At 69.0% G+C, this 115,017-nt stretch carries 104 protein-coding genes (1 of these 104 cut by a window edge); 52 read left to right on the top strand and 52 right to left on the bottom strand.

Features of this window, described 5'->3' with window-relative positions:
* The 3 genes from HPY32_RS46865 to HPY32_RS31005 all read left to right on the top strand — a co-directional run.
* Positions 1-796 (top strand): IS630 family transposase gene (locus tag HPY32_RS46865; protein ID WP_444939652.1). Its coding sequence is split into 2 segments (ribosomal slippage): positions 1-261 and positions 261-796, totalling 1,074 coding nucleotides (it extends 277 nt beyond the left edge of the window); the frame shifts between segments, so codons are not numbered across the junction.
* Between the two features lie 437 nt (positions 797-1,233).
* Positions 1,234-2,262, top strand: a complete 1,029-nt coding sequence (locus HPY32_RS31010) for an amidohydrolase family protein (protein ID WP_171983126.1) — start codon at positions 1,234-1,236, stop codon at positions 2,260-2,262.
* 175 nt (positions 2,263-2,437) lie between these two features.
* Entirely contained in the window at positions 2,438-3,313 is an 876-nt protein-coding gene (locus HPY32_RS31005; RefSeq protein WP_067578166.1) for an alkaline phosphatase family protein, read from the top strand.
* Here HPY32_RS31005 and HPY32_RS31000 read toward each other — a convergent pair whose 3' ends face one another.
* A complete protein-coding gene (locus tag HPY32_RS31000) occupies positions 3,314-5,152 on the bottom strand; it encodes a Xaa-Pro dipeptidyl-peptidase (protein ID WP_067578163.1) in 1,839 nt (612 codons plus the stop codon).
* Positions 5,153-5,284: 132 nt separating this feature from the next.
* Positions 5,285-5,953 (bottom strand): FAD-dependent oxidoreductase, encoded by a 669-nt coding sequence (locus HPY32_RS30995; RefSeq protein ID WP_309247558.1) that lies wholly within the window; start codon positions 5,951-5,953, stop codon positions 5,285-5,287.
* 77 nt (positions 5,954-6,030) lie between these two features.
* On the opposite strand from HPY32_RS30995, the gene HPY32_RS30990 reads away from it, so the two are divergent.
* Both HPY32_RS30990 and HPY32_RS30985 read left to right on the top strand, forming a co-directional pair.
* On the top strand, positions 6,031-6,630 hold the full coding sequence (locus HPY32_RS30990; protein ID WP_067578159.1) for a helix-turn-helix domain-containing protein: 600 nt from the start codon (positions 6,031-6,033) through the stop codon (positions 6,628-6,630).
* A 110-nt stretch (positions 6,631-6,740) separates the two neighbouring features.
* On the top strand, positions 6,741-7,790 hold the full coding sequence (locus tag HPY32_RS30985) for an alpha/beta hydrolase (protein WP_067578157.1): 1,050 nt from the start codon (positions 6,741-6,743) through the stop codon (positions 7,788-7,790).
* Between the two features lie 2 nt (positions 7,791-7,792).
* Here HPY32_RS30985 and HPY32_RS30980 read toward each other — a convergent pair whose 3' ends face one another.
* Complete coding sequence (locus HPY32_RS30980) at positions 7,793-7,954, bottom strand: hypothetical protein (RefSeq protein ID WP_156673867.1); 162 nt, start codon at positions 7,952-7,954, stop codon at positions 7,793-7,795.
* A 125-nt stretch (positions 7,955-8,079) separates the two neighbouring features.
* A complete protein-coding gene (locus tag HPY32_RS30975) occupies positions 8,080-8,952 on the bottom strand; it encodes an oxygenase MpaB family protein (protein ID WP_231951310.1) in 873 nt (290 codons plus the stop codon).
* A gap of 163 nt (positions 8,953-9,115) precedes the next feature.
* Here HPY32_RS30975 and HPY32_RS30970 point away from each other — a divergent pair, with 163 nt between their 5' ends.
* The 11 genes from HPY32_RS30970 to HPY32_RS30920 are packed head-to-tail and all read left to right on the top strand — an operon-like array spanning position 9,116 to position 18,515.
* Positions 9,116-9,340, top strand: a complete 225-nt coding sequence (locus HPY32_RS30970) for a hypothetical protein (RefSeq protein ID WP_067578153.1) — start codon at positions 9,116-9,118, stop codon at positions 9,338-9,340.
* Positions 9,328-9,537, top strand: a complete 210-nt coding sequence (locus tag HPY32_RS30965) for a hypothetical protein (protein WP_067578151.1) — start codon at positions 9,328-9,330, stop codon at positions 9,535-9,537. Before HPY32_RS30970 ends, HPY32_RS30965 begins: the two co-directional genes overlap by 13 nt.
* Positions 9,534-10,376 (top strand): MlaE family ABC transporter permease, encoded by an 843-nt coding sequence (locus HPY32_RS30960; RefSeq protein ID WP_067578148.1) that lies wholly within the window; start codon positions 9,534-9,536, stop codon positions 10,374-10,376. Before HPY32_RS30965 ends, HPY32_RS30960 begins: the two co-directional genes overlap by 4 nt.
* 3 nt (positions 10,377-10,379) lie before the next feature.
* Positions 10,380-11,243: an ABC transporter permease gene (locus HPY32_RS30955; protein ID WP_067578146.1), complete on the top strand. Its 864-nt coding sequence runs from the start codon at positions 10,380-10,382 to the stop codon at positions 11,241-11,243.
* 8 nt (positions 11,244-11,251) lie between these two features.
* Positions 11,252-12,502, top strand: coding sequence for an MlaD family protein (locus HPY32_RS30950; protein WP_197696335.1), 1,251 nt, complete (start codon positions 11,252-11,254; stop codon positions 12,500-12,502).
* Complete coding sequence (locus HPY32_RS30945) at positions 12,499-13,512, top strand: MlaD family protein (RefSeq protein WP_067578144.1); 1,014 nt, start codon at positions 12,499-12,501, stop codon at positions 13,510-13,512. The genes HPY32_RS30950 and HPY32_RS30945 overlap by 4 nt, the downstream gene beginning before the upstream one ends.
* Positions 13,509-14,510: an MlaD family protein gene (locus HPY32_RS30940; RefSeq protein ID WP_231951309.1), complete on the top strand. Its 1,002-nt coding sequence runs from the start codon at positions 13,509-13,511 to the stop codon at positions 14,508-14,510. The genes HPY32_RS30945 and HPY32_RS30940 overlap by 4 nt, the downstream gene beginning before the upstream one ends.
* A complete protein-coding gene (locus HPY32_RS30935; RefSeq protein WP_067578140.1) occupies positions 14,510-15,616 on the top strand; it encodes an MCE family protein in 1,107 nt (368 codons plus the stop codon). The genes HPY32_RS30940 and HPY32_RS30935 overlap by 1 nt, the downstream gene beginning before the upstream one ends.
* Positions 15,613-16,731 carry an MCE family protein gene (locus tag HPY32_RS30930; protein WP_067578138.1) on the top strand — a complete coding sequence of 373 codons (1,119 nt, stop codon included), beginning with the start codon at positions 15,613-15,615 and terminating at the stop codon, positions 16,729-16,731. Before HPY32_RS30935 ends, HPY32_RS30930 begins: the two co-directional genes overlap by 4 nt.
* Positions 16,728-17,906, top strand: coding sequence for an MCE family protein (locus HPY32_RS30925; protein WP_067578136.1), 1,179 nt, complete (start codon positions 16,728-16,730; stop codon positions 17,904-17,906). Before HPY32_RS30930 ends, HPY32_RS30925 begins: the two co-directional genes overlap by 4 nt.
* A gap of 12 nt (positions 17,907-17,918) precedes the next feature.
* Entirely contained in the window at positions 17,919-18,515 is a 597-nt protein-coding gene (locus HPY32_RS30920) for a hypothetical protein (protein ID WP_067578134.1), read from the top strand.
* Between the two features lie 67 nt (positions 18,516-18,582).
* Here HPY32_RS30920 and HPY32_RS30915 read toward each other — a convergent pair whose 3' ends face one another.
* Positions 18,583-19,389, bottom strand: a complete 807-nt coding sequence (locus tag HPY32_RS30915; RefSeq protein ID WP_067578132.1) for an SAM-dependent methyltransferase — start codon at positions 19,387-19,389, stop codon at positions 18,583-18,585.
* An 87-nt stretch (positions 19,390-19,476) separates the two neighbouring features.
* Here HPY32_RS30915 and HPY32_RS30910 point away from each other — a divergent pair, with 87 nt between their 5' ends.
* A complete protein-coding gene (locus HPY32_RS30910; RefSeq protein WP_067584397.1) occupies positions 19,477-20,391 on the top strand; it encodes a D-alanyl-D-alanine carboxypeptidase family protein in 915 nt (304 codons plus the stop codon).
* A 6-nt stretch (positions 20,392-20,397) separates the two neighbouring features.
* Here HPY32_RS30910 and HPY32_RS30905 read toward each other — a convergent pair whose 3' ends face one another.
* Positions 20,398-21,216: a thioesterase family protein gene (locus HPY32_RS30905; protein WP_067584395.1), complete on the bottom strand. Its 819-nt coding sequence runs from the start codon at positions 21,214-21,216 to the stop codon at positions 20,398-20,400.
* 108 nt (positions 21,217-21,324) lie between these two features.
* On the opposite strand from HPY32_RS30905, the gene HPY32_RS30900 reads away from it, so the two are divergent.
* The 4 genes from HPY32_RS30900 to HPY32_RS30885 all read left to right on the top strand — a co-directional run bounded on the left by HPY32_RS30900 (position 21,325) and on the right by HPY32_RS30885 (position 24,038).
* A complete protein-coding gene (locus tag HPY32_RS30900; protein ID WP_156673866.1) occupies positions 21,325-21,852 on the top strand; it encodes a hypothetical protein in 528 nt (175 codons plus the stop codon).
* Between the two features lie 51 nt (positions 21,853-21,903).
* The gene (locus HPY32_RS30895) at positions 21,904-22,500 is read left to right on the top strand and encodes a TetR/AcrR family transcriptional regulator (RefSeq protein WP_067578128.1); all 597 of its coding nucleotides are present in this window, start codon (positions 21,904-21,906) and stop codon (positions 22,498-22,500) included.
* Positions 22,501-22,596: 96 nt separating this feature from the next.
* Positions 22,597-23,799, top strand: coding sequence for a cytochrome P450 (locus HPY32_RS30890; protein WP_067578126.1), 1,203 nt, complete (start codon positions 22,597-22,599; stop codon positions 23,797-23,799).
* Positions 23,800-23,810: 11 nt separating this feature from the next.
* The gene (locus tag HPY32_RS30885) at positions 23,811-24,038 is read left to right on the top strand and encodes a ferredoxin (protein ID WP_082870572.1); all 228 of its coding nucleotides are present in this window, start codon (positions 23,811-23,813) and stop codon (positions 24,036-24,038) included.
* Positions 24,039-24,128: 90 nt separating this feature from the next.
* On the opposite strand, the gene HPY32_RS30880 is transcribed toward HPY32_RS30885, so the two are convergent.
* From HPY32_RS30880 to HPY32_RS30865, 4 genes are all read right to left on the bottom strand, one after another.
* Positions 24,129-25,613, bottom strand: a complete 1,485-nt coding sequence (locus HPY32_RS30880) for an FAD-dependent monooxygenase (RefSeq protein ID WP_067584392.1) — start codon at positions 25,611-25,613, stop codon at positions 24,129-24,131.
* Between the two features lie 11 nt (positions 25,614-25,624).
* Complete coding sequence (locus HPY32_RS30875) at positions 25,625-26,119, bottom strand: (2Fe-2S)-binding protein (protein WP_067578124.1); 495 nt, start codon at positions 26,117-26,119, stop codon at positions 25,625-25,627.
* Positions 26,116-28,731 carry a molybdopterin cofactor-binding domain-containing protein gene (locus HPY32_RS30870; RefSeq protein WP_067578122.1) on the bottom strand — a complete coding sequence of 872 codons (2,616 nt, stop codon included), beginning with the start codon at positions 28,729-28,731 and terminating at the stop codon, positions 26,116-26,118. The genes HPY32_RS30875 and HPY32_RS30870 overlap by 4 nt, the downstream gene beginning before the upstream one ends.
* Before the next feature lie 76 nt (positions 28,732-28,807).
* Positions 28,808-29,812 (bottom strand): LacI family DNA-binding transcriptional regulator, encoded by a 1,005-nt coding sequence (locus HPY32_RS30865; RefSeq protein ID WP_067578120.1) that lies wholly within the window; start codon positions 29,810-29,812, stop codon positions 28,808-28,810.
* Between the two features lie 103 nt (positions 29,813-29,915).
* Here HPY32_RS30865 and HPY32_RS30860 point away from each other — a divergent pair, with 103 nt between their 5' ends.
* The 3 genes from HPY32_RS30860 to HPY32_RS30850 are packed head-to-tail and all read left to right on the top strand — an operon-like array spanning position 29,916 to position 32,684.
* A complete protein-coding gene (locus HPY32_RS30860) occupies positions 29,916-30,938 on the top strand; it encodes a sugar ABC transporter substrate-binding protein (RefSeq protein ID WP_067578117.1) in 1,023 nt (340 codons plus the stop codon).
* Positions 30,935-31,891 carry an ABC transporter permease gene (locus tag HPY32_RS30855; RefSeq protein WP_067578115.1) on the top strand — a complete coding sequence of 319 codons (957 nt, stop codon included), beginning with the start codon at positions 30,935-30,937 and terminating at the stop codon, positions 31,889-31,891. The genes HPY32_RS30860 and HPY32_RS30855 overlap by 4 nt, the downstream gene beginning before the upstream one ends.
* 4 nt (positions 31,892-31,895) lie before the next feature.
* The gene (locus HPY32_RS30850) at positions 31,896-32,684 is read left to right on the top strand and encodes an ATP-binding cassette domain-containing protein (protein WP_067578113.1); all 789 of its coding nucleotides are present in this window, start codon (positions 31,896-31,898) and stop codon (positions 32,682-32,684) included.
* Positions 32,685-32,885: 201 nt separating this feature from the next.
* On the opposite strand, the gene HPY32_RS30840 is transcribed toward HPY32_RS30850, so the two are convergent.
* The 3 genes from HPY32_RS30840 to HPY32_RS30830 are packed head-to-tail and all read right to left on the bottom strand — an operon-like array spanning position 32,886 to position 36,582.
* Positions 32,886-34,652, bottom strand: coding sequence for an FAD-dependent oxidoreductase (locus tag HPY32_RS30840; protein WP_067578111.1), 1,767 nt, complete (start codon positions 34,650-34,652; stop codon positions 32,886-32,888).
* On the bottom strand, positions 34,649-35,524 hold the full coding sequence (locus HPY32_RS30835) for a hydroxyquinol 1,2-dioxygenase (RefSeq protein ID WP_067578109.1): 876 nt from the start codon (positions 35,522-35,524) through the stop codon (positions 34,649-34,651). Before HPY32_RS30835 ends, HPY32_RS30840 begins: the two co-directional genes overlap by 4 nt.
* Entirely contained in the window at positions 35,521-36,582 is a 1,062-nt protein-coding gene (locus tag HPY32_RS30830; protein ID WP_067578107.1) for a maleylacetate reductase, read from the bottom strand. Before HPY32_RS30830 ends, HPY32_RS30835 begins: the two co-directional genes overlap by 4 nt.
* Before the next feature lie 96 nt (positions 36,583-36,678).
* On the opposite strand from HPY32_RS30830, the gene HPY32_RS30825 reads away from it, so the two are divergent.
* The 7 genes from HPY32_RS30825 to HPY32_RS30795 all read left to right on the top strand — a co-directional run bounded on the left by HPY32_RS30825 (position 36,679) and on the right by HPY32_RS30795 (position 44,940).
* Positions 36,679-37,626 (top strand): LysR family transcriptional regulator, encoded by a 948-nt coding sequence (locus HPY32_RS30825; protein ID WP_067578105.1) that lies wholly within the window; start codon positions 36,679-36,681, stop codon positions 37,624-37,626.
* A 474-nt stretch (positions 37,627-38,100) separates the two neighbouring features.
* Positions 38,101-38,847 (top strand): phosphatidylserine decarboxylase, encoded by a 747-nt coding sequence (locus HPY32_RS30820; RefSeq protein ID WP_067578103.1) that lies wholly within the window; start codon positions 38,101-38,103, stop codon positions 38,845-38,847.
* Entirely contained in the window at positions 38,844-39,794 is a 951-nt protein-coding gene (locus HPY32_RS30815; RefSeq protein ID WP_067578101.1) for a dimethylarginine dimethylaminohydrolase family protein, read from the top strand. Before HPY32_RS30820 ends, HPY32_RS30815 begins: the two co-directional genes overlap by 4 nt.
* Before the next feature lie 28 nt (positions 39,795-39,822).
* Complete coding sequence (locus HPY32_RS30810) at positions 39,823-41,580, top strand: ABC transporter ATP-binding protein (RefSeq protein ID WP_197696334.1); 1,758 nt, start codon at positions 39,823-39,825, stop codon at positions 41,578-41,580.
* A gap of 22 nt (positions 41,581-41,602) precedes the next feature.
* A complete protein-coding gene (locus tag HPY32_RS30805; RefSeq protein ID WP_067578099.1) occupies positions 41,603-42,079 on the top strand; it encodes a hypothetical protein in 477 nt (158 codons plus the stop codon).
* A 62-nt stretch (positions 42,080-42,141) separates the two neighbouring features.
* On the top strand, positions 42,142-43,185 hold the full coding sequence (locus HPY32_RS30800; RefSeq protein WP_156673865.1) for an agmatine deiminase family protein: 1,044 nt from the start codon (positions 42,142-42,144) through the stop codon (positions 43,183-43,185).
* 114 nt (positions 43,186-43,299) lie between these two features.
* Entirely contained in the window at positions 43,300-44,940 is a 1,641-nt protein-coding gene (locus HPY32_RS30795; protein WP_067578095.1) for a DUF6461 domain-containing protein, read from the top strand.
* Positions 44,941-44,962: 22 nt separating this feature from the next.
* On the opposite strand, the gene HPY32_RS30790 is transcribed toward HPY32_RS30795, so the two are convergent.
* The 4 genes from HPY32_RS30790 to HPY32_RS30775 all read right to left on the bottom strand — a co-directional run bounded on the left by HPY32_RS30790 (position 44,963) and on the right by HPY32_RS30775 (position 47,988).
* Positions 44,963-45,274, bottom strand: coding sequence for a DUF397 domain-containing protein (locus tag HPY32_RS30790; protein WP_082870569.1), 312 nt, complete (start codon positions 45,272-45,274; stop codon positions 44,963-44,965).
* Positions 45,271-46,815 (bottom strand): HNH endonuclease signature motif containing protein, encoded by a 1,545-nt coding sequence (locus HPY32_RS30785; protein WP_082870568.1) that lies wholly within the window; start codon positions 46,813-46,815, stop codon positions 45,271-45,273. Before HPY32_RS30785 ends, HPY32_RS30790 begins: the two co-directional genes overlap by 4 nt.
* Positions 46,816-46,906: 91 nt before the next feature.
* Positions 46,907-47,116 (bottom strand): DUF397 domain-containing protein, encoded by a 210-nt coding sequence (locus HPY32_RS30780; RefSeq protein ID WP_082870567.1) that lies wholly within the window; start codon positions 47,114-47,116, stop codon positions 46,907-46,909.
* Positions 47,113-47,988, bottom strand: a complete 876-nt coding sequence (locus HPY32_RS30775; RefSeq protein WP_156673864.1) for a helix-turn-helix domain-containing protein — start codon at positions 47,986-47,988, stop codon at positions 47,113-47,115. The genes HPY32_RS30780 and HPY32_RS30775 overlap by 4 nt, the downstream gene beginning before the upstream one ends.
* 157 nt (positions 47,989-48,145) lie before the next feature.
* Here HPY32_RS30775 and HPY32_RS30770 point away from each other — a divergent pair, with 157 nt between their 5' ends.
* Positions 48,146-48,403, top strand: coding sequence for a hypothetical protein (locus HPY32_RS30770; protein WP_156673863.1), 258 nt, complete (start codon positions 48,146-48,148; stop codon positions 48,401-48,403).
* A gap of 230 nt (positions 48,404-48,633) precedes the next feature.
* Here the strand turns inward: HPY32_RS30770 and HPY32_RS30765 are convergent, their stop codons facing one another.
* The 3 genes from HPY32_RS30765 to HPY32_RS30755 form a co-directional block, all read right to left on the bottom strand.
* The gene (locus tag HPY32_RS30765; protein ID WP_067578088.1) at positions 48,634-49,530 is read right to left on the bottom strand and encodes an MBL fold metallo-hydrolase; all 897 of its coding nucleotides are present in this window, start codon (positions 49,528-49,530) and stop codon (positions 48,634-48,636) included.
* Positions 49,531-49,772: 242 nt separating this feature from the next.
* Positions 49,773-52,121: a bifunctional salicylyl-CoA 5-hydroxylase/oxidoreductase gene (locus tag HPY32_RS30760; protein ID WP_171983124.1), complete on the bottom strand. Its 2,349-nt coding sequence runs from the start codon at positions 52,119-52,121 to the stop codon at positions 49,773-49,775.
* Positions 52,122-52,127: 6 nt separating this feature from the next.
* The gene (locus HPY32_RS30755) at positions 52,128-53,813 is read right to left on the bottom strand and encodes an AMP-binding protein (RefSeq protein WP_067578086.1); all 1,686 of its coding nucleotides are present in this window, start codon (positions 53,811-53,813) and stop codon (positions 52,128-52,130) included.
* Positions 53,814-53,970: 157 nt separating this feature from the next.
* On the opposite strand from HPY32_RS30755, the gene HPY32_RS30750 reads away from it, so the two are divergent.
* On the top strand, positions 53,971-54,816 hold the full coding sequence (locus HPY32_RS30750; protein WP_067578084.1) for a PaaX family transcriptional regulator: 846 nt from the start codon (positions 53,971-53,973) through the stop codon (positions 54,814-54,816).
* 145 nt (positions 54,817-54,961) lie between these two features.
* Here HPY32_RS30750 and HPY32_RS30745 read toward each other — a convergent pair whose 3' ends face one another.
* Complete coding sequence (locus tag HPY32_RS30745; protein ID WP_067578082.1) at positions 54,962-55,360, bottom strand: RidA family protein; 399 nt, start codon at positions 55,358-55,360, stop codon at positions 54,962-54,964.
* A 163-nt stretch (positions 55,361-55,523) separates the two neighbouring features.
* Here HPY32_RS30745 and HPY32_RS30740 point away from each other — a divergent pair, with 163 nt between their 5' ends.
* Positions 55,524-55,961, top strand: a complete 438-nt coding sequence (locus HPY32_RS30740; RefSeq protein ID WP_067578080.1) for a cupin domain-containing protein — start codon at positions 55,524-55,526, stop codon at positions 55,959-55,961.
* On the top strand, positions 55,958-56,809 hold the full coding sequence (locus tag HPY32_RS30735; protein ID WP_067578078.1) for an acyl-CoA thioesterase: 852 nt from the start codon (positions 55,958-55,960) through the stop codon (positions 56,807-56,809). The genes HPY32_RS30740 and HPY32_RS30735 overlap by 4 nt, the downstream gene beginning before the upstream one ends.
* 7 nt (positions 56,810-56,816) lie before the next feature.
* On the opposite strand, the gene HPY32_RS30730 is transcribed toward HPY32_RS30735, so the two are convergent.
* Positions 56,817-57,602 carry a phosphotransferase gene (locus HPY32_RS30730; protein WP_067578076.1) on the bottom strand — a complete coding sequence of 262 codons (786 nt, stop codon included), beginning with the start codon at positions 57,600-57,602 and terminating at the stop codon, positions 56,817-56,819.
* A 150-nt stretch (positions 57,603-57,752) separates the two neighbouring features.
* Here HPY32_RS30730 and HPY32_RS30725 point away from each other — a divergent pair, with 150 nt between their 5' ends.
* Positions 57,753-57,998, top strand: a complete 246-nt coding sequence (locus HPY32_RS30725; RefSeq protein WP_067578074.1) for a cold shock domain-containing protein — start codon at positions 57,753-57,755, stop codon at positions 57,996-57,998.
* Positions 57,999-58,004: 6 nt separating this feature from the next.
* Here HPY32_RS30725 and HPY32_RS30720 read toward each other — a convergent pair whose 3' ends face one another.
* Entirely contained in the window at positions 58,005-58,166 is a 162-nt protein-coding gene (locus HPY32_RS30720; RefSeq protein WP_156673862.1) for a hypothetical protein, read from the bottom strand.
* 212 nt (positions 58,167-58,378) lie between these two features.
* Here HPY32_RS30720 and HPY32_RS30715 point away from each other — a divergent pair, with 212 nt between their 5' ends.
* Positions 58,379-59,671: a glycosyltransferase 87 family protein gene (locus tag HPY32_RS30715; protein WP_082871041.1), complete on the top strand. Its 1,293-nt coding sequence runs from the start codon at positions 58,379-58,381 to the stop codon at positions 59,669-59,671.
* A gap of 15 nt (positions 59,672-59,686) precedes the next feature.
* On the opposite strand, the gene HPY32_RS30710 is transcribed toward HPY32_RS30715, so the two are convergent.
* The gene (locus HPY32_RS30710) at positions 59,687-60,748 is read right to left on the bottom strand and encodes an FAD-dependent monooxygenase (RefSeq protein ID WP_067578072.1); all 1,062 of its coding nucleotides are present in this window, start codon (positions 60,746-60,748) and stop codon (positions 59,687-59,689) included.
* Positions 60,749-60,820: 72 nt separating this feature from the next.
* On the opposite strand from HPY32_RS30710, the gene HPY32_RS45830 reads away from it, so the two are divergent.
* On the top strand, positions 60,821-61,297 hold the full coding sequence (locus tag HPY32_RS45830) for a TetR family transcriptional regulator (protein WP_067584383.1): 477 nt from the start codon (positions 60,821-60,823) through the stop codon (positions 61,295-61,297).
* Between the two features lie 87 nt (positions 61,298-61,384).
* On the opposite strand, the gene HPY32_RS30700 is transcribed toward HPY32_RS45830, so the two are convergent.
* Together HPY32_RS30700 and HPY32_RS30695 are read right to left on the bottom strand one after the other, a co-directional pair.
* Entirely contained in the window at positions 61,385-62,335 is a 951-nt protein-coding gene (locus HPY32_RS30700) for an FAD-dependent oxidoreductase (RefSeq protein ID WP_067578070.1), read from the bottom strand.
* Between the two features lie 40 nt (positions 62,336-62,375).
* Complete coding sequence (locus tag HPY32_RS30695) at positions 62,376-62,963, bottom strand: LppP/LprE family lipoprotein (RefSeq protein WP_082870564.1); 588 nt, start codon at positions 62,961-62,963, stop codon at positions 62,376-62,378.
* 61 nt (positions 62,964-63,024) lie between these two features.
* On the opposite strand from HPY32_RS30695, the gene HPY32_RS30690 reads away from it, so the two are divergent.
* On the top strand, positions 63,025-63,462 hold the full coding sequence (locus tag HPY32_RS30690) for a T6SS immunity protein Tdi1 domain-containing protein (protein ID WP_156673861.1): 438 nt from the start codon (positions 63,025-63,027) through the stop codon (positions 63,460-63,462).
* A 9-nt stretch (positions 63,463-63,471) separates the two neighbouring features.
* Here the strand turns inward: HPY32_RS30690 and HPY32_RS30685 are convergent, their stop codons facing one another.
* On the bottom strand, positions 63,472-64,383 hold the full coding sequence (locus HPY32_RS30685; RefSeq protein WP_156673860.1) for a glycerophosphodiester phosphodiesterase family protein: 912 nt from the start codon (positions 64,381-64,383) through the stop codon (positions 63,472-63,474).
* Positions 64,384-64,553: 170 nt separating this feature from the next.
* Here HPY32_RS30685 and HPY32_RS30680 point away from each other — a divergent pair, with 170 nt between their 5' ends.
* The gene (locus tag HPY32_RS30680; protein WP_067578066.1) at positions 64,554-64,820 is read left to right on the top strand and encodes a hypothetical protein; all 267 of its coding nucleotides are present in this window, start codon (positions 64,554-64,556) and stop codon (positions 64,818-64,820) included.
* A 174-nt stretch (positions 64,821-64,994) separates the two neighbouring features.
* Positions 64,995-68,552 (top strand): DNA polymerase III subunit alpha, encoded by a 3,558-nt coding sequence (gene dnaE, locus HPY32_RS30675; RefSeq protein ID WP_067584375.1) that lies wholly within the window; start codon positions 64,995-64,997, stop codon positions 68,550-68,552.
* On the opposite strand, the gene HPY32_RS30670 is transcribed toward dnaE, so the two are convergent.
* Positions 68,517-69,797 (bottom strand): MFS transporter, encoded by a 1,281-nt coding sequence (locus HPY32_RS30670; protein ID WP_067578064.1) that lies wholly within the window; start codon positions 69,795-69,797, stop codon positions 68,517-68,519. The two genes, dnaE and HPY32_RS30670, sit on opposite strands and share 36 nt — an antisense overlap.
* Complete coding sequence (locus tag HPY32_RS46300; protein ID WP_197696333.1) at positions 69,794-70,747, bottom strand: ornithine carbamoyltransferase; 954 nt, start codon at positions 70,745-70,747, stop codon at positions 69,794-69,796. The genes HPY32_RS30670 and HPY32_RS46300 overlap by 4 nt, the downstream gene beginning before the upstream one ends.
* Positions 70,748-70,921: 174 nt before the next feature.
* Between HPY32_RS46300 and sbnB the strand changes: the two genes are divergently transcribed.
* The 5 genes from sbnB (at position 70,922) to HPY32_RS30640 (ending at position 75,340) form a co-directional block, all read left to right on the top strand.
* Positions 70,922-71,920, top strand: a complete 999-nt coding sequence (gene sbnB / locus HPY32_RS30660) for a 2,3-diaminopropionate biosynthesis protein SbnB (RefSeq protein ID WP_067578062.1) — start codon at positions 70,922-70,924, stop codon at positions 71,918-71,920.
* A gap of 155 nt (positions 71,921-72,075) precedes the next feature.
* A complete protein-coding gene (locus tag HPY32_RS30655; RefSeq protein ID WP_067578060.1) occupies positions 72,076-73,323 on the top strand; it encodes a sensor histidine kinase in 1,248 nt (415 codons plus the stop codon).
* A complete protein-coding gene (locus tag HPY32_RS30650) occupies positions 73,314-73,985 on the top strand; it encodes a response regulator (RefSeq protein ID WP_067578059.1) in 672 nt (223 codons plus the stop codon). The genes HPY32_RS30655 and HPY32_RS30650 overlap by 10 nt, the downstream gene beginning before the upstream one ends.
* Positions 73,982-74,731, top strand: a complete 750-nt coding sequence (locus HPY32_RS30645; protein ID WP_067578057.1) for a DUF4097 family beta strand repeat-containing protein — start codon at positions 73,982-73,984, stop codon at positions 74,729-74,731. Before HPY32_RS30650 ends, HPY32_RS30645 begins: the two co-directional genes overlap by 4 nt.
* Before the next feature lie 78 nt (positions 74,732-74,809).
* On the top strand, positions 74,810-75,340 hold the full coding sequence (locus HPY32_RS30640) for a tyrosine-type recombinase/integrase (protein ID WP_067578055.1): 531 nt from the start codon (positions 74,810-74,812) through the stop codon (positions 75,338-75,340).
* Positions 75,341-75,343: 3 nt separating this feature from the next.
* Here the strand turns inward: HPY32_RS30640 and HPY32_RS30635 are convergent, their stop codons facing one another.
* The 8 genes from HPY32_RS30635 to sbnA all read right to left on the bottom strand — a co-directional run bounded on the left by HPY32_RS30635 (position 75,344) and on the right by sbnA (position 94,183).
* Positions 75,344-77,806, bottom strand: a complete 2,463-nt coding sequence (locus tag HPY32_RS30635; protein WP_067578053.1) for an FtsX-like permease family protein — start codon at positions 77,804-77,806, stop codon at positions 75,344-75,346.
* Complete coding sequence (locus HPY32_RS30630) at positions 77,803-78,585, bottom strand: ABC transporter ATP-binding protein (RefSeq protein WP_067578051.1); 783 nt, start codon at positions 78,583-78,585, stop codon at positions 77,803-77,805. The genes HPY32_RS30635 and HPY32_RS30630 overlap by 4 nt, the downstream gene beginning before the upstream one ends.
* Positions 78,586-78,620: 35 nt before the next feature.
* A complete protein-coding gene (locus HPY32_RS30625; protein WP_067578049.1) occupies positions 78,621-79,343 on the bottom strand; it encodes a DUF4097 family beta strand repeat-containing protein in 723 nt (240 codons plus the stop codon).
* A gap of 142 nt (positions 79,344-79,485) precedes the next feature.
* Positions 79,486-80,649 (bottom strand): M20/M25/M40 family metallo-hydrolase, encoded by a 1,164-nt coding sequence (locus tag HPY32_RS30620; RefSeq protein ID WP_067578047.1) that lies wholly within the window; start codon positions 80,647-80,649, stop codon positions 79,486-79,488.
* Between the two features lie 5 nt (positions 80,650-80,654).
* On the bottom strand, positions 80,655-87,971 hold the full coding sequence (locus tag HPY32_RS30615; RefSeq protein WP_067578044.1) for a non-ribosomal peptide synthetase: 7,317 nt from the start codon (positions 87,969-87,971) through the stop codon (positions 80,655-80,657).
* Positions 87,968-92,914, bottom strand: coding sequence for a non-ribosomal peptide synthetase (locus HPY32_RS30610; RefSeq protein WP_067578042.1), 4,947 nt, complete (start codon positions 92,912-92,914; stop codon positions 87,968-87,970). Before HPY32_RS30610 ends, HPY32_RS30615 begins: the two co-directional genes overlap by 4 nt.
* 42 nt (positions 92,915-92,956) lie before the next feature.
* Entirely contained in the window at positions 92,957-93,166 is a 210-nt protein-coding gene (locus tag HPY32_RS30605; RefSeq protein ID WP_067578040.1) for an MbtH family protein, read from the bottom strand.
* Between the two features lie 15 nt (positions 93,167-93,181).
* Positions 93,182-94,183, bottom strand: coding sequence for a 2,3-diaminopropionate biosynthesis protein SbnA (sbnA, locus tag HPY32_RS30600; protein WP_067578038.1), 1,002 nt, complete (start codon positions 94,181-94,183; stop codon positions 93,182-93,184).
* Between the two features lie 182 nt (positions 94,184-94,365).
* On the opposite strand from sbnA, the gene HPY32_RS30595 reads away from it, so the two are divergent.
* Entirely contained in the window at positions 94,366-95,742 is a 1,377-nt protein-coding gene (locus tag HPY32_RS30595) for a condensation domain-containing protein (RefSeq protein ID WP_082870563.1), read from the top strand.
* Here the strand turns inward: HPY32_RS30595 and HPY32_RS30590 are convergent.
* The 9 genes from HPY32_RS30590 to HPY32_RS30550 all read right to left on the bottom strand — a co-directional run bounded on the left by HPY32_RS30590 (position 95,697) and on the right by HPY32_RS30550 (position 102,731).
* Complete coding sequence (locus HPY32_RS30590) at positions 95,697-96,311, bottom strand: LOG family protein (protein ID WP_067584369.1); 615 nt, start codon at positions 96,309-96,311, stop codon at positions 95,697-95,699. The two genes, HPY32_RS30595 and HPY32_RS30590, sit on opposite strands and share 46 nt — an antisense overlap.
* Before the next feature lie 18 nt (positions 96,312-96,329).
* Positions 96,330-97,349, bottom strand: a complete 1,020-nt coding sequence (locus HPY32_RS30585; protein WP_231951307.1) for a fused (3R)-hydroxyacyl-ACP dehydratase subunits HadA/HadB — start codon at positions 97,347-97,349, stop codon at positions 96,330-96,332.
* Positions 97,346-98,365 (bottom strand): beta-ketoacyl-ACP synthase 3, encoded by a 1,020-nt coding sequence (locus HPY32_RS30580; protein WP_067584366.1) that lies wholly within the window; start codon positions 98,363-98,365, stop codon positions 97,346-97,348. The genes HPY32_RS30585 and HPY32_RS30580 overlap by 4 nt, the downstream gene beginning before the upstream one ends.
* 4 nt (positions 98,366-98,369) lie before the next feature.
* A complete protein-coding gene (locus HPY32_RS30575; RefSeq protein ID WP_067578032.1) occupies positions 98,370-98,633 on the bottom strand; it encodes a hypothetical protein in 264 nt (87 codons plus the stop codon).
* Positions 98,633-98,890, bottom strand: coding sequence for an acyl carrier protein (locus HPY32_RS30570; RefSeq protein WP_067578030.1), 258 nt, complete (start codon positions 98,888-98,890; stop codon positions 98,633-98,635). Before HPY32_RS30570 ends, HPY32_RS30575 begins: the two co-directional genes overlap by 1 nt.
* A gap of 43 nt (positions 98,891-98,933) precedes the next feature.
* On the bottom strand, positions 98,934-99,881 hold the full coding sequence (locus tag HPY32_RS30565) for a beta-ketoacyl-ACP synthase 3 (protein ID WP_067578028.1): 948 nt from the start codon (positions 99,879-99,881) through the stop codon (positions 98,934-98,936).
* Positions 99,878-100,630 (bottom strand): 3-oxoacyl-ACP reductase FabG, encoded by a 753-nt coding sequence (gene fabG / locus HPY32_RS30560; RefSeq protein WP_067578026.1) that lies wholly within the window; start codon positions 100,628-100,630, stop codon positions 99,878-99,880. The genes HPY32_RS30565 and fabG overlap by 4 nt, the downstream gene beginning before the upstream one ends.
* 108 nt (positions 100,631-100,738) lie before the next feature.
* Positions 100,739-101,530, bottom strand: a complete 792-nt coding sequence (locus tag HPY32_RS30555) for an AfsR/SARP family transcriptional regulator (protein WP_067578024.1) — start codon at positions 101,528-101,530, stop codon at positions 100,739-100,741.
* A gap of 205 nt (positions 101,531-101,735) precedes the next feature.
* A complete protein-coding gene (locus HPY32_RS30550) occupies positions 101,736-102,731 on the bottom strand; it encodes a ParB/RepB/Spo0J family partition protein (protein ID WP_231951305.1) in 996 nt (331 codons plus the stop codon).
* Between the two features lie 242 nt (positions 102,732-102,973).
* Here HPY32_RS30550 and HPY32_RS30545 point away from each other — a divergent pair, with 242 nt between their 5' ends.
* A complete protein-coding gene (locus HPY32_RS30545) occupies positions 102,974-103,402 on the top strand; it encodes a hypothetical protein (RefSeq protein WP_067578020.1) in 429 nt (142 codons plus the stop codon).
* On the opposite strand, the gene HPY32_RS30540 is transcribed toward HPY32_RS30545, so the two are convergent.
* From HPY32_RS30540 to HPY32_RS30525, 4 genes are all read right to left on the bottom strand, one after another.
* Complete coding sequence (locus HPY32_RS30540) at positions 103,378-104,574, bottom strand: MAB_1171c family putative transporter (protein WP_067578017.1); 1,197 nt, start codon at positions 104,572-104,574, stop codon at positions 103,378-103,380. The genes HPY32_RS30545 and HPY32_RS30540 overlap by 25 nt on opposite strands.
* The gene (locus tag HPY32_RS30535) at positions 104,567-105,076 is read right to left on the bottom strand and encodes a hypothetical protein (RefSeq protein ID WP_067578015.1); all 510 of its coding nucleotides are present in this window, start codon (positions 105,074-105,076) and stop codon (positions 104,567-104,569) included. The genes HPY32_RS30540 and HPY32_RS30535 overlap by 8 nt, the downstream gene beginning before the upstream one ends.
* A gap of 256 nt (positions 105,077-105,332) precedes the next feature.
* Positions 105,333-106,673: a DoxX family protein gene (locus HPY32_RS30530; RefSeq protein ID WP_082870561.1), complete on the bottom strand. Its 1,341-nt coding sequence runs from the start codon at positions 106,671-106,673 to the stop codon at positions 105,333-105,335.
* Positions 106,670-107,893 carry an LLM class flavin-dependent oxidoreductase gene (locus tag HPY32_RS30525; RefSeq protein ID WP_067578013.1) on the bottom strand — a complete coding sequence of 408 codons (1,224 nt, stop codon included), beginning with the start codon at positions 107,891-107,893 and terminating at the stop codon, positions 106,670-106,672. The genes HPY32_RS30530 and HPY32_RS30525 overlap by 4 nt, the downstream gene beginning before the upstream one ends.
* A gap of 149 nt (positions 107,894-108,042) precedes the next feature.
* Here HPY32_RS30525 and HPY32_RS30520 point away from each other — a divergent pair, with 149 nt between their 5' ends.
* Complete coding sequence (locus HPY32_RS30520; RefSeq protein ID WP_067578011.1) at positions 108,043-108,543, top strand: hypothetical protein; 501 nt, start codon at positions 108,043-108,045, stop codon at positions 108,541-108,543.
* A gap of 6 nt (positions 108,544-108,549) precedes the next feature.
* Here HPY32_RS30520 and HPY32_RS30515 read toward each other — a convergent pair whose 3' ends face one another.
* The gene (locus tag HPY32_RS30515; RefSeq protein ID WP_067578009.1) at positions 108,550-109,038 is read right to left on the bottom strand and encodes an LURP-one-related/scramblase family protein; all 489 of its coding nucleotides are present in this window, start codon (positions 109,036-109,038) and stop codon (positions 108,550-108,552) included.
* Positions 109,039-109,183: 145 nt separating this feature from the next.
* Between HPY32_RS30515 and HPY32_RS30510 the strand changes: the two genes are divergently transcribed.
* Positions 109,184-109,612, top strand: a complete 429-nt coding sequence (locus HPY32_RS30510; RefSeq protein WP_197696332.1) for an aldo/keto reductase — start codon at positions 109,184-109,186, stop codon at positions 109,610-109,612.
* Here HPY32_RS30510 and HPY32_RS30505 read toward each other — a convergent pair.
* Positions 109,609-112,746: an ATP-binding protein gene (locus HPY32_RS30505; protein WP_067578005.1), complete on the bottom strand. Its 3,138-nt coding sequence runs from the start codon at positions 112,744-112,746 to the stop codon at positions 109,609-109,611. The genes HPY32_RS30510 and HPY32_RS30505 overlap by 4 nt on opposite strands.
* Before the next feature lie 198 nt (positions 112,747-112,944).
* Here HPY32_RS30505 and HPY32_RS30500 point away from each other — a divergent pair, with 198 nt between their 5' ends.
* Both HPY32_RS30500 and HPY32_RS30495 read left to right on the top strand, forming a co-directional pair.
* Entirely contained in the window at positions 112,945-113,586 is a 642-nt protein-coding gene (locus tag HPY32_RS30500) for a DUF4097 family beta strand repeat-containing protein (RefSeq protein ID WP_067578003.1), read from the top strand.
* A gap of 43 nt (positions 113,587-113,629) precedes the next feature.
* Positions 113,630-114,856, top strand: a complete 1,227-nt coding sequence (locus tag HPY32_RS30495) for a cytochrome P450 (RefSeq protein WP_067578001.1) — start codon at positions 113,630-113,632, stop codon at positions 114,854-114,856.
* The last annotated feature ends 161 nt before the right edge of the window (positions 114,857-115,017 follow it).

Below are 115,017 nucleotides of genomic sequence, written 5' to 3'. Positions count from 1 at the left end.
ACGGCTGGCCGGACCAGAAATGGACTCTGGCCAGGATCAAGACCGTGATCGGGCGCCGGTTCCACATCTCCTACACGATCAAGGGGGTGTCGTTGTTGTTGCACCGGCACGGGTGGAGCCGTCAGCAACCTGCCCGCCGGGCGGTCGAACGCGACGACGCGGCGGTCGCGACGTGGGTGAAGGACGTGTGGCCGCACGTAAAACCGCCGCGGCGGCGCTCGGAGCCTGGGTCGTGTTCGAAGACGAAGCCGGGTTCACGATGACGCCGCCGACCGCACGGACCTGGGCGCCACGCGGGCACACCCCGATCGTGCGGGTCCGGGGCCGAACCACCCGCCGGATATCGATCGCCGCGCTGACCTGCTACAAGCCCGGCCATCGGTCCCGGCTGATCTGGCGACCGTATCGGCACGACCGAAATAGTTCGGGCAGGAAGAGCTTCGCCTGGACCGACTACCGGGACCTGCTCATCGCCGCCCACCGGCAACTCGGCGGGCCGATCGTGGTCTGCTGGGACAACCTCAACACCCACCTCACCGCCGGCATGCGCCGATTCGTCACCGGCCACGACTGGCTCACTGTCTACCAACTGCCCGCCTACGCGCCCGATCTGAATCCGACCGAAGGCATCTGGTCACTACTGCGGCGAGGCCGGCTGGCCAACCGCATCATCACCGACCCCGACCACCTCATGCGCATCGTGCGCAGCGACCTGCACCGCATCGGCTACCACCCCAACCTGATCGACGGCTGCCTCACCGCAACCGGACTCACACCCACCCCGAAACGATCATGACGACAACACGAAATCAGCCTCTGTAGCCGACGAATCCGCCGAATCGGCACACATCCTTCCCACCCTCGGCCCCGAATCACAGTGCGAGGCAAGAGCCTCGATCGAGGCCCGATCCACGGGCAGGGAAAAGGAAGCAAGGTAGCAAGAGTGTTCATCGGTACCCATGTCGGCTCGCGGCAGGTGGCGATACTGCGCCCCATCGAAACGGAAGGCGCGCTGGTCGCCGCCACAACCTCTCCGTCCTCCCATCCGTTCTTATTACTAGTCCCCCCGGGGGCGGGGGGTACCCGTGTGCGACTAGCAAATCCATAGCTGGAAACCATGTGAAACCCGTTGTCCTCGAGGTCCTTACGTGACCGATCGACCCTTCGCTGGTAGGAATGGAACTGGCCGGTTCCCTTTTGCGGACGTCGGGTCCGCTCGGCGAAGGAGCATTCATGGCACTACCGAAGATCGCGGTGGAAGAGGCGTTTCATCAGCCGGACGAGGTCGCTCGAATCCTGGCCGATGAGCGGAAGTTTCAGCAGATTTGCGCGCAAGCGGGGCTGACTCCCGAGTTCTATCGGCCCCGCTTGGAGCGACTGGCCGACTTCGGCGAGGCGCGGCTGAAAACCATGGACGCGGGCGGGGTTCAGCACGCGGTGCTGTCGCTGACCGCACCGGGAATCCAGGCCATCCTCGACCCCCGCGAGGCCACCGACGAGGCCGAGCGAGCCAACGATCTCCTCGCCCGGGAGATCGCGCGGAACCCGGACCGGTATTCCGGATTCGCGGCCGTGGCGCTGCAAGACCCGGCGCGCGCGATCGCCGAGTTGCGGCGCGGCATCGGCGAACTCGGATTCAAGGGCGTCATGATCAACGGGTACACCACTGTGGGGTCGCCCGAGCGCGGGGCATATCTCGACGAGCCGCAGTTCGACGAGTTTCTCGCGGCCGTCACCGAATTGGATGTTCCGCTGTACCTGCACCCGCGCCCGGCGCTACCCGGCTGGGGCGCCATCGACGGGCATCCCGAATTACTCGGCGCCACCTGGGGTTTCGGGCCGGAGACGGCGACCCATGTGCTACGCCTGATCTTCGGCGGCGTCTTCGACCGGCACCCACGGCTGAAACTGATCCTCGGCCATCTCGGCGAGGGACTACCGGCGCTGCTGTGGCGCACCCAGTACAATTTCGATCTCAATCCGTTCGGCAAACGCATCGAACGGACTCTGCCCGAGTACTTCTCGGACAATATCTGGCTCACCACCAGCGGCAATTTCTCCGATCAGGCGCTGCTCAACGCGCTCACCACGGTCGGCGCGGACCATGTGCTGTTCTCCGTCGACTATCCGTACGCCGATACCGAACTCGCCGCGCGGTGGATCGAGAACACCCCGATCAGCGAATCCGATCGGCGCAAGATCGCCAGCGGCAATGCCTGCGCACTACTCGGACTGCCGGAGCCGAAGAATCCTCCGAACTGACCGTTCGCACAACCCCTATCGGCGGCGTACCCCGATGGGCGGAGCATTTCAGGACGGTATTCGTCTGAGCGTCACTTGCTGCTCATCCTCGCGATACATGCTGGGCTGCACCCGGGCCGCGGCCGAGGGCAGTCTGGCCGCAGCCACAGTCCCGCCGTGATCGCGAGGAATACCCATGCGTGGAATCTCCGGAGTACGTCGAGTCTTATCCGTCTTGGCCGGGGCGACAGCCCTGGCCGCGGCCACGGCGGCGGTGCCGACCACCGCCGCCGCGGCCGCCGTGCCGACGTTCGATCACATCGTCCTGGTGATGTTCGAGAACCAGGGATACGACAACATCATCGGCAGTTCCGATGCTCCGACCTTCAACCGGCTCGCGAACGGCGGTGCGCTGTTCACCGATTCGCATGCCATCACCCATCCCAGCGAACCCAACTACATCGCCCTGTTCTCCGGTGATACGCAGGGCGTCACCGACGACAGCTGCCCGAACGACTTCACCGGCGTGGACAATCTCGGCAACCAGCTGATCACCTCGGGCCGGAAGTTCGTGGGCTACTCCGAGTCGATGCCGAACGCCGGATACACCGGTTGCAGCGGCGCCAACGGGCTGTATCGGCGCAAGCACAACGGCTGGGTGAACTTCGACAATGTCCCGGCCGAGGCGAACCAGCCCTACTCCGCCTTCCCGAGCGACTTCTCCCAGCTGCCGACGGTCTCGTTCGTGAGCCCGAACATGTGCAACGACATCCACGACTGCCCCGTCGCCACCGGCGACACCTGGTTGCAGCAGAATCTGGCCGGATACGCCGACTGGGCCAAGGCCAACAACAGCCTGCTCGTCATCACCTTCGACGAGGACGAGGGCACCGACGTCAACCGCATACCGACCATCTTCTACGGCGCGAACGTGCACACCGGCCAGTACGACGAGCAGATCAACCACTACTCGGTGCTGCGCACCATCGAGGACGCCTACGGCCTTCCGGCGCTGGCCAATGCGGGCGGCGCCGCCGCCGTCACCGACGTCTGGGGCCCGGGCCTGCGCTGATCATCCGATCGCGGCATCCAGGGCGGCCTGGCCGCCGACCACCGGGAAGGTGACCCGGGTGCCGGTCAGGTCGACGGTGAAGCCGGGGCCGGGCTTGGGGAGCAGGGTGAATTCGTTGTCGCTGGACACAATCACCACGCCCAGTTGATGTCCGGACGCGAGCACATAGTCGTGCGGCTCCATCGACAACCCGACCCGGTATTCGTCGCCCGGGGTGATCGGGGTGGTCTCGCTGATCGAGTCACGATTCTGCGGGTCCACCCAGCCCCGGGTGACGATCCGGGCGGTGCCGTCGGGCGCCCGATCCACCAGCAGCGCGGTCACATTCGCCGCCGGGCGCTTGAACGACATCCGGAAGTCGACGCGTACCGCGCCGCTGACCCGCAGATCGGCCGCGGTGGGTTGGGAGTAGTAGGCCAGCCGATTCGGCGAATCGGGCGCGGCGACGAGGTCGGCGGCGAGGATGGTGGCGTCGTCGTCGAGGGATTCGGTGACGGGGTCGCCGCCGCGGAAGGTGTCGGCCGGGGCGAGCCCGCCCGCGGTATTGCCGCCGGGCCGCAGCACCGCGGTCGCGTCGGCGGTGCCGGGCGCGGGCCAGTCGGGCTCGTCCACCCAGGACAGGTCCTCGCGCTGGATGGTGGCCTTGGGCTCCCTGTCGATGCCGTTGTCGACACCCAGCAGGTACTTGGCGAACCAGCGGTCGACGGTGCGCAGCCATTCGTCCCTGCGCAGGCCGATCGGGTCGACGTGACCGGACTGGTGCAGCCAGATCTTGTGCGGCACACCTCGTTTCGCCAGCGCCTCGTACCACTGCGCGACATTGCGGGTCTTGACGTTGAAGTCGTTGAGGCCGTGCACGGCCAGCACGGCGGCGTGTACGTCGCCGACGCCGTTCAGGTAGTTGCGCTCGTCCCAGAACGGGCTGTAGTCGCCGGTGAGGCGGTCCTCGCGCTGCTCGATCCGGTCGATCTCCGGTGTGCAGACGTCCCGATCGTCGCGGGTGTAAACGTATTTGGCGAGAATGTCGAGGTCCTCGCCCTGGTAGGTGCCGGGGGCGACGACCGCCCCGGCCGCGCGGTAGTAGTCGTACCAGTTGCTGATCGCGCCGATGGGCACGATCGCCTCCAGGCCGGGCACGCCGGTGGCGGCCACGGCATTGGGCAGGGTGCCGTTGTAGGACACGCCCATCATGGCGACTTTGCCTGTGGCCCAATCGGCTACGACCGGGTTGCCCTGTTCGTCGCGTGCGGTGGCGCGGCCGTTGAGCCAGTCGATCGGGGCCCGCGCGCCGATGGTCTCGTTGCGGCCGCCGGAGGTCGGGCAGCCGGTGGACTTGCCCGTGCCCAGCGATTCGCCGTACATGACGGCGAAGCCGCGGGACAGGAAGAAGTCCTCGTACTGCCAGCTGATGCGGCCCGCGGACAGGGTGATGCCGTTCACCGCGAGCTCGTCGGCGGTCCGGTCGTCGCGCACCGGGCCGGGCGGCAGCGCCTGGCGCGCCTCGGGCCCGCCGGGCACGTAGAGCTCGACGTCCACGGTGTGATTGGTGACCGGATTACCGCCGGAGAAGTACGGACTGGCCTGGTAGACAACCGGAAGCTTCCCGGTGGCCTGCGCCGGGCGCACCACCTGGATGTGCACCTCGTCGTCCTTGCCCGCCCCGTCGCTGTCCACCGGCGCACGCACCCACAGATCCTGCCGAACCACATCGGCGGGATCGAACACCGGCTGGGCCTCGCCGTCGGCTACGACGGGCCCGGCCGGTGCCGCCGCGGCCGCGGGCGCGCCGGGGAGGATCAGCACGGCGGCCGCGGCGAGCAGAACCATCCTGAGTACCATGGCCCCTCCTGGTCGTCCCACATGCCGTTGGGCACACGAAATACCCACTGCCCCAACGGATTTGCTTCACACCCATGGTAGATGGACGAATGCCCGGTTTGGTTCGTTCCGGCGAAATGGACGAATCGACCCCTAAGATCGGTCGGCGGTGACGGCTCGCCGAGTGTCCTCGGCGAGCAGATCGAGGTTGATCTGCGCCCCCGCGAAGGCCCCCGCCGCGGCCGCGCCACCCACCTGGGCGGACAGGTCGGTGATGTTGCCCGCGACCCAGATGCCGGGCGCCTCGGTGCGGCCGGTGGGGTCGGCGGGGACGTGTTCGCCTGTGCCGCTGGGGTGTTCGACCGCCTTCAGGCCCAGGGGCGCGAGCGCCTCGGCACGGGCGAGCATGCGGGACGGGACGGCCAGCACCTCGCGGGCGACGATCGTGCCGTCGCCCATGCGCACCCCCGTCAGCCGGTCGGCGTCGGTCTCGACCACGGCCACCTCGCCGGTGACCACCCGAATGCCCCGCGCCGCAAGCTGTTCCGCCTGTTCGCCGGTCGGCGCGTCCAGGTGGCGCGGGAAGTACACGATGTCGTCGCTCCACTGCCGCCACAGCAGGGCCCCGTGCACCGCCATCGGGGACGCGCCGATGATGCCGATGGGCCGATCGCGCGCCTCCCAGCCGTGGCAGTAGGGGCAGTGCAGCACGTCGCGGCCCCAACGTGCGTGCAGGCCAGGGATTTCCGGCAGCGCGTCCACCAGCCCGGTGGCGACCAGCAGGCGGCGCGCACGGGTGGCGCGGCCGTCGGCCAGGGTCACGACCACCTCCTGCCGACGACCATGCCGCCCATCCGCTACGGTGGCAAACCTACTTGCCACTCTGGCAAAGTAGATGCATGGACGACGAGATCGGTACGGCATTGGACGCCGTCGGCCCCCGCCTCCGGGAGCTGCGCCGACAGCGCGAGACCACGCTCGCCGAGCTGTCGGCGGCGACCGGCATCTCGGTCAGCACCCTGTCCCGGCTGGAGTCGGGCGGGCGGCGGCCGACGCTGGAGCAGCTGCTCCCCCTGGCCCGGGCGCACGGCGTCACCCTCGACGAGCTCGTCGACGCCCCCTTCACCGGCGACCCGCGCGTGCACCTGCGCCCGCTCGCCGCGCACGGCATGACGATGCTGCCCCTGACCCGCCGCGCGGGCGGCGTCCAGGCATTCAAGATCGTCATCCCCGCCGACGGCCGCCGCGGCGACCCCGACCCCCGCACCCACGAGGGCTACGAGTGGCTGTACGTCCTCAACGGCCGCCTCCGCCTGATCCTCGGCGACCACGACCTGATCCTGAAGCCCGGCGAGGCAGCCGAATTCGACACCCGCCTGCCGCACTGGTTCGGCCCGGCCGACGCCCGGCCCGTCGAATTCCTCAGCCTGTTCGGCAAACAGGGCGAGCGCGCCCACCTCCGCGCCCGGTCGATTCCGGCCAAGAGCACGCCGAAATGACGGGACCCAGGAAGCGGTAACGCCTCGGGTGGGCCTGCCGATGATTCCTCGGAATCGCTGGCGAATTGTGTTCGAGGAAGAGGGGTCTGGTGTTGGGGCGTCGGTCGACGATGCGAACGATCGCGGCTGCGGCGGCAACCGCGGTGCTCACGGGCTTGTCGGTAACGACCGGGATCGGTACCGGCGCCGCGCAGACCACCGATCCGATCATGGCCGCCAAACAGTTGCTCGCATCGCCGGTTTCGGCCGACGGGTCGAAGATCAGTCACTTCTACATCCGCAACGACCGGCATATCACGCTGCGCGTCTATTCGGCGGCCATGGCGCAGGACATCACCGTCGACGTGCAGCGGCCCGCCGACACCTCCGCGCCGCGGCCGGTGCTGTATCTGCTCAACGGCGGCGGGGGCGGCGAGGATCTGGCCACCTGGCAACGCAATACCGATGTGGTGCCGTTCCTGGAGAAGCAGAACGTCAATGTGATTCAGCCGATCGGCGGGGCGTGGAGTTATTACACCGACTGGATCAAAGACGATCCGGTGCTGGGCCGCAACAAGTGGACCACCTTCTTCACCGAGGAACTGCCGCCGCTGGTCGACGGTGCGCTGGGCACCAGCGGCAACAATGCCATCGCGGGCCTGTCGATGGCCGGAACCTCGGTGCTGTCCCTGGCGACGGCCAAGCCCGACCTGTATCGCAGCGTCGCCTCCTACAGCGGCTGCGCGCAGACCAGCGACCCGCTGGGCAAGCGGGTGGTGAAGACCATCGTCGAGGTGTACGGCCAGGGCGACCCGCTCAATATGTGGGGCCCCGACACCGATCCCGAATGGGTCATCAACGATCCCTACGCGAATGCCGAAAAGCTCCGCGGAATCAACCTTTTCATCTCCTCCGGCACCGGCCTCCCCGGCCCGCACGACACCCTCGACAGCCCGTTCCTCATCACCCCCGGCCCGGCCGCACTGGCGAACGAGATCGTGGTCGGCGGCCTCATCGAAGCAGGCGCCAACGCCTGCTCCCACAACCTCCAAACCCGCCTCGACCAACTCGGCATCCCCGCCACCTACGATTTCACCCCCACCGGAACCCACTCCTGGGGCTACTGGCAGGACGCCTTCATGAAGTCCTGGCCGTCCCTGGCGCAGGGGATGGGGTTGTAGCGTCAGTCTTCCGGCAGCGGAATGAGTTCGAGGTGGTCGCTGGGTGCGGTCTCGGTGCATTTCACCCGGTCGGCCACCATGCTCACCCCGCCCGTGTGCGCGACCAACCAGGTGCCGCACACACAGCGCAAATAGCGGATCGAGCCGTGTTTGGACACCGGCATCGGCGAGGGCCAGGAGCAAGCGGGGCATGCGGCGGACATGGGCGCTAAGCCTGGGGAACGACGGCCGCGGTTGCAATCACCTGCGCGGCGTGGCGGCAAACTTTCCGTAAATCGCCGTGGCCGAATCAGATCAGGGGCCTGTTGTTTCGGATGCGGCGGCGCACATCGCGAATCAGGTAGTGGGTGGGGGCGAAGCGGAGGAAGCGGGGGATGAAGCGGTTCACGAAACCTACGAAGAGGAACAGGTTTTCGAAGCGGCGCTGGTCGGTGGGGGTCCAGGGGACGTTCATGTGGTCGCGGAACCAGGGGCCGAGGAAACCGGCGGTGAGGAAGCGGAGCAGGCCGCCGAACAGGATGCGCAGGGACCAGTGGATCATGCGCAGGTGCAGCAGGTCGTCGAGGTAGGCGCGGACCTTGTCGTCGGGGATCGCCTGCGCCGCGGCCTCGTTCCAGTAGGCGTCGAAGTCGGCGCGGGTGGCGGGCCACAGGGTCGCGGGCACCTGGAGGGTGGTGCCGAGGGGTGCCGCGGTGGCGTAGAACGCCTCGGCCTGTTCGGGATTCATCTTGCCGTGCAGTAGCTGGTAGGAGTCCTCGAAGCCGATGTAGAGGCAGGCCGCCACCCACAGTTGCAGGTCGCGGTCGAAGGCGTTGTAGCGGACCGGCGCGCCCGGCTCCGACTTGACCTGGCGGTGGGCCACATTCACCGCCTCCCGGAACGCGCGCTTGTCCTCCTCGGTGCCCAGGATGGCGACGGCCAGGTACGAGGCGGTGGTGCGCAGCCGCTTCCACGGGTGCACCATCAGCGCGCCGGATTCGACCCCGCTGTCGACGACGCCGTGGCCCACGCCGGGGCGCGCCATCTGCATGGCGACGTTCGCGGCGGCCCCGGCGAACTGCCAGAAATCGAGCGCGTCCGACAGCCGCGGCGGGCGCTTGGTCGCCGTGCGATGGATCGCCGGGATGCGGATGCGGGTCTGCTCGGCGGTCGGTACCGACATGGCCGACTCCTTGGACAGAGTGTGAATGACCATCAACTTAACTCGCGTTCTTCTGCTGGTCAATCACTCTTGCGCTGAGAATGGTCGATAACATACGCTCTCAGCCCAAGACGCTCGAACGTGACGTGGCACACACCTCGGCGCGGGAAGGAGGTGGCTCGGCATGCTGCGAATGCTGGACAGGTTCCTGGGCTACGAGATGAAGGTCTCGGAGTTCCTGGGGACGCTGATCATTCTCGCGATCCCCTACGGCCTGATCGGTGTGGTCTGGACGCTCACCCACACCGCGCACCTGCGGCACCTGCACGGCATCGATGTGCCGATCTCGTTCCTCGGTTCGATCGTGTGCTGGCCCGTGCTCACCTTCTCGAATGTGTGCATGACGTGATGGCGCTGGTGTGGCTCATCGACATCCTGGTGATCGGGGTGAAGGTCCTCGGTGGGCGGATACCGGTGCATCCCGTTCTCCGCTACGGCCTCTGGGTCGCGGTGCTGGCGACGCTGGCCGCCGGGATCGCCGTGCTGGCGGGATTGCTTGTGCTGCTGAACCATTGGCTGACCACCTCGGTGGCGGTGCCGTCGTGACCGCGACCGAGCCGGGCGAGCTGGCCAGGATCACCGCCGCCGTGTCGGGGCTGTGGCGGCGTCATCCGCAGCGGTCGCTGGAAACGCTCGGGCGGCAGGTGCTGCTGGGCCGGGAGGCGTTCGCGCAGTTGCTGCTGTCGATGGCGCGGCGGCGATTCCCGTTCCAGGAGTTCGTGAAGCAGTGCGCGTTCATGGCGAACGTCTCCGCCGCGCCCACGGTGTTCGTGGCGATTCCGATCGCGGTGGTGGTGTCCATTCAGGTCGGAGCCCTCGTGAATCAGGTCGGCGCGACGACTTTCATCGGCGCGGTGGCCGGGCTGGGGATCATCCGCCAGGGCGCGCCGCTGGTGTCGGCGCTGATGATCGCGGGCGCGGTGGGGTCGGCGATCTGCGCGGATCTGGGCTCGCGCACCATCCGCGAGGAGATCGACGCCATGCGGGTGATGGGCGTGGATCCGGTGCGGCGGCTGGTGACGCCCCGGCTCGCGGCGGCGGTGCTGGTGAGCGTCCTGCTGTGCGGCTTCGTCGTTTTCGTGGGTTTCGCGACGGCGTATCTGTTCAATGTGTATGCCCAGCACGGCACGCCGGGGTCGTTCATCGGGTCGTTCGCGTCGTTCGCGGTGGCGGGCGATCTCGGTGTGGCGCTGGTGAAGGCCGCGATCTTCGGTGCGCTGACCGCGATCATCTGCTGCGACACCGGCTTACACGCGCGCGGCGGTCCCGGCGGGGTGGCGAATGCGGTGAACTCGGCGGTGGTGAGTTCGGCGCTGCTGCTGTTCGCCACCAATATCGGGCTCACCCAGCTGTACAACACGTTCTTCCCGACGAAGGTGGTGTGAGCGATGAGCAGCACCTACACTCCCCCGGCGCTGCGACCGGTGCGGGTGGCCGCCGGGGTGGTCGCGGTGCCGGTGCGGGCCAATCGGCGGCTGGGGCATCAGGCCATCACCTTCTTCCAGGCGGTCGGGGCGATACCGTTCGCGCTGCGGCACTATCGCAAGGAAGTGGCGCGGCTGGTGGCCGATATCGGCTGGGGCAACGGCTCGCTGGTGGTGGGCGGCGGCACGGTCGGCGTGGTGCTGGTGCTGTGCGCGTTCGGCGGGATCATCGTCGGGATGGAGTCGTACACGGCGCTGAATCTGCTGACGATGAACCCGCTCACCGGCGCCATCTCCGGCTTCGCCACCACCCGCGAGCTGGCCCCGATCCTGGCCACGCTGGCGTTCGCCATTCAGGCCGGGTGCCGATTCACCGCGCAGCTGGGGGCGATGCGGATCTCGGAGGAGATCGATGCGCTGGAATCGCTTGCCATCCGGCCGCTTCCGTATCTGGTGAGCACCCGGATGATCGCGGCGACGCTGACGATCGTGCCGCTGTACACGGTCGGGCTGTCGGCGGCGTATCTCGCGACGAAGGTGATCGTGCTGTTCCTCGGGGGCACCTCCGCCGGGACCTACGACCACTACTTCTTCCAGTTCCTGCTCGGGCCGGACGTGTTCTATTCGCTGCTCAAAGTGGTTGTGTTCGTGCTGCTTTCGTCGTTCATCCAGTGCTATCACGGATTCACCGCGGCGGGCGGTCCGGAGGGGGTGGGTATGGCGGCGGGTCGCGCGATCAAAATGGTGATCGTCGTCATGGTGTTCACGAATCTGTTTCTCACGCTGGCGATCTGGGGGATCGATCCCGGCTTCCGGATCTCGGGATAGGAGCGGCGGTGATACTCGATCCCAGTGGCCGCGGCCCGAGCGCCCGCCGACTCACCCTCGCCGGGCTGGCGATGCTGTGCGTGCTGGCGCTGCTGCTGTATCTGCTCGCGCTGCGCTACACGGGTCGTTTCGAGGACAAGGTGATCGTGAGCGCGGAGCTGACCTCCACCGGGGACGGCCTGCCGGGGCATGCGGATGTGAAGTTCCGGGGCATGGTGGTGGGTTCGGTCGAGGGCGTGCAGGTGGTCGCGAAGGGCGAGCGGCAGCGGGCTTCGCTGGATATCAAACCCGCTGTGGTGGGGGCGATTCCGTCGAATGTGCGGGCGCGGGTGATTCCGAACAATATCTTCGGTGTCACCGCCGTGGAACTGGTCGACAACGGCCCATCGACCGGGACATTGCAGGCCGGGACGGTGATCGCGGAGGACACCGGCGCCGGAACCGTGCAGTTGCAGACGACGCTGAACATTCTGCGGACCGTGCTCGCGAATATCCAGCCGGAGAAGCTCGGGCGGGTGCTGGCCACCCTGTCGGCGGCGCTGGATCCGTCGGCGCGCGTGCCGGGTTCGACGATCGAGCGGCTGGATACCTGGCTCACCCAGGTGCATGCGATTCCCGGCATCGGCGACCTGCTCGGCAATCTGGGCCGGGCCGCTACCGCATTGAGCCAATCCGCGCCGGAACTTGTTGGGGTGCTCTCGGATTCGGTGACCACCGCCCGCACCCTGAACGACCACCGCGCGCAGCTGGAGACGCTGCTCACCAACGGCACCAGCACGATCGACGCCGTCAACAGCCTGTTCGCCCGCAATCCGGACTCGGGGAAGTTCCTGGTGGCCGGGCTGGATCAGCTGTTCGGCGGGTTGGCGAAGGACCCGAGCGCCATTCCCGATACCGCCGCCAATCTCGATGCCGCGCTGCACCGATTGGCCGAGACCTTCCGCTTCGGGCCCTCCGGGCAGATGTTGTGGACCATGGATGTGTCGTTCACGCCGTTTCAGCAGTACACGGCCAAGGATTGTCCGCATTACGGGGATCTGTACGGGCCGCGGTGTGGTGGGGGGAGTGTGCCGAATAGTGCTCCGCCACAGGTCTATCCGCCGCAGTTGATGTTGCAGGGGGCGGATCCCGGCCAAAAGCATGCCGGGAACACTGGGGGCGAGCAGGCCGGGAACAATGGGGGCGAGCAGGCCGGGGACACCGGGGCGCAGGCCGGGAACACCGGGGCGCATACCGGGAACACCGGGGGTGGGAGATGAAGGCCCGCATCGGGTTCGCGCTCTTCTCAGTGGTGGCGGTGGTGCTCACGTATGCCATCTGGTCCACGTTGCAACGGTCGGCGCCGGGCCGGACGGATTCGTATTCGGCGATCTTCTCCGATGTGCTGGGGCTGCGGGTCGGGGATGACGTGCGGATGGCGGGGGTGCGGGTCGGGCGGGTCGACAGGATCGATTTTGCGGGGGATTACAAAGCGCGCGTGGATTTTCGGATCCGGGCGGATCAGCACTTCACGACCACGACGAAGGCGCTGGTGCGGTATCAGAACCTCATCGGGCAGCGGTATGTCGCGCTGGTGCCCGGGGCCGATGCCGGGCAGGTGGTCGCGGCGGGGGCGCAGATTCCGCTGGAGCGCACCGAGCCGTCGTTCGATGTGTCGGCGCTGCTGTCCGGGTTCGAGCCGCTGTTCTCGGTGCTGCAACCCGATCAGATCAATTCCCTGTCCGAGACGCTGATTCAGGCGTTGCAGGGTAATCAGGTGTCGCTCGCGGCGCTCATCACCCAGGCCGCCCGGCTCGCGGACACCTTCGGGCAGCGCGACAAGATCCTCGGCGATGTGGTGTCCAATCTCAGCAGCGTGATCGGCGGTCTCGCGCATCGCGGCACCGAGCTGGAAACCCTGATCACCCAGGCGCGTTCGCTGACCGACGGCCTGTACGCGCAGGGCGAGTCGCTGAAGAGCTCCGTCGACCGGGTCTCCACCTCGACCGGCTCGCTGCTGAATCTCCTTGCGGCCGTGCAGCCGAACCTGGTGCAGGCGCAGGCCGATGCCTCGAGCGGGGTGGCGCTGCTGCTGGCCAACGGGGCGTCGATGGACCGGGCGGCGGTCGAATTGCCCGCCATGCTCAATGGTGTCGCCCGCATGACCAGCTACGGCGCGTACGGCAATGCCTACATCTGCCGCCTGGATGTGTCGCTGTGGGGTGTGCTGCTGCCGCCGGGGCTGTTCTCCCAGGTCGGCGGGAATTCGCAATCGGAGGTGTGCCGGTGAGAGTGCCCGGGTTCCTGCGCAATCGGCCGCTGCGGCTGGGTGTGTTCGCGGCCGGATTCGTGGTGGTGCTGCTGGCCGGGTCCAGCGTGCTCGTCCAGGCTCGGGTGGGCGACAAGACGATGCACGCCGAGTTCGCGCAGGCCGCCGGGCTGCGCGCGGGCGCGACGGTCGACGTGTCCGGGATCGAGGTGGGCACGGTGCGGGCCGTCCGGCTCGACGGCCCCAGGGTGGTGGCGGATTTCGCGGTGCGCCGCGATCTGCGCCTGGGCCCGGACGCGCGGGCGGCGATCAAACTGTCCACGATTCTCGGTCGGCTGCATGTCGATCTGACGCCCGGCAATGGAAAGGGACTGCCGGACAACACTATTCGCCTCGACCACACCGAGGTCCCCTACAACCTGGGCAAGGTGATCCAGGATCCGCAGTACAAGAACTCCTTCGAGCGGATCGAGCGCATCGACCCGGGCAAGCTGCGCGCGGCGCTGGACACGCTCGACCGGCAGATGGGTGATTCGCCGCAGCTCGCGGTGCAGGCGCTCAACAGCATCGGCGCGCTGGCCAAGGTGATCGACGACCGCCGCGACGAGGTCGACAGCCTGCTGAAGAACATGGACCAGGTGGCGACACTGGCGTCGGACAATCGCAACAGTGTGCTGCTGCTGTTGACCCGGGGCGCCGCGATCGGCGACGCGGTGCAGCAGCGGGAGACCCTGCTGAAGCAGCTGCTCGACAATGTGGCGCAGCTGTCGAAGCTGTTGCAGGACATGGGATTGCAGAACAAGGACCGGCTGTCCCCGCTCATCGCCGACCTGAACACCATGTCCGAGGGCCTGACCAAGAACAAGGACAACCTCGACCGGCTGTACCAGACCATGCCGGTCGCGGTGCGGCAGTTCACCAATGCGATCGGCAACGGCCCGTACGGCGATGTGTGGGCCCCGTGGATCTTCCCGGACAACTGGCTGTGCTTCGCGCGAGCGGTCCAGGGGTGCAACTGATGACCATTCGTCGACTGCTGAAACTTATTTCGCTGTGCTGGATTACCGCACTGGCCACCGGATGTGGGCTGCTGCCCGCGAGCATGACCGCGCTGCCCGGCCAGTACCTCGGCGACCATCTGCACCTCAGCGCGGATTTCGAGAATGTGGCCGGGTTGTATGCCGGGAACGAGGTCGATGTGCTGGGCGTACCCGTCGGGAAGGTCGACACGATCGAGGCCAAGGGCAGCTATGTGCAGGTGACCATGCTGCTCGACGCCGGGGTGAAGATCGCGCCCGATGCCATGGCGGCGCTGGTGAATCCGCAGCTGATCACCAATCGTCATGTCGAATTGTTCCCCGCCTACTCCGGAACCGGGCCGAGCATGACCGACGGTTCCCATATTCCGTTGCCGCGCACCAGGACTCCCGTCGAGCTGGATCGCATCCTGCAAACCTTCGATCAGCTCGGCGCGGCGCTGAAGGGCGACAACCAGACCGGGCCGATGGCCAGCCGAGTGCTGTTCCCGCTGCTGAACGGCAACGGCGATCGGCTGCGCGAGACGCTGGACTCGCTGTCGTCGGCATTCCGCACCACCCTCGCCAACAAGGATCAGATCTCCGACGCGGTGGTGAAACTCAACGAGATCACCCAGATCATCGCCGACAACGACCAGACCGTCAGGGATTTCAGCGGGCGGCTCACGCAGCTGGTCGACCTCCTGGGGGCGCAGGCGCCCGGCCTGCAAGCGGTGCTCACCCAGCTCGACGCGTTCGTCACCGACACCGCAACCCTGGTGGGGCAGAACAGGGATCAGCTGGCGGGAGCGCTGCAACGCTTCGTCGCCATCACCGCGCAGATGCGCGCGAATGCCCGCAATCTCACCGAGATCACCGATGTGACGCCGCTGCTGTTCCAAAACCTGTCCAATGCCACCAGCCGGGAGGCCGGTGCGCTGCGCCTGCACGGGCTGTTCGACAAGACGATTCTCGACGGCGAGGCGCTGTCGACCTTCTGCGAGCGGGTGATGCTGCGCCTGGACGGCTGCCGCACCGGCAAGATCGCCGACATGGGGCCCGACTTCGGGCTCACCGCCGCGCTGCTCGGCATCGAGGGGCGGAAATGAGCGGCAGGCGCAGGGCGGCAACGACTCTCACCGCCACCCTGGCGGCGGTGCTGGTGAGCACGGCGGGCTGCGCGGTCACGGTGGATACGCTGCCGATGCCCAAACCTGGGATCGGCGGCCCCGGATACCCGCTGCACGCCGTGTTCCGGGACGCGCTGAACCTGCCCGACCACGCGCACGTCACGATCGGCGGCACCGAGATCGGCACCGTCACCCGGATCACCACCACCGATTTCCTCGCCGACGTGGAAATGCGGATCCGCGACGATATCCGGTTGCCGCGCGGCACGACCGCGGAGCTGCGCCAGGCCACGCCACTGGGCGATGTGTTCGTGGCGGTCACGCTGCCGTCGAATCAGGAAGCGGGACAACCGCTTCGGCCGGGCGACACCATCGACGTCGGGCACACCGCCACGGCCGCCTCGGTCGAGCAGCTGATGATGTCGGTCTCGATGCTGGTGAACGGCGGCGGGCTGAATCAGGCGGCGCAGCTCACCACGCAGCTGAATTCGATGTTCGCCGGTCGCGCACCGGAACTCGCGCACCTGATCACCGAGATGACCGACGTGATCACGGCATTGAACGACCGGACCGGCGACATCGACAGCACCCTGTCCGGTTTGAACGCGCTGTCGGGCGAATTGGCCAGGCGCAAAACGGAACTGGGGGCGGCGGCCGACACCTTCCCGCAGCTGCTGGGCCTGACGCAGGAGAACAATCAGCGGATCGTGGACCTACTGCACAAGGTGTCGCTGACGATGGCGGCGCTCGGCGACTTCACCGACACCACCGGGCCGCAGTTCCTGCACCTGTTCGACAGCATCGAGCAGCTGATGTCCGGATTCACGCGGATGGGCGACAATCTGGGCGGGACGCTGGACGGGATCCACCGGGTGTATCCGGGCATGATGGCCAGCCTGAAGGGACCGGCGCTGGCGGTGGCGGCCACGCTGTCGTATCTCGATATCGGGGCGCTCACCGATCCGCACGGCAGCAGGCCGCCGGAACCGGGCGACGTACCGGCCTTCGTCGGCAGCCTCGCGCAGGTGCTGGCGAAGGTGTTCGGGCGGCTGGTGAGCCCGCCGCAGCCACCGCCGCCCGGGGGTGGGCGATGAATCCGCCGCTGTGGCGGTGGGTGGTTCGGCATCGGATCGCCGTCGCCAATATCGGGCTGATCGTGGTGCTGCTGGTGGGGGCCGGATATCTGGGCGGGTCGGTGCTGCGCTTCTCCCCGTTCCGCCACACCTACACCGTCACGGTGGAATTCGCCTCCTCCGGTGGGCTGCTGCCCGGCAACGACGTCACCTTCCGGGGCACGCGGGTCGGGCGGGTGCGCGAGGTGCGGGTGTCCGGGGACGGTGTCGCCGCGATCGCCGAAATCGGCGACAGCGCACGGATTCCCGTGGGCGGGACGGTGGCCGTGGGGCGGCTGTCGGCCGCCGGGGAGCAGTATCTGGACTTCCGGCCCGACTCGGACTCGGGACCGTATCTCGGCGACGGCGCGGTGGTGGATCGGTCGCGCACCAGCAGCCCGGTCAGCGTGCAGTCGGTGCTGAGCGATATGAGCGGGTTGATCGGCGGGCTGAATCCGCAGCGGCTCGACGTGATCATCGACGAGCTGGACAGGGCGCTCGCCGGTGGCCCGGATCGGTTGCGCGACATGATTTCCGGGATCAGCCGGGCCATGTCGGGCCTGACCGATCTGCTGCCGCAGACGCGGCAGCTGCTGGAGAACCTGGAGGTGATCGCCGGTACCACCGCGCACGCCCAGCCGGACCTGGGGAAGTTGACCGCCGCCGGTACCGCGCTGTTCCAGCAGGCGACCGCGGCCGATCAGGAGGTGCGGCAGCTGCTCGAGCGGGGGCCGGGCCAGCTGGCGCTGTTCGGGGACTTCGTGACCCGCAATCAGGACCCGCTCACGGATCTGGTCACCAACTTCGTCGCCATCACCAAGGCCGCCAAGCTGCGCCAGCCCGCCATCGAGGCCCTGTTCCCCGCGCTGCGCGAAGGCTCACGGGCGCTGGGCATTCCGGCCCACGACGGGAGTTACCACACCCTGGTCGACATCTGGCCCCGGCCGACCTGCGACTACAACACGATTCCCGTGGTCCCGACGGTACGGACCAGCGATACGCGGGTTCGGCTCTACAACTACTGCGTCACCGACGATCCGGCATTACAGGTGCGGGGCGCCGCCGATGCGCCGCGGCCGGACGTTCCCGACAACGGGACGACCGCGCCGCCGGGGGTGACGGGAAATGAACTGTCCGATCCGATTCCTGGGCGATAGGAGTGGAATGCCATGAGCGACACGACGATAGAAGCCGATGAGTCCGATGCGCAGTCGGATGCCGTTGATGTAGTGGATGATTCGAAGGGCAGGCTGCGCCGATTAGGGCGACGCGGGTTGGCGGTTGCTGCGGGAGTGATCGTGGCGGCCGCAGCGCTGATCGGCAGCAACGTGTACTTCTATTTTCAGGACCGGCACAGCAGGGACCTGCTGGATGCACGGGAGGAGGCCCGGCTGGCAGCCTGCGCCTATGCCCCGATCCTGGCGAATTACGATGCGAAAAATCTGGACGCATATTTCGCGGCGGTATCGAGCGGGGCCACGGGCGACTGGAAGAAGCAGTTCGAATCCACCACCGGGGATTTACGAGACGTGTTGAAACAGGGCCAGGTGAATTCCCATGTCACCGACACCCAGTGCGCCATTCGCAGCGGCGATGCCCACTCGGCCGAGGCGATCGTGGTCATCGGCCAGACGATCACCAGCGTCGGCACCCAGGGCAAGCCCGAGCCGGGACAGCTGTCGATGGTGATGTGGCTGGAGAAGTCCGGAAACCGGTGGCTGATCAACAAACTGAACTCCCCGCTCGCGCAGCCGCCGCAACAGTAGACCGACGCCATCGCCGAACGCTCCGGAACGACTTAAAATTGCGTGCACGCACCTTTTCGCACACGCATCAAGCGCGTACGCCCACGCCGCCGTACCAGCCCGAGAACTCGTCCGGGTCCGTCTCGTCGTCGTCCGGCCGCCACCGGGATACGTCGACGACACCGGGAGGCAGCAGGGTGAAACCGCGGAACAGGGCCTCGATCCGATCGCGGGTGCGCGGTGTCGTGGTGGTAGGCGTCTGGCGCGACATGGCGACGATCCGGTCCGCGTCGCCCTCCCGGCTGCCATGGCTGAAATGCGAGATGGCCAGGTAGCTGCCCGGCGCCATGGCCGCGCGTAGCCGGGCGATCACCCCGTCCGGGTCCGCCGATTCGGGAACGAAGTGCAGCACCGACACCATCAGCACGGCCACCGGCCGGGTGAGGTCGAGCAGCGCGACGATCTCCGGATCGGCGAGGATCGCCTCGACGTCGGTCAGATCGGCGCGCACGGCCGTGGCTATGGGATTGTCCGCCAACAGATCCCGGCTGGCCGCCACCGCGACCGGATCGATGTCGACATAGGCGACCCGCGCGTCGGGCCGCAGCCGCTGCGCGATCTCGTGCACGTTTCCCACCGTCGGAACGCCCGAGCCGAGATCGAGGAACTGATCGATGCCCGCCTCCTCGACGAGGAAGGTGACCAGGCGGCGCAGGAACGCGCGATTGCGGCGAGCGCCCTGGACGACCTCCGGCATGGTGGCCATGACCCACTCCGCCAACTTGCGATCGACCTCGAAGTTGGCGAATCCACCCAGCACGTAGTCGTACATGCGGGCCGAGCTGGGAACATTCGGGTCGATGTCATCGGGCGACCAATCCGGCAGTGCGGGCATACCAGCAATCATCGCCGCTGCGGGCCGCGGAAACGATGACGACATGAAATCCCGCTGTTCGGGGCGGGTGGGCGGCACAATGTGGCGATGCGAGCATTTGCCCTGTTGTTGCAGGTAGCCGTCGCGGGGATGCTGGTCGTGGCGGCCGGTCAGGCCACCGCCGCTCCCGTCGCGGGCGGGTCGCATGTTCAGCTGCCGTTCTGGCCGTCGCCCGAGCCGGACGGCGTGCAGGCGCCCGAGGCGGAGTTGGCCGACGGGAACACCGGCGCGCCACGGTGGTCGCGGCAGGCGGATACTCCGGCTCCGATCGGCAGCATTACGAAGGTGATGACCGCGCTGGTCGTGATCAATGCCGGAGATCTCGATCGGGCCGTCACGGTGCCGCCGGGAATCATCGACTACAACAGCAGGTACGGCGCGAGCACCGCGGGTCTGGTTCCCGGAGAGGTGCTTACCGCGCGGCAACTGCTGTACGCGATGATGCTCCCGTCCGGCTGCGATGCCGCCTACACCCTCGCCGAGGCATACGGGCCCGGCCAGGCCGGTTTCATCGCCGCCATGAACGACACCGCGCACCAATTGGGCTTGGCGGGAACACATTTCACCGATCCCAGCGGGCTGCCGAACCCCACCGACTACTCCACCTACTCCACCCCGGCGGACCTGGTAACCCTCGGCCTGCGCGCGATGAGCCTGCCGGTGTTCCGTGACATCGTCCGCTCGCAGACCTATCACCTGCCCGCCGGTCCGGCCCATCGCGAGCATGTCTGGCAGACCACGAACCTGCTGCTGCACGACTACCCCGGCACCGCGGGCATCAAGACCGGATCCACCGACGCCGCCGGAACCTGCCTGCTGTTCGAGGCGATCCGCGCGGGCCAGCCCCTGATCGGCGTCGTCCTGCACAGCTCACCGGACGACGACGCGGCCGCCGCGAACGACGCTGTGCGCCTGCTGAATTGGGGCTACGGCCCGATCCTGAGCGCACTGCCGATCGGCTGACCGCGGTCAGCGGGTGCCGAGCAGCAGGGTCTGGGTACCACGCCCGATCGGTCCCCGCTCGTCGAACAGGCGTGACTCGGCCGAACCGATGCCGCTGGGATCGGGCGCGGTCATGGCGTCCAGGCATACCCACTCGCCGACCGGGTCGCGATGCAGGGTCACGGTGAGGTCGGTATTGATGAAAAAGTATCCGTCCCAAGGCAGAACGGAACTGACGCCATTGCCGAAGTCGGCGGCCGCCAGGGCCCGCTGCAGGGGGCTGGGCGCGACGCCCGCCACGATCGGCTGCCGCAACCGAATCCAACAGACGGCCGGGCCCGGACTCAGGAATGCGCCCGACACGAAACGATATTCGACGCCGCTGTGAAACCCCACCGCCCGATCGCTCGGAAAGCGGTGCTGCGGACCGGGTGTCACGGTGTCGGGACCGGGCCGGGTGCCGGTCGGCAGCACCTCCGCCGGTATCGGCAATTCCGGCTCGGCCCGCCGCAACCGCCAGGCGGTGGCCCGGACCACCGGCCCCCGATCCGAATCGAGCGTGGCCTCGACCACCTCGACCTCCCGCCCCGGCCGGGCCACCCGCGCCTCGGCCCGGACCACGCGCGCCTGCGCCCGCAAGGGCGAAAGCGGCACCGGCCCAAGCATATCGATCGTTATCCGCGCCACCCGGAACCCCGGCCGCGGCTCGTGCTGTTCGATGACGTACCCCAGCAGAGCCGACGGCGCTCCCCCGTGCTGCGCATCCGGCGACCACGGCCCCCGGGTGAGCTCGGTCGGATGAAACAGGCCCGGGGTCGCGGGATCGGGCAGGTAACAGGCGATCACGCCTCGAGCGTAGGCGCCGGGGGCGACACGGCGGCAGATGTACCACCGATATGGGTCGATGGCGCGGATCATGTCTGTGCGGGGTGGTTGGGTGCGGAAAGGGAGAGCATGGGGACGTCTGCGATCGGGCGGGTGCTGGTGGTTGCGGTGCTGTGGGGTGGGATCGGCCTGGTCGGGATGGGACAGGCGTGGGCCGAGGGCGATTCGTGTGGGGCGCAGGTGGTGGATTGGGAAGGGGGCGGCCAGGGGGCCTCGTATACGGGGGTTCTCGAGCGGCCCGGCGTGCATGCGGGGGATGTCGCGCATCCGGATGATCGGTTGGGGGTCACCGTCACCGTGCAGGACGGGAAGGCGACCGTGGTCACTCAGCCCGCGACCCGCTTCGGTGTGACCATGCGAGATGTCGACGTGAAGCGGCACTGGGACAACAGTTTCGGCTTCTGGGCCGCTCAGACCATCGACGCCGTCCATATCACCCTGTCCGACACCGGGGTACTGGAGAGTCCGCGGTGCGGGAATGCGACCACGGTGAATTCGGCCGCGCTCTCGCTCTACAGCGAGACCTCCTGGCCGACGGGGGCACAGCAGACCGATGCGTGGCACGGGACGGTGTCGCGGGACCGGCCGACCCTGTAGCCCGGCCCTGCCTTTACGCTGCTTGTTCCGGGTGTCGGGCACGGAGGATGCATGTCGAGCGAGAACGAAGCGGCGGGACGGAAGCGGGATGCGGCCGCCACCAGGGCCGCGGTGCTGGCGGCCGCCAAGGAGCTGTTCGCCGAGCGCGGATACGAGCGCGCGACGGTCCGCGATATCGCGGCGCGCGCCGGGGTGAACCAGGCGCTGCTGTTCCGCTACTTCGGCAACAAGGACGAACTGTTCCGCGCCGCGATCGCCGATCAGGGCCGGATCCTCATCGAGGAGGGCCCGGCCGACGCCCTGCTGAGCCGCCTGCTGGGCCGCTCGCTGGAGCCGTCCGACATTGCCGCACAGGGGCGTTGGCTCCAGGCCGCGCTGCGCTCGAGCGGGCACGACGAGGGCACCTCCGCCATCCGCCGCGAACTGGGCGACGAATACATCCGCGCGCTGTCCTCGCTCACCGACGCCGACGATGCGGAACTGCGCGCCGAGTTGCTGCTGGCCTGGCTGCTGGGAATCGGGCTGATGCGATGGGTGCATCGCCGCGAACCCCTGGCGAGCGCCGAACCCGCGGCGGTAGCCGATCATGTGCTGAGCGCGGCCCGGGTGCTGCTGGAGCGGATCGACCCGAAATTCCCACCGGCATAGGGGTATTCGGCCGTTGACGCGGTGTTGTGACCTCCCTTACATTTGAACCTTGTAAGCGCCTGCTTACACCGCTCGGCGTTCGGGAAGGGAGCTCGCATGACCGTGCATACCGAGGTGCGCCACTATCCGTTCGGCGAACCGATCCGCCTCGACATGGATCCGATCTACGCCCGCCTGCGCCGGGAGGAACCGGTCAGCCGGATACGGCTGCCCTACGGCGGGGACGGCTGGCTGGTCACCCGCTACGAGGATGCCAAGCTCGTGCTCGCCGATCCGCGGTTCAGCCGCGCGGTGACCGTGGACCGCGAGGACATTCCGCGTACCTCGCCGCGCCCGACGCCGCCCGACGGGCTGTTGAGCATGGATCCGCCCGAGCACAGCAGGGTACGCCGGCTGGTCGCGAAGGCGTTCACCGGCCGCCGGGTGGAGCAATTGCGCCCGCGCGCACAGGCAATCGTGAACGAGCGCCTCGACGCGATCGAAAACGCCGGTCCGCCCGCCGATCTCGTGCAGGGCCTGGCGCTGCCGTTGCCGGTCACCGTGATCTGCGAAATGCTCGGCGTGCCGACGCGGGATCAGCACCGGTTCCGCGACTTCTCCGATGCCGTGCTGTCGACCACCGCCTACAACCGCGAGGAGATCGACACCGCGCGTGTGCATCTGGAGGACTACCTCGCCGAGTTGATCGCGCAGCGCCGGGCCGAGCCGACCGACGACCTGCTCGGCGCCCTGGTCGCCGCGCGCGACAACGAGGACCGGCTCACCGAGCCGGAGCTGGTCAGCCTCGGTGTCGGGCTGCTCATCGCGGGCCACGAGACCACGGCCAACCAGATCGCGAACTTCACCTATCTGCTGCTCACCCAACGGGATCAGTGGGAGTTGCTGCGGGCGCGACCGGATCTGGTGCCGGGGGCGGTGGAGGAGCTGCTGCGGTACGTGCAGCTCGGATCGGGCGGCGGATTCGCCCGGGTGGCCATGGAAGACGTTGTGCTGAGCGGTGTCACCGTGCGGGCCGGGGAGTCGGTGTTCGTCAACACCCAGGCCGCCAATCGCGACGAGCGCATCTTCGACCGCTCCGAGGAGCTGGTCCTCACCCGGGAGAACAACCCGCACATGGCCTTCGGCCACGGCGTCCACCACTGCCTGGGCGCACAGCTGGCCCGGGTGGAGCTACAGGTGGCGCTGGGCACCCTGCTGCACCGGTTCCCGACGCTGCGCCTCGCGGTGCCGCTCGAGGAGGTGCCGTGGAAGACGGGCCTGCTCGTCCGCGGCCCCAAGTCCCTCCCGGTGAGCTGGTGAGGAGAAGTTCTGTGGCAGAAGACAAATGGCGTATCGAGGTAGACCGAGGCAGCTGCATCGGCTCGGGCATGTGCACCGGCACCGCACCGGCCCATTTCGCCCTCGTGGACGGAAAGTCCAGCGCCATCCACGAATACGCCGAACCCGACGATGCCGTGATAGGTGCGGCGGAATCCTGCCCGGCAGAAGCGATTCGCGTCTGGGCGGCCAATGGGACGGTGCTCGCGCCGGAGCAGTAGGCCCATGATCCCGGCGTGCTTTTGGCCGGGATCTCACGTGAGATCCCGGCCAAAAGCACGCCGGGATCTGGTGGGTTACCTGCGGGTGGGTTACTTGAGCAGTGGAGCGAGTGCTGCTCGCAGCGAATCCTCGTCGGACCCGGCCCAGGCGACGAACCCGTCCGGACGGACCAGGACCGTCTGATCCAGGTCGTCGAGGTGGCCGACCGGCAGGGGAAGGCCCAGGGATTCGGTTGCCGTGCGCCATTTTTCGGGGTCGTCGCCGGTGAGGAGGGTCCAGCGGGAGCCGATCAGGTCCAGGGTGGAGATCTTGTCGATGACCCAGCGGTGCGGGAAGCGGTAGCCGGGGCGGACGGTGGGGTCGAGGACGTCGGGGGCGGGGGCGGTGGTGTAGCCGTAGCACAGCATGGCGCGCAGGTAGTCGGCGGCGATGCGGTCGTAGAGTGCGTTCGGGTCGCCGTCGAGCCGCCGGTAGCCGTGGTGCATGCCGCGCGACAGGGCCAGCGAAGCCGTTGCCGCCGCCCGCCTTTCGGGCTCGTAGGTGTCCAGCAGGGCGGGGGCGAACCGGCCGCCGCGCACCGCGCCGATCTTCCACGCCAGGTTGTGCCCGTCCTGGATGCCGGTGTTCATGCCCAGCCCGCCCGCGGAGCTCTGCACGTGGGCGGCGTCGCCGACGAGGAAGATCCGCCCCTGCCGGAACGAGGACGCCATGCCGACGGCCGCCTCCCAGCCATTGACGGCATGCACCTCGAGCGGGATCGTGTCGTCTCCGAGTGCGGCACGGACCAATTCGGCGGCCTCGGCCTTGGTCAGCGGGACCGCGCCCTCCGGCTTGCCCGGGTAATCCATGATGTGCGAGGACCATTGGTCGCGGCCGTTCTTCGACATGACCGTCGCATACACCGCGTCGTTGCGCACGAAACACATGTGCGTGCCCCAATCCCGCAGTGCGGAACCGAGATCGGCGCGGAAGAACACGGTGTGCAGCGGCGCGATCGGCTCCCGGTCGGGCATGGTGATGCCCAGCGCCTGCCGCACCGTGCTGTTCGCCCCATCGGCTCCGATCACGTAGTCGGCGGTAATCTGCCAGTGCGCGCCGGTCCCGCGGTCGACGAGCAGCGCCCGCACCCCGTCGGCATCGTGTTCCAGCCCCAGCAGCTCGAGCCCGAATCGGACCTCCGCGCCCTTGCGCCGGGATTCGGTCAGCGCCAGCCGCTGCACTTGGTCGTGGGTGATGATCAGGCGCGCATCGATCGGGCTGCACTCCCGCAGGAACCGCTCGTAGCGCGGGGGTAGCCCGCCCCGGTGCAGGGTGGCGCCGAGCGCGGTGTCCTTGAAGACGGTGCGCATGGGCGGCCCGCCCCGCCAGCCCACCCGCGCCACCGCCTCGCCGAGGCCGATGAGCCGGAACAACTCCAGCGTGCGCAGGCTCGAGCTGGCGCGCGGGATATCGGAGATGGCGGGTCGTTTCTCGGCCACCAGCGCCGGAACGCCCCAGTGCGCCAGGAACAGTCCCGTGGACAGGCCGACCGGCCCCGCGCCGATCACCAGGACCGGCACCGTCCGCTTGTGCATCGCGCTCTCCTTCACGCCCGCCGCCGTTCGGCGGCCGCCCGCACGGCCTTCACCATGTTCACGTACCCCGTGCAGCGGCAGATATTTCCGCTCAGGGCGGCGCGAATCGCCTTCTCGTCCGGGTCGGGGTCGCGGTCGAGCAGCTGCCGGGCGGCGAACAGCTGGCCGGGAAGGCAGTAGCCGCACTGGAATCCGTCCTCGGCCCAGAACGCCTCCTGAATCGGATCCAGCTCCCGATCCCCGGCGAAACCCTCGATGGTGGTGATCTCGGCACCGTCGACGCTGGCCGCGAAGAGCAAGCAGGACTTCACGATCCGGCCGTTCAGCGTGATCGTGCACGACCCGCAGTCGCCGTTGCGGCAGCCGAGATGTGTACCGGTCAGCCGCAACCGGCGGCGGATCACATCGACCAGCAGGTCCCGATCCTCGATCTCGACGGTGTGCTCGGTCCCGTTGACGCGCAGCGTGATTGTGCGGCCGGGTGGGATCTCGTCGGGGCTCGTCATGCGGTCGGTCCTTCGATCAGGTCGGTGACGGCTCGCCGGGCCACCGCTCCGGCAACATCGCGGCGGTAGGCACCGTCGGCGAGCACATCGGTCCAGGGGTCCTCGATTCGGTCGCGGACCAGGGCATCGATCTCGCCGACATCGACGCGGCCGTCGCTGCCCAGCAGCACGCTCAGGTCGATGCGGACCGGAATCGCCTGCGCCGCACCGACGGTGACCTCGAGCCATCCGCCCGCGGGATCGCCGAGGGCCGCGGCGGTCACGATCGGCCAGCTCCCCGCGCTCAGCTTCAGCTTGCGATAGCCGTACCAATCGGCGCTGTGCGGCACCAGAATCGCGACGAGGAATTCACCGGGCGCGAGCGCGGAGGCGAAGGCGTCGCGGAAGAAATCGGCGGCGGCGATCTCCCGGTATCCCGCCGCCCCGTAGACCCGCAGGGTCGCCCCGAGCGCCACCAGCACGGCGGGCATATCCGACGCCGGATTGGCGAAACAGGCCGAGCCGCCGAGGGTTCCGAGATTACGGATCTGTTCGCCGCCGGTAATACCGGACGCCGCCAGCGTCAGCAGGGGCGCATACCGAGCCACCGCCGCGCATTCGAGTAACTCGTTGTACGTGCACATCGCGCCGATCTCGAGCCGCCCGCCATGGTCGGCCACGGTGGCCAATTCCAGCCCGCGCAGGTCGATCACGTCCCGGGCGGCGATCTCGGCGCGCTGCATCATCGGCAGCAGCATGGTGCCGCCGCCGAGCACCACCGCCTCGCCGCCGCGCTCGCCGAGCAGCTCCGCCGCGGCGGACACGGTGCCGGGCCGGTGATAGCGCAGCGCGGCGCGGATCATGCGAGCACCCCGGACGCGATGGCGCGCAGCACATTCGGGGCGCTCAACGGCATCCGATGCACCCGCGCGCCCAGCGGCCGCAGGGCGTCGTTGACCGCATTGGCCACGCACGCGACCGCGCCACCGACCCCGCTCTCCCCCGCCCCCTTGGTGCCGAGCAGGGTGAACGGCGACGGCGTGGTCTGGTGCCCCAGCACGATGGTCGGCACATCCGTGTGGGCAGCTGTCGGTATCGCCCTGCACCACCGACACCGCCGCGGCGGGCAGGCCGAACTCGCGGGCCACCAGCGCCGCGATACTGGTCTCGTTGCCCGTGCCGGGGCTGGTGACACCGGTCAGCACCGTGACCGCGCCGGTCGGGCTCACGCGCACGGTCGAAGTGTCGTAGCCGCGGGCGAAGCTGCCCGCGAAATCGCCGCCCTCCGGGGTGAGTTCGAAGGCGACCCCGACACCGAGCAGGCGGCCCGCCTCGCGCGCCGCACGCTGCCGTGCGCGCAGTTCGTCGTAGTCGGCCAGTTCCAGCACCTTCGCCAGCGCGCCCGGATAGTCGCCGCTGTCGAGCCGCTTCGCCATGCTCCAGTACGGAAATGCCTGCGGGGGAACGAAATTGCGCATGCGCACGGTCACCGGGTCCAGGCCGAGGTGTTCGGCGATGCGGTCGACCAAGCGCTCCAGCGCCAGGGTCGGGGCCTCCTTGCCGTAGCCGCGGGCACCGTTCCAGGGCGCCTTATTGGTCACCACCGCAACCGATTCCATCGCGCAGTCGGGCACCAGATACGGTCCGGGCAGGGTCGCACCGGCCGGAAAGGCCATGCACCAGCCCGCCCACGGCGTCAGGCTGCCGATATTGCCCACGATCCGGCCGCGCAGCGCGAGAATGCGGCCGTCGTCGTCGAATCCGGCGGTCAGGTCGACGGTGAATTCCCGCGCGCCGATCAGCATCGCCTCCTCGCGCGACTCCACCCACTTCACCGGCGCGCCGATCATCCTGCTCAGCAGGCACACCAGCGCCTCCTCGGCGTAACCGTTGAACTTGTGCCCGAAACCGCCGCCGAGCCGGGTGGCGACGACGCGAATCCGGTCCTCCGGCAGCGCGAAGACGATCGCGAGATTCGTCCGCAGCAGATGCGGATTCTGCGTGGAGGCGTGCAGGCTGAGCCGACCGTCGTCCGCCCACTCCGCCAGGTAGCCACGGGGTTCCAGCGGCGCGGCCTGATAGCGCTGGATATGGAAGGTGTCCGACAGCACCCGCGGGGAGCGGGCCAGCGCCGCGGCCGCGTCACCCGTCGCGTACGGGAGGCGGAGCAGCACATTGTCGTCCCAGTCGTCGAACGGTCGCGGCGCGCCCTCGGCCAGCGCCTCGTCGAGGTCGACCACCGCGGGCAGGATCTCGTAGTCGACCTCGATCGCCGCGCAGGCCGCTTCCGCCTCGGCCCGCGATCCCGCGACCACCGCCGCCACCGGATCACCCACGTACCGCACCCGATCCACGGCCAGCACCCGGAATTCCGCGGTCTTCCCGCCCACCCCGGCCGGATCGAAGAAATGCGGCAGCGGCCCCGCCAGCGACAGCGCCTCCGCCCCCGTCACCACCGCCCGCACGCCCCGACAGCGCCGGGCCGCCTCGGGCGCGACGGCGCGAATCCGCGCGTGCGGATGCGGGCTGCGCAGCACCGCGACGTGACAGGTGCCCGGCGGCTCGAGATCGTCGAGATACCGGGCCCGGCCGGTCAGCAGCAGATCGCCGTCGCGGCGACGGGGTTGTTCCACAGGGACCACCCGCGAAACGCTATGACCTACAGTCGGCTTGAGCGCAAGCGCGAAATCGGTGTGAGGTAGCGCACGCTCAGAACTCGTCGGAGCAACCGCACGACCCGCGGGTCTTCAGCTCGGCCGACAGCCGCACCACCCCGGGCCGCGAGGTATGGCTGTCGATCTGTTCCAGCAGCAGGTCGACGGCGAGTTCGCCCATGCGGCGGGTGGGTTGGGTCATGGTGGTCAGGCCGGGGCGGGTGTAGCGGGCGTATTCGATGCCGTCGAAGGCGATGACGGCCAGATCGTCGGGGACGCGCAGGCCCGCATCGTAGGCGGCGCGCAGCATGCCCATCGCCTGGAGGTCGCTGGTGACGAAAACCGCTGTCGGGTGGGGTGTTCCGTGCAGCAGCTCGCGCAGCGCGTGATACCCGGCGGCCCCGCCGAAATCCGTGCGCACGATCCGCCCCTCGGGCAATCCCGCCTCCGCCAGGGCATCGCGGTAGCCGAGCACGCGGTCCTCGGCGGTCGACACGTGCGGCCCGCTCAGGCAGGCGATCTCGCGGTGGCCGTGCTCGACGAGGTGGGCCACCGCCGCCCGCGCCCCGGCCACCGAATCGCACAGCACATGCGCGCACCGCCGCGGATCGATGACGCGGTCCACCGCCACCAGGACCATCTCCGCCGCCTCGCAGGCATCCGCGATGCCGGTCCCCCAGGACGACGAAATCGCCAGCAGCCCTTCGACTCTGCGATCGATGAAGCTGCGCACGTAGGCGCGCTCGCGCTCCTCGTCCCCGGCGGCGTTCCCGATGAACAGCGGATAGCCGCGGGCGAAGGCCGCCAGCTCGATACCGGCGGCCAGCTCGGCGAAGAACGGATTCGCGCCGTCGGGAATCACCATGCCCAGCGCGTGCCCGCGATTCATCCGCAGGCTGCGCGCCGACACATTGGGCCGGTACCCGAGCTCGGCGATGGCGGCCTCGATGCGGGCCCGCGTCGCGGGCGCCACCCGCCGCGGGCCGCCATTGAGCACGTAGCTGACCAGCGCGGGCGAGGTACCGGCCAGCCGTGCCACATCGGCGCGCGTGACTGCCATCGAGATCTCCTTGCCCTTGACAGCTCGTGATTCGGGTCACAGACTACACATCAACACGTGTTGACAACACGAGTTGATCTCGAGGCAGATAGGTCGAATACGCATGCAGGTTCCACTCCGCCGCGCCCTGGCACCGCTGGTTCTGGTGAGCGCGCTCGTCACCCTCACCGCCGGCTGCGGTCGCGGCGACCACTCCGGGTCCGGGGGCTTCACCATCGCCATCGCCACCCGCAATTTCACCAATCCGTACTGGGCCGCGCTGCGCGACGGCGCGGTCGCGGAGGCCGCGCGGCTCGGCGTGCGGGTCACAGTGCAGGCCGGGCAGTCCGAGACCGACGCGGACGGCGAGAACGCGCAGATCTCGACGATGGCCGCGCAGGGGCACGACTGTTTCGGCGTCGTCCCGGTGAACGCCACCAATGTGATCACGCCGCTGACGACGGTGGCGCGCAAGAACATTCCGATTCTCGACCTGGACACCCAGATCGATCCGAAGGCGTCGCAGCAGGCCGGGGTCTCCTACGCGAGCTTCATCGGCTCGGACAATCTCGACGCCGGGCGGATGGCCGGGCAGAAGATGCTGGAGGCGCTCGGCGGCACCGGGAAAGTCGCCGTGCTGCAAGGGATCGCGGGCGAGCAGAACGGCATCAACCGCGATCAGGGCTTCAGCGAGACCGTCGCCGGGAAGCTGGACATCGTGCAGCGCACCCCCGCCGACTACGAGCAGGACAAGGGCTTGCAGGTGACCGAGGCGCTGCTGAAGGCACATCCGGACATCACCGGCATCTTCGCCGCCAACGACACCATGGGTCTCGGTGCGGCACAGGCGATCAAGAACGCGGGCCGGACCGGGCAGATCAAGGTGATCTCGGTGGACGGCATCCAGGGCGCGCTGGACGCGGTCAAGGCGGGCACCCTGTACGGCACGGTCACCCAATATCCCTATGCGGAGGGACAGCTCGCGGTGCAGGGCTGCCTGGCGCTGCATCGGGGCAAGAAGCTTCCGGATCGGGTGGTCTCCCCCATCGCGTTCATCGGTAAAGACAATGTCGAGCAGCAGATCTCCGCGTTCCCGCGGCCGATCGTCCCGTTCGACAGCCCGCTGGAAGGATTGCTGACCAAGTGACGGCAGCGGTTGACAATCGGGCGGGTCGGCCCGAGATCATCGCCAAGACAGCGGAATTCGCGGCCCCGATCGCGCTGGTCGTGCTGTGGGTGGCGTTCTTCGTCGCCACCCCGAACTTCCTGACCGTCGACAACATCGGCGATCTGCTGGTGGCGTCCACGATTCTCACCGTGCTGGCGCTGGGGCAGCAGTTCGCGGTCGTGGTGGGCGGCATCGACCTGTCGGTGGGCGCGAACCTGCCGTGGGCGGCGGCGCTGCTGGGTTATACGACCAGCCACGGGTATTCGGTCGGCGTCGGCATCGTGGTGGCGGTGCTGGGCGGGCTCGCGGTCGGCTTCGTCAACGGCGTGCTGGTGGGGCGGCTGCACATGACCGACTTCGTGGTCACGCTCGGATCGCTCAGTGTGGTCAGCGGATTCACGCTGCTGCTCACGCACGGCAATACCGTCGCGGTGAATTCCCGCTTCCTGCAACGGCTCGCGCTCGACGGCATCGGGCCGGTGCGGTGGTTCTGGCTGCTGGCGCTGGTGGCCGCGCTCATCGTGGCGGGCATCATCTTCCGCACCCGGGTGGGCACGCATCTGCTGGCGACCGGCGGCCGGTTGGAGGCGGCGCGGGACACCGGTATCGCGGTCGACCGGATCCGGCTGCTCGCGTACTGCCTGTCCGGGCTGCTGTGCGGGGTCGCCGGGGTGATGCTGGTGGCGCGCAACGGCGGTGCGGATCCGTCGTTGCAGACCACCTACCTGCTGAGTTCGATCGCGGCGGTGGTGCTGGGCGGGTCGTCGCTGAGCGGCGGCAAGGCGTCGGTACTCGGAACCGTGTGCGGGGCGGTGCTTTTCACCTCGCTGATCAACGGGTTCACCATTCTCGGCATCTCGCAGTACTACCAGCCGATCGCGGTCGGGGCGGTGCTGCTGCTGGCCGCCGCCATCTCCCGATTCCGAAAGTAGTGCGATGCCAGGAACTTCGACGCCTCTGCTGGAGGCACACGAGCTCACCAAGTCCTTCGATTCGGTCCGCGCGCTGGACTCGGTCTCGATCACCATTCCCGAGGGCGAGGTCACCGCGCTGGTCGGCGACAACGGCGCGGGCAAGTCGACGCTGGTCCGCTGCCTGACCGGGGTGCAGCCGCCGGATTCGGGGCGAATCCTGTTCCGGGGCGAGCAGATCCGGCTGCGCTCGCCGGAGGACGCCCGCCGGATGGGCATCGAGACCGTGTACCAGGATCTCGCGCTCATCGACGATCTGGCGGTGTGGCAGAACCTGTTCCTCAACCGGGAGCTGGTGTACCCGTTCGGAATCGTCAACCGCCGCGCCATGATCGCGCGCAGCGGGGAGATCCTGCGCGATCTGGATGTCGACGTGCCCTCGGTGCGGGCGACGGTGCGCCGGATGAGCGGCGGGCAGCGCCAGAGCATCGCCATCGCCCGCGCCGTCGCCTGGGGCAAGGCCATGGTCATCATGGACGAGCCCACCGCCGCCCTCGGCGTCCGCGAGACCGCCGCGGTGGAGAAACTGGTCCGCGGCCTGCGCGACCGGGGCATCACGGTACTGATCATCAGCCACGACCTGGCGCAGGTCATGCGGATCTGCGACGGGGTGGTGGTGCTGCGACGCGGGAGATCGGTCGCGGCGCACCGGATCGACGAGGTTGACGGGGACCGGCTGGTGGGGTTGATTACGGGTGCCACGTCCGGGAATTTGGAGTCGGGGATCCCGGCCAAAAGCATGCCGGGAACATAAGAAAACCAACATGCCGGGGCATAAGAAAACCAACATGCCGGGGCATAAGAAAACCAACATGCCGGGGCATAAGAAAACCAACATGCCGGGGCATAAGAAGACCAGCATGCCGGGGCATAAGAAGACCAGCATGCCGGGGCATAAGAAGATCAGCATGCCGGAACGTCTCTTGGTCCCGGCATGCTTTTGGCCGGGACCTCGCTAGACCGACACGGACAGCACCGAACTGAGCGCCTCCAGCAGGGCCCGCCCCGGGTCGGCGGGCAAACTTCCTGCCCGCCAGGCGATGTGGAGGTCGGGGCGGACCAGGACGCAGCCGTCCTCCTCGATGTCCCGCAGGCGCGCCCAGTCGTCGTAGAGGTCGGTGTGGGTGCGGCCGGGGCCGATGATGTGGGCGGCGAGGGGGATTCCCAGTTTGTCGGCCACCATGGCGGCGGCCTCGCGCCACGGCTCGCCGGAAATGCCGGTGAGCAGGGCGAATCCGCCGTGCCCGCACAGATCGTGGGTGCTGACGCGGTGGCCGGAGGCGGTGCCGAGCCAGGCATGGGGCAGCCGCGCCCCCGGGTGAGTGGTCGGGTGGAAGTACAGCTCGGGGTCCCGGGTGTACTCGGGTTCGGCGGTGCCGTCGGGCACTACCGCGGTGGAGGAGTAGCGCTGCCCCAATTCCACACCGTGCGCATTGAATTCGTAGTCCTTCAGCTCCAACGCCGCACGCAGGTCACGGCGCTTGCGGGCGGCGGCGGGAGTGTTGTCGAGGCGTTCGGCGATGGCCGCCCGCATGGTCTCCGGGTCGGTGGTGTCATCGATGCCGAGCGCCCGGAAGATGGCCCCGAACTCCTCGATGCTCTTGTTGGCGCGCAACACGATCTGGCGTCCGATCGGCACCCGCTCGGCCTCGTAGGTGTCCAGCAGCCCCTCGCCCGCGGTCCCCTTCAGCACATAGGCGAGCTTCCACGCCAGGTTGTAGGCGTCCTGGATCGAGGTATTGGAGCCGAGGCCGTTCGACGGCGGATGCCGGTGCACGGCGTCGCCCGCGCAGAACACCCGGCCCGCCCGGTAGGCGGTCGCGTACATCTTGTTGTTGCCCCACAGCGAGGTCGAGCGAATGGTGACCGGCACGGTGTCGTCGCCGATGAGCTGGTGCACGATGCGGGTGGCGGCCTCGTCGTCGACCTCCGGTGGCGGCTGGGCGATGTCGTAACCCCACACGATCAGCCACTCGTTCCACGGCCGCACCATGCGAATCAGCCCGAGCCCGATCCCGCCGACATCCGCGCCGGGCTGCAAGATCCAGTACAGGACGCTGGGCCGGTGCTCCACCAGGTGCGAAAGATCCGCGTGGAACACGATATTCATGCTCCCGGCGATATCCATCCGGCCCTCGAACGGCAGCCCGATATCGTCGGCCACCGTGCTGCGCCCACCGTCCGCGCCGATGACATACCGGGCGCGCACGGTGGATTCGGCCCCCGTGATCCGGTCGCGCACCCGCACGTCGACGCCGTCGGCGTCCTGGGTGAGGCCCAGATACTCGGTGTCGAACCGGATGCGGCTGCCGCGAGACGCCGCGTGCCCGATGATGATCGGCTCCAGCAGGGTCTGCGGAATATCGCAGTTGAGCACGGGACTGGCCTGCACGTAATCGGATTCGCGCGCCGGATGGGTGCCCCACGCGCGCACCCGGCCGAGCTCGTCCCCGGTGAGGCTGGTGCAGAACACGGTCTGGCCCATCAGATGATGCGGCGTGGCCTGCACCCGCACATCCTCCTCGATACCCAGGTCGCGGAAGATCTCCATGGTGCGCTGATTGGTGATGTGCGCGCGGGGGGTGTTGGCCGTCCACCGGTACTTGGTCAGCACCAGGTGGTCGACGCCGAGGGTCGCCAGCGCCAGCGCGGCCGCGCCACCGGCGGGGCCGCTGCCGACGATCAGCACATCGGTTTCGGTATCGCGGTCGGGTGTGGTCATGGTCGATGCTCCTGCGGGGCGAGCACGATGTCGAAGTGCATGCGGTAGTAGGGCCGGTCGCGCCCGGTGCCGTCGGGCGCGGTCCCGGCCGGGTACCGGGTGGCCTCGACGATGAGGCTGTCCTTGACGCCGAAGACCGCGTCGTCCTTCAGGTGCGGGTCTCCGGCCACGAAGATGTGCGTGACGAGCGTGCGGTAGCCGGGCGCGGTGACCCGGAAGTGCAGGTGCGCCGGGCGCATCGGGCTGCGCTCGGCGGCCCGCAGCAGGTCGCCGACCGGTCCGTCGTGCGGGATCGGATACGACGACGGCAGCACCGACCAGAACCGGTACTCCCCCGCCGCCCCCGAGCGCAGCCACCCGCGCCCCGCGCTGCGATCGCCCTCGTACTGAACGTCGTAAAAGCCGTCGGAGTCGGCCTCCCACACGTCGATTCGCGCGCCGGGCACGGAATCGCCGGAGGTGGAACGGATGACGCCGTCGACGTAGCAGGGCTCACCCTTCGCGCCGTGCGCGATATCGCCGCCGAGCGGGACCTCGGGTGCGCCGTCGACGAAGAACGGCCCGAACACCGTGGCTTCGGTGGCCCGGTCGTCCTCGGCGGCATTGATGGCGACGGTGAGCATCGACAGGCCGAGCACATCGGACAGCAGGATGAACTCCTGCCGCTTGTCGGTGGTGAGATGTCCGGCGCGGGTGAGGAATTCGATGCCCTGCTCCCAGTCGGATTCGGTGAGCCGGACCTCGCGGGCGAAGCCGTGCAGGTGCCGGACGAGGCTCTGCAGCACCTCGCGCAGCCGGGGCGACGGGGTGTCGGCGAAGCTGGCCACGACCTCGTCGGTGACGAGCCGTTCCCGGGTGGGCCGATCGGTCATGAGTTCTCCTCGGGGGTGCCGGACCAGGCGGCGGCGAGCAGGGCGCGCACGGCGGTGGCGTCGGCGGGGACGGGGTTGTCCGGCGGGACCACGGCCGCGATGCGGTCGGCCACGTCGTCGAGTTGGGCGCGGGTGACGCCGAGATCGCGCAGACCGGCGGGAATGCCGAGCCGCTTCGCCAGATCACGCAGGGCCGCAACGGGTTCGGCGTCGCCGAGCGCGCGGCCGATGCGGGCGACGGCCTCCGGCGCGCCGGAGGCGTTGAAGGCCAGCACGTGCGGCAGCACGATGGCGTGGGTCCGCGCGTGCGGCAGGTCGTACGCGCCGCCCAGCACGTGACAGATCTTGTGGTGCAGGCCCGAACCGGCCACCGCGAACGCCGAGCCCGCCAGATACGCACCGTAGAGCAGGCTTTCGGCGGCATCGGCCGAGTCGGCGAGGGCGCGCAGGCCGGATCCCAGTGCGCGCACGCCCTCCTCGGCGGCGAGGGCGCTGATCGGATTGCGGCCCGGCGCCCAGAACGCCTCGACGCAGTGCGCCATGGCGTTCAAACCGCTTGCGGCGGCCAGCTTTTCGGGCAGGGAGCGCACCAGATCGGGATCGTAGACGACGACGCGGGGCAGCACCCGCGGATCGGTACCGGTCTGCTTGCGGCCGTCCTCGGTCATGCCCCAGACGGGGGTGACCTCCGAGCCCGCGTACGTGGTGGGCACGGCGACGATGGGCAGCCCGGTGCCGCGGGCGATCGCCTTGGCGGTTCCGGTGGTGGAACCGCCGCCGATGCTCAGCACGGCGTCGGCGTTCGCCGCGGCCGCGCGCTCGCGGGCGGCGCGGGCCACCTCGGCGGGGACGTGCGGGCGCACGCCGGTGAATACCGCGGCGATCCGGTCCGACAGCGCGTCCAGCAGGTCGGCGGCGTGCCGCTGCCGATCGGGGCTGGTCACCACCAGCAGCCGGGTCGCGCCCAGGCGTTCGATCTCGGCGGGCAGCCTCGAACGGCTCACGCCGGGACCGAAGACGATGCGACCGGGTAGCGCCTCGTAACCGAACTCCCGCACCCATCCACCTCCGTGACCCACACCACTGTGTCGACAGTGTCGCACCGGTAGGTATATGTCCAATACGTATTTGCTGGCACAGCCATACCATGAGGTATGGATCTGCGGCAGCTCCGGTATTTCGTGACCGTGGCCGAGGAGCGGTCGCTCACCCGGGCCGCGGCGCGGCTGCATCTGACCCAGCCGCCCCTGACCGCCCAGATCGCCCGGCTGGAGCAGGAATTGGGGGTGCGGCTGCTGCACCGGCACCGGCGCGGGGTCGACCTCACCGACGCCGGGCGGCATCTGCTGCTGCACGCGCGCCGCGTGCTCGCCGATATCGACGGCGTCGCGGAATCGGTGCGCCACCTGGGCGACGGGCGGGCCGGGCGGCTGGCGCTGGCCTTCGACTCCGGCTGGGGGGTGCTGCCGGGACTGCTCGCGCGGTATCGGCGGGCGCGGCCGCGGGTGGCGCTGGACTACGCGGAGGCGGCGGGCGAGGCGGTGCTCGACTCGGTTCGGTTGCGCCGCAACGAACTCGGCATCGTCGCGCTGCCGCCGCCCGCGGCGATGCCGGTGCGCGAACCGCAACTGGATTTCGCGGTGATCCACCGCGAGCCGCTGCTCGCCCTGCTGCCGCGAGCGCTGGCGCGGCGCGGCGAGCGGATCGACCCCGCGGACCTGGCCGACGAGCAATTCTTCGCGCCCGCGCCGGGGGCGTGGGGCGGGCTGCATCGGCATCTGATCGAGATCTGCCGAAGTGCGGCAATCGATCCGGCGCTGCGGGAGGTCGCGCAGCTGTCGACGGTGGTGGCGATGGTGGGGGCGGGGCTCGGCGTCTCGGTGGTGCCCGCCTCGCTGCGAACGCTGTGCGGGCCCGCGGTGACGCTGGCGCCGCTGGCCCGGCATGTCCCCGCGGTCGAGACCGCGGTGGTGTGGCGACGCGACGCCGCACCCTCCCCGCCCGCCGCGTATTTCCTGCGCCTGGCGTTGTCGACGCCGGAGCCGGACGTCCTCGGGCCCGAGTTGGCGCCCAGCCGGGGACGCGATGACGATCCCGCCTAGTTGGAATCCGCCGATCACATCACACCATTCGGTGGTTCTGCCGGAATTGGCGGATTTCCGACAAGCACCGGTTTCCCGTGCGGGCGCTGTGAAATCCCTGAGAGCGCGCATATCCGGGAGATTGTGCGTAATGCAACGAATCCGGACCCGGATCCGCCGGAAACCCCTATGCGCTGTTTCGCGCAATCGCCACCGGGTTCTCATTCTCGGCGAAATGCGGTGGTATCGTACGTATCGGGTGACTTGCCAGCGCGAGAGTCGATGTGTCGCAACATAATTCCCGCACTGGCATCGAAGGTGTGTGCCTTTGGCACTCAACCACGATCGGAGACGCGTAGTCGTAGCGACCGACCAGTGCCGCAAGCATAAGCGGCATATTTATTAATAAATATTCCCCCCACTGGGTATCACTCCGTTCACGAGAGGGCCGAGTGTTTTCGGCCGTCCCGCATAGGAAAATGAGGGTGCTGAAACATGTCCAAAACCATGAAAGAATGGATAGCGACGGACCTACGCGAAATGCAGGGGAAGTCCATCTCCTGGCTGTCCCAATATCACTTCTTCCGCGACCCGAGCCGACCGGACTACGTCGACTCCTCGTACTTCTTCTCACCGGCCGACGGAATAGTCGTCTATCAGAGCGTGGTGGCACCGACCGAGAGCCTGGTCGACATCAAGGGCAGGCCGTACTCGCTGCGGGAGGCCCTGCGCGACGACTCCTACGACCGGACCAGTCTCGTCATCGGCATCTTCATGACGTTCTACGACGTCCACATCAACCGGATTCCGTACTCGGGGCGCCTGTCCTACCGCGAGTTCGAGCCCCTCGACACCGAGAACCGCCCCATGCTCGAGATCGAGAAGGCGATCCTCGAGCAGCTGCGGATCTCCACCGACGAGGCCGAGTACCTGCATCAGAACCAGCGCATGGTGAACCGTGTCGACGTCCCGGAACTCCACCAGCCCTACTACATCCTCCAGATCGCCGACTACGACGTGGACTCGATCACCCCGTTCGAGCTCAAGCAGAACCAGCCGGTCCAGCAGGGTCAACGATTCTCCCAAATCCGTTACGGCTCACAGGTGGACCTGATCATTCCGCTGTCGCACACCCACACCTTCGCGCCGCTGTGGCAGGTCGGCGACCACGTCGAGGGTGGCATCGACCCACTGGTGCGCATCTGCGCCAAGACCCAATCAACCGAGGAGAACCCGTCATGACCACCACAGCCCCCGCCCCCGCGGTCCAGCCGATCAACGCGACGCAACTGGACCGGCCCGCGTACCTGCTCAATCCGCCGTTCTCGTTCTCCACCGACGTGGCCAACAACATCTGGATGGAGGAGCTGACCGGGGCCGAACGAGAACCCAACGCGCGCAAGGCAATGGTGCAGTTCCTCGACCTGTACAGCTATCTCGCCGCCGAGGGACTGGTCTACCTGTTGCCGACGCCGCGAACGACCGGACTCCAGGATCTGGTCTTCACCGCCAACCTCGGCATCGTGCTCGAGCACCTGCCGGACCGCAAAACCGTTGTGCTGTCGAATTTCACCTCCCCGCCGCGGGTCGGCGAGACCGAGGTCGGCCGGGTGTTCTTCGAGTCGATGGGCTATCAGGTCCACGTTCCGGAGACGAAGTTCGAGGGCGAGGCGGAGCTGAAGCATCTGCACGACAACGTGTATGTCGGCGGCTACGGGCTGCGCTCCGAGCGCGAGACCTACGACTGGATGGAACGCACCTTCGACATGAAGATCGTCAAGCTCGCCGAGACCGATCCGTATCTCTACCACCTGGACTGCTCGGTATTCCCCATCACCCGGGAGCAGACGCTGGTGTGCACGGAGATGTTCGAGGACGAGGAGATCGAGGAACTGGAGAAGTACACCGACATCATCGAGGTCTCCGCGGACGCCGCCTACTCCGGGCTGTGCAACTCGGTTCGCCTGCACAACACCATCATCAACGCCTCCCACATCCACGATCTCAAGGCGGGCAGCAAGGACTACAGCGAGGAGCTGGCCAAGAACCGGGAACTGGAGGACATCGCCAACGAACTCGCCTTCGAACTGACCCTGGTGAACCTGAGCGAATACCACAAGGGCGGCGCGTTGCTGTCCTGCATGGTGATGCACCTCAACAGGTACTCCTACACGTTCCCGTTGCTGTGATCCCGCAGCGTGAATCGAGGGGTTGACCGTGACCGACATCAGGGACCACGCGGACGGGTCGAGCGGATCGCTGCGCGTCCTGTGGAGCTACGTGCGGAGCATGCGCGGCTTTCTCGCCGTGATGATGACGCTGGAACTGATCGCCGAGGCCGCCGCGCTGTCCCAGCCGCTGATCGCCCGGTGGGTGCTCGACCAACTGACGATCGGAGGCAGCCTGCTGCGGCCATTGTTGGTGCTGTGCGGGCTGGCCGTCGTCGCGGTGGCGCTGTCCGGCGTCTGCACGTTCCTGCTCGGTCGCGGCGCCCTGCGGCTGGTGACCGACCTGCGCAGCCGGTTGGTGCGGCGGGTACTGGGCACCAGCGTGGACACCGTCGAGCGGCGACCGGTCGGCGACTTCCTGTCCCGGGTGGGCAGCGACACCACCCTGTTGGAGGACACGGTCGGCGGCGCCCTCGTGCACGCCGCCACCGCTCCCCTCGCGGTGGCCGCGGCGCTGGTTCTGATGGGCACGATCGACCTGCCGATGCTCGCCGTTGTCGTGGTGGTGCTGGCCATCACCACGCTCGGTGAGAAGGTGGCCGGGCGCCGCGTCGGCGAGGCGACCGAGCAGGGGCAGGAACGGGTCGCCGCCATGACCTCGTTCCTGCACCGGGCGCTGATCGCGTTCCGCACGGTCAAGGCGTCCGGCACCGAGCGGGCCGAGGCGGACCGCACCTGCGCCGAGGCCGAGGCCGCGTTCCGGGCGGGCCGCCGCGCGGTGCGGGCCGAGGCGGTCCTGGAGATGATCGCCGCCGCCTCGGTGGACGTCACCTTCCTCGCGGTGCTGGCGTTCGGCGGCGCCCGAATGGCCACCGGCAGTATCGGTGTCGGCGATCTGGTGGCGTTCCTGCTCTATGTGACGTTCCTGCGGGAGCCGATCGATACGCTGTCGTTCGCGGTGGTCGAGGTCGCCGAGGGCCTCGCCGCCGTGCGGCGGATCGAGGCGCTGCACGCGTTGCCGGTGGAGGCGGCGGAGATGCCGACCAAGACCCGCGCCGCGGGGCAGCCCCGCGGCGACGAGCGGGCGCCGCGGGTGCGGTTCGACGGCGTCTGGTTCGGCTACCGCGATCGGCCCGTGCTGCGGGACGTGAGCTTCGTGGCCGAGCGGGGTCTCACGGTCCTGGTCGGATCCTCGGGCACCGGTAAGACGACACTGCTCAGCCTGATCGAACGGTTCGTCGACGTGGACCGGGGCCGGGTGCTGCTCAACGACATCGACGTGCGCGAGTGGGATCGCGACGAGCTGCGTCGGCGACTCGCCTACGTCCAGCAGGAAGCTCCCCTGCTCGGGGACACCATCCGGGACGCGATCCTGTACGGCGTCCCGGATCCGGACGCCGTCGACATGCGGGGCGCGCTGCGCGCCGTCGCCCTGGACGGGTGGATCGCCTCGCTGTCGGACGGGGTGCACACGCCGGTCGGCGAACGCGGGGTGGCGATCTCGGGCGGTCAGCGGCAGCGGCTGGCCGTGGCGCGGGCCCTGCTGCGCGGTGCGGACGTGCTGCTGCTGGACGAGGCCACCTCGCAGCTGGACGTGGTCAGCGAGCGCACGCTGCTGGATTCCGTTGCGCACCAGGCGCTGAGCCGGGTCGTGCTGGCCGTCACCCATCGGTTCTCGGTGGCCGCCGAGGCCGATCAGGTGGTCCTGCTGGACGCGGGCGGGGTGCGGTCGGTGGGGTCGCACTCGGCCCTGTTGGATTCCGATCCGGTCTACCGGGAGCTGGCCGCCGTCACGCCTCGGGACTGACCACGGCACAAGGGAATTCAGCATGAGCTACGACTACCGACCCTTCCTCCCCGATCTGGCGTGCCGTGACGACCTCGCCGAGCGGCTGCGAATTCCGCTGGTGCGCGACACGGTATTGACGTTCTGCTACATCAGCGCGGTCGTACTCCCCGACCCCGCCGCCGCCCGTCCCAGCGCGGTCGAGCTGCGGGCGATCGCGTCGTGGCACGACCACTACCTCACCACCTCGGTCGGCGAACCGCACCGCACCGCCCTCGAGCGGCTTCCCTACGACATCTCACCCCACCAGGCCAACCGATACCTGATCGAAATACCCGGTCGCGGTTGGGCATTCCGCCGCTCCTGCTGGCCGCGCGACCGCCTCTTCACCGCCGACGGCGGCCTGCTGCCCGCCCTGGATCGCGCACACCGGTACGGGCCACGCCGATATCCGTCGCCCACCTGGGTCGCCTGGAAACGGCGGCACCACAAGATCTTCGCACCACTGGAGGTAGCCTGATGCGGGCCTACTCACCCGTCCCCCCTGAGCCCCGCCGCGCCCTCGGACCGCCCGGGGTGCGCATGCCGGACGAAAACCACCCGCACGCCCGGACTTTCATGGCGTGGCCCGCGCGTCGCCGGGTCTGGCGCGCGGATCTGGCACAGGTGCGCCGAGACGTGGCCGGACTGGCCGAGGTCATCTCGCGCTACGAGCCCGTGGTCATGCTCGCCTGCGAGGCGCACGTCGAGGAGGTCCGGCACGCCTGCGGGCCGCGGGTCGAGGTGCTGGCGGTCCCGGTGGACGACCTGTGGGTGCGCGACACCGGCCCCACCTTCGTGGTCACCGAGGCCGGGCTCGCCGGAGTGGACACCAACTTCAACGGGTGGGGCCGCAAACAGATTCACGCCCGGGACGCCCGGGTCGCCCGGCGGGTGCTCGCCCATTATGGTCTGCCCCGCATCGAGACCACGCTGGTGACCGAGGGCGGCAATCTCGAATGCGACGGGGCGGGAACACTTTTGGTGACCGAGAGCGCCGTCGTCAACGACAACCGCAATCCGGGCCGGACCTGCGAGCAGGTCGAGGCGGACCTGTGTGCGGTGCTCGGCGTGCGAAAGGTGCTCTGGTTGCCGGGGATTGCGGGCATCGACATCACCGACTGCCACGTCGACACCATGGCCCGCTTCGCACGGCCGGGCGTGGTGCTGCTGAACAAGCCCGGTCGCGGTGCGGGGGTGGACCGAATCCGGTTGTACCGCAGGGACCGCGAGATCCTGACGGCCGTCACCGACGCCGACGGGCACCGCCTCGAGGTGATCGACGTGGTGGAACCGGATGGGGACAAGGTCGGCAATCGGGGAGCGGATTTCCTTCCCTCCTACGTCAACTACTACGTCCTCAATGGCGCGGTCCTCGTCCCGGCCTTCGGCGACCGCACCGCCGACCGCCGCGCCGCCGGACTGCTCGCGGACTGCTACCCGGGCCGGGAGGTGGTGCCGGTCTACATCGACACCCTCGCCGAGGGCGGCGGGGGCATCCACTGCGCCACCCAGCAGCAGCCCATGGTGGAAACGATGGGTTCACAGGTCATTCCGCGTGTCAAGGCACCGGAGCCGGGGCCTTGAGGTATGCGATCCGCGCATGCGACTGTTCCACTCCGAAGGAACCCATTGGTAGAAGGAGTGATTCGCTATGATCGCCGTCACCCGCACCGGCGACACCACCGCCGTCCTGCCGTGATGGAGTCCTGGCGACGGATCGACTCCTGGCTGTCCGCGCACGCGCCGCGCACCTTCGCATCGCTGCGCCCGCCAGCCTCACAGGAGGCTGTCAGTGCCGCAGCCGCCGAGCTGAGGGTGAAGTTCCCCGCGGATCTGGTCGCGTATCTCCGGCACCACGACGGAATCTCCTCCGGGGAGGGGAGTTTCAGCTTTCCCGGCTATCGGCCCTACTCCCTCGCCGAGATCCTCTCCTCGGGCCGGATGATGGGCGAGGACTTCGTCACCTTCGCCCGCAACGTCAGTGTGGACACGCTGGTCGTCGACTGCCGTCGAGGTGAGTCGTTCGGCGCGGTGGGCAACCAAGTGGAGGGCGAGGGCGCGAGCTTCGGGGAATGGGGAAGCCTCGCAGCCTTTTTGGAGGAGGTCGCCGACGCCCTGGAGGGCGGAACCGTTATGACGGTGGGACTTTCGTATGCGCCTGTCATCGACGACGGAATGCTGCTGTGGGAGTTCGTTCGCGAACCACGACCCGAGCCCCGGTCCCTGCTCGCCACTGCCGACCCGGTCATTGCCACGCCACGCCGGACGACCTCCCACGCCGCCCCGAAGAAGACCTGGCCGAAGGGATACGACGATTTCTGCCTGACCTTCGCGCAGGGCCTGGACGAGGCCGAGCTACTGCGCCGGTTCGGCGCATTGCCCGAGACCCACCGCCCACGGTTGCGGAAGGAGGCAGCAGGGCCGAACCAGCGGCAGAACCGTGGCGCGCTACTGCCGGTGGTCCGCGCGGGAACCCACGACGGTTGGGCATTCGGCAGCGAGGAAGGTCTCTACGGCTTCGAGGGCACGCGCGACGAGGTGCTGCGACGGGTGTCCCGTGGCACCCGCACGGTCTCCGTCAGCTATGGGAACGAGACCGGCACGACCTCGGTATCCCTTTTCGACAACGGCGAATTGGTGACGAGGTACGACACCCGATCCGCCGTCCTGCCCGACGGCGCCCGCGACCCGTTCGAGGTCTTCCCCGGTCTGCCGCCGCACGACGAATGGGCGGCGCGTTGGGATCCGGACCGGCAGTGCGTGGTCAGCGGTGTGCCGACGCCCGATCAGAAGCTCACACCCGAGCAGCACCGAGAACGACTGCTGGCGGTGTGTGCCGCGGTCGTGCGCGGCTGCGGCATCCCCCTGCCACCACCCGGCCTCGGCGGGGAACTCGACAGCGCGCGAATCCTTCCCCTGCTGCCGGACAACAACTCCCGGGTACCCGTGCCCGACCGGTTCGCCTCCCTGGTCGACGCCGCGCCGCCCGAGCGCCTGCGCCGCGTACTCGCCACCCAGATGTCGGCCCTGGCCGCCGAGACCGGACTCGACAGCTACCCCGAGGTCACCGACGCACTACCCCTGCTGAGCGCGGAGGACCGCCCGGGCGTCAGCGACGACTCCGCCCTCGGCCTGCGGCTGCGCCGCGTGCACGCCGAGACCCGGGCGATCCACCCCGACCCCGACGACCAGTTCGTCTGGCAGGACCGCGCCATGGCCGCCCGCGCCCTGACCGACGCGCTCACCCTGCCGGTCCGCGACGCCCTGGGCTTGGTCGTGGTCCTGCGCCAGGATCCCCAGTGGCGGAAGGAGTTTCGCAAGCAGCTGAGGGATGGCTGAATCGAAGCCACGGACTGGTGTGCTACCGGGGGTGGTTGAATTCGCCGTCCTGCATGGCGGCGGTGAAGGCATCCCATTCGACGGCGGCGAAGACGAGGGCGGGGCCGCTGGGGTTCTTAGGGGTCGTCCGAGAATAAGTAGCTGGTTCGAACTTGGTGGCGGTCCCGCTGCCTCGAACGACGCGGGTCAGCGACCGCAACTTATTCTCGGACGCCCCCTTAGAGTCGCGGACACCTACGCGGTTCGTTCGGAGCCAGGCTATTTCGACGCATTCGTTTCCATCGCCGCTGTGCGACGACTCGAACCAATGCGCCCCGGACAGATCAGCAATCACAGCTTGGATCTCCCTGCCGTCTCTCTGATCCGAGCTCCGCTCGGCTGTTTCAGCGTAGCGCGGTGACTCGAGCCCGTGCGGCCTGGGCAGGGGGTGTCGGATTGTGGTGCGGGCGCCAGGTATTCGCCCGGGTGGTGGTAATGGTTCATCCGGGGGTGTTGGGCGGGGTCTATGTGGGATGGTGGGATCCAGTGGGTGCGGCCTGCTTTGGGGTGGCCGGGGTGGGGAGTGGTTGTGCGCCAGTCGGTGGGGGTGGTACCAATTGTGCGGTGGTGGGGTTCGCAGACGAAGGTTAGTTGGTCGGCGTCGGTGGGGCCGCCGTCGGACCATTCGGTGCGATGATGGGTTTGGCAGAGGTATCCGGGTTTGGTACACCCGGGGTAGGTGCAGCCGATGTCGCGGGCATGCAGGACAATGCGCTGGTCGGCGGTGGCGATTCGCTTGCTGCGGCCCAGGTAGAGGGGGCGGCCGGTATGGTTGTCGAAGACCGCCAGGTAGTGGTGGGCGTGCGACGCTAGGCGCAGTGCATCGCGAATCGGGATCATGGCCCCGCCGCCGGTTGCGACGGGCGGCCCGGACATGTCAATGCCCCCACATTCGGGATCGACTGCGGTGACGGCACTTTCCAACTCGCGCAGTGTCATCGATACGATGACCGTGACCGGCAGTCCACGATGCTGACCAAGACGCCCGGACGCAATGCTGTCGCGCAGTATGGTTTTCAGCGCGTCGTGCTGGCGCTGCGCGGCACTACGTGGATCGCGTAGCTCAGCGTCCTGGCCGGGATCGCCTTCTACACAAGGCTTCTCGTCATCAGGATTGCAGACGCCCGGCTTGGCATACTTGGCGAGGACGGCCTCGAGGTAGGCGCGCAGCTCCGGGTCCGCGACCAGCGTGCATTTGCTCATGAGGTCCGGGCCTTGACGGCCCAGGGTGAACGAGCGACGCCGCGCGCGGTCGGCATCGTTGAAGGTACCGTCGGGGTTGATCAAAGCCTCGAGCTTGTCGGCCACCTTGCGCAACTGGTCGGGCCGCAGGCGGGTGGCGTGGTCGGCCAGTTCGGCCTCGGCCTGTGCCTTCGTACCGGCGTCGACGGTGCAGGGCAGGTGGTTTATGGTGTCACGCACAATTTTTACGTGCGCCGGGCCGATTGCGCCCTCGGCCTGCGCCTGCGCGGTGGCGGGCAAAGGTGGGGGGAGGACTTCGCCGGTAAAGCTGGTGTGATGGGCCAGGTCGTCTGCGGCTCGCCAGCGGGCGCGTGCCTCGGCGGGGGTGATCCGCAATCCGTCGGCGAGGGTATCGACCAGGTTGTTGGTGGAAAAATCGCTTGTGTCCCATTGTTCGTTCATCTGTGACACTAGTTCCAGGCCGACGGCGGGGAGGGCTCGCAGCACCGTTTCGACCCGTCGCAGCATGGTCAGTCGATCTCGGTTCGATAATGCATCGGTGCGCACTTTCGACACTTGGCCCGCTCCGGCCTCCAATGCACATAGTGCCGCCTCCACGGAGGGGTCTACAATGGCATCGGATTTCGAAAGCATATTCGAATTATATCCGCCCCCACACCGACACGCTAGCAAAATCCCTTGCCTACCAACACATTCGGGCGTGTCGCATAGGGCAACGGGTGCGCTATCGCGGACCGTTGAATTCACCGTCTTGCATGGCTGTAGTGAAAGCGTCCCACTCGGCGGGGGCGAAGACGAGAGCCGGGGCGGTGGGGTCCTTGGAGTCCCGAACGCCCACGTAGGCTGTTGGGAGCCAGGCTATTTCGACGCATTCGCTTCCACCGGCACTGTACGACGACTTGAACCAATGTGCTCCGGATAGGTCAACGATCACTGCTTGTATCTCCCTGCTATTTTTCTGATCCGATCTCTGCTCGGCTGTTCTTCCAGTGCCGCGCGACGGAGGGTTTCATGGAACGCCCGAAAGCGCTCTACGTCCTCGGTGTCCTCGAAGACCATTGCGCCGATACCGGCTTCGGTGTAGACGATGGATGGCTCGTTCTCCGGGAAGTCCAGGAGGATATGGGGCGGTGTCACGCTTCCGGTCGGGAGGCCAGCCGTGAACGGAACGACACGGACCGTAATGTTGTCGCGCGTACTCAGATCGGCTATGTGCAGCAGCTGAGCGCGCATGATCGCGGGAGACCCGACGAGGGTATACAGCGTGTTTTCCTGGAGCAGAAACTCCGCTCGGACCGGCATGTGCGCCCGTGTGAGAAGTTTGGTCCGCTGCATCCGAAGTTCCACAGCCGCGTTGATCTCTTCGATCGGGCCGCCCGCACGATGAATCTGCTCCAAGGTTCGGGCGTAGGGCTCGGTCTGGAGCAGGCCAGGAATCACTATCGGCTGATAGAACTTGAAGTCCGTTGCGAAGGACTCCAACTCGAGGTAGGTGCCGAAACCTGGGACGATCAGCTGCCGGTAGTCCTGATACCAGACCTTCGTCTCGTCCTTGCAGACAAGAGATTTCAGATACTTGATGCGAGCCTCCGGCAGGCCGTAGTACCGCCCGAGGTACTCCACTTCCATGTCTCTGACCTTCTCGTACTGCCCGAGTTCGATCCGGCTCAACGTCGATCGGCTGATCCTGGTGACGTCCGCGACCTGATCGAGCGTTAGGCGCAGTTCCTGCCGCCCGTCCCGCAGTGCTCGGCCGACCTGCCGACGCCGCAGTGTGGTTCCGCTGAGATTCGCCTTGCTCGGCATCCGTGCCCCCTGCTCTCTCAACCGGTGCACCTGCTGTTTCTCAGCTCGAGACACAGCCTAGGTGGCTCCCGGGAATCATGCTGGGCGTTCGCCTCTACTCATACAGACCCACCGACAGAGACCTCACGCCCTATCCGACGCGCGCAACCTTATCGCCATGTCTCAGCAACACGGAAGACTTTCGATAGCTCAGGCGCGTGTCCTGCGGGTGCTGAACTGCGGTGGCATGCTCACCGAGCGGCAGATCAAGATCGCCGCCAGCCTCACGACTTGGAAGACCCGCCAAGCCGTAGCGAACCTCGCCGACAGGGGCCTGATCACGACCGGAGCGCGACCGGGCCGGTACGAGATCACCAGGCTCGGCCGGAATGTGTTGGCGGCGCATGCATTCGACTACGGCAGACTGGGGTCGTGAGGTGACGTCGACAGAGCCGGATATTTGTGTCCGGATCATGTACGCGGACTTGCCGTTCGCCTTCCTCGTCTGCCCGGCGGCGGCGACCAACTTCCTCCGCGCGTGGCGCAACAGCCATCACCCTGCGCTCTCGGTCACCATCGGGGCGGTCCCCCAACCACATCCACCGAAGCGGCTCCCGTGTGAGCGGTTGTGGCTCACGCCTTGATCGGCGTCGATCGTGGTGCCGGTCAGAATGGAACCGCGACGCCGCGTGGGAGTTGGACGAGTTTGGTGCCGTAGGCGTTGTTCAACCTATCGATGTCGGTGAGGAAACCCGGCCAGTCCAGTTGGGGTACGGGTTTCGGGGGTGTATCGAGGGAGCGTAAGAAGTTGTCGTGGTGGCAGGGGATGAGGATCTTCGGGCGTAGTTGTTCGCCGAGGCGTTCGAAATACCTCGGGGTGGCGGCTCGGGCGGCCAGGCAGGGGATGACGATGTCGGCCGGTTGTTGGCGGGCGAAGGCGTCGTTGTCGAATCCGGCGCTCGTGTGGAGGTGGATGGTCAGGCCCGCGAACTCGAGGCGGTAGGCGAAGACGTCGCCCTTCGGCCAGCGGATCGGGCTGCGGGGCATGCCCTTCGGGGGCATTCCGGCGGGCTCGAAGCGGGAGACGAGGGGCACTACGCCGTGGCGCGACGCTACGGCCTCGATGGTGAACGGGCCGACCGTCACCCGCTCGCCATCGGCTACCACCTTCAGCTGATTGTCTGGAATCCCTTGGCGGCGGCAGAGTTCCGCCGTCGTCTCGCTGCCGTGTATCACCGTTTCGGGGGTTGCGCGGGCGATCTCGGCGACATCCATCGCGTGGTCGTAGTGCGAGTGGCCGACGAAGGCGGCCGCAATGCCGGTGAATGTTCGGCGGATCCGGGTCGAATCCGGCTTCGCCGGTCGCAATAACGTGGCGATCAGGCCGGGATTACTGACGAACGGGTCGAACGCGATTCGCGTATTACCGGCGGCGAAGACGAAGCCCGCGCACCCGGTCCACGTGATCGTCGCACCGACCGGGGCGGTGCCGAGCCAGCCGGGTTGGGGCGCCCCGGCGGGGAAGGCGTCGGGCGGCGCACTCCCGGAGGTCATGGCCAGCATGCCTGAGCAGGCTATACACATGTTCAGAGGGTACCGGTCCGGGATTCTGGGCACTGGTGATCCCACCCAGATCACCAGTGATCCCGCGCCCAGATAACCTCTGATCCCGGCGTGCTTTTGGCCGGGATCTTGCGGAGGATCCCGGCCAAAAGCACGCCGGGATCAGGGGGTGAGCACGCCGGGATCAGGGGGTGAGCACGCTGGGATCAGGGGGGAGACTGATGGCAGGTGGGGGCGGTGGGTTATGGGGTCCAGCGGCGGGAAGGTTCTGGAGTGGTTGCGGTGCGGATCAATTGGAGGCGTGGGGGTGGGCCGTCGGTGCGGCCGGTGGGGGGTTTGCGGTTGCCTGCTCGGTAGGGGGTGGGCCAGTCGATGGGGTGGTTCTGGTCGGCGGCGGCGTGGAGGGTCCAGTGGGGGTTCCAGAGGTGGGCTCTGCCGATGGCTACCAGGTCGGCGCGGCCGGACAGGAGGATGGAGTTGACGTCGTCGTAGGAGGAGATCGCGCCTACCGCTACCACGGCTATATTGCGGGGGGCTCCGATCTCCTGGCGGATTCGGTCGGCGAAGGGGGTTTGGTAGCTGCGGCCGAAGGCGGGGCGCTCGTCCTTGACGACCTGCCCGGAGGAGATGTGCAGGACGTCGACGCCGTGGTCGGCGAAGGCGCGGGCGATGGTCACGGCGTCGTCGACGGTATTGCCGCCCTCGGCCCAGTCGGTGGCCGAAATGCGCACGGACAGTGGGCGATCGGCGGGCCACACCTGGTTGATGGCGTCGAATACCCGCAGCGGGAAGCGGAGCCGGTTCGCCAGGGGGCCGCCGAATTCGTCGGTGCGCCGGTTCGACAGCGGGGACAGGAACGACGACAGCAGATAGCCGTGGGCGCAGTGCAATTCGAGCAGGTCGAATCCGGCGCGGGCCGCGGCTTCGGCGGCGCGCACGAATTGGGCGGTGATCTCGTCCATTTCGGGGCGGGTGATCTCGCGCGGGGTGCGGCTGCCGGGGCCGTACGGAATGGCCGAGGGGGCCACCGTTTCCCAGCCGCCGCTGTCCAGCGGATCGTCCATGCCCTCCCACATGACCTTGGTCGCGCCCTTGCGGCCGGAATGGCCGAGCTGTATGCCGATCTTGGCGCGAGACTGGGAATGGACGAAATCGACTATGCGGGACCAGGATTGCTCTTGTTCCGAGGTGTAGATCCCCGCGCAGCCGGGGGTGATCCGGCCCTCCGGCGAGACGCACACCATCTCCGTCATCACCAGGCCCGCGCCGCCCAGCGCCTTGCCGCCGAGGTGCACCAGGTGGAAGTCGGTGGGGACGCCGTCGACGGCGCAGTACATGTCCATCGGCGAGACCAGAATGCGGTTCGGGAGCTCGACGCCCTTGAGCCGCAAGGGATAGAACATCGGCGGGCGGGGGTCGCCGGTCTCGTGCTGGGCGGACAGGTACCAGCCGTCCATCGCCTCGACGAAGCCCTCGTCGCGCAGCCGCAGGTTGTCGTAGGTAATGCGACGGCTGCGGGTCAGCAGGTTGAAGGCGAACTGGTCCGGATGCTGGCCGGTGTAGTGGCGAATGTTCTCGAACCACTCCAGGCTGGCCTGCGCCGCGCGCTGCACCGACTCGACCACCGGCCGCCGCTCGGCCTCGTACGCGTCCAATCCCGCTGTCACGGAATCGTTCTCGTGCAGGCAGGCGGCGAGGGCGAGGGCGTCCTCCATGGCCAGTTTGGTGCCCGAGCCGATCGAGAAGTGCGCGGTGTGGGCGGCATCGCCGATCAGGACCGTATTCCCGTGCCGCCACCGCTCGTTGCGGACGGTGGTGAACTCGATCCAGCGGGAGTTGTTGCCCAGCAGGGCATGTCCGTCCAGTTCGGCGGCGAACAGCTCGCTCAGCAGGGCGATGGACTTGTCGTCGTTCTCGCCCGGCGCGAACTCGCGGTCGGCGAAGGCCGGGAAACCCGCTGCCCGCCAGACCGATTCGTGCATCTCGACAATGAAGGTGCTGGCCTCGGCGCTGTAGGGGTAGGCGTGCACCTGCATGACGCCGTGCGGGGTGTGCCGGACGAAGAATTCGAATGCCTCGAACACCCGATCGGTGCCCAGCCACATATACTTGTTGCGGCGGCGATCCAGGCTCGGGCGGAAGACGTCGGCGTGGCGAGCGCGCACGGCGGAGTTGAGCCCGTCGGCGGCGAGGACGAGATCGTGGGCGGCCGCAAGCTCGTCGACATCGGGTGCGGGCGTGCGGAAATGAATCGTCACGCCGAGGTCGAGGCAGCGCTGTTGCAGGATGTGCAGCAGTTCCTTCCGGCTCATGGCCGCGAACCCCTGCCCCCCGGAGGTGCGCACCTCGCCGCGATAGTGGATATCGATATCGCTCCAGCGCGCGAACCGATCCGACATGGCACGGTAGACGCCCTCGTCGGCATGCTCTATGCCACCGAGGGTTTCATCGGAGAACACGACCCCGAACCCGAACGTGTCATCCGGGGCATTCCGCTCCCAGATCGTAATCTCGTGCCCCGGATCGAGCTGTTTCATAAGGGCAGAGAAGTACAGCCCCGCCGGGCCTCCACCAATCACAGCAATACGCATAAACTCTCACACTTCTCGAACGTCAGCATTCCCTGGCCCCGGCACACCGCCTGCACCCACTGGCCCCGGCACGCTTTTGGCCGGGGCCTTCCACCGCTCCCGCAACCTGAACCTTTGCAACTTCCCCGTCGCATTACGCGGCAACTCATCCACAAACTCGACACTCCGCGGATACTTGTAAGGCGCGGCAAGCCTTTTCACGAAATCCTGCAACTCACCCACCTTGTCGCCGTCCCCGGTCACCCCCGCCCGCAGCACCACCGCGGCGTGCACGATCGTGCCGCGATCGGCATCCGGAACGCCGATCACCGCGCTCTCCACCACATCCGGGTGCAGGTCGAGCACGCCCTCGACCTCGGGAGCGGCGATGTTGTAGCCGGAGGAGACGATCATGTCGTCGCTGCGGGCGTGGTACCAGAAGTAGCCGTCGGGGTCGCGGGTGTAGGTGTCGCCGGTGAGGTTCCAGCCATTGCGGACGTAGTCGCGCTGGCGCGGGTCGGCCAGGTAGCGACATCCGGTGGGGCCCTTGACCGCCAGCAGCCCCGGGGTGCCGTCGGGCACGGGATGGCCGTCCTCGTCCTGGATTTCGGCGCGGAATCCGGGGGCGGCGCGGCCGGTCGAGCCGGGCCGGATATCGTCGTCGGCGGCGGAGATGAACACGTGCAGCATTTCGGTGCCGCCGATACCGTTGATGATCCGCACGCCGGTGCGCTCGTGGAAGGTCGAGTACACCGCCTGCGGCAGGTGCTCGCCCGCGGAGACGCAGCGCCGCAACGACTTCACGCGATGCAGGTCGTCGCGCTCCAGCAGCGCCTTGTAGGCGGTCGGCGCGGTGAACAGGACGGTGGCCGAGTATCGGTCGATGGCGTCGACCAAGGCGGCCGGGTCGGGGCGCTCCAGTAATACCGTCGACGCGCCGACGCGGATCGGGAAGATCAGCAGCCCGCCCAGGCCGAAGGTGAACGCCAAAGGCGGTGTGCCGGTGAAGATATCGTCCGGTCGCGGGGCCAGCACCCCTGCGGAGAAGGTGTCGGCGATGGCGAGCACATCGCGGTGGAAGTGCATGGTCGCCTTCGGCACGCCGGTGGTGCCCGAGGTCGGGGCCAGCATGACCACGTCGTCGGCCGCGGTCGGAACATCGTCGAAGACAACGGGTTTGGTCGCCGACAGCGCGGCGAGATCGGTGGCCGACGCGCCGCCCACGGGAACGATGCGGAGCTCGGGTGCGGCCGCGGACAGGTCGCCGAGCAGCCGGTGGTCGCACAGCGCCAGCGAAGGGCGGGTCAGCGCAACGAGTTTCGACAGTTCCATCGGGCGCAGCAGCGGCATGGTCGTCACCACCACGCCGCCCGCCTTCACCACGCCGAACCAGCACGCCGCCAGCCATGCGGTATTGGGGGCGCGCAGCAGGACACGATTGCCGGGGACCAGGCCGAAGTCGGCGGTCAGCACGTGCGCGATGCGGTTCGCGCGGTCGAGCAGATCGCCGTAGGTCCAGGTGTCCGCCTCGGAGTGCAGGCAGGGGCGGTCCCTGCCGTGCGTTGCGGCGGCCGCGTCGAGCAGGGCGGTCGCGCAGTTGAGGCGCTCGGGGTATCGGAGGGACGGCAGATCGAAGACAAATTCGGGCCAGTCGGCCTCGGGCGGGAGGTTGTCCCGGCAGAAGGTGTCCGTATGCGCGGAGGCGGTGAGCATGGGGTGCAGCTCTTTCGGCGGGCTGGGGAAGAGACGGCTCCCAGCGTTTATTGCTTATACGTGACGGCCGTCGTGTAGACGACATATCTATTTAACACCGGTGGCACCGGGCGCGCCAGGGAATCGGGAACTGGGACGCCAGCCGTACGCTGAGTCCATGACGGATCTCGGCGAGGTGCTGCCGGAGGGGCAGGAGGCGCAGCCGCGCGAGTTGATCGTGACGCTGTTCGGGCTCTACGCCCGCGCGGAGGGCAACTGGCTCGCGGTGTCGGCGCTGGTGCGGCTGATGGCCGAGATCGGGGTGGAGGGACCGGCGGTGCGATCGTCGGTGTCGCGGCTCAAGCGGCGCAATATTTTGACCAGCGTGCGCCGCAATGGCGTTGCGGGATACGAGCTTTCACCGGCGGCGATGCAGGTGCTGGCCGAGGGCGACACCCGCATCTTCCACCGGCGGCGGGCCGCGTCCGACGACGGCTGGCTGATGCTGGTGTTCTCGGTCCCCGAATCCGAGCGCGACAAGCGCCACGCCCTGCGCAGCTCGCTGACCCGGCTGGGATTCGGGACGGTGAGCCCCGGGGTGTGGATCGCGCCCGGGCACATGACCGACGAGGTGCGCGGGGTGCTGGAGCGGCGGGGGCTGGCCGAGTATGTGGAGTTGTTCGAAGGGGTGCACGTCGGCGTGCGGCCGACCCGGGAGGCCGTCGAAACCTGGTGGGACTTCGGGGAATTGACGCACCTGTACGCAGCATTCGTAGACAGGTACCGAGCCGCGCTCGACGCCGTCGACGCGCTGGCCGCCGACCGACAGAAGGCATTCGCGGCCTACGTGCCGATGCTGACCGAGTGGCGGCGACTGCCGTATCTGGACCCGGGGTTGCCGGTGGAGTTGCTGCCCGCGCAGTGGAACGGGCTGGCGGCGGAACGGCTGTTCACGAAGTTGAATCGGGCGTTGGCCCAGCCTGCGGGGCGGCATGCGCGTGGGGTTATTCGCGGGGAGGAGTAGGGGGCGCCGGGGACGGGGGTCCTGTCGTGCTCGCCTGGATTCCGGCCAAAAGCACGCCGGAATCCAGGCGAGCACGACAGGAAGACTGATGGGCCGGACGGGGCGGACGGGCAGGACGGGTGGCGAAAATGGCTGGGGTTGGCCGCTATTCGGCGTCCAGGGCGGCGACGGCCTGGATTTCGATCAGGGCCTCCGGTTGCCATAGGGCGGTGACGCCGACGCCGACCATGGCGGGGTAGTCCTTGCCGACCAGTTCGGACCAGATGGTGCGGATTTCTTTGCCGTGGGACTGGTAGTCGGGGATGTCGAGTAGGTAGATGGTGACGCTGAGGAGGTTTTCGGGGCGGCCGCCTGCGGCTTCCAGGGCGGTGAGGAGGTTGGAGAGGGCTTGGCGGAATTGGGGGACGATGCCGCCTTCGACAATGGCGCCCTCCTTGGTGAGGGCGGTTTGGCCCGCCAGGTGGATGGTGTCGCGGTGGCGGGTGGCGTGGGCGAAGCCGGAGGGCTTGGCGAGGGTGGGGGGATTGATGCGTTCGACGGCCATGGCGCCTCGTCTCGATGTCGGTTCCGGCGAAAGGGTGGTCCGGATCACCGTATGGTGTTAACGTAACTGTCGTCAACGGCACGAGATATTCGGCCGTGGTTCCTGTGCCGCGCCATCGAATCGTTCACTCCCCCGACGACTTTCGAGACGGAAAGGACAAGCCATGAGCAGTGAGACCAATACCCGCGTGGTGCCGGTGGTCACCCGGGCCGGGGAGGAATACGGGGATACGGCCCAATCCGGCGGTGCGGTACGGGTTTCCGGGGTGAGCCCGCAGCACACGCCCGCCACGCGGATCTGGTACGGGAAGGTGAGCAACGAGCCCGGCTATCGCTCGCTGCCGCATCACCACGGCGAGGCCGAGACCGGTGGGTATGTACTGAAGGGGATCGCGCGCATCTACTTCGGCGAGAACTACCGGGAGTATTTGGACATGGCCGAGGGCGATTTCGTGTTCGTGCCGCCGTACCTGCCGCACGTCGAGGTGAATATGAGCACCACCGAGGAGCTGGTGTGGCTGACCTGCCGCACGCCGGACAATATCGTCGTCAATCTGCCCGATGTAGATGATTCGGCCCTGGTGGGATACCGGCGCGCATGAGCACGGCGACCTCCCTGCTGGAGTGGCTACAGGTGCGTGCGACCCGGCCGGACTCCTTCGATGCCGCCCATCAGCCGATTCCGTCCGGGCGCGCGTACGGCGGCGAGACGCTGGCGCACGCGCTGGCCGCGGCGGTGGCGACCGTCGACGACGACCGGGTGCTGCACTCGTTCCACGGATTCTTCCTGCGCGCGGCCGATGTTCGCGAGCACAGCAGCTACGACGTGACGCGGGTGCGGGACGGGCGGAACTTCTCGGCCCGCTCGGTCGTCGGGCGGCAGGGCGAGCGAGTGACCTTCCAGGGCTTCGTCTCCTGCCATGTGCCCGCCGACACCCCGGCGCGGCACGCGATGGCGATGCCCGACCTGCCCGACCCGGAATCGCTGCCCACCTCCGCGGAGGCGGTGGCGGGCACCGCGGTGCGCGACACCGAATACTGGGCCCACGACCGGCATTTCGACCTGCGCCACGTAGACCCGCCGGTGTACACCGAACCCGCCGAACCGCGCCAGGCCCGGCAGGCGGTGTGGCTCAAGGCATTCCGGCCACTCCCCGACGACCCGGCCGTACACCGCCTGGCCCTCGCCTACGTCTGCGACTACACGCTGCTGGAACCCGCCCTGCGCCGCCACGGCGCGGCCTGGGCCCAGGACGGCGTGGTCACCGCCAGCCTGGACCACGCCATGTGGTGGCACGACCCGGGACGGGCGGACGAGTGGGTGGCGCTGGTACAGGACAGCCCGTATCTGGGTGGGGGACTTGCCACTACGCGGGCATCGCTGTTCTCGCGGGACGGGCGGCTGCTGGCGACCATTGCGCAGCACGGGTTGGTACATCTTCCGGAGTAGGTGCCGCTCAGGCCGAGGTGATCAGGTGCTGAAGTTGGGGATAGTTGTCCGTCACCCAGGTGTGGGCGGCGCGTATCCGGTCGGGTATGCCTGCGGCGCAGAGGTTTTGGAGGGCCGTATTGCCCGCTTCGGCGCCTGACTCGATGCCGCGGCGGCTGCGGTGCTGCCACCAGAGGATGGTGTCGAGGAGATCGGTGCGGGCCGCTGTCGGGAGGCCGTAGGCGTCGCAGATCAGGCGGATGCGGCGGGCGGTGCCGACAAGGTCGGTGTGGGTGGGGCCGAGATCGAGGTATTGCCAGCACAAGTGGGCGATGTCGTGGATTCGCGGGCCGGGGGCGGCCAGGTCCCAGTCGATGAAGGCGATGGGGGCGAGGCCGGATGCGCCGCGGGTGTAGATGGTGTTGGCCGGGGACAGGTCGTTGTGGCAGACGACCTCCTCGGACCCGGCGAGGGGGTGGCCCGCGGTGAGGTCGTGGAACTCTCGGGTGAGTTTCGCGACCGCGGCCAGGCTTTCGTCGGTTCGGATCTCGCGGTGGCGGTTCGGCTCCCAGGCGGCGTAACCCTCGATGTAGGTGAGGATTTCGTCGTTTCCGATCGTGCCCAGTAGGCGGGGGGCGCCGCGCCAGTCGGAGCGGCCGAAGTAGTGCAGCAGGGAGTGTACGAAATCCGCGTGTGGGCCCATCGGCCGTCGAACGCGATTGCCCTGTCGCACAACGGGGTTGATCGCGCCGCCCGGCAGCCGGTCGGCGGGCGGGCGTTGGGCATCGGCGTCGCGGCCGACGGACGAATCCATAGGGTGCCCCTGACCTTCACGGACCTAGTACTACTGAATGTAGTAGCAAGTGCCGGGAGGGGCAAGGGGGTACCCCGAACCGACCCGTGGGCCTGATTGGCTTTCGCCGAATCGGGTAGCCGACTAGGGAGGAAGGGAACGTGATCGCCCATGGCCAAGACGACGACCGCACAGCAAACGGAATCGTATGGGACGGTCGTGTGGTTCGACGCGGCCAAGGGGTTCGGCTTCATCGCGCCGGTCGATCGGAGATCGATTCCGGTCTTCGTGGAATTCAGCAATATCGAGCTGCCGGGCTACCGGACGCTCGTGGCGGGGCAGGCCGTCACGTTCGTGCGGTCGTTCGGGCGCAACGGCGTCGAAGCCACCCGGGTCCGGCCGATCACGCCGGGCTGACCCGCGCTAGGTCGGGTCGCCGGCGGATACCGCGGAGTCGTGCATCACCTGCTCCCACCATCCGGCCAGGGGGCTGGGTTCGGGCCAACTGACCACCGCCGACTCGTGCTGCTCGCGGATGATCGCTGCGATCTCCTGAACGTGCGCGGTGTCACGTTTGCCACTCACCGTACTCTCCTCCGGAAGTGCCGCGTCGACCCAGAGCCGACGCAGCGGCGGTACCCGTTTCCCACGGGATGAAACGTCAACTCTCGAGTACCTCCGAGTCTGCCTTGTTTGCCCGGTCGTGTCCGTATTTCCTTGGTAGCAAAGGCGTATCGAAATAGGGGTTGTTCGTTCCGCTTGTACGTGCCGCGCCCGTTACCACTACGGTGGGGCGAATGGTGTTGTCGTCGACGATCGCGGACCCGGCGGCCGCTCCCGCGGAGCGGATTTCGCCGCAGCGCCGCACGGTCGGTCCCGTCGCATTCTGGACGATTCTGGTGCTGGGCGCGGTCGCGGGCGGATACTACGTCCACCAGGTGCTCGATCAGCTGGAGGTGCTGCTGCACCTGAAGGATCTGAGCGTCTATCAGATCGCGGGAAACCGGGTGCTGGACGGGATTTCGGTATACGACACTCCGCTGCTGGGCAATACGCGCGGGGTGTGGGAGTTCGTCTATACGCCGTTCGCGGCGCTGCTGTTCGTGCCGCTGGCGGCGCTGCGCGGGGACGTGTTCACCGTCGTCGGGGCGGTGGGTAATGCCGCGATGCTGGCCGCGTCGGTATGGGCGGCGCTGTCACTGCTCGGATTCCGGCGGGATGTGCGGCTCGCGGTGCTCACCCTGCCGATATCCGGGCTGCTGATGTGGTGCGAGCCGATTCGGGAGACCATGGCGTTCGGACAGGTCAATATTCTGCTGCTGTTGCTGGTGCTGGCCGATATGGCGCTGCCCGACTCGTCACGCTGGAAAGGCGCGTTGACGGGCATCGCGGCCGGGATCAAGCTGACGCCCGCGCTGTTCATCGTGTACCTGCTGATCACGCGGCGATACCGGGCCATGTGGACGGCGATCGGCTCGCTCGCCGCGACGATGGTCCTCGGATTCGCTGTGCTGCCGAAGGATTCGGCGACCTTCTGGAGCGGCGCGTTCGCCGACCCTGCGCGCGTGGGGGTTCCGCAGAATCCGGGGAACGAATCGCTGCGGGGAATGGTGGCCCGCACCATCGGCGTCGGGGGCGCACACCAAGTGCTGTGGCTGGCAAGCGTTCTCGTCGTCGCGGCGGCCTGCCTGCTGGTAGCCCGGCAACTGTCGCTGACCGGCCGCGAGCTCCCCGCCGTGGTCCTGTGCGGCCTGGCCACCACGACGGTGTCACCATACAGCTGGGTCCACCACTGGGTCTGGCTCGCACCGCTGCTGATCTACCTGACCGACCTGACCTGTCGCCGCCGATCGGTCGGCACCGCCCTGGGCCTGGGCGTGGCCGCGATAGTCGCCTCGGGCGGCGTTCTGGCCCTGATCGACCCGCCGACCGCCAGCATCCTCGGCTATCCGTCATGGGGCGGAATGGGGGTGTTCTACCACAATGCTTACATCTGGCTGACCCTCGCGCTGGTTGCCGCCGGGGGCGTGGAATACGCGCGGCGACGGGTCCCGGCCAAAAGCATGCCGGGACCATGGGCAGGCGGATGACGGGGTGACAGGCGTTTAGGCCGTCGTTCCGCCGAAGGCGAGAGTGGCTGTGCGGCCGGTGATCTGGTTTTCGGTGATGTAGGGGCGCAGGGTGGATTCGTAGGTGGTGAATGCGGTGGTGTGGGTGGTGTTGGGGGTCAGGAGTTCTCGGGACAGGGTGCGGGCGCCGATGAGGGCCTGGGAGGTGCCAGCGCCGCTGGTGGGGGCGGCGCAGTAGGCGGCGTCGCCGAGGAGGGCGACGCGGCCGCGGGACCAGGTGGGGAGGTGGACCTGACAGGTGGAGGCGAAGTAGAAGTCGTCGGCGTCGGCCATCGCTCGCAGCAGGCGGGGGGCTTCCCAGCCGTGCTCGGCGAAGGCGGAGCGGAGGGCCTCCTCCTGGTCCGCGCGGTCGCGGCGGTCCAGGTCGGCGGACGGGGTGGCGAAGGTCAGGCTGACGGTGAGGCGGGCCGGGTCCGCGGCGCTGAACAGGTAGACGGCGGTACCGTTGGCGCGCTGCAGGATTCCGCGATGATCGAGGCCGAGGAAGTTGTCGGTGGTGAACCCGGCGCCGGACAGGCCGAGGTGGTGCACCGCGTCGGCATGCGGGCCGAAGGCCAGCCGCCGGATCCCCGAGTACAGGCCGTCCGCGCCGAACACCAGGTCGAAGCGATCGGATCGGCCGCTGTCGAATTCGACCGAGACACCCGAATCGTCTTGCGCCAGCACGGTCACCGCGTCGCCGAAGCGGTAGTCGATATCGTTCGCGGTGCGCGCGTGCAGGATTCGGGTCAGCTCCCGCTTCGGCACCTCGAGCTCACCGGCGAATGCGGTGGCGGGCAGGCGACCGACCTCGGCACCGGTCTCGTCCAGCAGGAGGGTGTCCCGCATGGCCGTCTCGTGCGCGCGGACCTCCTCGAGGATGCCCAGATCCGCCAGGACATCTAGAGCCTCACCGCGAAAATCGACGGCGTAACCGCTGTCGCGCGGCTCGGGAGCGCGCTCGACCACGGTGACCTCGCAGCCGCCGCGATGCAGGAAGTGAGCCAGGGCGGGCCCGGCGACGCTCGCACCGGAGATCAGGACCTTCGTCTTCGACATGGGGACGACCGTAGGCCGGTCTTGTCCATTTGGTCAAACCATTTGGTCAAATTCTCGGATATGCTGCTCGACGTGGGAAATCGCGAGGATCTACTGGCCGGGGCCAAGCAGTGCCTGATCGAGCGCGGCTGGGCCCGCACGACCGTGCGCGATATCGCGGCGGCGGCCGGGGTCAGCCACGCCGCGATCGGGTATCACTTCGGCTCGCGCGAGGCGCTGCTCACGCAGGCGCTGGTGGCGGCGGTCGACGAGCTCGGCGCGGAGCTGGCCGGGCGGGCCCCCGACCGGGATTCGGCGCAGGGCTGGCAGGCGCTGATCGACAGCTTCACCACGCATCGGGCGCTGTGGGTGGCGCAGTTGGAGGCGGTAGTGCAGGCCGAACGATCACCGGCGGTGCGGGAGCATCTGGCGGCGGGGCAGCGCGAGGCACGGGAGAGGATGGGGGGTTCGGTGCCGCTCGCGTTGCTGGGCGGGCTGATGATGCAGTGGCTGCTGGATCCGGAGCATGCGCCCAGCGGAGAGGATGTGGTGCGGGAGTTGCGGGGGTGATCCCGGCCAAAAGCACGCCGGGATGACGGAGAACGGCGGCCGAAATGACCGAGAACGGCGGGCGGGATCGTGGCCGGTGGGGTGGGCCTAAAGTTCGTCGGTCAGGTTGGTTACGGATTCGGCGCAGCCCCAGGAGAGGGTTACGCCTGCGCCGCCGTGGCCGTAGCAGGCTATCAGGGGGAGGGCGTGGCCGTTTACGGGTTCTAGGCGGAGGGTGTCGCGGGCGGGGCGGAGGCCGGTGGCTCGGGAGAGGATGGGCTGGTCGGCTAGTTGGGGGACCAGGGAGATGGCGCGGCGGAGAATGGATTTCTCGGTGTCGGGGTCGAGATCGGTGTTCCAGGAACCTGGTTGGGCGGTGCCGCCGCAGACCACGTCGTCGCGGCGGGGGACGACGTAGGTGAGGCCGCCGGGGTGGTCCTCGTCGGTGATCCATTCGGTGAGACCGGGATTGGCGAGGCGCACGACCTGGCCGCGGACCGGGTACATCGAATCGTCCTTCAGCAGTGGGCCCGAGCCCAATCCCGCTGCCACGACGCCGATCTCGCATTCACCGGCGAGCTCGTCGACCGAACCCACCGTGCATTCGACGAAGCGGACCCCGAGGGCGCGGCAGCGCTCCCGCAGCCACGGCAGGTACTGCCCCATCGACACCACCGGGACCAGCGCCCGCACCCCGGCCACCGCGCCGGGCGGCAGCTCGTCCGGTGTCAGCTCGCGATGGTCGGGGACCGCCCGTGTCCACGACCGGTCCACTCCCCCGGCGCGCTCCACCACCGTGCCCGCGCGCAGGTCGACCCCGGCCTCCGGGTCGGAGGCGATCTCCTCGAACCGCTCCCGGGACCGCACCAGCCACCGCATGAGCGACGGCGACTCGCCGCTGCGATACGGGAACCACACCGCCGCGGCGACCCCGGACACGCTGTCCAGCGCGCTCCGGTCGGCCACCACGGTGACCGTGTGTCCGCGCAGCGCCAGATCGTGCGCCACGCTCAGCCCGACGACTCCCGCCCCCACCACACCGATGTGCCTGGACCCCATGGCCGTTACCAGTTCCTTCCGATCTCGTCCCGCCCGCGGCCTAGTTCGGCGGGAACCGGCCGTCGGGCCGCACCGTGTTCCCGGACAGGGTGAAGGTCACCGTGCTCGGACCGCCCTTCGGGCAGCACAGCGGGTCGTCGGCCTCGGCCCAGCGGTACCGCACCGACACCGTATCGCGGGTCTTGCCAAGGACTTCCGTGTACGGGAAGGGTTTGGCGGTCGCGGTGCCGAGGTAGGCGCCGTCGGCGAAGAACAGCACGTGGGTGCCCGGGTGGATGCCGTTCCAGTCCACGACCAGATAGGACAGCACGCCCTCGCAGCCCGCCGAGGCCGGATCGGTGCTGCCGCCCGCCACCTTCCACGCGCCGCCGACCGGCGGCGGGCCCAGGCTCCGCACGGCGGTGTTCGCGAGGGCGGAGGTGGTGTCGAAGCACAGATCGTGGTTGCCCACCGGCGCGCTCGTCGCCGAATCGCCTTGCCGGACAGGGGTAGTCGACGGGGCGACGGCGACCGGCGTGGCGGTCGCGGCGGCGGTGACACCCGACCCGGATCGCGACGACCCGCAGCCCGCGACCGCGAGCGCCACACTGGCCACGAGCGCGACGACAACCATCGATTTCGCGTACATGGAACTCCCTGGAGGACGCACCCGTTCGATATTTCCGATCACAAACTAACATCGAGCAACCGTGAGCAGCGTTCCCTTCCGGATGATCCGGCCGCAGCGGATCGACACGATGATGCCCGCGTGGGCCGAGCGGCTGGCGCGGTTCGACACCGTCGTCGGCTACTCGGATCTGGGGCACGCGTTCCTGATGAGCGGCCGGACCGGGGAGTACGGGGTGTTCGATCCCTACAGCCCGGGGGTGAAGGCGTACGGGCCGTTCGCCGAGATCACCGACTTCGTGTCCGAGGTGCTGTTCGATCCGCATGTGGTGACCTACGTGCTGCAACCGCCGCACGTGGCCGAGATCCGGCGGCGACTGGGACCACTCGGCGAGGACGAGGTCTACATCGCGACGCCGTACCCGTTCCTCGGCGGCTCCGAGGCGCCGGACTCCTACCAGAAGGGCGGGATCTGGGTGTTCTACGACCTCGTGGCCCAGGCCCACGAGCTGCCGGAGTAATCGGCCCGGTCAGCGCCAGGTCTGTGCGGTGGCGGGTGAGTCGACCAGGACGGCGTCGATGCCGAGTTGGCGGGCGGTGTCGTAGTCGGCCTTTGTCGCGACGCCGATGGCCATGAGTTTGGCGTTGCCGTCCGAGCGCAGGCATCGCACCGATTCGGGGTCCCACAGTTGGGCCTCGGTGTCGGTGGTGGCGCTGCCGAGCGTAACCTTTTCCGTCACAGCGACTTTCAGGTGCAGCTCGAGGGCGATCCAGGTCTGTGGCCGGGCGGCGGCGCGGTCGCAGGCGTGCCGCAGCGCGACGTCGAGCAGCCGCTGCCGGGTCTTGTCGCGGCTCTCGGCGACGTGCAGGCCCTGGGCGGCCGCGGCGGCGATGACGTCGCCGGAGGTGGAATAGATGGTGGCGCGGTCGAGATTCCCGGTCTCGCGCAGCGTCCGGGCGGTGGCGGAGACCACGGGATCGGGCGGTAATTGCTTGAGGTCCAAGAAGATCGGCACGGGGGCCGGGATCGCGGCGAGCGCCTCGCGCAGGGTCGGGATCGGTGTCGGGCGGTCGCGGTAGGGATGATTGCCGTTGCCGTCGACGAAGGCGTATCCGGCATTGAGCCGGGCGAGTTCGGCCGCCGGTTTCGCCGCGACCGGGCCGTTGCCGTCGGTTTGCGCGCTCAGGTCCTGTGGGCGGTAGAGCACCGCCTCGCCGTCGGCGCTGGCCTGCACGGACAGCCAGATCGCGTCGGCGTGATTCCGCAGCGCGGAGTCGATCGCGGCGAGGGTGTTCTCGGGCATGTCGCCCGTGCCGCCCCGATGCGCGACGATCATGGGGGCCTTGTCCGGCGCCGACGACTCGCCGCCGCAGCCGCCCACGCCGACCGTGGACACGATCGATAATCCGGCCACCACGATCGACCACACCCTGCGTCTCATGCGCGCTCCATCCATGACGGCAGATACCACTCGGCATTTACTATTAACGGACGTAGATAGTAGATCGGCTCGGATCGGGCGACAAGACGCACGATACCCACGGGTCCTGCATCGGCGTAGCAAATCGATTACCGGCCCCGGATCCGTTCTGAAGCATTACCGTTGCCGGTATGCAGGAGCCGCTGGACGCGACGCGCAAGGCGATCGAAGCTATGACGGCATGGACGATCGGTGACGACGAGCCCGGGGACCATGCCGACTTCCACCGCGAACGACTCGCGACCCTATTGAGCGAACACCGCAATGCCCCGGTCTATCTGGCGATCGGCCTACAGAATCTGGCGGGTCTACTGCTCCTGCACATCGAGGAGCTGAACGGGCAGAGCCCGCGAGAGACGTTGCAGCACATCGCGTCCCAGTTGGAGCGGTTGCGCTGACGGGGTCGACCGGTCGCGAAGATCATCGGGGCGAGTAGCTGAGGACGCGCTGAGGCGCGGTCAGCGACAACAACTTTCGGTTGTGCGGGCACGCGTGTCGATTGTTTGATCCGACCCGCGCGCTCGGCTCGAATGAGGCGGTCCGAGCCCGAATACGTCTCGCTGGAGGCCCCGATGTCGTCGTTCGTCCACCTGCATGTGCACACCGAGTATTCGATGCTGGACGGTGCGGCGAAGATCGGGCCGCTGTTCGACGAGGCGGCCCGGCTCGGGATGAGCGCGGTCGCGATGACCGACCACGGGAACATGTTCGGGGCCGACGAGTTCTACCAGGTCGCCAGGAAAACCGGGATCACGCCGATCATCGGCATCGAGGCGTATCTCGCGCCCGGCAGCCGCCTGCACAAGAAACCCGTGTTCTGGGGTCGCGGCGGTCAGCGCGGCTCCGAAGGGGAGAGCGTGGGCGGCGATGTGTCCGGTGGCGGCGCGTACACGCACATGACGATGCTCGCGCGCGATGCCCGGGGGCTGCGCAATCTGTTCACGCTGTCGTCGCTGGCCAGCATGGAGGGGTATTACCGCAAGCCCCGGATGGATCGGGAGCTGATCGCCGAGCACGCCGAGGGAATCATCGCCACCACCGGATGTCCGTCCGGTGAGGTACAGACCCGGCTGCGGCTGGGGCAGCGCGCCGAGGCCCTTCAGGCGGCCGCGGACTATCGCGACATCTTCGGAGCGGACAACTTCTTCGTGGAGCTGATGGATCACGGTCTGCCCATCGAGCGGTCGGTCCGGGAGGGGCTGCTCGAGATCGGCGCCAAGCTGCGGCTGCCGCCGGTGGCGACGAACGACTCGCATTACGTCGGCAAGGATCAGGCCGAGGCCCATGCCGCCCTGCTGTGTGTGCAGGCGGGGAAAACCCTCAGCGACCCAACGCGTTTCAAATTCGACGGCGACGGCTACCACCTGCGGTCGGCCGCGGAGATGCGCGACTACTGGGACCGGGAGGTGCCCGGGGCGGCGGATACGACACTGCTGATCGCGGAGCGGATCGAGCCCTACGACGAGGTGTGGCGGCATCGCGACCGGATGCCGGTCTACCAGGCGCCGGAGGGCCACGACGTGAATTCGTGGTTCCGGGAGCAGGTCGTGCGCGGCCTGGAATGGCGGCTGCCGGACGGGGTGTCGGAGGAGTATCGGCGTCGGGCCGAATTCGAGATCGGGATCATCGTGCAGATGGGATTTCCCGCGTACTTCCTCATTACCGCGGATCTGATGAATCATGCCCGCGCGGAAGGCATTCGGGTCGGCCCCGGCCGCGGATCGGCGGCCGGGTCGCTGGTGGCGTACGCGCTGGGGATCACGAACCTGGATCCCCTCGAGCACGGGTTGCTGTTCGAGCGATTCCTGAATCCCGAGCGGGTGTCCATGCCCGATATCGATATGGACTTCGACGATCGGCGGCGCGGCGAGATGGTGCGCTACGCGACCGAGAAGTACGGCGCGGATCGGGTCGCGCAGGTGATCACCTTCGGCAGGATCAAGACCAAGGCGGCGATCAAGGATGCCGCGCGGGTGCATTTCGGGCAGCCGGGTTTCGCCCTCGCCGACCGGATTTCCAAGGCGCTGCCGCCGCCGGTGGCCGCCAAGGACATTCCGCTGTCCGGCATTGTCGATCCGGCCCACGAGCGATATCCGGAGGCGGCGGAGGTGCGGTCGCTGCTCGAGTCCGACCGGGATGTGTCCACCATTTTCGAGACCGCCCGCGGGCTGGAGGGACTGATCCGCAATGCGGGCGTGCATGCCTGCGCGGTGATCATGTCGTCGGAGCCGCTGCGCGAGGTGATTCCGCTGTGGCGGCGCGAGGACGGGGCGATGATCACCGGCTGGGATTATCCGTCGTGCGAGGCCATCGGCCTGTTGAAGATGGATTTCCTGGGCCTGCGCAACCTCACCGTGATCGGCGACGCCATCGACAATATCGCGGCCAATCGCGGCGAGCGGATCGATCTCGATTCGCTGGGGACCGCCGACCCGAAGACCTACGAATTGCTCGGGCGCGGTGAGAGTCTCGGCGTGTTCCAGCTCGACGGCGGCGCCATGCGCGATCTGCTGCGGCGGCTGGTGCCGACCGGATTCGAGGACATCGTCGCCGTCAATGCCCTGTACCGGCCGGGGCCGATGGCGATGAATACGCACAACAACTACGCCGATCGCAAGAACGGGCGGCAGCCGATCGAACCCATTCACCCCGAGCTGGCGCAGCCGCTGCACGACATTCTCGCCGAGACCTACGGCCTGGTCGTGTACCAGGAGCAGATCATGCAGATCGCGCAGCGGGTCGCGGGATTTTCCATGGGCCGCGCCGATGTGCTGCGCCGGGCCATGGGGAAGAAGAAGCCGGAGGTGCTGGCGAAGGAGTTCGAGAGTTTCCGCGCGGGCATGCGGGACAACGGCTTCTCCGACGAATCCATTCGGGCGCTGTGGGATACGGTGCTGCCGTTCGCGGGGTACGCGTTCAACAAGTCGCATGCCGCTGGCTACGCGCTGGTCGGGTACTGGACCGCGTATCTGAAGGCGAACTACCAGGCCGAGTACATGGCGGCGCTGCTCACCTCCGTTGCCGACAACAAGGACAAATCGGCGGTGTATCTGGCCGAGTGCCGACAGCTCGGGATCAGGGTGCTGCCGCCCGATGTGAACGAATCCGCGCTGCGGTTCTCCGCCGTCGGCAACGATATTCGGTTCGGGCTCGGCGGAATTCGCAATGTGGGGGCCAATGTGGTCGAGTCGATCATCGAAACCCGCGACCGCAAGGGGAAATACGCCTCGTTCGCCGACTTCGTCGAGAAATCCGAGCTGGTCTGCTGTAACAAGCGGGTGCTGGAATCGCTGATCAAGGCGGGCGCGTTCGATTCGTTCGGGCATTCCCGCAGGGCGCTGATCGGCGTGCACGAGGAGGCCGTGGACGCGGTCACGGGGCTCAAACGCCAGCAGGCGATGGGGCAGTTCGATCTGTTCGGCGGTGACGGCACCGAGGAGACCACCGGCGACGCCTCGCCGCTGAGCCACCTGCGCTTCGACGGCGAGGAATGGCCGCGGCGGCAACTGCTCGGGCTGGAGCGAGAAATGCTGGGGCTCTACGTGTCCGGTCATCCGCTCGACGGAGCGAATCACCTGCTGCGCGCGAAGGCGCCGAAACCGATCGCGGCCATCCTGGCCGATCCGCCGCGCGAGGGCACGATCACCCTCGCGGGCATCGTCTCCGCGCTCGAGCGCCGGGTGAACAAGAAGGGCGAGAGCTGGGCCATCGCCGTCCTCGAGGACCTGGACGCCTCGATCGAGGTGCTGTTCTTCCCGAAGAGCTACGCCGTCTTCGCGGCGGAACTGGCGGTCGACGCGGTGATCGTGGTCGAGGGACGAGTCAACTGGCGAGAGGACAGAATGGCGGTATTCGGCACGCACCTCGCACCGGTGGACATCGGCCCGGTCGAACGAGGCGAACAGCAGCCGCCACTGATGCTGGAGATCAATGCCGTGCACACCGACCGGGACAGCGTGCTGGAACTGAAGTCGGCATTGCGGTCTCACCGCGGCACGACACCGGTGCGGCTGATTCTGTGTTATCAGCAGCGGCGCACCACACTCGCGGTCGACGAGTACCCGGTGACGGTGAGTTCGGCACTGCTGGGCGAGTTACGCGCCGTGCGCGGGGTCAAGGTCTTGCCGTGACTCCGCGAGGGTGTCCTCGCGCATGGCGGGGGCGACAACGGCGATCAGCGCGAGCACACCCATCGCCGCGGCGATGGACACGGCCGTGGCCCGGGTGCCGATCGCGCTCAGCAGCACACCGCCGACGAACGCGCCCGCCGACGACATACCGAAGGACAACAAGGAGAACACGCTGTTCACGCGTCCCTGGAGGGCATCGGGCGTGATCCGCAACTGGCGCACCCCGACCACCACATTCATCAGCGCCCCGGCGAAACCCGTTCCCGCCATGAGCAATCCGAGCACCAGCGGCGCGCTCACGAGCGCGACCGGCGTCATCAGCACCGTCCACACCACCAGCGCCCCGGCGATCACGGTGAACAACCGCACCCGCTCGACCACCCGCGCCCCGGCCAGCGCCCCCGCCATGCCGCCCAGCCCACCCACCAGACCGATGAGACCGACCGACAACGGCGAACCGCCGTGCTCCTTGACGGTGAGCGACATGGTCAGGACGAGAATCTGGAACAGCAGATTGCTCCCGGCGATCAGCCCGACCGCGGTCCGCAGGAACCGCTGCCGCCACACCCACCGCATCCCCTCGATCACCTCGGCCCGGATATTCCGCGTCGCCGCGCCGCGCCGGCCCTGCAGGTTCTTGCGAATGAACAGCAGGGTCACCAGGGCGAGGAGATGAGATCCGGCGGTGAAGCCGAACGGCACCCAGGAGCCCAGCGTGAACAGTCCGCTGCCCGTCGGCTGGCCCAGCAGACCCGCCGCCTGGCTGCGAGCCTCGTTCTGCCCCAACGCCTGCGGCAGCTGCGGCGGCGGCACGATATGGCCGATGGCCGCCCGCTCGCCCAGCCGGTAGCACACCCCCGCCGAACCATCGATGAACGCCGCCACCATCAGCGCGGGCAACCACAACCGGCCCGCGGCCAGCATGACCACCACCGCGCCCATGGCCAGCAGCCCGGCGATATCGCAGCCGATCAGCAGCCGCCGCCGGTCCCAGCGATCGACCAGCGCGCCCGCGGGCAGCTGCACCACCAATTGCGGGAGCAGGACGGCGAATCCGACCAGTCCCGCGCCGATGGGACTGTTGCCGTACCACAGCATGAGCAGCGGGTAGGCGACCACGCTCGCGCGCAGGCCGAGCATCGAGACGCCCGCGCCGATCCACAGCAGCAGGAAATCGCGGTTGCGGCGCAGCGGAATCTCGGTGGCGCGCACCGCATCCGGCGCGGACTCGTCCAGCAGACTCATCGGGGGCCGTCGGCCTCGTCCGCGACGACGCCGACCCGGCACCACTCCAGCACCGCCATCGCGCTGTGCATCTTGTTCTCGGCCTGATCGAAGGCGATGCTGTGCGGGCCGTCGAGCACCCCGGCGGTCACCTCCTCGCCGCGGTGCGCGGGCAGGTCGTGCAGGAACACCGCCTTGGGGCTGCCCTCCCACAGGGCGTCGGTGACCTGGAACGGCGCGAACACCCGCCGCCAGTCGGGATCGGGTTTGCTGGTGCCGGTGGTCTGCCAGCGCGTGGTGTAGACGACGTCGACATCGGCGGGGAGGTCGGCCATGTCGTGCCGCTCGTGCAGCACCGATCCGTGCGCGGCGGCGTGGGCCGCGGCCCGCCAGCGAATGTCGTCGGTGAGCCCGTAACCCTTCGGCGTGCGCAGTTCCAGTTCGGTGCCCGGGAAGCGGGTCAGGCCCAGGGCGAGCGCGGCGGCGGTGTTGTTGCCCTCGCCGAGGTAGAGCACCCGCAGCCCCTCGATCCGGCCGAAATGCCGCAGCAGCGTGGTGAGATCGGTCAGGCCCTGGGTGGGGTGCTCGTCCGCGCTCATCGCGTTCACCACCGACATGCGGTCCTGGGCCGCCCAGGCCCGCAGTTCGGCCGGGTCCGCGGCGGTCCGGGCCACCAGCGCGTCGAGCATCCGGGAGAAGACGCGGCCGGTGTCCTCGCTGGTCTCCCCCGTGTTGATCTGTAGATCCGCGCCGCCGTAGGCGATGATCTGCGCGCCGAGCCGCAGCGCACCGGCGGAGAAGGCGGTCCGGGTGCGGGTGGAGGTCTTGCGGAAGTAGACGCCCGCCACGGTTCCCGCCAGCGGACGGCCGGGAATCGCTGTGCCCGAGGAGAATCCGGCGCCGCGGGACACGATGGCACGCAGGTCGGCATCGGTGAGGTCGTCGAGGGAGATGAGATGGCGGATGGCCACGGTGTGCTCCTTGTCTGCGGCATTTCCGTCTCGCTCGTGCTGGCCTCCAGGGTCGGGGGCGGCCCTATCGGATTTCTATTTACAGACGCGGTATAGGCGGCGGGGGCAGGGTCGGCAGCGGGCCGGGCCATCGATGGTCCGGTCGCAACCGGCTATCGAGAGGAACGAACAGGCATGCTGATCCTTCGTCGATCCGACGTGGCGGAGACCCTGCAGGACCGGGAACCGGAGATCATCGACCTTGTCGCCGAGGCGTACCGGCTCCACGACGCGGGCAGCACGGCGCTGCCGCATTCGACGTTCCTGCGCTTCCCGGAGGAGCGGCACCGGCGCGACCGCATTATCGGGCTGCCCGCCTACCGGGGCGGGGCCGCGCCGATCGCGGGAATGAAATGGATCGCGTCCTTCCCGGGCAATGTGGCGGACGGGCAGGAGCGGGCCAGCGCGTCGATCGTGCTCAACTCCGTCGAGAACGGCCACCCCACAGCGCTGCTGGAGGGCTCGGTGATCTCCGCCAAGCGCACCGCGGCCAGCGCCGCCCTCGCCGCGCGTGTGCTCACCGACCCGGAGCCGCCCACCGGGGTGACGCTCGTCGGCTGCGGCGTGATCAACCGGGAGATCCTGCGCTTCCTCGCGGCCGCCCTCCCCGGCCTGGAGCGAGCCACGCTCTACGACCGGGATCCGGTGCGCGCCCAGGCATTCGCGCGCACCTGCGTCGACGTCGTACCGAAGGTGCGAACCGCGGTGGCGGCCACCCTCGACGAGGCCCTCGCCGCCCACCCGCTGCTGTCGCTGGCCACCACCGCGGCCGAACCCCACCTGGACCTGTCCCCCTGCCCACCCGGCAGCACGGTCCTGCACATCTCGCTGCGCGACCTGACCGTGGCCACCATCCTCGACGCGGTCAACGTCGTGGACGACACCGATCACGTGTGCCGCGAGGGGACGTCGCTGCATCTGGCCGAACAGCGCACGGGGAACCGGGATTTCGTGGCCGCGCAGATCGGGGGGGTGCTGCGGGGGACGGCACAGATCCAGCGGGAGCAGGGACGACATGTGGTGTACTCACCGTTCGGGTTGGGGGTGCTGGATATCGCGCTGGCGGAGTTCGTGCGCGAGCGGGCGGAGCGCGCGGGGGTGGGGGTACGGGTGGACGACTTCCTCGCCTCGTGACCCCGGCCGAGTGAAACCCGTTGCCCCGGAACGACTCCCTGTAGCGGCGGGACGGCGGAAGGAGGGAAAACCCTACCCCCGATCCGTCGGTATCCTTGGCTGACCTACCCGCCCCGGATCGCCACACTGGAAGACATGCTGAGTTGGCCAGAGCTATGACGACGAGGGACTCCGCGACCTCGATCCCGGTTCGTCTGCTGCGGCCCTGGCGGTCGGCGACGCTGTGGTCGGCCTGCGCGCACGTGGCCGTCGACGGCCTGGTCGCCGTGCTGGGTGTGCTGGCGGTGACGGCGTTCGGGGTGTCGATGATCCTGGTGCCCGTCGGCCTCGGGATTCCGATGGTGCCCGCGGCCCGCTGGACGCTGTACGGGCTGGCGGCGTTCGAGCGCGCCCGGTTCGCCGCCGTCGGCGGTCGCGACATCCCGGCCCCGCCCCGTCCGGACCTGTCCGGCCCGATCACCCAGGCCGCCCGGCGACTGGTCACCGACCGCACGCTGTGGCGCCACATCGCCTACTTCGTTCTGCTGGTGCCGGTGGCGGCGCTGACCCTGGCGGGCACGCTGATCATCTGGTCGGTACCGCTGGCGGTGCTGCTGCTGCCGGTGGCCGACCCGCACGCGGTCGGCGGCATCGGCGTGGCGATCGCGATAACGGTGGCGACGCTGGCGGTCGGCATCGTGGCGGCGCCGCCGGTGATGAGAATGCTGCTCGCGCTGGACAATGCCCTCGCCGCCGCGCTGCTGGCCCCCTCCCCGCACACCGCGCTGACCCAGCGCGTCGAACACCTGCAGCGCACCCGGGCGGCGACCGTCGAGGCGGCCGAGGCCGAGCGGCGGCGCATCGAACGCGACCTGCACGACGGCGCGCAGCAGCGCCTGGTCGCGCTGTCCATCATGCTGGGCCGAATCAGCGCCCGGCTGAAGAAGGCGGGCGATCTCGAGACCCGCGACCTGGTCGAGGACGCCAAACGCACCGCGAACGAGGCGATTACGGAGCTGCGCAACCTCACCCGCGGCCTGCACCCCCCGGTGCTGACCGATCGGGGCCTGGACGCCGCGCTGTCCGCGGTGGCCGCCCAGTGCCCGATTCCGGTCACGGTCGACGTGCGGGTGGTGCCGCGCCCATCGATCACGGTGGAGAGCATCGCCTACTTCGTGGTGACCGAGGCATTGACCAACGTCGCCAAGCACTCTCGGGCCGAGCGCGCGTGGGTGGCGATCACCCGCACCGGCGATCGGCTCACCGTTAAGGTCACCGACAACGGTGTCGGTGGCGCGAATCCCGCGCACGGCAGCGGGTTACGCGGTCTGACCGACCGGGTCGCCGGGGTCGACGGGCGTCTTCGCCTCGTCAGCCCCGCCGGTGGCCCCACGGTCGTCGAAGTGGAGTTTGCATGCGAGTGATGATCGCCGAGGATTCGGCGCTGCTCCGGGAGGGCATCGCGGCCCTGTTGCGGGAGAACGGAATCGAGGTGGCCGCCACCGTCGGCGACGGCGATGCCCTGCTGGCCGCGCTCGCCGACGACCGTCCCGACGTCTGCGTCGTCGACGTGCGCATGCCGCCGACCTTCGTCGACGAGGGCCTGCGCGCGGCCCTGGCGATCCGCTCGAGCTGGCCCGGGGTGGGTGTGCTGGTGCTGTCCCAGTATGTCGAGGAACGCTACGCGGTCGATCTCATCGGCGCCGACAAGTCCCGCGGCGCCCCCGACGGCGGCGGTCTGGGATACCTGCTCAAGGACCGGGTGTCGGAGGTCGACGACTTCGTCGACGCGCTGGCCCGGGTGCATCGCGGCGAAACCGTGCTGGATCCCGAAGTGGTCAAACAACTTCTGGCCCGCAGCCGCAAGCAGGACCCGCTGGCGACGCTGTCGGCCCGGGAGCGTCAGGTGCTGGCGGCGATGGCGGAAGGGCGCTCCAATGCGGGCATCTCCACCGAGCTGGTCATCGGCGCGGCGGCGGTGGAGAAGCACATCCGCAATATCTTCACCAAGCTGGGGCTGCCGGCCGAGGACGGTGACAACCGCCGTGTCCTCGCCGTGCTGCATTATCTGGGGGTATTCGAATGACGCCACGGGGTCGTCGCTGGTTCCTGTTCGTCGGCCTGGCGGTGTTCGTCCTCGTGGTCGGCAGCGGCGTCTCCGTGGTCGTCGAGCACGTTCTCCCGCGAAAGCCGTTCTCCGCGAGCGCCACCGTCGCCGCGGGCAGCCTCCTGCGCGTGGAAGGCCAGGCCACCGACATCATCCTGCGGTCCGGGACGGACGGGTCGGTGCACGTCACCGCCACCGGTGACTACGCCTACACGGTGGCACCGGACACGTTGACGGCGGCCACCGCGGACTCGGTCACCACCGTCACCGGCGGCTGCCGCAACGCGTGCTCGCTGCGCCTGACCGTCACGCTGCCCGCGGCCCTCGAGGTCCAGGCCCGCACCGCGTCGGGCCGCATCACCGCGACCGGCCTCACCGGACCGCTCACCGCGCGCACCCTGTCCGGCTCCCTCGAGGTCACCGGGGCGGCGAACCCGGTCGAATTACACACCGCCAGCGGCCGAATCGCCGTGCACGACAGCCGCGCGGCCCGGCTCACCGCCACCACCGGCAGCGGCGAGATCCGGGCGAGCTTCGCCGCCGCCCCCACCACGGTGTCGGCGACCACCACCGCCGGGCGGGTCGACCTGACCCTCCCGAAGGCCGACTACTACATCGACGCCACCAGCAGATCCGGCACCCCGGTCATCGATGTCCCCAGTAACCGCTACGCCGCGAACACCATCACGGTCAGAACCGAATCCGGCGGCATAGGCATCCACTGACCCGGCCTCGGCGTGCGGTGCCCACGGCACCGTAATGGCTTGTAGCAGTACGTATCCCACTATGCAAGGAGCTCTGTCATGGCCATGCTCGAACCGACCCGCCACACCGGCGTCCGCATCCTGACCGACGAGGAGACCGGTGCGCTGCTGGCCGCGCCGGACCTGTCCACCTGGATCGGCCGCCGCGACCACACCCTGCTGCTGCTGGCCGTGCACACCGGGCTGCGCGCGTGCGAGCTGGTCGGGCTGCGCCGCCGGGACGCGCACCTGGACACCGACCCGCACCTGTGCTGCGACGGAGTGGACCACGAGCCCCGGACCGTCCCTCTGACGGCGACAACCGGTGCCGCGCTGAGCCTCTGGCTGGCCGAACGCGGCGGAGCCGACCCCGACCCGATCTTCTGCACCCGCTCCGGCGAACCGCTCGGCCCGGCCGCGGTCGAGCAGCTGATCGCCCGGCACGCGGCCACGGCCGCGCGCACCAGCCCGACACTGCGGGCCGAACGCGTGTCGTCGCACACCCTGCGCCACACCGCCGCGATGACGCTGCTGCGCTCCGGGGTCGCGCCGTCGACGGTGACGGACCTGCTGGGATACGACGGCGCGTAAGCGCTACTCGCGCACGGCGATAGCCTCGACCGCGCGGGAGCGGCACAGCAGCCAGGCGGGGATCATGGTCGACAGGCAGGCCGTGGCGACGGTCGCCACGATGGTCACCAGGTAGGTGGTGGCGTCGATCGTCGGGGCCACCGAGCCCGCGATGCCCTTGCTGAACGCCGACAGCGTGAGCAGGGTGACGAGGGTTCCGGCGATCACCGAGACCAGGCCCACCGCACCGGCTTCCCATCCGAGCATGACCAGGATTCGGGAGCGGCTCATGCCGATGAGGCGCAGCGCGGCCAGTTCCCGGCGGCGCTGGAACGTCGCCATGGCGAAGGTATTGACCACGGCGATGCCGGTGAACGCGATCACCAGACCGACGACGAGGGTGTTGAGCGCCTGATTGTTGCGCAGCTGCGTCGGTGTCGTGGCGTTGTGCGTGATGGCGACCCCCGGGTACGCGGCCACGGCCGCCTCGATCCGGGCGCGGTCGCCGCCCTTGACCAGGATCGCGGCGTCGAGCTGCGTATCGGCATGGGCCGCAAGCAGATCGCGCGGCACCATCAGGTCTCCGAAACCCAGATTCCGATGGTAGAGCGCCACCACGCGCAGGGTGGCCGCTCCGCCGTCGGCGAGGGTGACCTTCAGGTCGGAGCCCACCTGCGCGTGCGCGCCGTCGGCGGCGTTGTCGCTCACCGCGACGGTGTCGGCGGCCATCGCCGTCAGCGAGCCCTCGTAGATCTGCGGATCGATCATCGTGCTCAGACCGGCCGGGGTCACCCCCTGCAACGAGTACCTGTCTCCGCCGAGGAACCCGCTGCCGTCGACCACCTCGGTGGTCGCGGCCACGCCCGGCGCCGACCGCAGCGCGGCGGCCAGGGACGAGGGCACTCCCGCCTGCCCGGAGACGGTGTAGTCGGCGAGAATGCCGTCGCGGGCCTGCACCTCGGCCGCCCCGGCCAGCGTCGGGGACAGCGACAGCGCGGTGCAGGTCACGGATACGGCCAGGATGAGCGGCGCGAATCCCGCTGCGAGACGGCGCAGATCGAATCGTCCCGCGGCGGCGGCGAGGTATCCGCTGACGCGGGAGAATCGCGCGCTCGCCGAGGTGAGGGCGACGGCGAGGCGGGCGAGCGGCACGGACAGGAATCCGGCGGCGATCGCCGGGACCAGCACGCCGCCCATGCTGACCGGCAGGCCGGCCTTCTGGGTGTGCGCGAGCACCAATGTCAGCAGTACCCCGGCGAATCCGACGATCGCGATCACGCCCGCCGTCTTCGCCCACCATGCCGTGCCCCGGGACGACAGCGCCACTTCGCGCAACCCCTCGACCGGATGGATCCGGCTGGTGCGCCACGCCGCCACCACGGCGGCGCACCAGGCCGCGGCCAGCGTGGTCACCACCGCGACGACGGCGGGAATCGGACCGAGCGACAGGCGAAGCGTGGCCGGAATGATGCCGGAGTCGACCAGCCACTGCCGGGACAGCCCGGCCAGCACCGTCCCGACCACCGCACCGGCGACACCGGCCGCCGCGCCCAGCCCGATCGCCTCGCGCCCGACCATGGCGCGAACCTGCCGGGGAGTCGCCCCGACGGCCCGCAGCAGGGCGATCTCGCGAAGACGCTGCTGGGTGGCGAGGGTGAAGGTACCGACCACGACCACCAGCGCGATTCCCAGGGCGGTGCCGCCGGCGGTGGCGCCCATGCTGATCAGCTTCACCCGGTAGTCGGAGGCGAAGGGGAATTCCTGGGTGCCGCGACCGTCGCCGGTCTGCACGCTCACGGGCGCGTCCCGAAGCGCCTGCCGCACCGCGGATTCGGCGGAGCCCGGCCAGACGCCGATCGCCGCCACCCGACCGGCGTGGCCCGCCAGGCGACGCGCCTCGGCGGTGGAGAAATAGAACAGGCCCTGCCGCAGCGCGTGATCGGTGATGCCGGTGACCGTGTAGACCCCGGGACCGTCACCCGCCAGCACCCGGACCTTGTCGCCGACGCGCAGACCGTCGCGGGCCGCGGTGCCCGCGTCCACGACGACGTCCTCGGGACCGGACGGCGCTGCGCCGGTGCCCAGCGTCATGGGAGTCAGTGCGGCCGAATCCCATTCGTGTCCCGACACCGCCGGGCCGCCGACCACCTGTCCGTCCCGGACGATGCTCACGGGGAAGGTGAGTTCGGAGACCACGCGGGTCACGCCGGGCACGGCGGCGAGGCGGGCGGCGACGTCGTCGCTCACCCACGCCCGATCGGGCAGGTCCTTGGACCGCTGCCGGGCCGCGCCCTTGTGGTACTGCGTCCAGTGCACGTGCTGATCGCCGGTGACGACGATCGGCGCCCCCGCATACCGTTCGGGCGCAACCGATCCCGCCACACCGGTCTGCAGCAGCACCCCGCACACCGCGACCAGGGCCGCGGCGAAGAACAGCGCCACCAGCGCCGCCTTGCGTCGGCGCACGGTGTTCCACAGTCGGTTCAACGCACCCGCTCCAGCTCGGTCATCCGCTTCGCGACGAGCTCGGCGGTCGGCCTGGTGATGATGTCGGCCACCAGTCCGTCGGCGAGGAAGACCACGGAGTCGGCGAAGGACGCGGCCACCGGATCGTGGGTGACCATGATGACCGTCTGGGTCCACTCGTCCACCGATCGGCGCAGCAGCTCCAGCACGCGGCGGGCGTTGGCGGTGTCCAGCGCGCCGGTCGGCTCGTCGCCGAAGATCACCTGCGGCCGGGTGATGAGCGCGCGGGCGAGCGCCACCCGCTGCTGCTGACCGCCCGACAGCTCGGCGGGCAGGCGGCCCGCCCGATCGCCGAGGCCCACCAGGTCCAGCGCCTGCTCCACGCGGCCGCGTTCCACCTTGGTCCCGGCCAGGCGCAGCGGCAGCGCCACATTCTGCGCCGCGGTGAGCGACGGAATGAGATTGAAGGACTGGAAGACGAATCCGATCTGCTCCCGGCGCAGGACGGTCAGCTCGGCCTCCGACATCCCGGTCAGGTCGCGGTCGCCGAGGTGGACGGTTCCGGCCGACGGCTTGTCCAGTCCGGCCGCGCAGTGCAGCAGCGTGCTCTTCCCCGAGCCCGACGGACCCATGACCACCGTCAGCGCCTGCCTCGGCAGATCGAGCGTGACGCCGCGCAGCGCGGCAACCACCCCGTCTCCCGTGCCGTACACCCGCTCGAGCCGGTTCAACCGAACTGCGGCGCCGATGCCGCGGCCGACGGCGTCGGGAACGCCGACGGACTTCGGAACCGATCGCATCCGCGGTCCCACCCTTCTCTCTGTTCGAAATACCTTCAGGACGTTGCGAGATCGATGTCGCCGGAGCCCGAGCCGACCGTCAGCGCGTCCGCGGCGCCGGGGGTGTTGGGGATCTTGCCGTGGATCGACCCGCTGTCGGTGTGCGCCTCGACCCGGTAGGGGTGCGCGGGGACGGTGACCGAGACGTGGCCGGAGCCGCTGCGCGCGCTCAGCCTGGTCGGCGGGGCCGTCAGGTCGATGCCGATACCGCCCGACTTGGTGACCGCGGAGACCGTGGACGAGGCGTCGCTGATGGTCACGCCGCCGGAACCGCTCTGCGCGTCGACCGGGCCCGCGATCTGCTTGATCGTCACCGCACCGGAACCGCCGTGGTAGGTCACCTGGGCGACGCCCTCGATGTCCACCGCACCGGCGCCGCCCTCGACATCGATCTTCGTGGCGGCGGGCGCGGTGATCTCGTAATCGATACGGCAGCTGTCGCATTCGGCGCTGAGCACGAGGGCTCCGTCGGCGTGGGTGGGCGGGGATTGCGGTACCTGGGAGTGGTAGGCGATCTCCCGGTGCACGTGCACGGCGTTGCCCGGCGTGACCCGGACCGCTCCGGCGCCGTTGTGGATCTCGATCACGGCCGGGCTGCCCGACACCGAGGTGTCGTCGGCGGTGTGGTTGAGCGCCGGGCCCAGATCGGTGCACGCCGCCGCGAACGGCACGACCGCGCAGCAGGCCGCCGTTGCGAGAATGGCCGACGATTGCTTCATAGCCCCCCTACCCCACGATCCGACGGGCAGCACACCAGGTGAGCCCTTGTGAAGATCACCATACCTCGGCCCCCGCGGGTATCAAACGGGGTCGCGCGCCCGGGTGGACCGCAAATGGCTTCGCGGAAGCGACATTTCGGATCTATTGGTGCTGCCGGATCGCCAGCGCGTTCGCGTGCACGGCGAGAACGCTGCGCAGCAGCGCCTGCGCGCCCTGCACCAGCAGCGGTTCGGGGGTGTACTCGGCCGGGGCGTGGCTGATGCCCCCGGCGCTCGGCACGAAGATCATCGCGGTGGGCACGTGCCTGCTGAGCACGCTGGCGTCGTGGCCCGCGTAGCTGAGCAGCCGGCCGACGGCGGGCGCGACCGCCCGCAGGGAGCCCTCGACGGCGTCGCACAGCGCGGGATCGAAGCAGGCCACCGGCTTGTAGGAGATGCGTTCCACGGTGGCCGAACAATTCTCGGCCTCGGCGCAGTGCCGCACCAGCTGTTCCAACCGGTCGCGGGCGGTCACCAGGGTCTGCTCGGCGCCGGCCCGGAATTCCACGACGAACTCGGCCCGGCCCGGGATCACATTCGGTGCGCCGGGCTGGAATTCGATGTAGCCGAGGTTGGCGACCATATCCGGATCGACGGCGGTGACCAGGTCGATGATCCGGGCCGCCGCCTTGACGGCCGCCTGTCCCGCGTCGGCCCGACCCAGCATGGGGGTGGTCCCGCCGTGGTTGGCGACACCCTGCACGATCACGGAATAGCGTGCCACGCCGACGATTCCGCTCACCGCCGCGAGTTCGAGCCCCGCGGCCTCCATCCGGGGACCCTGCTCGATGTGCAGTTCCAGATAGCCGGTGATGTCGTCGATGTGGTCGCCCGCGCAGAGGGCGGTGGAGCCCACCAGGCCGCCCGCGGAGGTGGCCAGCGCTCCTTCCTCGTCCCAGAAGCTCACGATCTCCAGCGTGTTCGCCGCCGGGTGGTCGGCCTCGTGCAGCGCGCGCAGCACCTCGAGGGCCGCGATGACGCCGTAGGCGCCGTCCAGGTAACCCCCGCCGGGCACGGTGTCGGTGTGGGATCCGGCGAGCAGCCAGGGGCCGCCGCCGTCGGCGCGGCGGCCGAAGACGTTGCCGGTGGCGTCGGTCCAGCCGAACAGCCCGGACGCCTCGATCCGCTCCCGGAGCCAGACCCGGGAGGCGAGGTCGGCGGCGGATCCGGCGACGCGGTCGATGCCGCCGTCGGGCCGCCGCCCGAAGGTGGCGAGCTCGGCCAGGTCCAGGAGGAGTCTCCGGCTCGAAATCTGCGGTGGTGCCATGTGTTTCAGCTCCCTGTTCCGGTGAGGTGGGCAAGCAGGGCGTCGACCCGGGACGGGTCGAAGACGCCCTGGTGGTCACCGGGGATCCGCTCGGCCCGCACCCCGTGCCGGGCGAGGGATCGCCAGCGGTCCAGGTACGCGGCGTAGCCGTGGCCGCCGGTGACGGAGTGGTCGCCGGTGGCGCATTCGTCGGTGGCCAGCAGCCGGATGCGCAGGGGCAGCGGCCGATAGCGGTAGGCCGACATGCCGCGGTCGAGCAGGCGCCAGGTGGTCGTGGTGGCCGCCAGTTCGTCGAGCAGGTCGGGGCGGGCGGCCACCCCGGCACGGCTCAGCAGCGTGATCAGCTTGCGCTCCGCGTGGGCCCGGGACTCGCCCTCGCTCGCGGCGCGGGCGGCGAACAGCGCCTCGGCCTCGGCGAAGAACCGGTCGTCCGCGGCGCCGGTCCCGCCGGGGCGGTCGACGGCCGGATCGACAAGCGTCAGAACCGGTTCGGGCTCGCCCCGCTCGAGCAGTTGCCGGGCCATCTCCCACGCGACCGTCGCCCCCGAGGACCAGGCGAGCAGGTGCACGGGACCGTCGAGCGGGGTGTCGCGCAGTTCCGCCAGGTACTCGGCGGCCAACGCCTCCACCGTCGGCGGGCCGGACTCCGCCCGCAGCGGCCGGGCCGCGAAGGCCGCGACCGGGCGCCGCGCGCCGATCCGTTCGGCGAGCGGCCGGAACCAGTGGATGCTGCCGCCGACGGGATGCACGCAGAACAGCGGGGCGCCCGACCCGGTGTCGCTCAGCCGGACAAGGGATTTGGCGCCGGTGCCCGCCCGGTCCACCCGGGCGGCCAGCTCGGCCACCGTCCGGCACTCCACGATGTCCGCGGTGGACAGGGTCAGGCCCAGATCGGCGGCCTTGGCCACCACGCGCAGCATGAGCAGCGAGTGCCCGCCGAGGTCGAAGAAGTCGTGGTGGACGCCGACGCCGTCGATGCCGAGCACCCGGCCCCACAGCGCGGCGATGAGCGCCTCGGTGCGGGTGCGGGGCGCGACGTGCTCGCGCCGCGCGGCGAGACTCGCCGGGTCCGGCGCGGGCAGCGCGTGGCGGTCCACCTTTCCGTTCTGGTTGAGCGGAATCCGGTCCAGCTCGACGAACAGCGTCGGGAGCATGTACTCGGGCAGGGTGCGCCGGCAGTGGGCGATCAGTTCGTCGCGGCCGGGCAGCCCGTCGCCGTCGGCGACGCAGTAGGCGACGAGTTGCTTGTCACCGTCGGCCAATCGGCGCGGCACCACCAGTGCGTCGCGGACGCCCGGATGGTCGGTGAGCACGGTCTGGATCTCGCCCGCCTCGATCCGGTAGCCGCGGACCTTGACCTGATGGTCGACCCGATCGACGAAGTCGACATTGCCGTCCGGGCGGACCCGGCACAGGTCGCCGGTGCGATAGAGCCGAGAACCCGGGGCTCCGAACGGGTCCGGAACGAATCGGTCGGCGGTCACGTCCGGCATGTTGGCGTAGCCGCGCACCACGCCCGCGCCGCCGATGTACAGCTCGCCCAGGGCGCCGATGGGGACCGGCTCCATGGTGTCGGCGAGCACGTACATGGTGGTGTTGGGAATCGGCCGCCCGATCGGGACGAGCTCCCCGTCCTCGACGCGCTCGATCTCGTAGGTGCAGTTGGCCACCGAGATCTCCGTCGGCCCGTATTCGTTGAGCAGGACCGTGGATCCGCCGATCGCCCGCCAGCGCTCGAGCGTGCGCCGGGGGAAGGCGTCGGCGCCGACCGCGAGCAGCGGGGCCAGCGACTGCGCCTGGTCGGCGGACAGCTGCGCGGCGAGCAGGTCGAGGTGGCCGGGCGTCATCTTGACGAAGCGGTAGGGGCCCGATTCCACCAGCAACCGGCCCAGGTCGCCGACCTCGAAGTGCTGCGGCAGCAGGTGGACCGCCTCGCCCATGATCAGCGGGGTGTAGAGGTCGGGAACCACCATGTCGAAGGCGATCGACGAGAACAGCGGCGCGCCACCGGAACCGCGCGCGGCGTAACCCTCGACGCACCACCACAGGTAGTTGACCAGCCCGCGATGGGGAACCAGCACGCCCTTCGGCCGCCCGGTGGAGCCGGAGGTGTAGATGACGTAGGCGAGGTTGTCCACGTGGGCGGCGGGCGGCAGCGGCGCGGCGGACTGCGCGTCGATCAGCGCGCGGTCATCGTCCACCAGCACCCGGTCGGACGGGCCGACCCCGGCCAGCAGGTCCGCGTAACTGCTCTGCGTGACAACGGTTGTCGCGCCCGCGTCGGTGAGCATGTAGCCCAGTCGTTCGGCGGGATAGGTGTGGTCGAGCGGAACGTAGGCCCCGCCCGCCTTCCACACGCCGAGCAGGCACGCGACCAGCTCCGGGCCACGGTCGACCAGCACACCCACCACCCGTTCGGGGCCGACGCCGCGTTCGCGCAGCAGCCGCGCGTACCGGTTGGCGCGGGCATCGAGTTCCGCGTAGGTCGTTCGGGTTCCGGCGAACGTCAGCGCCACCGCGTCGGGCGTCGTCGCCGCCCGGTCCGCGAAAAGCTCCTGCACGCAGGCGATCCGGCGCGGCGCGGCGGTGTCGTTCCACACGGTGAGCAGCCGTTCGCGTTCTCCGGCCGGGAGATAGGCGGCGACGGCGTCGCCGTCGGGCGCGGCGGCCATGGCCTCCAGCACCGCCCGGTACATCGCGCCGAGCCGGTCCCCGTGCGGGCGGGCGACGGTGGCCGTATTCGTGGTCAGCACGACGTGACCGTCCTGGGTGGCCGCGGAGAGCGGGAACTCGTTGGGGCTGTTGTCCACGCTCATCGCGTAGTCGACCAGTTCCCGGTCGACCATGTGGAAGTCGAGGTAGTTGAAGAAGACGTCCACCAGCCGTCGGCCACCGGCGAATTCGTTCTGCATGGCCGACAGCGGGAAGCGCCGGTGCGGCCAGAGCTCCACCTCCCGCGCGAAGACCTGCCGGGCCAGTTCCCGCCAGGTGGGCGCGGACGCCCGGAAGGCGAAGGGCACGGTGTTGAGGTACATGCCGTAGACCCGGTCCGCGCCGAGCCGTTCGGGGCGGGTGTCGCAGACCAGGCCCGCGAAGAAGGTGTCCGCGCCGGTGTGGAGCATGGCCAGGACCTTGAGATGCGCGGCATGGATCACGCTCTTCAACGGCACCTCGGCCGCGGCGGCCAGCGCCCGCAGCCCGTCCTCGAGGTCGTGGAAGGGGACGGGGACCTGATACATCTCCCGGGGTGCGGCGGAATCGCCCCAGCCGGACGGGAGTTCGAACTTCGTGGCCCCGCCGACGGTGCGGCGCCAGTAGTCGCGGTCCTCGGCCGAGGCGAGCGCCGCCCGCTCGGCCGCGACGTAGTCGGCGTAACGCACCGCGGGCATCGGCGCGGCCACGGGCGTGGCGCCCGACCGCAGCGCGCGGTAGCAGCGGATCAGCTCCATCAGCAGCGAGTGGTAGCTCCAGCCTTCGAGGATGGCGTGGCATTCGGTGATGGCCAGCCACCAGTCGGTCTCGCCGGTGAGCTGCGCGAACACCCGCAGCAGCGGCGGCGTGCCCAGGTCGAACGGGGTCGCTCGTTCCCGCTCGATGTGGGCGCGGACCGCCCGCCGCTGCGCCTCGTCGTCGAGATGGCGCAGATCCGCCATGCCGACCGACATCTCGGCCGTGCGGTGCACCAGTTGCAGCGGCTCGGTGTAGTCGAACAGGTCGATGGAGGTCCGCAGCACCTCGTGCCTGCCGACGACCACGGCCGCCGCGGCGCGCAGGGCGGGCAGCGAAAAGGGTTGATCGTCGGTGATTTTGAACGCGGTGACGTTGTGATAGGTGTGGTCGGCGCTGCTGAGCATCTCGAAGACCATCCCGGCCTGCACCTGCGACAGCGGGTAGGCGTCGGTGATGTCCGCCCCGCGGACGCGGGCCGCGTCGGCCGCGGTCACCAGGGCGAAGGGCGCCACGGTGGGCTCCTCCACCAGGGAGGTGGCCTGTCCCGCAACCAGTTCGGCCAGCCGCGCCACCGTCCGCACCCGGAACACGTCGCGCACGGTGACGTCGAAACCGGTGGCCCGGACGGCTCCGACCAGCACGACCGCCTTGATCGAGTCGCCGCCGAGATCGAAGAAGTCGTCGTCGACGCCGACCCGGTCCAGACCCAGTGTCGTTCCCCAGATCTCGGCCAGCGTCGCCTCGTCGGGCGTGCCCGGGGCACGGTAGTCGCGGACCGCGCGGTCGGCCGCCCGGCCCGGCGCGGGCAGCAGCCGCCAGTCCAGCTTCCCGCTGGTGGTCAGCGGGAAGCGGTCGACGGTGACGAAGGCCGACGGGACCATGTAGACCGGCAGGGACCGGGCGGCCCAGTCCTTCAGCTCGGCGGGCTCGGGGCCGGGCAGCGCCGCCGAATCGTCCTCGGCGCGAATGACATACGCGACCAGTTCCTTGATGCCGGGGGTGTCCTCCCGGACGATCACGACCGCGTCCCGCAGCCGCGGGTGGGCGGCGAGCGTGGCCTGGATCTCGCCGAGTTCGATGCGATAGCCGCGGACCTTCACCTGGCTGTCGATCCGCCCGAGGTGCTCGAGCTCGCCGTCCGGGCGGACCCGGCCGAGGTCGCCGGTGCGGTAGAGCCGACCGCCCGGCGGGCCGAACGGGTCGGGGACGAAGCGTTCGGCGGTCAGGTCGCGGCGGCCGAGGTAGCCGCGGGTCAGTCCGGGCCCGCCGACGTGGATCTCCCCCGGCACCCCGATCGGGGCGGGATTGCCGTACCCGTCGAGGACGTAGCCGCGCAGGTCCGGCAGCGGGCGGCCGACCGAATTCGAGGCGAATCCGGTGTCCGCCGCGGTGATTCGGCGGTGGGTGACGTGCACCGTGGTCTCGGTGATCCCGTACATGTTGATCAGTTCCGGGCGGTCCACGCCGAGCCGGGCGATCCAGGGTCGCAGGTCGCGGACGTCGAGGTGCTCGCCGCCGAAGATCACCGTGCGCAGGGCGAGGCGGCGCAGCCGGGGATCGTCGCGGCGGGCGGCGTCGGCCAGGGCGCGAAACGCCGACGGCGTCTGGTTGAGGACGGTGACCCGCTGCGCCACCAGCAGATCGAGGAATTCCTCGGGCGAGCGCGAGACCGCCGTGCCCACGACCACCAGGCGGCCGCCGTGCAGCAGCGCGCCCCACAGCTCCCAGACGGAGAAATCGAAGGCGTAGGAGTGGAACAGCGTCCACACGTCCCGCGGACCGAACGCGAAATGGCCTCGAGCGGAGGAGAACAGGCGGACCACATTGGCATGGGTGACCCCGACGCCCTTGGGCTTGCCGGTGGAACCCGAGGTGTAGATGACGTAGGCGAGATTGTCCGGGGCCGTGCGGCTTTCCGGAGCGGTGGCGGGCATCGCGGCGATCGCCGTGCGGTCGCGGTCGAGCAGCACCAGCGACAGCGAGGAGCGTGCGCCGGTTCCCCCGGCCGCCGCCTCGGATATCGTTGCCGCGTGCGCGGATTCGGTGACCACGATCCGGGCCCCGGCGTCCGACAGCGCCCACCCGAGCCGTTCGGCCGGATGCGCGGGGTCCAGCGGTAGGTACGCCGCACCGGATTTCAGCACCGCGAGCAGCGTGGCCACCAGGTCCGGCCCCGGCTCCAGACAGACACCGACGAGGGACTCCGGGCCCGCCCCGCGCTCGCGCAGCACCCGGGCGAGCCGGTTGGCGTGCGCGTCGAGCTCCGCGTAGGTGCGGCTCGCGCCCTCGAACACCACCGCGATCGCGTCGGGCGTCGCGGCGGCCTGCGCGGCGAACAGGTCGTGCACGCAGGCGCTCGGCGGCGGCGCCTCCGCCGTCGACGGCACCCGTCCACCCGCGGTGAGCAGGGCGAGTTCGGCGGGCTCGAGCAGCGCGACCGCGGAGACCCGGGTGTCCGGCGCGGCCGCGACATCCTCCAGCAGCCGGACGTATCGGCCCGCGAACCGCCGCGCGGTGTCGGGGTCGAACAGCGCCGTGGCGTATTCGACGATGCCGCGCAACGATCCGTCGGCCCGCTCCTCCAGGTGGCAGGTGAGATCGAATTTGGCGACGGTCCACGGGATTTCGACGCGTTCCACCGCCACGCCCGGAAGGTCGACGCCGGGACCGGCGGACTCGTGCATGGCGAAGGCCACCTGGAACAGCGGCGTCCGGGTGAGGTCGCGATCGGGCGCGAGCTCGTCGACCAGCTGGGCGAACGACACGTCCCGGTGTTCCAGCGCGTCCAGCAGCGTCGTCCGGGTCGCCGCGAGCAGGTCGGTGAACGACGGATCTCCCGACCAGCGGGCGCGCAGCACCAGGGAATCGACCAGGTAGCCGATCAGGTCGCGGACCTCGGCGCGGGTGCGCGCGGTGACGGGGGTGCCCACGGCCAGATCCGTGACGCCGGTGTGCCGGGACAGCAGAATCTGAAACGCGGTGAGCAGCACGGCGAACAGGGTGGTGTCGCGGTCCCGGGCGAGCGCGCGCAGCGCCTCGGCGACGGGGGCCGCCACCGTGAACGGGACCGTCGCCCCGTGCCAGTCCCGCAGCGCGGGCCGGGGCCGATCGGCGGGCAGTTCCAGCGGGGCCAGCCCGTCCAAATGCCGCCGCCAGTAGGCCACATCGCGCGCCGAGGCCGCCTGCTGGCGGGTCCGCTGCCAGACCGCGTAGTCGGCGTACTGCACCGGCATCGGCGGCAGGTCGGCGGTCGCCGCGTCGCCGCCCGACCGGTACAGCGCGGCCAGTTCCCGGGCGAAGACCTCCGTGGAACCGTCGTCGCCCGCGATGTGGTGCACGACCACGACGAGCAGGTGATCCTCGTCGCCGAGGCGGATCAGCCGGGCCCGGATCGGGGCCTCGCGCTCCAGATCGAACGGGGTCGCCGACTCCCGCTCCAGCAGCGACATCGCCACCGACTCCCGTTCCCCGGGAGGAAGTTCGGTGAGATCCACCGCGTCCACGGCCGGTGCGGTGTCGGCCGCGCCGATCACCTGCACGGGCACGTCCCCGTCCAAACGGTAACGGGTGCGCAGGATTTCGTGCCGCCGGATCATCGCGGTGAACGCCCGGCCCAGCGCGTCGGGGCGCAGCGGCCCGCGCAGCCGCAGGGCCAGCGGCATGAGGTATTCGGGGCTTTCCGGGGCCCACCGGTGCAGGAACCACATCTGCTGCTGCCCGAACGACAGCGGCAGGTCCCCGTCCCGTGCCGCGGGGCCGATCTCCGGCCGGTGGCGCGCGCCGTCGGCGCCACCGGTGCGGGCGCGGCCGGACAGCCGCCGCCGCAACAGCTCCTCGCGGAGGTCCCGGCCCTGGACATCACCAATCGTCATGACGGGGTCTGCTCCTTGATCTGATTCGTGTACGCCGCGATCTCGGCGTCGTCGAGCAGGGCGATCTCCGCTCGGATCTCGGTCTCCACCAGGTCCGCCAGTTCGGCGAGGGTGGGCCGCTCGAACACCGCGCGCAGCGGCAGGTCGAGCGCGAAGGACTCCTGGATCTCGGTGACCAGTCGAGCCGCGAGCAGGGAGGTCCCCCCGGTGTGGAAGAAGTTGCATCGTGCGCTGTCGACGCGAATCCCGAGCAGTTCGCCCCACACCTGCGCGAGGTGCTCCTGGACGGGACCCCGCAGGGCGACGTGCTCGGCGGGCGAATCCCCGAACTCGACGGGCGGCAATGCCTTTCGGTCCACCTTCCCGCTCGGGTTGAGCGGGAACTCGTCGAGCGCGACGAAGGCCGCCGGGATCATGTAGTCGGGCAACCGGGTGCGGCAGTGCGCGGCGAGGTCGGCGCGGCTCGGCGGCCGCGCCGGATCGGCGGGCACGCAGTACGCGACCAGCTGCCGTTCCGTCCCGACCGGTGCGGCGACGACGAGGGCGTCGCGCAGGGCCGGATGAGCACGCAGGACCAGGGCGATCTCGCCGGGTTCGATGCGGTGGCCCCGGATCTTCACCTGATCGTCGATGCGGTCGAGGTATTCGACCGTGCCGTCGGGCCGCTGCCGGACGAGGTCTCCGGTGCGGTACAGGCGAGCGCCGGGGGTCGGGGAGAACGGGTCCGGGATGAATTGCGCCGCGGTGCGTTCGGGCAGGCCGTGGTATCCGCGGGCGAGTCCGCCGCCGCCGATGTGCAACTGCCCGGGAACCCCGACGGGCACCGGGGCGAGGCCCTCGTCGAGCACATAGACGGTGGTGTTGCGCAGCGGCCGACCGATCACGACCCGGTCGGGCGCCGGCGGCACCTCCCATGCCGTCGACCAGATGGTGGTCTCGGTGGGGCCGTAGACGTTGGTGAGGCTGCGCACCCGCGCCCGCACCTGCCGGGCGAGGTCGACCGACAGCGCCTCCCCGCCGACCAGGGCGACCGTCTGCGGGCGGTCGAATCCGGCCTGCAACAGCAGTTTCCACCCGGACGGCGTGGCCTGCACGTGCGAGACTCCGTGCGTGTCGGCGAGCTCGAGCAGGGCCCGGCCGTCCCGGGCCTGCTCGGCGCCGGCCAGCACGACCCGGCCGCCGGAGATCAGCGGGAGGAACAGCTCCAGCCCGGAGATGTCGAACGACAGCGAGGTGACCGCGAGCCACACGTCGCCCGGCGCGGCGCCCAGGTCGCCGCGCAGGGCGAGCAGGAGATTGGCCAGCGAACGATGCTCGACCTCGACCCCCTTGGGCCGCCCGGTGGAGCCGGACGTGTAGATCAGATAGGCGAGGTCGCCGCCGGACGGCACGAATTCCGCCGTCCCCGAATCGGTCTCGATGTCCTCGTCCGAGGTGAGCAGCACGGTGGCGGCGCTCGCCCCGGCCAGCGATTCCCGCAGCGAGGCGTGCGTGATCACCGCGGCGGCGCGCGCGTCGCCGAGCATGTAGCCGAGCCGCTCCGCGGGAAGCTCCGGGTTGAGGGGCAGATAGGCGGCACCGGCCCGCCACACCCCGATCAGGCAGGCGAGCAGATCGGGTGTGCGGTCCACCAGCACGCCGACCACCGACTCCGGCCCGACCCCCAGGGCGCGCAACCGGCGGGCGTAGCGGTCGGCGCGCGCGTTCAGCTCGGCGTAGGTCAGCCGGTTCGCTCCGGAGCCGTCGACGACCGCGACCGCGTCCGGGGTGGCGCGGGCCTGCGCCCGGAAAAGCTCCGGGACACTCGGTGATCGGGACGCCACGGCGGTGTCGTTCCATTCCACCAGCGCCCGGCGGCGTTCGTCCGCGGTCAGCAGCTCCACGGTCGATACGGGCGTATCCGGCCGGGCGGCAATGCTTTCCAGCAGCGTGAGCAGATGCCGGGCCATTCGCTCGACGGTCTCCCGGTCGAACAGCGCGGTGGCGTACTCCAGCAGACCGCTCAGCGAGCCGTCGGGGTCGCGGTGCATCACCAGCATCAGGTCCGTCTTGGCCGTCCGCCAGCCCTGTTGCAGCACTTCGATTTCCGAGCCGTCGGCCACGGGCGCGGTGAAGCCCTCGTCGTGCAGATCGAACATGACCTGGTACAGCGGCGTGCGGGACAGATCGCGCTCGGGCTGCATCGCCTCGACCAGTCGCTCGAACGGCAGCTCCTGGTGGGCGAAGGCGTCCAGCGCGGTGCGGCGCACCCGCTCCAGCGCCGCGCGGAAGCCGGGGTCCCCGGTCAGGTCGCACCGGATCACCAGGGTATTGAGGAAAAGACCCACGACGCCTTCGACTTCCGGACGCAGCCGCCCGGCGACCGGAGCGCCGACGGGGATGTCCCGGCGCCCGGTGTAGCGGGCCAGCAGGGTGGCGAAGGCGGTGAGCAGGGTCATGTACGGGGTGGCGCCGCCCGCCCGCCCCAGGTCGGTGACGGCCCGCCCCAGGTCGGCCGGGACGGTGAAGGCGACCACGCCGCCGCGCGCATCGCGGATCGCCGGGCGCGGCCGGTCGGTGGGCAGGTCCAGCGGTGCGATGCCGTCCAGGACCGAACACCAGTGCGCCAGTTGCCGATTCAGCAGATCGCCGGAGAGGCGATCGCGCTGCCACACCGCGTAGTCGGCGTATTGCACCGGCACGGGCGCGAGCTCGGGCCGCCGCCCGTCGCGCAGGGCCACGCAGACGACCCCGAATTCGCGTTCCAGCAGCGCCGAAGACCAGCCGTCGCAGGCGATGTGATGGGTGGTCAGAATGAGCAGGTGCTCCGGGCCGGGGGTGCGCACCAGCAGCGCCCGCCACACCGGCCCCGCGCCCAGGTCGAACCCCCGGGCGCATTCCTCGGCGAACAGCCGCCCGACCGCGTCGCGGGTGGCGAGCTGCCGCTCGGCCAGTTCGACAACCGGGTCGGGGTCGATGATCTGCCGGGGCTGCCCGTCGAGCACGGGGTAGCGGGTGCGCAGCACCTCGTGCCGCCCGGCCAGCACCGCCAGCGCCCGCTCGATCAGGCCGGTCTCGGTGTCGGCCGGGACCCGCAGCAGCAGCGGCACCACGTATTCCGCGCTCGCCGGGTCCATCCGGTCCAGGAACCACAGGCGCTGCTGCCCGAACGACAGCGGCAGCGGGCCGCGGCGATCGACGGGCCGCACCGGGGAGGTCTCGTCGCCGCCCGCCGCGATCAGTTCCGCCTGCCCCGCCACGGTCGTGGTGGCGAGCAGGTCGGTCAGCGCGACGTGCCGCCCCGAGGCGTCGTGCAGTTGGCCCGCAAGGCGATTGAGCAGCAGCGAATAACCGCCGCGCTGGTAGAAGTCGTCGTGCACCCCGATCCGGTCGACGCCGAGCAGTTCGGACCACAGGCCCGCGACGACGCGCTCCTCGGCCGTCCGCGGGGCCACGTAGTCGGGATGGATGCGGTGCTCGGCGGACCAGGGGTCCGGCAGGGCCGCCCGGTCGAGCTTGCCGCTGCCGGTGCGCGGGAACTCCGCCAGCGGCACGAACACCGAGGGCACCAGGTAGTCGGGCAGCCGGGTGCGCAGCGACGCGCGCAGCTCGCCGACCGAGATCTCCCGCGTGGCAACGATATACGCCACGAGCTGCCGCACGCCGGACCGGTCCGCGCTGGCGACGACCGCGGCCTGCCGAATCTCGGGATGCCCGGTGAGGACGCTCTCCACCTCCCCCGGCTCGATCCGGACGCCGCGAACCTTGACCTGGTCGTCGAGGCGGCCGAGGAATTCCAGGATGCCGTCCGGCCGCCACCGCGCCCGGTCGCCGGTGCGGTAGAGCCGGGCGCCGTCCGGACCGTAGGGGTCGGGCACGAATCGTTCGGCGGTGAGCGCCGACCGACCGAGGTACCCGCGCGCCACGCCGGGCCCGCCCGCATAGAGCTCGCCGGGGACGCCGATCGGGGCCAGCTCGCCCTCCGCGTCGAGCAGCAGCACCCGCATGCCGTCGAGGGGACGGCCGATGGGGACCTGGCCGGTGGTCTGCGCGGGATCGAAGCGGTGGGCGGTGATATCGATCGAGCATTCGGTGGGGCCGAAGGTGTTCCACAGCTCGGCGCCCGGCCCCAGCGGGTCCAGCAGCCGGTGCGCCAGCTCCGCGTGCAGCGGCTCCCCCGCCGAGAAGATCAGCCGCAGCGATGTGCAGCGCTGCCAATCCGGTTCGGTCGCCAGCAGACTCAGCACCGAGGGGACGCCCTGCAACACGGTGGCGCCGCTGTCGAGCACGGCGCGCACCAGCGCCGCCGGATCCCGCTCGGCGCCCGGCGGGGCGAGGACGACGGTGCCGCCGGACACGAGTGGCGCGAAGATCTCCCACCCCGCCGCGTCGAAACTCAGCGGCGTCTTCTGCAGGACCCGGTCGGTGGCGCGGAGACCGTGGCGGCGAACGGTCCACAGCACCCGGTTGGCGATGCCCTCGTGGTCGATGAGCACGCCTTTGGGCTGTCCGGTCGAGCCGGAGGTGTAGATCGCGTACGCCGCGCTCGACGCATCCTGGTGCCGCAGCGCGCGAACGGCCGGGAATTCGGCGATGCCGGTCGACGCGTCGTCCACCGACACCGCGTTGTGCGCGAGGCGCGCGAGCCGGGACTGGGTCAGCGTGAGCGCGACGCCGGTATCCCGCTGGATGAAGTCCAGCCGGTCGGCCGGGTGCGCCGGGTCGAGCGGCACGTACCCGGCCCCCGCCCGCCACACCCCGAGCAGGGCGATCACCAGGTCCGGGCCGCGTTCGACGCAGACGCCGACCAGATCGTCCGGGCCGATTCCGCGGGCGTGCAGAAAATTCGCCAATTGATCGGCCCGCGCGATCAATTCGCGATAGGTGAGCCGCTCGTCACCGGCTTCCACCGCCACGGCGTCCGGCGTCAGCCGAGCCTGTTCGTCTATCAAGCCTGGCAGCATGATCCCTACCGTTTCCGAGGCCGATGAATCGTTCGGCCGCTGTTATTCGGCCGCCGCCATGCGCTGCCGCAGGCTGAGCGGACGCATATCGGTCCACACCTTCGCGATATGGGCGAGACATTCCTGTCGGGGGCCACGGGTCCCCTCCGCGCGCCATCCGGCGGGGATCTCCCGCTCGGCCCACCAGATCGAATACTGTTCCTCGTGATTGAGCACGACCAGATACTCACGACCATCGTCTTCGTCGGCCATGATTGTCCTTTCCGTTCAGTTCGGGAGCGCGCCCTGTAATTGCTTGTCCCCCGCGAGATTCAGATTCAGATTCCGATCCACCCAGTCGTCGGAGAAGACGGTCTGCAGATATCGGTCCCCGCGGTCGGCCAGAATCAGCACGCAGCGGGACCCGGCCGGTATCTCCGGCGCCTTGTGCAGCAGCGCGGCCACCACCGCCCCCGAGGAGGCGCCCGCCAGAATGGCCTCGGTGGCGACCAGCCGACGGCAGGCGCGGACGCAGTCCCCGTCGGTCACGTGCACGACCTCGTGCGCGGCGTCCCGATCGAACAGCGCGGGGCGAATGGCGGCGCCGTGCCCGGGCAGCAGCCGTTTCGCGGCGGGCTGCCCGTCGAAGATGCGGCTGCCCACCGCGTCCACCGCGACCAGCCGCGTCGACAGCGAGTGGGCGGCAACGTATTGGGCGCAGCCGCGCAGGGTGCCGAAGGAGCTGACCGCCGAGAACAGATAGTCGACCGGCGCGTCCAGCGCGGACACGATCTCCCGCATGGTCTGCTCGTGGGCGCGCGGGTTGAGCAGGTTGGCGTACTGATTGGGCCAGTACGCGCCGGGCAGCGTGTCGGCGATCTCCTGCACCCGCCGGATGCGCGAGGGCAGGTACTCCCCATCGGCGCCCGGCCGATTCACCATCTCCACCTCGGCGCCGTAGGCGTGCAGCATGCCGATGTTGTGCGAGCTGGTCTTCGCGTCGACGACACAGATGAATCGGATGCCGTGATAGCGGCAGATCTGCGCGATCCCGACGGCGAGGTTGCCGGAACTGGATTCCACCACGGTGGACCGGCCCGGCACCAGCTCACCGGACGCGATCCGGTCGGCCAGCATGCTCAGCGCGGAACGGTCCTTGATGCTGCCACCCGGATTGGCCATCTCCAGTTTCGCGTAGACGCGGAAATCGAGTCCCGACGACAATTTGACCAATTCGACAAGAGGCGTCTCGCCAATGGTGGAGAGAATCCCCCCATGTTTCACACCCATCAGAATCCTCGTCCCTGCTGATTTGTCTACCCTCGCAGTCTGGTGCGGGTTCATATATCCGCCCTATACTCGCGACCGGCCCCCGTCCGGGTAGCCATCCCGGGGCGCGCCGTGCTACACAGGGAGCCGGACCATACATCGGTTCGCAACTCCTTACCTGCTCATTTGCAATTGGGGGATCCATGGGCGAGTCGTCGCCTCTGACCATCCAGCAGGAATCAATGCTGCTGCTCAACAAGATGGCGCCCGACGGTATCGGGTACAACCACTTCGCGGGATTCATCGTCCGCCCCGGAATCGGCATCGAACAACTGCGACGCGGCATGGATACGCTGCTGGCCCGGCACGATCTGCTCCGGTCCACCTTCCACGCCGACCGAACCGGCGCCTTCCGGCTGATCGGCGCGACCGCGGCAATCGAGCCCGAATTCATCGACGGGACAACGCTGAATGCCGAGCAGGCCCGCGAGCTGGCACAGCAATTCGGCTACCGCTCCTTCGCGCTCGATAGGGAACTGCCGCTGCGCTGCTTGCTGATCGACCGGGGCCCGGAGGAATCGATGGTGGTGCTGGCGACGCATCACATCGCGAGCGATTTCCATTCGGTCGGCGTGCTCGTGGAAGACCTGTTCACCGGTGCGCTCGCGCCGGATCGCGCGCTGGCCCCGGTCGAGCATTCGTTCACCGATCATGTTCACGCGCAACGGCGGTGGCTCGACTCCGACGCGGGCGCGAACGCCCGCCGCCACTGGTCGGCTCTGCTCGAGGGTGTCGATCCGGTGCTGGATCTGCCGGGCGATCTGCCGCGACCGGCCGAGTACCGCCTGGTCGGCGGCACCGTCGACTTCCGGCTGCCCGACCGGCTGGTCACCGATCTCAAGGCCGTCTGCCGCGACTGCGGTGTCACGCCGTTCTCCTACCTGCTGGCGGCGCTCGTCGTCCTGCTACAGCGCAGCAGCGGCCGGCGCGAATTCGTCCTCGGCTCGGGCATCGGTACCCGCAGCCGCCGAAGCGCCCATGTGATCGGGCCTTTCGTGAACACCATGCCGATCAAGGCGGAGGCCGCGCCGGACCTGACCGTTGCCGCGCTCGGCACCGCGCTCGCCGACCAGATCACCCGATCCGCCGAACACGCCGGATACCCGTTCGCGCTGCTGCCCAGCGCCCTGGGCGTGCCCCGCGACCCCAGCAGAACACCGCTGGTGCAGGTGCTCATGACGCTGATGGCCACCGGCCGGAGCAACCCGGTGCTCGCCGCGATCGCGGAAGGCAAGGGGCGCTTCGTGATCGGCGACCACCAGCTGGAACATCTGGACCTGCGACACCAGGAGGGCCAGTTCGACCTGGGGCTGGAGATCTACCAGACCCCGCAGACGATCCGGGGACGGCTGAAGTTCAACAGCGAGATCTTCACCAGGGCCACGGCCGAGCGGATGGTCCGGCACTACACGACCCTGATCGACGCGGCCGTGCGCAATCCCGGCGAGCTCATCGACCGGTTGTCCATGGTGGATCACGAGGAGAAGGCCAGATTGCTGGCCTTCTCCTCCGGCGAATAGCGCGGGCGGCAACCCAGCAGATCCAGGGCATCCTCCACGTCGTCGGTGTCCTGGATCAGCGCCCGCTCCTCCGCGCCGATGAACCCCGCGCCGACGAGGTGGTCCAACAGGGCGATCAGCGGATCGTAGAAGCCGTCGCGGTTGACCAGCACCAGCGGCTTGCAGTGAAACCGCAGCTGATTCCAGGTGGCCACCTCCATCAGCTCGTCGAGCGTGCCGAGACCACCGGGCAGCACCGCGAACGCGTCGGAGAGCCGATACATCAACGCCTTTCGCGCGTGCATATCCTTCACCACGAAGATCTCCCCCCGCACCTCCAGGGATTTCTCACGCTCGCGCAGCTCGTGAGGGACGACGCCGGTGACGGCGCTGCCGCCGTCGAACACGCCCCTGGCCACGGCGTGCATGACCCCGGTGCCGCCCGCGCCGTAGACGAGACCGGCGCCGCGGGCGGCCAGCGCGAGCCCGAAGTCGTGGCCGAGCGTGATGTGGTCGTCGGACACCCCGGCCCGGGCGCCGCAGAAGACGCCGACCTTGGCGGTGAATGTGTTTGTGGCGCTACTGAACATGCTCATCTCCTCGATGACTTACTCGAATGTCGTGGCCGAGAGCTGGACCTCGGCGAATGCCCGGCTGAACAGCTGCTCCCCCGCCGCGCGCACATCGAGGGCCACGGTGGCGGTGTCGGGGCCCAGCGCCCGGATGCGGCCGGTCAGCTCGAGGTCGGCCGCGGCGCGGGCGGGGATCTCGGCGGGGCGGGAGAATCGCACGCCGAATGTGCGGATGGCGGTCGGGTCGCCGAGCCAGGAGGTCAGATATCCGGCGGTCACCCCCATGGTCAGCATTCCGTGCGCGACGACCGTCGGCAGCCCGGCGAATTCCGCTGCGGCGTCGCTGAAGTGGATCGGGTTCGGGTCGCCGGAGACGCCCGCGTAATTCACCAGGTCCCCGCGGGTGAGCCGGGCCGCCCGCGGCGGGAGCGCCTGGCCGACGGCCAGTCGGTCGGCCCGCGGCACCGTGTCGACGTCCGGTCCCCGATAGGGGCCGGAGGCGGAGGTCGGCAGGTCCGCGGCGGCGGTGATCGGAATCAAATATGGTGTCCGGTCGCCATCGCCGCGCATGGCCACGGTGTCGACGAGCCGCGCTATATCCGGACGCACCGATTCTCCCCGCCGGATCGCGAGGGTCGTCGATTCGACCCGGACCAGGTAGCCCGACTGGTCGGTCACGACGAATCGCAGTGCGACGAAATCGGTGTCGGCGGGCGAACGAATCGACGTTATCTGCACCGCACAGCGCAGCCGGTCACCCGCGACGACGGCGCGATGAATCTCGAAGGTCTGCTCGGCATGCAGCACCTGGGACAGATCCCGGTCGGGGAGCACGGTATTGAGCACCGCTCGGATTCCGTTGACGGTGAGGATCGCGGTGAAGGTCGGCGGCGCCACCACGCCGAGGTAACCGAGTTTCCGGGCGCACTCGTCGTCTCGATGCACCGGATGGTCGTTCTGCACGGCCCGCGCGAATTCGCGAATCTTCTCCCGGCCCACCTCGTAGTGGTCGGGCAGCCGGAACCACCGCCGCGTCGACATGCGGTCGCCCGTCAAGGGATTGCCACCACTTGCGCGGCGTGCACCAGTCCGGCGCCGTAGCCCATGATCAACGCCAGGTCTCCGGGCGACACCGCGCCGTCCGCGCGCAAGGCCTCCATGGCCAGCGGGATCGAGGCCGAGCCGGTATTGCCCTGGGTCACGATGTCGCGGGCGACGACCACCGAGCGGGGCAACCCCAGGGCGCGCACCAGGGTCTCGGTGATGCGCAGATTCGCCTGGTGCGGAACGAATGCCGCGAGATCGTCGGCGGCGACCCCGGCCTCGGCCATCGCCTGCCCGGCCACCGTGACCATGGCGCTCGTCGCCCAGCGGTAGACGTCCTGGCCGACCATGGACAGTGCCGGGAAGCGGAATCCGGGTCGCGCCAACGCGTCCGGATCCCGCAGCGCGTCCCAGCGGGTGTGCTGCCGGATCGCCTCGCTCTTGGAACCTTCCGAACCCCACACCACCGCACCGATTCCCGGTGTCGCCGACGGCCCGACCACGACCGCGCCCGCGCCGTCGGCGAACAGGAACGCGGTCGTGCGGTCCTCGAAATCGGTGAGATCGGACAGCCGTTCGACCGAGACGACCAGCACCCGGCCCGCGGAGCCGCCGCGGACCAGATCCCGCGCGATGGTCAGCGCGTAGTTGAACCCGGCGCACGCGGCGCCGACATCGAACGCACCGGCCCGCAGGCCCAATTCGTGCGCTATCTCCGCGGAGACGGACGGGGTGTTCCGCAGCGACGACAGCGTCGTGACGATCACGCAGTCGATATCGGCGGGCACGAGCCCGGCGTCGGCGACGGCGGCGCGTGCCGCCGAGGCGCCCATCTCGACCAGGGTCTCCTTCGCCGAGGCGTGGCCCCTGGTCACGATTCCCGAACGCGCCCTGATCCATTCGTCATCGGAGTCGATGCGCTCACAGATCTCGTCGTTGGTCACCGTCCGGCGCGGGCGGTAGGCCCCGAGCCCTTCGATGCGAGCGAACCGCGCACGTGCGCCGGTCCGCATTTCTCGTAGTGGCATCCCGTCAGTCACATCGCACCCCGCGCCGGGTCCGGCCGTCGACCTCCCGGACCATGTACGTCGCCGTGGTCACGGCCGCCCGGGCGCAGCCCAGCATCTCCCGCGCCCGGGTCGATTCGGATAGGTTCACCAGCGACATTCCGTCCAGCGCGCATCGAACGAGGTGCGTCGCCGCCGCGGTCAGGGGTTCGCCGACCGGGTCCGCATTCAGCTTCTCGTAGGCGGTGCGGAGGAGGTCTTCGGCCTCCTCGAACGAGCTTCCGGACATCACGCGGCCCCGGATTCGTCGCTTTCGTGCTGCATGACGTAGTCGGCCAGGTCGGAGACGGTGGTCAGCTTCGGCAGTTCCGTATCCGGAATCTCGACACCGAACTTGGACTCGCTGGCCACGATCAGGTCGACGGTGGTCAGCGAGTCGACGCCGGCCGCGGTGAAACTGATCGATTCGTCGTTACCGCCTTCGTATTCGGGCAGGAATCGCTTGATGAGAGCGAAGATTTCGGCGACAACCTCGGCACGGTTCATGATGACAATTCCTTCTGATTTCCGACGGAAAATTCTCGTATGCTTACAGGCGGACGACCTGAGCCGCGTGGCTCAGGCCCGATCCGAATCCGATCAGCAGCGCCAGGTCTCCGGATCGGACATCGGAGCTCTCGTACAGGCGCCGCAGCGCGAGCGGGATCGTCGCCGACGACGTATTCCCGGTGTCGACGACATCGCGCGCCACCTGGGTCGGGGCGAAACCGAGTTGGCTGGCGAGCATGTCGACGATGCGCAGATTGGCCTGATGCGGCACGAACCAGGCGATCTCGTCGAGCCCGACACCGGCGAGCTCGCAGGCGTGCGCGGCGACCGCGGGCATTTTTCCCGTGGCCCAGCGATAGACGGCCTGGCCCTGCATCATGATCAGATCGCCGTCGCCGCGGATCTCGGTTTCGATCGCCGACGCCCGCGATCCGTCACTGCCCCAGCTGACCGGGCCGATACCCCACCGGTCGGCCGCGGAGACCACGGCGGCGCCCGCGCCGTCACCGAAAATGACGAAAGGCTCCCGAATGCCCGGATCGATCAGATCGGACAGCCGCTCCGAGGAGGCGATCAGCGCATTGCGCGCCTGCCCCACCGCGACCGCATTGGACGCCATCGACAGCGCGTAGCTGAATCCGGCACACACCGCCCCGAGATCGAATGCGCCCGCCCCGGGAATGCCCAGCCCGGTCGCGACCTGCGGCGCCCCGGCGGGCATCAGCTGCCGCCTGCTCGAGGTGGTCAGAATGACCAGATCGACCTCGTCCGGCGCCACCTTCGCGTCGTCCAGGGCCCGCTGCCCCGCCGCGACGGCCATGGTCACGATATCCTCGTCCGGCCCGGCGTGATAGCGCGTCTCGATACCGGTGCCATTCTTGATCCAGTCCGGATCCACCCCGGCCCAGGCGGCCAATTCGTCGTTCTTCACGGCCCGGACGGGGCGGTAAGAACCCAGGCCGCTGATTCTCGTTCCGTTCGCAGTCACAGCGTCACTCCACCATCGATCTGAAATACCTGGCCGGTGATATACGACGAGCGGTCGGAGGCCAGAAAAGCGACCAGCTCGGCGACCTCGTCGGCGGTGCCCGGTCGACCCAGAACGACACCGGCGAGTAGCTTTTCGGCATGTTCGGTGGTCAACGCCGAACTCATATCCGTGTCGATCAGACCCGGGGCCACGACATTGGCCCGCGCGCCGTAGCGGCCGATCTCCTTGGCGAACGACTTGGTGAATCCGATCATCCCGGCCTTGGACGCCGCATAGTTGGTCTGCGCGAAATTTCCGTACACGCCGACCACGGAGGATATGGTGACCAGCGAGCCCGATCGGCGGCGCATGAAACCGCGCACCACACAGCGGGCAATATTGTAGAGCCCGGTCAGATTGACCTGGAGAACGTCGTGCCAGTCCTGATTGTCCATGAGCGCCAGCGGGCTGTCCTTGACGATGCCCGCGCTGTTCACGACGGCGGCGATCGGCCCGGCGGTGCGCTCGACGTGCCGGACGAATTCCTGCACCTGCTCGAAATCGGTGACATCCAGCTGGCGGCACACCACCTCGGCGCCCTTCGCGGCGGCCTCGTCGACCACGGCCCGGGCGGCGTCGGTATCGGCTCGGTAAACGAAGGCGATATCGTAGCCCTCCGCGGCCAAGCGGTTCACCACCGCCCGACCGATGCCACGCGATCCTCCGGTTACCAGAGCGACTGGTCTTCTCCGGTCTGATACCGACACATGAACCCCATGATTACTGGTTGTTTTCTGTTGGTCGGTAATCAGCGTGCGCCACGGGTCGATACTGAAGCTATATACCGAACGCGCGGCCGGAAACGCGGGCGCGGATCACGGGTTCCGCAGGGCGATCGATGTCGGCTCGGAAGGCAGGGCGAGCAGCGGGAAGAGTCCGGGATCGGCGTCCAGCACGGCGTGGAACGCGCGCACCAGATCGGGGCCGGGATCGACACCCAGTTCCTCGGCGAGGAGCAGGCGTCCCTTTTCGTAGACGGCCAGCGCGTCGACCTGCCGACCCGACTGATACATCGCCGCCATCAGCTGTACCCGAAACCGTTCCCGGAACGGAAAGCGGCCGACCAGGCCGATGAGTTCCGGGATCGATGTCCGATAGCGGCCGAGGGCCAAATCGGCGTCGATGCGATATTCGGTCGCCGTGGTCCAGGCTTCCTCCAATACCGGCAATTCCGCTTCGGTCAGATACTCGGTGGCATTGGTGAGCGCCGAACCGCGCCAGAGATCGAGTGCCGCCCGCAGCAATTCCGACGCCTCGTCGAACAGCCCGGTGGCCAGCCGCCGACGACCCCGATCGGTCAGCTGCTCGAACATTTCCAGATCGACCCAGGCGTCCTTCGTATCGATCCGGTAGCCTGGGGGCTGGCGGATCACATCGACGTCCGGACTCAGGCGCTTCCGCAGCCGGGATATGTAGGTGTAGATTTGCGCGTCCACCGTCGTCGGCGGATTCCAGCCCCACAGCAGGAAGCTGAGCCGATCGTCGGAAAGGACCTGCCCGCGGGCGAGCAGCAGCGCCGCGAGCATTGTCTGCAATTTCCGTCCCGGCAGGGCCAGTGCACCATCGTTTCGCGCGGCCACCACGGGACCCAGGATTCTCAGCTTCATAACATTCCCGCTTCTCCGACGGACGCGGGATCGTGTAATTTCGGTATTCTCATCACACCCCCGAGCACGTCATACCACCCATGGCCGCCGATCGTGTCGAGCAACCACTCATCGAATTGTCGATCGGTGTGCGAATCGACTATTGAGATCTTATAACGATGACGACTGGTCCGGACAGGGATGCAACGGTCCGGCGCCCGGAGTCTCAGCGCGGAAAATGGCCGGGGATTCGATCCGAGCCCGCACGGCGAGCCAATGTCTCCGCGAGTTGCTGCCAGCTGAGCGAATACTGCCGGGCCAGTTCTCCCACCAGGATCGCGCAATGCCCCGGAAGGCTTTCCGCCATCGATTCCCACAGCCGGGGATCGGCCGGAACGCTGTCCAGCATTCGCAGCAGCTTGCGCCCGTGCTCGGTGAAACGCAGCGACGGGTCCGCACGCAGAATCCGCACGATGGTCCCGGGATCCCTGGATCCGCCGTGATCGCTCGGCTGCTCGGCGAGCACGGGGGACCGAGGAATCCCGGACCCCTCCTCCGCGGCGGCGAGCGCGCGGCCCGCGCGAACCTCGCGTCGCACCTTCTTGGCGGTCGTGAGCGAGGTGCCGGATCCCAGCGCCACTTCCCTCGCCGATGCCTCGGGGTGGGCATCGAGGAAATCCAGCGCACGGCGGCGCCCCTCCCCGGCCCTGACCGGATACGCGACGCCGTCGCGACCCACCCGCTCGTCGGCCCGGTGCGGAATTTCCGCACCGGCCCCCCGCCGGACGGCGGCGATCGTCTTGTCGGACAGGCCCACGACCTCGGCCACCCGCCGGTTCGACCAGTCCGGATACGACAGCAGGATCCGGAACGCGGCGGCCTTCCGGTCGGCCAGCGACAACGGCAGCCCATGGGTGGAATTGAGCTTCACCGCCAGCACGAACGCCTCGGCGGGGCCGCCGTCGAAAAACACGGCGGCAATGGTCGTATCACCGCGAAGTCGAGCCGCGTGCAACCGATGCCAGCCATCGACGACCTGCATGGTGTCGCGATAGACCACGATCGGCGGAAACGCCGTCAGCGATTCGGCCAGCATACGGACATGACCCGCGCTCACTCCCTCGGTACGCGGGGACGAATCCGACGGCAGGACATCGGAGATCGGCAGTTCGACGACGTTCGAGCAGAACGGCAGTCGGTGGAGTGGTTCCGCGGCGCTCATCGAGGATTTCCCTGCAAGTCCATAGCTCGAGGCCATCAATCTCTGCTGTTGTCGAATCCACATGCCGAAACCGCACTCCTCCCCCAGGGCCGGATACACCCGGAGCCCCACGAGTCAAGGTGCCAGACCCCGCACTCCTTGTCAACTACTTTGAACAAGCAAGGATTGACTCGGGCAAATCTGTTCAATACAGTGAATGTAAGCTCGCTCGAGCTGTCGAGCCGAAGGAGCTGATCTTCCCCGTGAGCATCCCCGCCGACGACCCTGGCCCCCTCGCCGCCAAGCTCAACGCCCTGATCGAGGAACGCTGGAAGCACCTACCGAAACCCCCGGGCAACGCGGTGATCGCCAGGGAAATACGGGAGCAGACCGGCCTGGCAATATCCACCGGCTATCTCTGGATGCTCCGCACCGGACAGCGCGGCAACCCCACCGGCCCGCGCCTGCAGGCGCTGGCGAAGTTCTTCGGTAAATCACCGGCCTATTTTCTCGACCAAGAATTGACCGATGAGGACATGGAACTCGCCGCCGCGCTCAACTCGCGCGGTGTCCGCATGATCGCGCTGCGGTCCGACGGCTTGTCCGAGCAGAGCCAGCGGGCGATTCTCGAGATGGTCGAGCGCGCCCGCGAGATAGAAAGGCTCGATCACCCCGTCGACCCCAGCGCATAGCCGTCCCGCGAGGCCGCGATCGCCCGGGCGCAGTCGGCGACGAGGGGCGAGTGCCAGGCGTCGGCGACCTTGCGGAGCCAGCGCAGCTCGGTCCGCGCATCGACACCGCCCCGGCGGACGAGGTCGAGCGAGTTCTTGCTGCGGGCACGCCCGATCTCCTTGGCCTGCAACGCTATTCTGAGCCAGCACGCGGTCGCGGCGGCTTCTCGCCGGTCCTCGCTCAGCCTCTCGGCGCGCAGGGCGTCGTGAATGCGGGCGAGGTGTTCGGGCGTGATCCAGTCGTGCATGATCAGCAGGCCGTCGCGGATCTCGATGAGCCGCCGGTGCAGCCGCAGTTGGCTGTCGTGCAGGGTCAGCGCGTCGATCAGTCTCGGGCGCGGCGGGTTCAGCGTGATATGCGGCAGCGCGTGGCACAGCGCCCTCCAGAGCGGATACAGCCGCGCGCAGTGCCACCAGTTGGCCACCGATCGCTTCATCGGCAGCACGGCGGCGATGGAGCATCCGACGATGACGGCGACGGAGTGGACGGCCGACACATACATTCCCAGCGGCAGCATCTTGGCGGACGACGAGAACATCGCCGCGACACGGGTGAGGAGGAACCCGAGGAAGGCGCACTCGGCGATGGCCAACGACAGCACCGCGGCGCGTAACAGCCGGGTGTGAATTCGAGGAACGCAGCGGCAGAACAATATCGCGGACCAGGTGGTCACGCCGATCATGTACAGCAGGTACGTGACCCAGTACACCGTGTGCACGGTGAATGTGTCCGGCATCGGAAGGAACCGGGCCCGGGTGGGGATCGCCCGCACCGTGACCATGGCGAACGTGATCGCCATCGTCACGGCCGTGAGCACGCCCCACGCGTACACCGAGCGCGGGAAGGGCGCGGATCGGTATTCGTTCGACCGGTACGTCTGTAGCGCGAACGTGAACAGCGTCGTGGCCACTCCGACCGCCAGCAGGCTCGAGGCCAGGCTCTCCAGGTTCGTGATGCCGACCAGATGGCGAAACCCCCGGGCCATCGGCGGCTGGATCATCGCCAGCCCCAGGCCCAGCATCAACAGCGCGAGCCAGAGCGGGCGCTGCCGCGGATGCCATACGGCGGAAACACGAGCCAATACGACGACGGAACAGAGAATGAGAAGTACCAGATGAACCTTCTCATACATGGTCGATGGCCCCCAGCGCCGCGCCGAGCCGCCATTCCGAGCCGGTCACCGGGTTCGCCTGGACGGTCGCGGCCCGTTCCAGAATGAGGCTGGCCACCATCTCGGCCTCTTGTTCCTGCCGGGTCGTGTAACTGGTTCGAGCCAGCGCCCGGCGGGTGAGGACCTCGTCCGCCGTGCCGTCGGCGAGCAGCGGGTACTCCTGTTCCACGAGCCGAGTGACGTTGTGCCCGCAGAGGATATGCCCGATCTCGTGGAGGATGATGTGGTCCTGATGAAACGAGCTGGTCTTCTGCTCGTAGAAGATGTGGTCGGCGACATCGGTCGCGATCCACATGCCGCACGGCGCCCCCTCCCCGGACTGTTCGGACAGCGGGTGCAGATAGAGCCGTCTGCGGCGTTGTCGGGCGATCGAATCGCAGAGGACCTGAACCGAGAACGGGCGCGGCAAGGTGATCTCACCGAGCACGGCGCGGCCGTACCAACGAAGTCGACGCTGACTCATATGTGGTGCCCCCTTGGGTGAACTGAAGCGGACAGCGGCAGTAACCAGCCTTGCCTCCCCGCACGGCCACAGCCGAGAAGAAACGTGTGTCTTTTCCCGAGCTGGACCTCACCCTACAGGAAAATCATTGGAACACAGCGCATTCCAGCATTGTGCTTCGAACGATTGGTGAAAGACCTCCTGTGACATAGCGATTCGCCGTGCAAGCCTCGCCTCGCGAGCCTGCACGGCGAACCGACGGGCGGCGCGCACCCGGCTAATGCTTGTACTGATCTTCCTGCACCCAGTGGAAACCCCGGCTGAGCTGCGGGAATTTCTGTAGGTCGAGCAGTTCGAGAGCCATGTGCACGGGTCGGCCGTCGAGTTGCCCGTCCAGGGTGAGACGGTCGGGCCGGGGCCTGGTGTAGGTCAGCACGCAGAGTCGGGCGTGACTGCCCGGGTCCGTCAGGCTCAGGGTGTGCCGGTCCTGATCGACGTCGGCGCGGTACCGGGTCAACGAGTCGTTCATCGACTGCACGGACGTCTGCGCGGGCACGTCGTCGAACACGATGCGACGCCAGCGTTGCGTGTCCGTGATCAGCGGCGGCAGTTCCTGACCGGCGACGGAGTACTCCGCGACGTCCCAGATGCCGTACAGCGGCGACCTCGGCTCCTCCTGCCTGGTGATGGTCCAGCCCCGGTCCACGAGCGCGGCCAGGATCCAGATCCCCAGCAGCACTTGGGCTCCCACCGCGATCCGGTTGGCGCGCGCCGTGCCGAACAACGCATGCTCGCGCGGCCGTTCGACCGGGTGGTCGCTGACGAACACCTCCATGAGTCGACGCAGGTGGGGCGCGGCCAGGACGACGGCGATCAGCAGCAGATGCAACGCGTAGAGCTTCACCGGCACATCGAAACTCAGGTTCAACAGGAACACCTGCAGCATGGACACCGCGCTGAGCACCGCACCCAACGGCGCGACGCGCGGCACGATCAGCAGCAGCCCGGCGACGATTTCGGCTGCCCCCAAAGACATCTCGTACGGCCGCGACGAGGCGACCTGCTGCCACAGCACGCTCATCGGACTGAAATCGCCCCACGGCTCGACCATCCTGGCCAGCTCGAACCGCATCTGGATCGGGAACACCTTGATCGTGCCGTAGTAGAACATCTGCGACGCCAGGCAGATCCGCAGAAATACCTGAAACCACGTGTGCAGCACCGGATATCGCACGCGCCGCCGGTCCAGGACCGACCAGACGACGGTGGCGACCGCGGCCAGGACGAGCAGGCAGAACACCCACACCCAGTAGTACATGATGTCGCCGCCGCGCGAGGGATGGTACTGCGATCGCACCCCGAACACGTGCGCGCCGACCCAGGCGACGATCGGGCTCAGTTGCCGGGACTCCCACCCGATGACGCGCTCACCCGCATCCTTGGTGAGGAATCCTCCCCACCACACCGTGACCAGTTCGACGCTGAGGCAGAACGACAGAAAGTAGACGAAGCAGAACCGGAACGCCACGCGGGTGGCCGGGCTCCAGCGCCGCCGCGGCGGCTCCGCGGTCACCACCTGATCGTCGGGCAACACCATCGAATCCACATACGTACTCATTTCTTGGTCCGAGGCCCCGGGGGCGGCTCGATGCGGTAGCCGTCCTCGATCTTCGGGACGGGGACTCGTCTGCGGCTCAACGCCTTTTCGATGGCCGGGGCCAGTCGGGTCAGCTTGGCTTTCTCGCGGGCCTCGTCTCGTTCGTGGAATTCCGGCATGACCTCGCGGGCGAACAGTTCCAGGGAGGCGCAGATCTGGTCGTGGGGGATTCTGCCGGTTTGGCAGATCAGCAGGATCTGGTCCACGCCGACTTCCTCGTATTTGCGCAGGTTGGCCTTGATCTGTTCGGGGGTGCCCACGCCGTCGAACGCGGAGCCCGCGGTGGCCGAGGGCTCGGCGATGCCCGCCTCCACATCCGGGATGCCGAGGTCCTGCCACAGGTTGGTGTGGCCGGGCATCGGGCGGCCGTATCGGTAGTAGTAGATGACGGCCCTGGCGAAGAACTCGTGGCTGGCCAGGCCCTGTCTCCTGGCTACCGCCTCGTCTTCGTGCGCCATCAGGTACATGGTCATGGCCACGTTCGGATTCACCGAACGCCCCACGGGGACGCAGTCCTCGGATTCGATTGTCGCGTAATAGTCGTCGACCCACTTTCCGGCTTCCTCCGGGCCGAGGAAGGACAGGGTGAGCGCGCCCGTACCCCGCTTGGCGGCCTCGACGATGCCGTCTCGGCGGGAGGCCGAGCGCCACAGCGGGGGGTGTGGTCGCTGGAGCGGTTTGGGCAGCACGTTGCGCGGCGGCATCCGGACGTATTCGCCCTGGAAACCGGCGAACGGCTGCTCGGCGAACATGCGGATGATCGCCTCCAGCGACTCCTCGCACGCGGCCTGTTTGGAGTTCCACTCGACATCGAAGCCGCCCAGCTCGACCGGGGTGGACGACTCGCCGGAGCCGAATTCGACTCGGCCGTCGGAGATGAGGTCGAGCATGCTGATGCGTTCGGCCACCCGCGCCGGATGGTTGATCTTCGGCGTGATGACCATGACCCCGTGGCCGAGCCGGATCTGCTTGGTGCGCTGGCTGGCCGCCGCGAGCACCACCTCCGGCGCGGAGGAGTGGCTGTACTCCTCGAGGAAGTGGTGCTCCACCATCCACGCGTAGTCGAAACCCAGTTTGTCGGCCAATTCGATCTGGTCGATGGTCTGCTTGGCGATGCGGTGGGCGCCGCCTTCGACCCAGGGCTTGGGTTCTTGGAGTTCGAAGAACAGACCAAACTTCATCGTGCGGCTCCGGTCTTGTCGGGTAACAGGTCCGGCTTCAGCCTGGGGCAACGGGCAATACTGGACCTATATGAGGAGGGAAAACCCTACCCCCGATTCGTCGGTATCCTTGGCTGACTTACCTATTCGTGGTAGCCACACTGAAAGACATGTTGAGTTGCCCGGAACACGCCGCCACCACGACCCGCTGGACCGGGCTGTCCCCCTCGCGCCGATGGGCCATGGCGGGTGCCGGAGCCATTGCGGTACTGCTGATTCCGTGGTGCGTCTGGTTGTACTACACGCTCCCGCAGACCGTGCGGGTGGGACATTGGCCGCTGCTGTGGCTCGGACTCGACACCGCCGAGGCGATCAGCGCGGCGGTGACGCTGCTGCTGCTCTTACGCCGTAGCCCCACCGCCGCGCTCAGCGCCGCCGTCGGCGCCGGACTGTTCTTCGCCGACGGCGTCTTCGATATCGGAACCTCGCTGTCCAGCGGCGGATTCACGACATCGCTGCTGATGGCCATCTGCCTGGAATTCCCCATCGGGATCGGCGCGCTGTGGTTCGCCGCGCGGGCACTACGGCAGCGCGCACCGCAGGCGGAGCAGCGACACCTCACCGCGGTCTCGATGCCCACCACCGCCGACGCAGCCGGGACGAACGGCTAGGCCGTGTCATTCCCGGCCGCGCTCGGCGGCGACCAGCTCGTCGATGCACACCACGATCGCCAATGCCAGCGGCACATCCGGGTGGTAGATCTCCACGCCGTACGTGTCGCGGATGCGGAACCACTTGCGTGAGGTCTGCGCGACGACTCCCCCCGGTCCCTCGAGGGTGTAGTTCTTCTCGATGAGGTCACCGCGCGCCTCCCACCGCTCGCCGGTGGCCAGCACGATCGTGAAGCTGTGCCGAATCGGGCTGAACAGCTTCTTGCGCACCGTCGCCGCATGCGCCCCGCCGACCCGCACGACCATGGTGTCCCGCAGCGCGATCAGCCGCTTGCGCCCCACCGCGTACACCTCGCCCCGCGGCCCCTTCAGCTCGAAGGTCCGGCGAAACGCCAGCACCTTCCCGTCGACGAGAAAGGCCCGGTTCCCCGCGTCGTCGGTCACCCAGTAGTCCTGCCCGAGGCTCAACACGCGCTGCCGCATCACATATCGCACACGCACAGTGTGCCTCGACGGGAGACCGACCGCCGTGCGCGAGGATCGTCCTGTCGTCTGCCGAGGGAGGGAACGATCGATGCGATACCGAACGCTCGGGGCTGTCGGGACAAGGGTGCCCGCTATCGGGTTGGGGTGCATGGGCATGTCCCTCGCCTACGGTGCGGCCGAGGAGGGTGAATCGCTGCGCACGCTGGACCGTGCCGTCGAGTTGGGGGCCGCGTTTCTGGATACCCGGGACCAGCTCACCGACCAGGACAATCGCCGACGCTGGCCCCGATTCGCCCGGGAGAACGTCGCGGCCAACCTCGCCCTGGCCGACGATGTCACCCGCGTCGCCGCCGAAATCGGCTGCGCCCCGGCGCAAGCGGCACTCGCGTGGCTGCTGGCGCAGGGCGAGGACATCGTGGCCATCCCCGGCACCAAGCGCGCCGAATACCTCGAACAGAACGCGGCCGCGGCCGATCTGGAGTTGACCGCCGAGCATATCCGGCGACTCGCCGAGGCGGTACCCGGCGCGGCCGTCGCGGGCGACCGCTATCCGGCGGCGGCGTTGAACCGGCTGGGGCTCTAGCCCCGCAGCGTGGCCTCGGCCAGCTCGTGCCAGTTCGCCCGCGCACCTTCGGCCGTCGCCTCGGCGAATCGTTTGTCGCCGAGGCGATGTCGCGCCGCATGCTCGATGCGGGACACATCCGGGTGCGAGCGATCGGGCAGGCCGCGGACCGCGGCACCGGCCGCGAGCAGGCGCGCGGCCTGCTCGTCCCGGTCCGCGCGCAACGCCAGATCGGCGATACCGACCAGGATCTGGGCGAGGAGGGGTGCGTATCCCGTGGCGGATGCCGCCCGCAGGGCCGCGGCGCGATGCTCGCGCGCCTCGGCGAGGCCGTCGACGAGGTAGCCGCGCAGGTCGTGTACCACCGCGCCGATGTACGGCTGCTCGGCGCCGTCGCCCAGTATGGTTGTCGCGGTGTCGATCTCGCGGTACGCCTCCGCGATGTCGCCGCGCCAGCGCGCCAGTTCCGCCTTCGTCAGGGCGAGTTGGGCCAGTTGGTTCGGCCAGGCGGAGCGGTCGGCGTGGCGCTGCGACTCGGCCATGGCGGCCGCGCTGGCGTCCGCATCGCCCAGCAGCCAGTACAGCTGGGCCTGACGGGCCCGCAGCAGGAAGACGTCCTCGATCGCGCCGACCTCGGTGACCACCGCCACCGCCTCGTCGAAAAGCTCGAAGGCGGCGGCGAATTCGCCGCGCTCGGCGAGCCGATTCCCCAGTTCGGTCATGGCGAACGACATTCCCCACCGCTCGCCGACGGCCCGGAACTCGGCGAGCGCGGTCTCGAGATACGCGTCCACCTCCCGCCCCGACCGGCCGACCGAGATCCGCGACCTGCCCATCTGCAACCGGGCCAGCGCGCGCACCCAGGGATCGTCATGGGTGAGCAGCGGTTCGAACGCGGTCGGCAGCGCGTCCGGCCCCCGCAGCATGCGTTCCAGCGCGTCGACCAGCGCCAGCCACGGGTAGCGGGCCCGGCCGCGGCGACCGAACCGGTACGCCTTGCGAATCCATTCCGCCACCTGGTGGTCGTCGCCCGGCCCGGTGGTCAGGAAGTGCGCGACCAGCCCGTACACCACGGCCCGGGTCTCGTCGTCCACCTCGCCGGGCAGGTCGGCGGCCGCGGTGAGCAGCTCCATCCCCTCGACCTTGTGCCCGCTGAGCCACCAGTACCATCCCGCGACCGCCGCGAGCCGCATCGCCGCGGCCGCCTCCCCGGCGGCGAGCGCGCCCCGCATCGCGGCGGCGATATTGTCGTATTCGGCGTCGAGCGTGGCCAGCCACTCCAGCTGCTCGGCGCGGCGCAGGTGCGGTTCGGCGGTGTCGGCGAGCCCGGTGAAGTACGCGAGATGCGCCCGGCGGGCCGCCTCCGCCTCCCCCGCCTCCGCGAGCCGGTCCCGGGCGTACTGCGCGATGGTGTCGAGCATGCGGTAGCGCGGCCCGCCGCCGCCCGCGGGGAGCAGCAGCGATTTCTCGGTCAGCGCGGTCAGCAGCTCGAGCACGTCCCCCGCCTCGACGGTGTCACCCGCGCAAACCTGTTCGGCCGCTTCCAGACTCGCGCCGCCGGAGAACACCGCGAGGCGGCGCAGCACCAGCCGTTCGGCGTCGGTGAGCAATTCCCAGCTCCAGTCGACCACCGCGCGCAGCGTCCGGTGCCGCGGCAGCGCGGTGCGGCTGCCGCCGGTCAGCAGGCGGAACCGATCGTCGAGGCGGGTGGCGAGCTGATCGAGGGACATGGTGCGTAAGCGGGCCGCCGCCAATTCGATTGCCAGCGGAATCCCGTCGAGCGCCCGGCAGACGCGCGCCATGGTCGCCAGGGTGTGGGCATCGGCGGTGAGATCGGTGCGCACCGCACCGGCCCGGTCCCGCAGCAGCCGAACGGCGGGGGAGGATTCGATCCGGCCGGGGTCCGCGTCCGCGGCGGGCACCGCCAGCGGCTCGACCCGCCAGATCGCCTCGCCCGTAATGCCGAGCGGTTCCCTGCTCGTCGCCAGCATCCGCAGCCGCCGACATTCCCCGAGGATCCGGTGCGCGAACGCGGCCGCGGCCTCGATCACGTGCTCGCAGTTGTCCAGGATCAGCAGCGTCTCGCGCTCGCGGATCGCCGCGACGAGCCGATCCAGCGGGTCCGCGTTCGGGGCGCCGCCGAGCAGCGAATCCCGCAGCCCGAGCGCGGTGAGCGCCGCCTGCGCCGGGTCACCGCTCGCGCCGACGGACGCCAGTTCCACCACCCAGGCCCCGTCCGGCAGGTCGTCGAGCATGGTCCGCGCGGTTTCGGTGGCCAGCCGGGTCTTTCCCGAGCCGCCGGGCCCGGTCAGGGTGGTGAGCCGATGGTCGGCGATGAGTCCGCGCACGGCGGCGATATCGGCGGCGGCGCCGACGAATCCGGTCAATTCGGCGCGCAGGTTCGTCCTGCGGTCGTCGTCGCGCGCGCCGACCTCGCCGCGCAGCAGCGCGACGTGCAGCGCGGACAGCTCCGCCGAGGGGTCCACGCCCAGCGTGTCGGCGAGCGCCTCCCGGGTCCGCTGGTACACGACCAACGCCTCGGCGCCGCGGCCCGCGCCGCCGAGCGCGCGCATCAGCGCGGCAACGAGCCGCTCCCGCACCGGATTCCGGGCCACCAGCTCGGTCAGCTCGGCGACCAGCTCCGGCCCCCGGCCGAGGCGGATCTCCGCCTCGTACAGATCCTCCGTCGCGGCCAGCCGCAGCCCCTCGAACCGGGTGGCCACCGCGTCGACGGCCGCGCTGTCGCGTATCTCGATGTCCTGCATGAACGTTCCGCGCCACAGCCCCAGCGCCTCGCGCAGCAGTTCGGCCCGAGGCGCGTCGGCGCCGCCGCGGGCCTGGTCCAGCAGCTGTTCGAAGCGCACGGCGTCGACGGCGCGGGGCGGCGCCGCGAGCCGGTATCCCCCCGCCTGCCCGTCGAGCGATCCGTCCGGCAGCACCCGCCGCAGCCGGGAGACCAACGCCTGCAAGGCATTCGCCGCATCGGCGGGCGGCTGCTCACCCCAGATCCAGTCGACCAGCGTCGCTTTCGGGACCGCGCGATCGGGTTCGAGCGCCAGGGCGATCAGCAGCGCCCGTAACCGGACACCCGGCACCTCGATCACTCCGCCGTCGTCTGCTCGGATGTCGAGCGGTCCAAGCAACCCGATCTGCACCCGACCATTCTGCCGTGGCCCGCTCCGGGCGCCTTGCCGGGCAGGCAATTCGGGCTCCGACCAGGAAGAACACCGCGTCAGGGCACGTATCAGACCGGTATCAGGTCGGTATCAGCCGGGCTGGCGACAGTATCCCGTGTGAACAGCGCCGCAGGGGCATTCACACCAGCCGAATCACACTGTCGAGGAGAACAAGTCATGCCCACGTTCCAGACTCCGGAGCCGATCGCCATTACCGTTGATGTGCTCTCCGGCGAGGTCACGGTGATCGCCTCCGATCGCACCGACACCGTCGTCGCGGTCCGGCCCGCCGACGCGTCCAAGAAGGCGGATGTGCGTGCCGCCGAGCAGACCCGGGTCGATTTCGCCGCCGGCGCCCTGACCGTGCGGACGCCGAAGGACTGGCGCACCTACAGCCCGTTCGGCGGCAATCCGTCGATCGAGGTGACCATCGAGGTGCCCACCGGCTCCCGGCTGGCGGCCTGCGCCGGGGTGGGCCGCGTGGTGGGTCTCGGCGAACTCGACCAGTGCGAGCTGGAGGTCGCCGCCGGGGACATCGATATCGAGCGCACCAGCGGTTCGGTGACCGCGAAGGTCGCCAAGGGCGATATCCGCATCGGCGAGGCGGCGCGCGGGGTGCTCCGCCTGGAGACCTCCACGGGCGAACTGGAGGTGGGTATTCGCCCGGGCAGCGCGGCACGACTGGAAACCACCACCCAGCACGGCGCCGTGCAGAACCGGATGGAGCCGGTCGGCGCGGCGGGCGATGGCGACGTCGTGCAGGTGTATGCGCGTAATGCGTACGGCAACATCATTATTCGGCACGCCACCGCCGCCTGATTCTCCGGTATTTCCACCGATCGACTCTGCCCGAGGACATTCGATGAGTGACACTGTTCCTGTCCCGCACGGCCTTCCGATGGAGCGCAACGCGGGTCCGTTCAATCCGCCGCGCGAGATCACGCGATTGCGTGCGGTGCGCCCGGTCAGTCCGATGATCTTTCCCGACGGCCACGAGGGCTGGCTGGTCACCGGTTACGAGGCGGTCCGCGGGCTGCTGGCCGATACCCGGTTCAGCTCCCGGCAGGACCTGGGCATTATCCACGTCCCCTACGAGACTCCCGGCATGCCCGCGGCGACCGAGCCGTCGCCGCAGGTGCCGGGCCTGTTCATCGCCATGGACCCGCCGGACCATACGCGGTTGCGGCGTAAGCTGACCGGCGCCTTCACCGTCAAACGCATGAGGCAGCTCGAGGACCACATTATCGAGATCGCCGAGCGGCAACTCGATCACCTGGCGCGGCTGACCCCGCCGGTCGACCTGGTCCGGGAGTTCGCGCTGCCGGTGCCGTCGCTGGTGATCTGCGAACTGCTCGGCGTGCCCTACCAGGATCGGGAGACCTTCCAGGCCAACTCGGCCCAGTTCCTGGTCAAGGACCAGACGCTCGAGCAGAAGATGGCCGCCTACGGTGCGCTGACCACCTTCCTCGCCGAACTGGTCGCCAGTAAACGCGCCGCACCCGGTGAGGACATCCTGTCCGATCTGGCACGCCACGACGACCTCACTCTCGAGGAACTGACCAGCATGGCGTTCCTGCTGCTGCTCGCCGGTCACGAGACCACCGCGAACATGCTGGCGCTGGGCACCTTCGCGCTGCTGGAGCATCCCGATCAGGCGGCCGCGCTGCGTGCCGACCCGGACCTGATGCCCGACGCCGTCGAAGAGCTCCTGCGCTATCTGTCCATCGCGGATATCTTCTACCGCTACGCCACCGACGACATCGAACTCGGCGGCGAGACAATAGGAAAGGGATCGACCGTCGTGGTCTCGCTGCTGGCCGCCAACCACGACCCCTACCGCTTCGACAACCCCGACACCCTCGACATCTTTCGCAAGGCCCGCGGTCACGTGTCCTTCGGTCACGGCGTCCACCAGTGCCTGGGTCAGCAATTGGCCCGGATCGAGATGCGCGCCGGGTTCACCGGACTGCTGCGCCGCTTCCCGACCCTCGCGCTTGCCATCCCGGCCGAGGAGGTGAGACTGCGGACCGATATGAATATCTATGGGGTCCATGAGCTTCCGGTTACGTGGACGGAGGCGGTTTCGTAGCGGTGGCGTGGTCCCGGCCAAAAGCACGCCGGGACCGCAGGGGGAGACGCACCGGGACCACAGGGGGAGACGCGCCGGGACCACAGGGGGGCGCGCCGGGACCACAAGGGGAGACGCGCCAGGACCACAAGGGGAGACGCGCCAGGACCACAAGGGGAGAC

The organism is Nocardia terpenica (assembly GCF_013186535.1).
Taxonomy (GTDB): domain Bacteria; phylum Actinomycetota; class Actinomycetes; order Mycobacteriales; family Mycobacteriaceae; genus Nocardia; species Nocardia terpenica.
The sequence above is the reverse complement of the archived record's forward strand: the minus strand, read 5'-3'. Positions and strand labels throughout refer to the sequence as shown.

Coding starts and splice junctions, on each gene's coding strand:
- HPY32_RS31010 (WP_171983126.1), top strand. CDS start 1,234: ATGGCACTACCGAAGATCGCGGTGGAAGAGGCGTTTCATCAGCCGGAC.
- HPY32_RS31005 (WP_067578166.1), top strand. CDS start 2,438: ATGCGTGGAATCTCCGGAGTACGTCGAGTCTTATCCGTCTTGGCCGGG.
- HPY32_RS31000 (WP_067578163.1), bottom strand. CDS start 5,152: ATGGTACTCAGGATGGTTCTGCTCGCCGCGGCCGCCGTGCTGATCCTC.
- HPY32_RS30990 (WP_067578159.1), top strand. CDS start 6,031: ATGGACGACGAGATCGGTACGGCATTGGACGCCGTCGGCCCCCGCCTC.
- HPY32_RS30985 (WP_067578157.1), top strand. CDS start 6,741: ATGCGAACGATCGCGGCTGCGGCGGCAACCGCGGTGCTCACGGGCTTG.
- HPY32_RS30980 (WP_156673867.1), bottom strand. CDS start 7,954: ATGCCGGTGTCCAAACACGGCTCGATCCGCTATTTGCGCTGTGTGTGC.
- HPY32_RS30975 (WP_231951310.1), bottom strand. CDS start 8,952: ATGTCGGTACCGACCGCCGAGCAGACCCGCATCCGCATCCCGGCGATC.
- HPY32_RS30970 (WP_067578153.1), top strand. CDS start 9,116: ATGCTGCGAATGCTGGACAGGTTCCTGGGCTACGAGATGAAGGTCTCG.
- HPY32_RS30955 (WP_067578146.1), top strand. CDS start 10,380: ATGAGCAGCACCTACACTCCCCCGGCGCTGCGACCGGTGCGGGTGGCC.
- HPY32_RS30945 (WP_067578144.1), top strand. CDS start 12,499: ATGAAGGCCCGCATCGGGTTCGCGCTCTTCTCAGTGGTGGCGGTGGTG.
- HPY32_RS30935 (WP_067578140.1), top strand. CDS start 14,510: ATGACCATTCGTCGACTGCTGAAACTTATTTCGCTGTGCTGGATTACC.
- HPY32_RS30930 (WP_067578138.1), top strand. CDS start 15,613: ATGAGCGGCAGGCGCAGGGCGGCAACGACTCTCACCGCCACCCTGGCG.
- HPY32_RS30925 (WP_067578136.1), top strand. CDS start 16,728: ATGAATCCGCCGCTGTGGCGGTGGGTGGTTCGGCATCGGATCGCCGTC.
- HPY32_RS30920 (WP_067578134.1), top strand. CDS start 17,919: ATGAGCGACACGACGATAGAAGCCGATGAGTCCGATGCGCAGTCGGAT.
- HPY32_RS30915 (WP_067578132.1), bottom strand. CDS start 19,389: ATGCCCGCACTGCCGGATTGGTCGCCCGATGACATCGACCCGAATGTT.
- HPY32_RS30910 (WP_067584397.1), top strand. CDS start 19,477: ATGCGAGCATTTGCCCTGTTGTTGCAGGTAGCCGTCGCGGGGATGCTG.
- HPY32_RS30900 (WP_156673866.1), top strand. CDS start 21,325: ATGGGGACGTCTGCGATCGGGCGGGTGCTGGTGGTTGCGGTGCTGTGG.
- HPY32_RS30895 (WP_067578128.1), top strand. CDS start 21,904: ATGTCGAGCGAGAACGAAGCGGCGGGACGGAAGCGGGATGCGGCCGCC.
- HPY32_RS30890 (WP_067578126.1), top strand. CDS start 22,597: ATGACCGTGCATACCGAGGTGCGCCACTATCCGTTCGGCGAACCGATC.
- HPY32_RS30880 (WP_067584392.1), bottom strand. CDS start 25,613: ATGCACAAGCGGACGGTGCCGGTCCTGGTGATCGGCGCGGGGCCGGTC.
- HPY32_RS30875 (WP_067578124.1), bottom strand. CDS start 26,119: ATGACGAGCCCCGACGAGATCCCACCCGGCCGCACAATCACGCTGCGC.
- HPY32_RS30865 (WP_067578120.1), bottom strand. CDS start 29,812: ATGGCAGTCACGCGCGCCGATGTGGCACGGCTGGCCGGTACCTCGCCC.
- HPY32_RS30860 (WP_067578117.1), top strand. CDS start 29,916: ATGCAGGTTCCACTCCGCCGCGCCCTGGCACCGCTGGTTCTGGTGAGC.
- HPY32_RS30850 (WP_067578113.1), top strand. CDS start 31,896: ATGCCAGGAACTTCGACGCCTCTGCTGGAGGCACACGAGCTCACCAAG.
- HPY32_RS30840 (WP_067578111.1), bottom strand. CDS start 34,652: ATGACCACACCCGACCGCGATACCGAAACCGATGTGCTGATCGTCGGC.
- HPY32_RS30835 (WP_067578109.1), bottom strand. CDS start 35,524: ATGACCGATCGGCCCACCCGGGAACGGCTCGTCACCGACGAGGTCGTG.
- HPY32_RS30825 (WP_067578105.1), top strand. CDS start 36,679: ATGGATCTGCGGCAGCTCCGGTATTTCGTGACCGTGGCCGAGGAGCGG.
- HPY32_RS30820 (WP_067578103.1), top strand. CDS start 38,101: ATGTCCAAAACCATGAAAGAATGGATAGCGACGGACCTACGCGAAATG.
- HPY32_RS30815 (WP_067578101.1), top strand. CDS start 38,844: ATGACCACCACAGCCCCCGCCCCCGCGGTCCAGCCGATCAACGCGACG.
- HPY32_RS30805 (WP_067578099.1), top strand. CDS start 41,603: ATGAGCTACGACTACCGACCCTTCCTCCCCGATCTGGCGTGCCGTGAC.
- HPY32_RS30800 (WP_156673865.1), top strand. CDS start 42,142: ATGCCGGACGAAAACCACCCGCACGCCCGGACTTTCATGGCGTGGCCC.
- HPY32_RS30795 (WP_067578095.1), top strand. CDS start 43,300: ATGGAGTCCTGGCGACGGATCGACTCCTGGCTGTCCGCGCACGCGCCG.
- HPY32_RS30785 (WP_082870568.1), bottom strand. CDS start 46,815: ATGCTTTCGAAATCCGATGCCATTGTAGACCCCTCCGTGGAGGCGGCA.
- HPY32_RS30775 (WP_156673864.1), bottom strand. CDS start 47,988: ATGCCGAGCAAGGCGAATCTCAGCGGAACCACACTGCGGCGTCGGCAG.
- HPY32_RS30770 (WP_156673863.1), top strand. CDS start 48,146: ATGTCTCAGCAACACGGAAGACTTTCGATAGCTCAGGCGCGTGTCCTG.
- HPY32_RS30765 (WP_067578088.1), bottom strand. CDS start 49,530: ATGCTGGCCATGACCTCCGGGAGTGCGCCGCCCGACGCCTTCCCCGCC.
- HPY32_RS30760 (WP_171983124.1), bottom strand. CDS start 52,121: ATGCGTATTGCTGTGATTGGTGGAGGCCCGGCGGGGCTGTACTTCTCT.
- HPY32_RS30755 (WP_067578086.1), bottom strand. CDS start 53,813: ATGCTCACCGCCTCCGCGCATACGGACACCTTCTGCCGGGACAACCTC.
- HPY32_RS30750 (WP_067578084.1), top strand. CDS start 53,971: ATGACGGATCTCGGCGAGGTGCTGCCGGAGGGGCAGGAGGCGCAGCCG.
- HPY32_RS30745 (WP_067578082.1), bottom strand. CDS start 55,360: ATGGCCGTCGAACGCATCAATCCCCCCACCCTCGCCAAGCCCTCCGGC.
- HPY32_RS30740 (WP_067578080.1), top strand. CDS start 55,524: ATGAGCAGTGAGACCAATACCCGCGTGGTGCCGGTGGTCACCCGGGCC.
- HPY32_RS30735 (WP_067578078.1), top strand. CDS start 55,958: ATGAGCACGGCGACCTCCCTGCTGGAGTGGCTACAGGTGCGTGCGACC.
- HPY32_RS30730 (WP_067578076.1), bottom strand. CDS start 57,602: ATGGATTCGTCCGTCGGCCGCGACGCCGATGCCCAACGCCCGCCCGCC.
- HPY32_RS30725 (WP_067578074.1), top strand. CDS start 57,753: ATGGCCAAGACGACGACCGCACAGCAAACGGAATCGTATGGGACGGTC.
- HPY32_RS30715 (WP_082871041.1), top strand. CDS start 58,379: ATGGTGTTGTCGTCGACGATCGCGGACCCGGCGGCCGCTCCCGCGGAG.
- HPY32_RS30710 (WP_067578072.1), bottom strand. CDS start 60,748: ATGTCGAAGACGAAGGTCCTGATCTCCGGTGCGAGCGTCGCCGGGCCC.
- HPY32_RS30700 (WP_067578070.1), bottom strand. CDS start 62,335: ATGGGGTCCAGGCACATCGGTGTGGTGGGGGCGGGAGTCGTCGGGCTG.
- HPY32_RS30695 (WP_082870564.1), bottom strand. CDS start 62,963: ATGTACGCGAAATCGATGGTTGTCGTCGCGCTCGTGGCCAGTGTGGCG.
- HPY32_RS30685 (WP_156673860.1), bottom strand. CDS start 64,383: ATGAGACGCAGGGTGTGGTCGATCGTGGTGGCCGGATTATCGATCGTG.
- HPY32_RS30680 (WP_067578066.1), top strand. CDS start 64,554: ATGCAGGAGCCGCTGGACGCGACGCGCAAGGCGATCGAAGCTATGACG.
- dnaE (WP_067584375.1), top strand. CDS start 64,995: ATGTCGTCGTTCGTCCACCTGCATGTGCACACCGAGTATTCGATGCTG.
- HPY32_RS30670 (WP_067578064.1), bottom strand. CDS start 69,797: ATGAGTCTGCTGGACGAGTCCGCGCCGGATGCGGTGCGCGCCACCGAG.
- sbnB (WP_067578062.1), top strand. CDS start 70,922: ATGCTGATCCTTCGTCGATCCGACGTGGCGGAGACCCTGCAGGACCGG.
- HPY32_RS30655 (WP_067578060.1), top strand. CDS start 72,076: ATGACGACGAGGGACTCCGCGACCTCGATCCCGGTTCGTCTGCTGCGG.
- HPY32_RS30650 (WP_067578059.1), top strand. CDS start 73,314: ATGCGAGTGATGATCGCCGAGGATTCGGCGCTGCTCCGGGAGGGCATC.
- HPY32_RS30645 (WP_067578057.1), top strand. CDS start 73,982: ATGACGCCACGGGGTCGTCGCTGGTTCCTGTTCGTCGGCCTGGCGGTG.
- HPY32_RS30640 (WP_067578055.1), top strand. CDS start 74,810: ATGGCCATGCTCGAACCGACCCGCCACACCGGCGTCCGCATCCTGACC.
- HPY32_RS30630 (WP_067578051.1), bottom strand. CDS start 78,585: ATGCGATCGGTTCCGAAGTCCGTCGGCGTTCCCGACGCCGTCGGCCGC.
- HPY32_RS30625 (WP_067578049.1), bottom strand. CDS start 79,343: ATGAAGCAATCGTCGGCCATTCTCGCAACGGCGGCCTGCTGCGCGGTC.
- HPY32_RS30620 (WP_067578047.1), bottom strand. CDS start 80,649: ATGGCACCACCGCAGATTTCGAGCCGGAGACTCCTCCTGGACCTGGCC.
- HPY32_RS30615 (WP_067578044.1), bottom strand. CDS start 87,971: ATGACGATTGGTGATGTCCAGGGCCGGGACCTCCGCGAGGAGCTGTTG.
- HPY32_RS30610 (WP_067578042.1), bottom strand. CDS start 92,914: ATGCTGCCAGGCTTGATAGACGAACAGGCTCGGCTGACGCCGGACGCC.
- HPY32_RS30605 (WP_067578040.1), bottom strand. CDS start 93,166: ATGGCCGACGAAGACGATGGTCGTGAGTATCTGGTCGTGCTCAATCAC.
- sbnA (WP_067578038.1), bottom strand. CDS start 94,183: ATGGGTGTGAAACATGGGGGGATTCTCTCCACCATTGGCGAGACGCCT.
- HPY32_RS30595 (WP_082870563.1), top strand. CDS start 94,366: ATGGGCGAGTCGTCGCCTCTGACCATCCAGCAGGAATCAATGCTGCTG.
- HPY32_RS30590 (WP_067584369.1), bottom strand. CDS start 96,311: ATGTTCAGTAGCGCCACAAACACATTCACCGCCAAGGTCGGCGTCTTC.
- HPY32_RS30580 (WP_067584366.1), bottom strand. CDS start 98,365: ATGCCACTACGAGAAATGCGGACCGGCGCACGTGCGCGGTTCGCTCGC.
- HPY32_RS30575 (WP_067578032.1), bottom strand. CDS start 98,633: ATGTCCGGAAGCTCGTTCGAGGAGGCCGAAGACCTCCTCCGCACCGCC.
- HPY32_RS30570 (WP_067578030.1), bottom strand. CDS start 98,890: ATGAACCGTGCCGAGGTTGTCGCCGAAATCTTCGCTCTCATCAAGCGA.
- HPY32_RS30555 (WP_067578024.1), bottom strand. CDS start 101,530: ATGAAGCTGAGAATCCTGGGTCCCGTGGTGGCCGCGCGAAACGATGGT.
- HPY32_RS30550 (WP_231951305.1), bottom strand. CDS start 102,731: ATGAGCGCCGCGGAACCACTCCACCGACTGCCGTTCTGCTCGAACGTC.
- HPY32_RS30540 (WP_067578017.1), bottom strand. CDS start 104,574: ATGTATGAGAAGGTTCATCTGGTACTTCTCATTCTCTGTTCCGTCGTC.
- HPY32_RS30535 (WP_067578015.1), bottom strand. CDS start 105,076: ATGAGTCAGCGTCGACTTCGTTGGTACGGCCGCGCCGTGCTCGGTGAG.
- HPY32_RS30530 (WP_082870561.1), bottom strand. CDS start 106,673: ATGAGTACGTATGTGGATTCGATGGTGTTGCCCGACGATCAGGTGGTG.
- HPY32_RS30525 (WP_067578013.1), bottom strand. CDS start 107,893: ATGAAGTTTGGTCTGTTCTTCGAACTCCAAGAACCCAAGCCCTGGGTC.
- HPY32_RS30520 (WP_067578011.1), top strand. CDS start 108,043: ATGTTGAGTTGCCCGGAACACGCCGCCACCACGACCCGCTGGACCGGG.
- HPY32_RS30510 (WP_197696332.1), top strand. CDS start 109,184: ATGTCCCTCGCCTACGGTGCGGCCGAGGAGGGTGAATCGCTGCGCACG.
- HPY32_RS30500 (WP_067578003.1), top strand. CDS start 112,945: ATGCCCACGTTCCAGACTCCGGAGCCGATCGCCATTACCGTTGATGTG.
- HPY32_RS30495 (WP_067578001.1), top strand. CDS start 113,630: ATGAGTGACACTGTTCCTGTCCCGCACGGCCTTCCGATGGAGCGCAAC.